A 112,065-nucleotide genomic window follows, 5' to 3' on the forward strand; every position below is an offset into this window, starting at 1 on the left:
TACAAATCCGGCGCGCCGCTGGCACAAGTGGCGCGCCGGGCCCGCTGGGCCGTCCTGCATATTGCGAACGATGCAATTGTCGATCTGCGGGCGTATGACATCAACACACCGGATCGGCGACGGCTGCGGCGCAAACTGCGCGCTGCTGACAAGGCCGGGATCACCGTGCGATCGGACCGTTTGCCGGATGCTGATGCGGCAGCACGGATTGATGCCGACTGGCAGACGCAAAGCGGTGCGGCACGTGGCGGGAGTATGGGGCGTTATTGCCCTGAATACATTGAAAAACAATGGGTTGTGAGCGCTTATTCAGGTGAAACCCTTGTGGCCTTTGCCACGTTTCATCGGGGGCCACAGGACTGGTGTCTGGACATCATGCGCCAGAGCGCGGCTGCCCCGGACGGCACCATGCACGCGCTGGTGAACCACGCGCTGGAAGACGCGCAGGCGATGGGTGTGGCGCGGGTCAGCCTCGCCTCTATCATTGCCTGCCCCGATCCGGGCCGTGCCATTTGGCGGTGGGCGGCGGCTCGGGCCGTCATCCATGCGGGTGGCACCGGTTTGCGCCAGTTCAAGTCCGCCTTTGCCCCGCGCTGGGTACCGCGATATGCCGCCGCGCCGAACTGGGTGGCGCTGGCCCTAGGCCTGGCCGACATCGCGCGCACCATCCGCACCCCGGACCCGTTGCCTGTCGCAAATGCAAATACACCTCATCAAGAAGATGAGAATTATGAACTGGCTTCACCTTCGGCAGCATGACACATGACGGCATCACGCACGCAAGAGGTGTTGCCCCATGACCCATCCTGACCCATTGACCGCCCTTTTGGCTGAAAAGGGCACGCTTCTGGCAGATGGTGCCACGGGCACGAACCTATTTGCGATGGGCTTGATGTCCGGGGATGCGCCGGAGCTGTGGAATGAGGACGAGCCTGCCAAGATCCGCGCGCTGTATCAGGGTGCGGTGGATGCGGGCAGTGATCTGTTCCTCACCAACTCCTTTGGCGCGAATGCGTCGCGGTTAAAGCTGCATGATGCGGGACACCGCGCCTTTGAACTGAGCAAGCTTGCGGCTGAGATTGGTCGGGATGTCGCTGATGTCGCGGGCCGCAAAGTGTTGGTGGCCGGGTCGGTTGGCCCGACGGGCGAGATTATGGAGCCGGTCGGCAGCCTGACCCATGCCGATGCGGTCGAGATGTTTCACGAAACCGCGTCCGGATTGAAGGAAGGCGGAGCAGATATCGGTTGGCTTGAGACCATTTCGGCCCCCGAGGAATACACCGCCGCTGCCGAAGGCTTTGCCCGCGCCGGGCTGCCCTGGGTCGGCACCATGAGTTTTGACACGGCGGGCCGGACCATGATGGGTGTGACCAGCACCGATATGGTCGGGCTGGTCGCTGGTTTGGACTTTGCCCCCGTCGCCTTTGGCGCCAATTGCGGGACGGGGGCGTCAGATCTGCTGCGCACGGTGTTGGGCTTTGCAGCCACGGGCACCGAACTGCCCATCGTGGCCAAGGGCAATGCAGGCATTCCGAAGTATCACGATGGTCATATTCACTATGACGGCACGCCCGAATTGATGGCGGATTATGCCGAGATGGCGCGCAATTGCGGCGCGCGGGTCATCGGCGGATGTTGCGGGACGACCCCTGCCCATCTTGAAACGATGCGTGCAGCGCTGGATGAGCGACCCATTGGCCCTGCCCCCACTCTGGATCAGATCGTGGCCGCCCTGGGCGCATTTTCCTCTACCAGCGATGGCACCGGCGATGGTGATGGGCGGCCTGCCCGCAAGCGCCGTGGACGGCGCGCGGCCTAGAAAAGGCTGAGTTGCGCGCTGTCGGTGTGTGGTGGCCGAAAGAGGTCGGTGCGCATGGGCGGTGCAGTTTCCCGTAACCCGAGGCGTTTGAGCGCGATCTTGAACCGATGTTGCACCAGTTCGGCATAGGCCCCTTTCCCCCGCATGCGATGCCCCCAGCGCGCGTCGTAGTCGCGCCCGCCGTGCATGTCCCGCAGCTTGGACATGATGCGGCTTGCGCGATCCGGGTAATGCACGGAAAGCCATTCCTGCCAGAGCGGAGAGACCTCACGCGGCAGGCGCAGCATGATCCAGCTGGCGGTGCGGGCCCCGGCGTTCTTGCCCGCTTCAAGGATCGCTTCCAGTTCAGGATCGGTCAGCGCCGGCACCATGGGCGAGGCCATGATGCGCACCGGGATACCCGCCTCGGCCAGCCTGCGGATCATCGTCAGCCGCCGTTTGGGCGTGGGGGCCCGCGGCTCCATCTGGCGCGAGAGTTTGGGATCGAGCGTGGTGACGGAAATGCCCACCCGCGCCAACCCGCGCTGTGCCATACGGGCCAGGATGTCGATGTCGCGTTCAATCAGCGTGCCCTTGGTCACGATGGCGATGGGGTGGTTGCACGCCTCCAACACCTCAAGACAGGCGCGCATGATGCCGTAGTCCCGCTCGATAGGTTGATACGGGTCGGTGTTGGTGCCGATGGCCAGCGTCGCGACGCGGTAGCTCTTGCGCGCCAATTCCGCCCGCAAAACATCCGGCGCGGCGGGGCGCGCCACGAGCTTCGTTTCAAAGTCCAGACCCGGCGACAGGCCCAGATAGGCGTGGCTTGGCCGGGCAAAGCAGTAAACACAGCCATGTTCGCACCCGCGATAGGGGTTGATCGACCGATCAAAGGGCAGATCGGGCGAGCGATTGTAACTGATGAGGGACCGTGGACGTTCCACGCTCACCTCTGTCCGCAAGGCTGGCAGATCATCGTCCTGCGCCCAGCCGTCCGCCTCTGCATGGCGGCTCAACCGGTCATAGCGGCTGGCGGCGTTGGTCACCGCGCCGCGCGCCTTAGCCGTTCGGGTCTGCAGGTCGGGCTTCATGACGCGATTATAGAACACAACGGGAACACTCGCCAAGAGTCCACGGCGAGACAGTACCAAAAGTGCATACAATCGCACACGAAAACCAAACTTCGCGTCGCACCGGACGCGGGCCATGTCGCAATCCGGACAGTCCGCCTGCGACATTCTGAACGATATATTGGAAAATAGGCACCGGGTCCGGCACCCACGCATAAGGATCACACCATGTCCGAAGAAGACGACATCATCCTGTCCGAGCTCGACGATGAAGAGCTGGTCCAGCAGATGTTCGATGACCTCTATGACGGTCTCAAGGAAGAGATCGAGGAAGGGGTCAACATCCTGCTGGAACGGGGTTGGCAACCCTATGACATCCTGACCAAGGCGCTTGTGGGCGGCATGACCATCGTGGGCCACGACTTCCGCGACGGTATCCTGTTCGTGCCCGAAGTGCTGCTGGCCGCCAACGCGATGAAGGGCGGTATGTCGATCCTGAAGCCGCTGCTGGCCGAAACCGGCGCGCCACGCGTGGGCAAGATGGTCATCGGCACGGTCAAGGGCGACATCCACGACATCGGCAAGAACCTCGTTTCGATGATGATGGAGGGCGCGGGCTTTGAAGTGGTCGATCTGGGCATCAACAACCCGGTCGAAAACTACCTGGAAGCCATTGAACAGGAAGGGCCGGATATCCTCGGCATGTCGGCCCTGCTGACAACCACGATGCCCTACATGAAAGTTGTGATCGACACGATGGTCGAACAGGGCATCCGCGACGACTATATCGTGCTGGTCGGCGGCGCCCCCCTGAACGAAGAGTTCGGCAAGGCCATTGGTGCCGACGCCTACTGCCGTGATGCGGCTGTCGCAGTTGAGACGGCCAAGGAATTCGTGGCGCGCAAACACAACCAATTGGCGGCGGGATAACCCTGTCGCCTCCATGACGGAGGACGACATGCTGCTCAAAATCTGCGTTTGGCGCTTACGATTTACGTCCGGGGAATATGTATAATGTCCCTCGACAAGATATTCTTGATCCTGATCTGTATCGTCGCAGGGATCGCCGCCACCGGTGGCGCCGTCGCACTGCTGATCGCGGGCAGCCTGACCCACCCACTGCTTCTGATCGGGGCGGTGGTGATCATCGCATTTGCCATTTACGTTCTGTGGCGGTTGCTGTCCGAACGCTTGGGCAACCCTGCAGAAGACCACTATGACGGGATGAAACACTGATGCTTGTTGTTACGAGTGAAACGATTGCAGACCGACGCATCGTCGAAACCCTGGGCCTTGTCCGGGGCGCAACGGTGCGATCCAAGCATATCGGGACGGATTTTGTGGCCGGTTTACGCAACCTCGTTGGCGGGGAGCAGACCGGCTATTCGGCACTCATGGCCGGTGCGCGCGAACAGGCCCTTGATCGGATGATTGAGGCTGCAACGGAACTGCAAGCGGATGCCATCGTAGCCGTGCGCATGGAAACATCGGCCATCATGGCAGGCGCATCCGAGATCGTGGCCTATGGTACGGCCGTCAAACTGGAATGATCACACCCGACGACACCGTTCTGTCACCAAGGACTGCCGGAGGACACAATGCTGCTTGAAACACCCGGTTGCGATTTCGGAGACCCTGCCCCAGACTTCAATCTGCCCGATGCGCACGGACAGATGCACAGTTTAAGCGATGTTTCAGGACCGCACGGCGTTCTCGTCGCGTTCATATGCAACCACTGCCCCTATGTCGTGGCGCTCGCGGACCGGCTTGCGACGGATGCCAAGACCCTGCGGGATGAAGGGATCGGGGTGGTGGCGATCAACGCCAACGACTACACTGCGTACCCTGCGGATGCGCCGGACAAAATGCCCGGATTTGCCGAAAAACACGGGTTCGAGTTTCCCTACCTGATCGACGAAGACCAATCGGTCGCCCGCGCCTATGGCGCCGTGTGCACGCCGGATTTCTTCGGCTTCAGCGCGGATGGCCTGCTGCAGTATCGCGGGCGTTTGGACGATGCGCGCATGGGCGACGCCAGCGATCGCACACCCGAACTGGTCAATGCCATGCGCAAGATCGCCGAAACCGGCGTCGGCCCGCGCGACCAGACGCCCAGCATGGGCTGTTCGATCAAATGGCGCTGAGCGACGTGGCCCTGAACGAAGACGGACTCGCGGCTGACGGCGCGGGGCGTATCCTGCTTATTGCATGCGGTGCGCTGGCGCGGGAAATCCTGGACCTCAAGGCGATGAACGGCTGGGACCACATGGACCTGACCTGCCTGCCAGCCAAATACCACCTCTACCCCGAGAAAATCACCCAAGCGGTACGCGACAGCGTTGCAAAACACCGCGACACCTACGACACGATCTTTGTTGTCTACGCCGATTGCGGCACTGGCGGACTGTTGGAGGCAGCCTGCGACGATATGGGTGTCGAGATGGTGGCAGGCCCGCATTGCTACAGCTTTTTCGAGGGAAATGAACGCTTTGTAGCGCAAAGTGAAAGTGACATCACCACCTTCTACCTGACCGACTTCCTCGTCCGCCAGTTCGAGGCATTCGTGATTAGGCCAATGGGCCTCGACCGCCACCCCGAGTTGCGGGATATGTATTTCGGCAACTACGACAAGCTGGTCTACCAGGCCCAAACAGAAGATCCGGCCCTGACAGACAAAGCGCGCGCCGCTGCCGAAACGCTCGGTCTCGCCTTCGAGCGCCGGTTTACCGGCTACGGCGACCTGCAAACGTCACTGGCCGCGCTGTAGTCCTTCGCATGCACAGTCGAGCTGCTCACTTTTGCTGATGTCGGCGACGAACGAGAACGCCTGCTGGGCCCCATCTATGATGCGTTGCCGCGCGCGTGGACCGTGCCCAACCTGTTCGAGCGTCGAGATCAGCGCTCTCCAGCGATGCGCTGGTGCAGGGCAACGCAGAAAGTGGTGCGATGCATTTGGGAGCGCAGTAATGACGTTGGTCCGCATGCTGTTGCGACCAAACGCTGCGCCGTGCGCGACGTAGAGTGCACCCAAAAGCGCCTGGCGGCCTTGAAGGGCGAAACGGGGTTCTGGCGGTGAAACAAGACAAACATCTTGCTGCAACGCAACACACTCCGCCTTCAGGTGAAACTCGGGGAACAGGTTTACCGCGTTTCGCGCAGTCTCGATTGCACCGTAAAACTGCGCAAAGACACCCAGCGCGCTCTGATACGCTGCCTGCGTGAGATCCGCATGCATCAGGCACGACAGCAGGGGATCTCGATGCAGGGCATCATGTATCTGACGTGTGGCTTGAGCCACCTCACTGCGGACGTCACCAATCGTAAGCTGGATCATAGCTGCAACTCTGACAGCGCCTCGGCCAGCGCGGATTTCCGCAGGGGTTTCTGAAGCACGGGGGTATCGGGAAACCGATCTTTCTGCACCTCGTCAACGCCGTAGCCGGTCACAAAGACGAACCGCGTACCCAATTGCTGTAACTCCTCAGCAATGCAAAGTGACGTGTCACCATCGGACAGGTTCACATCCAGAACAACAAACTCTGGGACATTTTGCTAGATGGCTTGCAGGGCATCGCGGCTCGAATTCACAATCTGTACGTTTTCGAAGCCAACGCTATTCAGCGTGGCCAAGGTGTCCATGGACACAACGAAACTGTCCTCGACCAAAAGACATGAGAGCGTTGCACGATCCCTGAGGGTGCTTGATCGTTCAGCTGTCGTTGACGCGGTCCGTTTCAGGACGTCCGATTGGCTCACGGCGTCTGTGATCAAGGTGCTTGGGAGTTCCAAAACGCATTTGAAACCGTCTCTGGCGTAGTCGCGCAGTATCGTGCCACGAAAATCATTCGGAACCGCGTTGTCGAGCAGGATCGAGCCGAATCCCATCCGGGTTGGCGGGGTCACAAGTGGCCCGTCGCGTTCGGTCCAGAACAGCTTTAGCCGTCCCTCGTGCAGCATGATTTCAATGTCGAGCGACCCTTCGGAAACCGACAAGGAGCCATATTTCGTTGCGTTGGTCATAAGTTCGTGAATGACCAGCGCAAAGATAGGGGTGACCTCAGGTTGCAGTCCCACTTTGGGCCCGTTGATCCGGACACGGTCGGATTGACCGCTATGCGCGCGCCCCTCCTGTTGCAGAATGCTCTGCACACTGACCAGTGCCTCGGGTTCCTCCACGGCAAGTGAGTGTGCATTGGCAACGGCTTCGATCCGCGCTTCGAGCGTATTCACGTAATCATCAATTGAACTCGACGTGGCGCGTGATTGTCGCGACAACGACCTGATGAGTGTCAGCAGATTGCGGATGCGGTGGTTCAGCTCATTGATGAGCATCTTCTGCTGGCGCGTGGTCTTCTCGATAAGGGCCTTATACTCGGAGGAGTTCATCAGGATCGACCAGACGTCGCTGGCGATGCGGTCCTGTTCCTGTGTCCAGGCCGCCGACGTGCCGCGCACCGTCTCTTTGTAAGCGGCAAAGGATCCACGTGGCCGCAATCGCGCATCCGCGCCGGTTCCGACAATCGTCTTTTCCGGGATCCCGGCCCAGGTTGTCATTTGCTCTCTGTCACGCCGGAAAAACGCCACGAGATTGTCGTTGCTGATAGGCGTGAGGTGCATACCCGCGATCTCCGTGCCAAAAGCAGCGACCAAGTTGGGTTAATCCTCGTTCAGCTTCGCGGTGGCAACGGCTTCAGTCTTTGCGTTGGCAAATGTCATCAGTGTGTTAATCGCGGTGCTTGGCGGGACCAAACCGCAAGACTGCACAAACCCCTCCTTTACCAGAAGCGCGCCATCTGCCTCCATCGCGTCTGTCAATTGTTCGAGCAGTTGTATGCCCAAGCGAATGTCTGCTTCACCAGAGGACGCGACATTCGTAAGCTCCGACCTTAGCGCGTTTGCCTGACGCAAGCGATCCAGTCTGTCCCGTTGCAGAAGCGTGGCAAGTTTCAACCCGAAGAAATGGACAAAGTTCCGGCACACTTCGCGCACGCTTTGTGTCGGAACACGCGGTATCGGGTGATGCAGCGCAATCATGCCCCACAGCTCATCATTGACAACGACATTCAGTGTAAATGTCGCCTGCGTGCCCATGTTTCTGAGGTATTCCATGTGCACCGCAGACACGCCACGCAGGTGGGCTTGGGTCATGTCCAACGGTAGCATGTCAGCGCTGGCCGCCAGGATGGGCACATTCGGCGCGCTTACATCGGCAATGTAGCGAAGCGGAACACGGGCCATAATCGCGCGGGCCTGCGCGGGTACATCCCATGCCGGGAAGTTCAGCCCCAAGAAAGAATCCAGCCCTCCGGACAGCGCCTCCGCCCGGATGGTTCCGTTGCCTTCGCCATCAAACTCATAGACCATGATGCGCTGGTAGCCAGTGAGTGCCTGCAACAGCCGCACGGCCAGCTGGAACAGCGCATCTGCCTCATCAACATTCTGAAGGCGCGCCGTTGAAAAGGCGAGTTGCTTGAGTGCATCGCCGGACATCGACGCCTGGTTTTCGGCTGGTTCGAATTCAAAGATCGTCGCTGATCCTGCCGCGGCGGCCGATGCGATCAGGTCCGTTTGGCCAATGCGCACAGGATCAAGCAGTCTGGTATCCTGCTTCAGGAAACTGGGAAGCAGGCCATTGACCATATCATGCCGCACACCGGTGGGAAAAACGTCGTTGATGTTTTGACCCAGCACATCACCGCAGTCCAAGCCCGTCACAGCCGCTAGGTTTGTGCTGGCGTGTGTCAGACGCAAGCTATCATTGTCGAACGCCATCAAGGCACCGTGGCCCTGGATCGAGCCGGGGATGTGCACCGGTTCTGATGCGCAGTGTTTCAGCGCCCGTTCAATGTCTTGCGTGACATCTTGTGATTTCATGTCGGTCTGGGCCTTTTCTCAAAGCGGGAACTTAACGCCTAGGTAAGGATAGTTCATGTTCCATTAACGTCCCGACCGATGGGCGCGGCAATTCGCCCTTTGGTTGCACAGTCGTAGCGGGACAACCAAGACGAAGACAAAGCTATTGCAGGAGTTGTTCCCTCGCGGCTTTTGCCGATTTGGGTAAGCCACATAAGACAGCGGACACATTCAGGGCACTAGAACACCGAACTCTGCCGGATGCTTCGCACTGGACAGCTGACACGGTTCCAATCGTCTTTGGTTCGCGTGGCCGCATCGCACTTCGTCCGGTGGACCTGCCGGCTACCAACTTCTCGGATGGCCAGCAAATAGTCCAACCGCCTGATCTTGTCGGAAAAGAAAATGTGCGATTGTCAACGCAGAAAGCTTGGGAAGCCTTGAAGCGGCAGGCTGTCTTACTCATCAATAAAAATGAAGCGCGCCGCCGCATTGCGTCCTTTGGATCAGGCAGCAGCTACGGATTGGATTCGCTCGATCATCGCGCGCAAACCGTTTGACCGCTGCGCCGACAAATGATCATTCAGACCCAGCCGCGTCATCTCTGCCCGCGCATCGACAGCCCGTACGTCGTCCAATGTCAAACCATTGTACAAACGCCGCAAAACGGCGATCAGCCCCTTGACGATCATGGCATCGCTGTCGCCGTCAAAGTGAAACACGCCATCCTCCACATGCGGGTGCAGCCAGACCTGGCTGGCACAACCGTCAACCTTGGTCGCGGGCACCTTAAGCGCGTCGGGCAGCGGCTCCATCGCCTTGCCCTGTTCAATGACGTAGCGATAGCGGTCTTCCCAGTCCTCAAGGAACTCGAAATCCTCGACAATCTCTTCGAAACTCGGCGTTGCCATCGGTTGCCCCCGGGAATAGTCGTAGCCTAGGTGAAGTATGCGCCTTGGCCGCAAAGGTCCAGAGCGGCAAAGGATGCTTTTCAAGTGCCGCCGCTTCCGTTACCAACTTGCCAAGAGCAAAGACGCGAGCGGACGATGCCCAAGATCCTTCCAGCCCTTTTGGTTGCCACCTTGACCCTGTCGGCATGCGCCACGGTGCGTGACAGCCGGGTAAACCCGTTCAACTGGTTTGGAAGCAGCCGGTCGGAGCCGATCCGGACCGATCCGCGCGCAGCAACCAACCCACTGATCCCCGAAACGACCCGCGCTGGACTGTTTTCGAACCTGCGTGACCAGGCCGAGGTTTACGTTGGCACACCCATCGATCAGGTCACAGATCTGGTGATCGAGCGCGTGCCGGGCGGTGCCATCGTGCGGGCCACTGGTATCGTGGACGAGGATCGCGCATATGACGTGCGCCTGACCACTGAAAGCGACGAAAATGTGCCCGTCGATGGCGTGCTGACCTACCAGATGCGCGCCGTCCATACCGACCGTCCGACCCGCACACTCAGCCAGCGGGTCCGAACTGTCACCGCCGCGCGGCGTTTGACCGATCAGGAACTCGCGGAAATCCGGGTGATCCGGGTCGAGGGCCGCCGCAACGCCCAAAGCACAACCCGCCGCTGACGCGCACACGCGCGCGCATCTGTCAGTCGAGCGGGATGATCTGAACGTCAGCCCCGTTGGCCGTAAGCGCGACTTGCCCATCGCACAGGCGCAACGCATCCGTGCCAAACACCTCGGACCGCCAGCCGTGCAGCGCAGGCACGTCCCGCACACCTGCGGCCAGCGCATCCAGATCCGCCGCCGATGCAATCAGCTTGGCTGCAACGCCCGCACTTTCGGTCTTGGCCTTCAAAAGCACGCGCAGCAGGTCCGCCAGTGCAGGGTTCACCTGCAACTTTTCACGCGACTTGTCGGGGCGTGGCATGGCGTCCGGGTCCATCTCAACCCCGCATTTCACGGCGGCGAGGATCCCGTCAGCGATGTCGCCCTTGCGCGCCTCACGCAACAGCAGCCGTGAACGGCCAAGGTCTTCGTAAGATTTGGGCTTGTTGCTGGCCAGCTCGACCAGCGCGTCATCCTTGAACACGCGATTACGCGGCACATTGCGGGACTGCGCATGCGCCTCGCGAAAGGCTGCAAGCTCTTTGACCACGGCAAGAAAGCGAGCCGAATTCGTTCGGGTTTTCACCCGTTTCCAGGCGTCTTCGGGCTGGATGATATAGGTTTCAGGGCTCAGCAGCGTTTGCAACTCTTCTGACACCCAGCGCGCGCGACCGCTGTTGTTCAGCTTGGTCGACAGGAATTCATAGATCTCCCGCAGATGCGTCACATCCGCGATGGCATAGGTCTTTTGCGCGTCTGTCAGGGGCCGCCGCGACCAATCGGTAAAGCGCGATGTCTTGTCGAGCGACTGTTTGGCGATCTTGCGCACCAGCGTCTCATAGCCCACCTGCTCGCCAAAGCCGCAAACCATCGCGGCGACCTGCGTGTCGAACAGCGGCTCGGGAAAGACCTGCGCATCGACGTAAAAGATTTCCAGATCCTGACGCGCGGCATGGAACACCTTGACCACCGATGTGTCCCGGAACAGGTCGTAAAGTGGTTCCAGCGACAGATCCTTCGCCAGCGGGTCCACCAATACTGCGCTGTCCTCGTCAGTGCCCGGCATAGCAAGCTGAACGAGGCAGAGTTTGGAGTAGTAGGTCCGTTCGCGCAGGAACTCGGTGTCCACGGTCACATACGGGTGCGCGCGCGCCTCGGTGCAGAAGTCGGCAAGCGCATCCGTTGTCGTGATGGTTCTCATATGCGGTTCTTTTTGTTGCTTTTCACCGTCTGGTTGTTTGGTCCTACACCAACTCGCCGTCGCTGGCTAGAGCATCAGGGGCGTGCTGTCCCCGGCGGTGAACCGGCGCAACACTGCCGGATAAAGCTTATGCTCCTGCACGAGCACACGGGCGGCCAGCGTATCGGGCGTATCGCCTTCCTCAACAGGCACGCGCGCCTGCCCGAGGATCGGGCCATCATCCAGTTCCGGCGTAACAAGGTGCACGGTGCAGCCATGCTCAGTCTCGCCCGCCTCAAGCGCACGGGTATGCGTGTGCAGGCCGCGATACTTCGGCAAAAGCGACGGGTGAATGTTCAGCATCCGTCCACGCCACGGCGTCACAAAGCCTGCCGTCAGCACACGCATGAACCCGGCAAGGCAAATCAGGTCCAGATCATAGGGCAAAAGCGCTTCGTTAATCGCGCCCTCGAACGCCGCGCGGTCGCGGCCATAAGGGCGATGATCGACGACGACCGTGGCCAGGCCCGCCTCCTGCGCCCAGGTGATGCCACCTGCGTTCTCGTTGTTCGACACCACAACAACAGGGGCTGCCGGATGCGTGGCGTCCATGTCTTCGACCAGCGCACGCATGTTCGAGCCGCCGCCGGAGACAAAAATCCCAACCCGTTTCTTCAAAGAAGGGAACCCGTGTAAGTGACGCCCTGCCCTGTCCCAACAGTGCCGATGCGCGTGACGGCCTGGCCTTCGGCTTCCAAAGCGGTCGTCACTGCCGCTTGCGAGACCGCATCGACAACCACCACCATGCCGATCCCCGCGTTGAAGGTCTTGAGCATTTCCGGCTGATCCATGCCACCCTGCGCTGCGAGCCACTGGAAGACGGGCGGCAGTGCCCATGTGTCCAGATCCACGGTCACACCCAAACCTTCGGGCAGCACGCGCGGCAGGTTCTCGGTCAACCCGCCGCCGGTGATATGGGCAAAGCCATGCACGCCACCTGCCTTGATCGCCGCTAGCGCGGCTTTCACATAAAGCCGCGTGGGCGTCAGCAGCGCTGCGCCCAGCGTGCCCTCGCCCCAAGGGCAGGCATCGTCCCAACCAAGGCCCGACGCCTCGACAATCTTCCTGACCAGCGAATAGCCGTTGGAATGCACGCCGTCCGAGGCAAGGCCCAAAAGCACATCGCCCTCGGCCACGCTTGCGGGCAGTGCCGTGCCCCGCTCCATCGCGCCGACCGAAAAACCGGCCAAGTCGAAATCGCCCGCCGGGTACATGCCGGGCATCTCTGCCGTCTCGCCCCCGATCAAGGCGCAGCCCGACGCTTCGCAACCCCGCGCAATCCCTTCGATGATGCGCGCGGCCTGATCCAGCTCCAGCTTACCCGTGGCGAAATAGTCTAGGAAGAACAGCGGCTCCGCGCCCTGACACACCAGATCGTTCACGCACATCGCGACCAGATCGACGCCCACGCCGTCCACGTTTCCAGTGTCAATAGCGATGCGCAGCTTGGTGCCCACTCCGTCCGTGGCTGCGACCAGAACCGGATCAACAAAACCCGCCGCTTTCAGATCAAAGAGCCCGCCAAAGCCGCCCAGACCAGAGGCGACACCGGGCCGTTTCGTGGCTGCAGCAGCCGGTTTGATGCGGTCCACAAGTGCGTTGCCTGCGTCAATATCCACGCCCGCATCGGCGTATGTCATTCCGTTCTTGCCCTGCGCCATCGCTGTCCCCGTCCGCTGGTTGCGCACCTGCTAGACCAACGGGCCGTCCGGTGCAACGGACGTCTTGACGCCACCGCGCGTGCCGCATACGCATCACGCATGGCGGGCCTGTAGCTCAATTGGTTAGAGCAGAGCGCTCATAACGCTTTGGTTGCGGGTTCAAGTCCTGCCGGGCCTACCACATTCTCCGCCGATCTCACGCTTTGCGCACGTGCCAACCGACGATCATGGTCACAACAGTGTCGCCCGTGTCGTCGCGGATATCGACGTTGATGTCGAACGCTGTTTTGCCGACCTCTTGCAATTCCTTGACCAACTCTGGCCCTGGCCGTTCGGTCTTGGCATGCGCCTCAAGCCGCCCCTTGGCGATCTTGACGTAGGAAATCTGCGCCCCCGATGCCACGGGGCGCGCCTGAAAGATCATCGGGCCAAAGGCACCGGCCAAAGCCGCACCCGAAGCCGCCTCGCCAAGCGTGAACATAGCACCCGCGTGCTGGGTTTGGATGTGGTTCGAGGTCTCCTGCCGCTGATCCAGCGCCGCGACGCCCAGCCCGTCGCCCACCTCAATCAACTCTACACCGACGTGGTTGGCAAAGGGCACGGCTTTGCCCAACTGCTCGCGGATCATGTCGTATGGTGTCATGTCAGGCTCCTTGGCTGGTTTGCGCCAGTAAAGCCGGTTGGCGCAGCGCAGCAAGCGTGCCGCTGCGGCAAATCAGCGGGCAATGACGATGTCAGCCCGCAACCCACCCAGTTTGCTGCTGTGTCCAAGCCGCAGGGTGCCCCCATGCCCACGCGCGATATCTGTCGCGATGGCAAGGCCCAGACCCACGCCCGACCCCTTGTCCTGATTGCGCGCCGGATCCAGCCGGGTGAACGGCCGCTGTGCGTCCGCGCGCTGCTCCTCGGGAATGCCCGGCCCATCATCTTCGACCCGGAAGCGAAGCGACTTTTCGGTGATCCGCACCGACACTTCCGCGCGCCCGCCATAGCGGACAGCATTGGACACAAGATTGTCGAGTGCCCGACGCATGGCCAGCGGACGCAAACGGACGGTGCCCGCGCCCTCCACCTCCGCCAGCGAAACGGGCTGGCCCGCACGCTGTGCGTCTTCGACCACCGTCGTCGCAAGCGCGACAGGGTCAGTACGCTCAGGCTCGCCCTGCCCGTCGCCTTTGGCGAAGTCGAGGAAAGCGTCGATCATGCCCTGCATGTCATCCACATCCTGCTCCAGCGCTTCGCGGTCATCGTCTTCCAGCATCGACAACGACAGCCGCATGCGGGTGAGCGGCGTGCGCAAATCATGACTGACCCCCGACAGCATCAGCGTGCGGGTTTCAATCTGCCGCTCGATCCGGTTGCGCATGTCTACAAATGCCGTGCCCGCCGCTCTCAGTTCAGACGCCCCAGCTGGCGAAAATGGGATATTGCGGCCACGGCCAAAGGCTTCGGCAGCACGCGCAAGCCGCCGAATGGGCCGCAACTGATTGCGAAGATAGACAAAGGACACCATCGTCGTAAGGATCGAAAAGAACACCATATAAACCAGCAATTGGTGCGGATTACGCGCAGAGATACGCCGCCGGTCGAACGTGATTGCGACCGGCCCCGTGCCGGTATCGACCGCCAACCTGACCGCAGCACTGCTCGACAAATCAAAGGACCGGATCTCGGGCACCTGCTCGCTCAGGCGCCGAATGACCACTAAGCCGGAAAAATCATCCCAGTCACGACTGTTCGGCGCCTCCAACTCGGGCGCAGGAATACGTTCCACCCGCATATCGAGCGGATCGGCGACATCCGCTGTTGCGACTTGCACATCCGCACCTCGCGGCAGATCAGAGAGGTCTTGCAGCACCAACCGGATCTCGCGCACAACGGTGTCCGCCATCTGCACGGTCACCCCCTCAAAATGGCGCTGCGCAAAAAGGACAGACACCACGACTTGCACCACGACCACAGGCAGCAGCAGGATTAGCGCGGCCCGTGCATAGATACCGCGCGGCATATAAAGTTTGAGCCATGCAAAGGACATGCGCTAGAGCCTATCTGGCCACGCCCGGGGACGAAAGAGACCATGACACCACCAGACGATTTTGACCCGATCATCGGAGTGGCAGAGGTGATGGAACAAGGGCTGCGGCGCATTGTGGCACCGAACCCGTCGCCCATGACCTATCGGGGCACCAACACATATCTGGTCGGTGAAACGGCCCTGGCGGTGGTGGATCCCGGCCCGGATAACGCAGACCATCTGCACGCAATCCTGCAGGCGGTTGAGCCGCACCAGCATGTCTCGCACATAGTGGTCACGCACAGTCATCTGGACCACTCCCCCCTCGCCCGCGCCCTATCGGACACCACAGGCGCGCCCATCTTGGCCTTTGGCGACGCAACCGCCGGACGGAGCGACATCATGCGGCAGCTTGCAAAGGCGGGCCTGTCAGGCGGTGGCGAAGGTATCGATAAGGAATTCGCCCCGGATCAATGCCTTGCAGATGGTGATGTGATCTCAGGCGCGGATTGGCAGCTCGAAGTCCTCCACACACCCGGACATTTGGGCAATCATATCAGCCTTGGATTTGGCGACGCCTGTTTGACAGCCGATCACGTGATGGGCTGGGCCAGTTCGCTCGTATCACCTCCGGACGGAGACCTGACAGACTTCATGTCATCCTGTCACAAGCTGATGCGGCGCGATTGGCGCGTGTTCTACCCAGGCCACGGAGCACCGATCACCGAGCCCAAGGCACGTCTGCTATGGCTGATCGAACACCGGCACACCCGTGAACGCGCAATACTCGATGCGCTCAACGACGGACCAGCAACAGCGGCTGACATTGCGGACGCGGTGTATATCGACACGCCGCGTGCATTGCTGCCTGCTGCCACCCGAAATGTACTGGCGCATCTTGTTGATCTGATGGGAAAATCTCGGGTCCACCCGCTTGATCCGCTCAGCGCAAACGCGCGCTTTGTGCGCAAATGAGCGACAAGAATATTTTTCGCGCCGACGACGCAAATCCCTCTGGACGACCTGAATCGCCCTTGCTATACGGCGCAAACCGTTCCGGCGTAGCTCAGCGGTAGAGCAGTTGACTGTTAATCAATTGGTCGTAGGTTCGATCCCTACCGCCGGAGCCACAATTCACATTAACTCATTGATTTTATTGAATTTTCTGGATTTCTTGGTTGAAATCCCTTCAGCGGGGCCATGATTCCCGCAACATATCCCGCAACAACGGACCATATTGCTTCTAAGCGAACCGTTCAAAAAAGTTCTGTAGCAGCGTCTCGATGTGCGCTGCAGACTTGTTTGCGCTAACCTTGAGACTATTCGGATGACCGCAGCCATTGCGAAGCCCGAGCGCCTTCTGCAACTCCTCCTTGGCGTTCTTGCCGATAACAGAGATTGCAGCGATCCGGTTCAGAAAATCGGCCTCACCCATCCTGCCGAAGTCGTCCGACGTCTTGGCGGTTTTCCATCTACCGTCTACCCGCTTCGCTTCGGTATTGAACGCAGACAAATGATGCGAATGAACATACTTGTGCAAGACGTCCATTGCTCCGAGCCAAGCCATTACGATGGCCGAGCGATACAGTTCTGCCTCGTGACATTTGATCGCTTCCTCTACGAAATGGCGAGTTTCGACGTCGGTGATCTTGTCGAGATGTGCCCGAAGGTCCACTGCTACCTGCATGGCGGCTGAAGCCCTCCCGCCATTGCTCTCGCGTTGACGAGAACAGCATACGCTTAGCCTGCGGGGATAGATGGTCGCAGTTTACGTGGACGATAAGGCGCCCTTGTTTTTGAAGGTAGAACAGATCGGCGTCCTTCTGGATTAGACGCCCAGTGATTTCACCCTGGTTCTGGCCGTTGTGGGTTAGGACAATGGGCTTCAGGTTGTCGACGAAAGCACGCGACGGCGCCTCGTTGGACGGTTTGCCATCCTTCTTCAGTTTGCGGGCGAGGACCCAATACTCGACGCCGATCTCCCCGTGGTCCCCCAGAGAGACGTTGAACGTAGGGAGCCGGTAGTGATCTCGGGGCCCTTGGCGGTACCGTCGTCGCCGTCGTCCACGGCACCGTTTAGGGCGTTCCGGGAGCCCTTGATGGTTCGATTCCAGCCGTGGACTCGGTTCTCGAAGCGGATCGGCGCGACCGGGTCGAAAAGGACCCTCTGTAGCGCCCCGTACAGGCTCTTCGGTCCGATGGAGGAGGTACAACCCGAGAGGTCGTAGCCGAAGTGCCTGACCACGGTTCCGCGCTCCGGGTCCCCGTCCTCGACCTTCGCGGTTAGCAGCCCACCGTCGCGGGTCAGATAGACGTAGCGTCCCGTCTTATACTGGTCCGCAGGGAGGTCCTGGTACCAGACCACCGTGAAGGCGATCTCGTCCGAGCCGACAGCACGCGAGGCGATCAAGACGTACTTCGAGAAGACCAGGGTACTGGAGCCGCCTTGACCGTAGGTACCCGCGAGATAGTGCTTCTGTATCTTGTTACTCTCGTTGAGACTGAGGATCGTACCTTCCATCTGCTCCGGCGCGATCCCAGTGCCCCTATCGATGACGGTCAGCAATCGTGATTGCCAGCCTTCGCCCTCCTCAAGGCGAACCACCGTCTCCGCCGCGAGGCGTTGACGGTCACCCGTGCCGAGGGCGGAAAGTTCGCCCTTCATCGGCACCCCTAGCCAATGTGCAGCCGCTTCGCGAGGCGAACCGCTTTTGGGCTTGCCATCGTGCTGATCGTGTTCGTACTCCAAGATCGCGTCGTGTGCGTTCGTCACTCGCTCGATGGCAGAGCGAGCGGGGTCGCTGGCAACCTCGATGGCTCCACGGTTATTGTCCAGGCGACCGAACGGTACGAGGTCAACTGTCGGGTGCTGCCGACACTCGGCCAACACAGCCCTGACGTCCTCCACCTTCTCGGCAGCCATCAAGCGGTCAAGGATTGCTCGGTTTTCCATCTTGGCCTCCCCGCTCACAACTTAAACTTCGCGCCGACCTTGCCCTTTGGTGAGGCGAAGCGGGCCTCAACCTCGGAAACGGCGTCCTTCAGTGCCTTGACCACCTTCCTGACCTCGGCCTCATCCCATTCGTAGAGCGACCGATTAGACAGGTTGCCGATCCGGCCTATCGCATCGAGGGCCTTGTTCGTACGACTCTCAGCTAGATCGCGGAACTTCTCATGTTTCGCACTGGCCCTATTCGACATATTAGCGCTCCCGTCCATCATTTTCTCCACATACTCGGCGGCTCACGATGCACTAGACGTCGAGCCTCGTGCGATCTCTATGTGGGAACGCGACAGTTAATGTCAAAATATTCGTCGAAATATATATCGAATACTGACCGCTGGGCGGGTCGAAAACGGCAAAGTATCTGCTCAAATGAAAAAGGGCGCGTCAAAGCGCGCCCGAGATGGTTTGGTAGTCTTTTGTGTTCTTGGCTCTATGAGTTTTCGCCTAAACCCTTGATTTTCTGCGCATCGGCACGTCACCACCACAGAGCTTGTGCGGTTACCCGCGCAGACCGCAACATCGGCAGCTTCTGCATCAATGTACGTTCCGGCTTGTGGGCGGACTTTGCGACCGGCGGCAGCGGCGGAGATATCATTTCTTTTGTCGCCTACGTCCGGGGAACGCGTCAGATCGAAGCCGCGAAAGAGCTTGCTGGTATCCTGGGGATCGACAATGACTGATGCCCCCTTTTTTCCCCGCGACATGGTCTTCAATGACTCGGACATCACGCCTGAATGCGAGATCATTGAAAGGGTTCCTGCTGATTTTCCCGCGCCTAATTTGGTTCTGGATAGTCGGGACCTTGAAGCGATCTACGGGTATCAGCACGCAGATGGCGTCTGCGCGTGCTACATCGCAAGTTACATGGACGGCAATCGTGGCAAGATCTTCCGGCCGGTAACCCTCTGGCGCAACATGCACGGCGATCCGATGTGGCACTTCAAGGGTCTTGCAAGGGCGGTGGCCCTTGTTCAACTTGGTCGAGCTGTCGCAAAGGCCCGATACGCCAGTACTTCTCTGCGAAGGAGAGAAATGTGTCATTGCGGCCGCGAGAGCATTCCCCGGCTATGTTGCCACGACATGGATGAATGGTGCCCAGGCCATCCGCAAAACAGACTTCGCGCCACTCATCGGTCGCAGGGTGATCGTTCTGCCCGACAATGATACGCCCGGGCGAAAGGCAGCTGAGGCTTTGTAGCAAATTCTGGCAGACGTGGGCGCCCGGGAAATTGTATGCCTCGAGCCAGAAGCCCTCGCCAGTCAGGTGTCTGCGGCATGCTTCCCGGGATGGGACATTGCGGACGCTATTGATGCCGGGTTCACAGTCGGACACTTGGAACAAGCACTCGCCGCCAACGTAGCGACACCCAAAGATGACGAAGAATGCCCGTTGGCGATTTTTCAAGAAATGCTGGACGAGCCCGGTTTGGAGAACCGCGACAACGAAACAGATATCGCGGAGCCCACTGAAGCCAGGGAACACGATTGGCTGGCTGATGCCTTTCTGACCTTCGGCGTGCAGGCGGCTTTGCACGGTGATTTTGAAGCTCGCCCTGACGCTCGGCACTGTGACATGGCCTGAACAGGATCGGACTGTCACAGGGGCCGAGACAATGGTCAGGTTCAGCACAGGCGGCCGCCCCTCGACCCCGATTAAGCCGACCTCAGTCTCCGCACATCCTCTCGATCCAACATACGAGCCCGTCCTTGGGCCCATTCTCAGCGTCAAGATGTATGGACGGCAGGACCGTTTGCTGGCGATGCTTCTGGAAGTGTTGTCGCCCAGGTTGGACCAGCTCGAAGCGCGCGGCATGCTCGCGAAGTGGTTTTTTGTTAGATACGCGGACGGGGACACACATTTTCGCCTGCGCCTTTTTGCCGGCAACGCCGAGGGCTCTCAAGAGGTCCTTCAGCGCGTCGGCACGTTGCTCGACCGCATGATGCGCGACGGTCAGATCGACCGCTGGACAATTGAACCCTACCGCCGGGAATGGGCGCGCTTCGGCGGAAAGGCAGCGATGCCATGCGTCGAAAAACTGTTCAGCTTTGACAGCAAACAGGCCATCACGACGATCAAGGCACTGGCGGCCGAGGGGCGCTATACCGCAGACACCGCACGTCCCGCGGCGGTCGCTCTCACCCTCGGATGGTACCGGGCCGTGGCGATGACCAGGACACAGTCGCAGGATCTGATCAGGCACATGTGTCAACGATTGCGCACCAGCACGGGGGCCGAGCGCGGCGCATATCGGGAAGATGTGTCCGCCGCGATTGCCGCAATTAAGGAAGGCAGTTCATACCCGGCCCCGATGATCCACGCACAGAGTGCACAGCGCCTGACGCAGCTTGGCCAAAGCCCTCATTTTTCGACAACACTCGAAAATGTCACGACGTCCCTCATCAACATGTCGCTCAACCGGCTCATGCCCCACTGGTCGCGCGAGGAAGAGCACCGGATCTATCTTGCCGCGCAAACCTGCCTGCACGCCTATCCGGAGATATGGAACCAGGTTGCGCTTCAGGATGAACAAACGCCACGCGCCCTTGCAGGATGACCCCGCACCCAGCCGCATCACCAACCGGCGCCGCGCCCAGGCGGTGCCGGTAGCTCATCGTGTGGACAGCTGGCAACGCATGCGATGCGCCAATCCGATTGAACCGTGAGGCATAAAAACAGCTTCACCCGCACCGCGCGGCGCCGCATTCTGCGCGCAGGAGACAAGCACATGCAGAAAGATACCACTCCGCAGCCTACCCCACAAAGCCGAACCCTCGTGGCCCCGGGCGCCATTTCCCTGTCCGAAGCGCAGGCTTTCCTCAAACGCTGCTTTGCAGCGGCCTACCCGTCAATGGCGACGGCTGACATCCTAGACAACGTCGAAAGGGTCCAGACCGCCGAGATCCTCGCCGAAGATGTCGATGACCGACGGCTCGTTGCAGCGCGCAGCCAAGAAAACCTTGTCGGCATGGGCGTCGGTGTCCTGCGCCACGGCACGCTCTATGCGTGGGGCTTCTACGTCGACCCCGCCCTGCACCGGACCGGCATAGGGCGCCGTATCATGGCAGCACTTTGCGCGGATCTGGCGGATGACGCGATGGTTGAGGTGCAGGTCTATACCGAAAGCCACGATGCCATCGCTTTTTACACCGCGCTCGGCTTTACGACAGCCGGGCGCATCGAAACAGAACTCTTCCCCGGACACATGTGCACGCTCAGCATCATGGCCGCCAAACGCAGCACCCTGGAGATCTGACATCGCGGCTATAGACGGCGCCCCCCAACCAAACGAACGATATCAGGTCGGGATCTGTTGCTTCAAACGGGTAGAGCGCACAATTGCCACCTTCATGTCAAACTAGTGACCCTAACCCGATGCGTCCGGCGCGTTAAACCGGCTCTCCGCAATCAGCGCCTTGTACGCCGCCCTCAGCCGCAAAAACACCGGCCCGGCCACGCCACCGCCGATCACCCGCCCGTCAATCTCGAACACCGGGGTCTGCGCCCCGAAGGTGCCGGTCAGAAACGCCTCATCCGCGCTGTAGGTATCGACCAGCGAATAGTTCCGCTCGAACACCGGGATGCCCTCCGCCCGGCACAGATCAATCACCTTCTGCCGGGTGATCCCGTTCATGCAATAGTCCCCGGTCGAGGTCCAAACCGCCCCTTTCTTCACGATGAAGAAGTTGCAGGCGTTGGTCGTGTTCACAAAGCCAAAGGGGTCGAGCATCAGAGCCTCATCCGCCCCCGCCCGGACGGCATGGTTCAGGGCGATGATGCAGTTCAGCTTGGAATGCGAGTTCAGCTTCGCATCCTGCGTCAGCGGCAGACCCCGATGATGCGGCACCGTATGCAGCCGGATGCCACGCGCCACCACGCTCTCATCCGGTTTCGAATGCTCGGCGATGATGACGATGGTTGACCCCCACAGGCTCAGATGCGGATGCTGGAACGGCTTGGCCTTGCGGCCCCGCGTCACCATCAGGCGTACATGAACATCCGTGTGCATCTCATTGGCTTGCAACGTTTTCCACACCGCACCTTTCAGCGCATCCCGGTCCAGCCCAATGTCAATCTCGGTATAGGCCGCCGCCTCGAACAACCGATCCAGATGGTCGTCGAAAAACGGGATATGCCCGTCACAGAGGCGCAAACCTTCCCAGATCCCATCGCCCAACATGAACCCACTGTCATAAACGGACACAACCGCCTGATCACGCGGCACAATCTGGCCATCGACATAGATCAGAATGTGATCGTTGCGCTCATCAGCGGCGGCGTCATGGGTCGAGATGGGGGTGTCTGTCATAGGCACCGTCATGCCACCCCGCCACTGCACCGCGCAAGGCGCTTTGCACTCGGATGCGCCCTGCCCTACACCTGTGCCAAACACAGGGGAGCGGACGGACATGATCACACGGGACGGCACACTCGACGACGTGGAGCAGATGAGCGCGTTCCTGCAGGAGCTGACCGCCTTGGGCAAACGCACCAGCCGGGACGATCCGGACCACGTGCGCAACTATTACATCCTCGGCGAAAACAGGATTCGCCTGACCGTGGCGGAAGAGGACGGCACCATCCTCGGCTTCCAGGCCCTGAGCCTCGCAACACCCGGCAACCCGTGGGGGGTGGAGCCCGGCTGGGGCGTCATCGGCACCCATATCGCCCCCTCGGCCGCGCGGCGCGGTGTCGGACGCACACTTTTTCCCATCACACGACAGGCCGCGCGCGAGGCCGGTCTGTCCTCCATCGACGCCTCCATCGGTGCCACCAACGCCGAGGGCCAGGCCTATTACGAAGCCATGGGCTTCCGCACCTACCGCGAACCCGACGGGCTGGTCTGCAAACGCTACGACCTCTAGGCACGGACCCGTTTGCATGGGGCAAACACCTGCGCCATGGTGCGGCGATGACGACGACCTACACGATCCATTCCGACCGCCTAACGGCCACCTTCGACCCCGATGGCGCACGCATGCGCAGCCTGCACCTTGATGGCGGACCAAACCTGATCCTCGACGCGGATGAAGGCATCACCTCGGCACTGCGCGACACATACGGGGGCACCATCGTAGGGCCTTTGGCAAACCGGGTGCGCGGCGGCAAGGTGCCTTTGGGCGCCGTCGTTCACCAAATGCCCTGCAACGAAAACGGAACCACGGCGCTGCACAGCGGGCCAGATGGCCTCGACCGGATGCAATGGACGGCGAGCGCACAGGACAATGCTACACTGACGTTCACCTGCCACCTGCCCGATGGCCATGGCGGCCTGCCCGGCAACCGGGACGTGTCGGTCACGTTCACACTCACATCGAACACCCTGACGCTACGCATCGCAATGACCACGGACGCGCCCACACCCGCCTCCATCGCGCATCACCCTTACTGGCGGGTCACGGGCGGCCACAGCCTGCGCATCCACGCCGACCACTACCTGCCTACAGATGACGCAAACCTGCCCACGGGCCGCATCGCCCCGGTCGCGGGCACGCCTTTCGACCACCGCACCCCAAGGCCCATTGATCCCGGCACGGATCACAATTTTTGCGTGGCAGACATGACGTCACCGACCCCGCGTCCAATGGCGATCTTGCACACAAAGACCCACACGCTGCAGATCGACAGCACGGAATCGGGGCTACAGGCCTATTCCGGCGCGTTCCTGCCCGAGATCCCGCAGGCGAACATCGCCCCCCTCGCAGGCATCGCGCTGGAACCGCAGGGCTGGCCCGACGCCGTCAACCACACACATTTCCCGGATGTCATCGTAACGCCGGATCACCCTTACGTGCAGACCACGACATATAGGCTGACACCGCTGCTTAAGCGCGCCACATAATAGCCACATTTCAGCCATGACCTCGGCACAGACCCGTGCTGGGGTGAAGTGGTCGCATCCTGTTCGCGGCCAGCGACAAAACGTAAGAGGTAACGAAATGTCGAGCAAACCACGCCCCGAGGCGGCACAACAACCGCCGCAACCGCAACCCAAGAAAGAGTCCAAACCGGCCCCGGTGATCACGGACTACGCCAGCATCTAACGCGGCGTGACACCGCGGAGACGGCTGGATATGGTCGCGGCATGAGCGAGCCTGTATCCTCCATCCGCAACCTTGGTCCGGCCATGGACGCCGCCTGTGCCAAGGCAGGTATTCACGATGCCGAAACCCTCCGCACGCTAGGCGCCGACGAAGCCTATGCCCGGCTCCTGCGCAGCGGCATACGCCCTCATTTCATCGGCTACTACGTGCTCGTCATGGGGCTGCAGGGCCGCCCCTGGAACGACTGCAAGGGCGACGAGAAAAAGGCGCTGCGCAAACGCTTCGACGCGATCAAGGCGCAAGCCTTCGACAAGGACCTCAGCGCCTTTGAACGCGCGCTGGACGAGATCGGCGTGATCGCCAAACCCTGACACTTTGGGAACTTCCATCGCCGTCCCTAGGTCAGTTGTGCAAACGCAGCACAGCCGAAAGGACGGCACAACGGACCTGATCCGCATCATCCTCTGTATCGTTCTGCCCCCGCTGGCCGTGTTCCTGTAAGTCGGCATTGGCAAGCATTTCTGGATCAACATCCTGATGGCCCTTTTGGGCTACATCCCCGGCATCGTGCCCGCCGTCTGCATCATCGCCCGCACGCCAGAACATACCTGATCGAGCGGCACAACTTGACCATCTCGACCGCATCGCCCGGACCATGGACCGGGCGGTGCGCTTGCCCATAGTCGAGGTGCACGTGAGCCTCCACAGCATTCTCGGCCTGATCTCCGGCGCGTGCTACGTCCTGACCCTCAGGTCTGCGGGTTACATCGAACTGAGGGCGCACCGCATGCGTACACACGGTGCATTGAAAGCGCGCATGCTGGGACACGTCGGCATAGATGCCGTAATCGGATTCATCTCGCTGGTAGACGATCTCTCTGATATCGGTTGGAGAGCCAACACCCGCAACGCAGCCTTGTTGCAAAGGCATTTTGAACGACATCCAGAGCCAGCATCGCACGGTACGGTCACGTTCTATTAACCATCAATGGCCAAGCTCTGCCGGATACTACATCCGGTGGCTTTCCGGCAAAAGGGCACAACGCCGGTGTACAGGGGGTGCACAAGGGGTGTACGGGTGGTGCATAGGCGTCATCGACCCCAGAAGCGATAAAAATAAATTATTTTCAGATAGTTACCGAATGTACTTGAACTTCAAACACATCTAAAACAACATCCGTTGCGCGCACGCCCCATTAACCACTCATCAATCAACAAAAAACCGGCGCACCCGAAGGGCACGCCGGTGTATCACATCTGCACGGAAGGTGCGGCAGGCTTAGCCCACCAACTCCAGACCCGAGAAGAAGTAGGCGATCTCGACCGCAGCCGTCTCCGGCGCGTCCGACCCGTGAACCGAGTTCTCACCCACGCTCTCCGCAAACTCCGCCCGGATCGTCCCCGGCTCAGCGTCGGCGGGGTTGGTCGCACCCATCACTTCGCGGTTCTTGGCAATGGCGCCCTCACCTTCCAGAACCTGCGCCACGATCGGGGCCGACGCCATGAATTCGCACAGCTCGTCATAGAACGGGCGCTCCGCATGCACGGCATAGAATACACCCGCCTGCGCCTTGGTCAGATGGATGCGCTTTTGCGCCACGATGCGCAGGCCCGCCTCTTCGAACTTGGCGTTGATCGCACCTGTCAGGTTGCGGCGGGTGGCATCGGGTTTGATGATGGAAAAGGTGCGTTCGAGCGCCATTGGGTCTCTCCTGTCAGCGGCATCCGGGACCGTCCCGGTGCAAAATTCTGCGCCCCCGTATCACGGGGTTTTGGGCTTGGAAACCCCTGTCTCGCTTGTCTCCCAGGCCGCGGCGGCCAGTGCTGCAATCAGCGCCAGACCAAGGGTGATAAGCATCAAAAGCAGGAGCCCATCCGCCGTCGCCCGCCCGCTTAACACAGCCGTCGTCACCCAACTCAGCCCCGCGCCGACAGCCAGCACAATCGCACCGCCGAACCCCGACGCACTGCCCGCCAGATCGGGCCGCACCGACAGCGCTCCCGCATTGGCATTGGCCAGCGATAGGCCATTGCCGATCCCCACTGTCACCGTGCTCAAAAACAGCGGCCAGACCAGCGCCCCACCGCTAGCGTAGTAGGCAAAGGCCAAACCCAGCCCCGCAATCGGCACCACTCGGCCCAGCAGGATCAACCGCATCGGCCCCACCCGCTGCACCAGCCGCGCCGACACACCGGCCCCCAGGATGAACCCCGCCGTCGTGGACCCCAACCCGATCCCGATCTGCGCCGGGTTCAGCCCAAACACATCTGCCGCCACAAAGGGCGCGCCGGTCAGAAACATGAAAAACGTCCCAACCCCAAGGGCTTGCACCCCGACATACGCCCAGAAGAGCCGCGCGCGCAGCAGCGCCCCAAACTCCATCCGACGTCCCGGCCCGGGTGCATGCGTCTCGCTCAGGTCCCGCCAGCACCATACCAACAGTCCCAGCGCCAGCGCCCCATAGGTCACAAAAACCGACCGCCAGCCAAAGGCAGTGTCGAGCACTCCACCCACCATAGGCGCCAGCATCGGCGCAATCGCCATGGCCGAGGCAATCAGTGACAGCTTCGCCGCCGCCACGCGCCCGTCATACATATCCCGCACCACGGCAGAGGCGAGCACGCTGCCCCCCACAGCCACGGCCTGCCCTGTCCGCGCGATCAGAAACAGCGTGATGTTGTCCGCCATCGAACACAGCACCGACGCCACCGCGTAGACGACAAGCAGCCCGAGGATCACAGGCCGCCGCCCGACCCGATCCGACAGCGGCCCGATCAGCACCTGCAATACGGCAGCCGTCAGCATGTAGAGGGAAATGGACCGCCCCATGACCGCCTCCGACACCCCGAACGCTTCGCGCATCGCAGGCAGCGCAGGTAGAAACATATTCAGCGTCAGCACACTCAGCGCCGTCAGCAAAACGAGGGTCACAAGGTGGGGCGGCGTCCGGGTCATCCGCCGGGGCTAGCACGCCCCGCAACCCTCTGCTAGAGCGCGCCTATGCTGCGCATATCCGACATCACCTACGCCATCGCGGGCCGCCCCCTGTTCGAGGGGGCCAGCGCCGTGATCCCCGAGGGCCACAAGGTCGGCCTCGTGGGCCGCAATGGCACCGGCAAGACCACGCTTTTCCGTCTGATCCGCGGGGAATTGGCGCTGGAATCAGGCGACATCTCCCTGCCCTCTGGCGCGCGGATCGGCGGCGTGGCGCAAGAGGTCCCAGCCTCCGACACCTCCCTGCTCGACACGGTGCTGGCCGCGGACACGGAGCGCGCAGCGCTGCTGGCAGAAGAGACCGAAGACGCCACCCGCATCGCCGAAATCCAGACCCGCCTTGCCGACATCGACGCCTGGTCGGCAGAGGCGCGCGCCGCCACCATACTCAAGGGACTCGGCTTCGACGACGAAGACCAGCTCAAACCCTGCGCTGACTTCTCCGGTGGCTGGCGCATGCGCGTGGCCCTCGCCGCCGTCCTCTTTGCCCAGCCTGACCTCCTGCTGCTCGATGAGCCCACCAACTATCTCGACCTCGAAGGGGCGCTGTGGCTGGAAAGCTACCTTGCCAAATATCCCCACACAGTCGTCATCATCAGCCACGACCGCGGCCTTCTGAACCGCGCCGTGGGCAGCATCCTGCACCTCGAAGACCGCAAGCTGACCTACTACCAGGGCCCCTACGACCAATTCGCCCGCCAACGGGCCGAAAAGCTGGCGCTCGCCGCCGCCCAAGCCAAGAAACAGGAAGCGCGCCGCGCCCATCTGCAATCCTATGTGGACCGCTTCCGCTACAAGGCCGACAAGGCGCGGCAGGCTCAATCCCGGCTCAAGGCGCTGGCCAAGATGCAGCCGATCACCACCCCGCAAGAGGCTGGGCTGAAACGCTTTGACTTCCCCAACCCTGAAGAGCTCTCGCCCCCCATCATCCACCTCGACGGGTCCAGCACCGGCTACGGCGACACAACGGTGTTAAACAAACTGAACCTGCGCATCGACCAAGACGACCGTATCGCCCTGCTGGGTAAGAACGGTCAGGGCAAGTCGACCCTGTCCAAACTGCTCAGCGACCGGCTGCCCTCGATGTCGGGCAAGATGACCAAATCGTCCAAGCTGCGGATCGGCTACTTCGCCCAGCACCAGGTGGACGAGCTGCATATCGACGAAACCCCACTTGATCACTTGCGCCGCGAACGACCCGGAGAAAGCCCAGCCAAATGGCGCGCGCGGCTTTCGGGTTTCGGGCTCATGGCGGAACAAGCGGACACGGTCGTAGGCCAGCTATCCGGCGGCCAAAAGGCACGCCTGTCGCTCCTGCTCGCTACGCTTGACGCCCCGCACATGCTCATCCTCGACGAGCCGACCAACCACCTCGACATCGAAAGTCGCGAGGCGCTGGTCGAAGCGCTCACCAACTACACCGGCGCGGTGATCCTCGTCAGCCACGACATGCACCTTCTGGAACTTGTGGCCGATCGCCTATGGCTGGTGTCGAACGGCACCGTCAAACCGTTTGACGACGATCTAGAAACCTACCGCAAGCTCCTGCTCAGCGACGGCAAACCGGCCAAGACCCAAAAAGCCGACGCCCCAAAACCCAAGAAACCCAGCCGCGACGCGATCCTCGCCCTCCGCTCCGAAGTCCGCAAATCCGAAGCACGCGTCGAAAAGCTGAACCAGATGCGAGACAAGCTGGCAGACAAACTGGCCGATCCAAACCTGTACGAAGACGAAAACATCTCGGAAATGGAAGTCTGGCAAAAGAAGTATGCCGAGGTCATGGACGCCCTGGACCGCGCTGAAAGCATCTGGATGCAGGACCTTGAAAAACTCGAAACCGCCGAACGCGCCTGATCTTTCTTCTGGCCCAAAATACCTCGGGGGTTTGGGGGCAGAGCCCCCATTCAAGAATAAATCGAACGCGCCAAAGGCGCACATTTTGACACCACCATGATCGACACCGCCTTTCTCATCACCGCCTTCGTGACCATGTTCGTGGTGATCGACCCCATCGGGCTGGCCCCCTTATTCGTCGCCCTCACCCAAGGCGTCCCCGAACGCCAACGGCGCGCCATCGCCCTGCGCGCCTGCGCCATCGGCATGATCATCCTGATCGTCTTTGCCCTCTTCGGAGAGGCCGTGCTGGGCTTTATCGGCATCTCCATGCCCGCCTTCCGGGTCGCGGGCGGTGTCCTTCTGTTTCTGACCGCCCTCGACATGCTGTTCGAACGGCGCACCAAGCGGCGCGAAGATCAATCCGAAGATACCGACCACGACGATCCGTCGGTCTTCCCCCTTGCCATCCCCCTGATTGCCGGACCAGGTGCCATCGCGTCCGTTATCCTGCTCACCGGCCAGAAACCAGGGGTGGAGGGGCTGGCCCTTGTCCTCGCCATCACCGCCCTTGTTCTGGGCGTCTGCCTTGTCCTGTTCCTCGCCTCCGGCCTGATTGAACGCGCCCTTGGCAAGACCGGCATCACAGTCGTCACCCGCCTTCTGGGTATGCTGCTAGCCGCCCTGTCGGTCCAGTTCGTGCTGGACGGTCTGCGCAATTTCGGGTTGATGTCGGGCTGAAACCCATACGCACCTGACCTATATGAGCGGTATGAGCGGCGACAGCATTGCACAACTGATCTATCTTGGCACCTTCGCGCTAGTGCTAGGGGGCGGCTTCCTGCTGTCCACCAAGCTGAAACTCAGCCAGACCCTGCAGATGGCGGCGATCTGGGCGCTGATCTTCATCGGAGCCATCGGCGTGGTGGGCCTGTGGGACGACATCCAGGACGACCTGCTGGCCAACCAGACCCGGTTTGACGACAGCGGCACCATCATCATCCCGCGCAACTTTGACGGGCACTACTACCTAACGCTCGACATCAATGGTCAGGCCACGGATTTCATCGTGGATACGGGTGCGACAGACATCGTGCTGAACCGCGCCGATGCCGAGGCTGTCGGACTGGATCCGGCCAACCTGAACTTTCTGGGCCGCGCGGCAACAGCAAATGGTGAAGTGCGCACAGCCCCGGTTCGACTGGAAAGCGTGGCAATTGGTCCGCATGAAGACACCAACGTGCCTGCGGTCGTGAACGACGGCGAGCTGGGTCAATCCCTGTTGGGCATGGGCTATCTGCAGCGCTGGGGCCGGATCGAAATCGCGGGCGGAGAAATGACGCTGAGCCGCTAGGTCTCGGCCTTTTTCTCCCAGCGCCCGCTTTCCTCGGACCAATACTGCGCCGATGCGCCCGCGTCCTTCAGCGCCTTCCATTGCGCACGGGCGACGTTCAGCGCTTCAGGGTCGTTACCGTCAAACAGCACACACACCCGGTCGAGTGCTGCAACTTCCTCTGCCGTGACCTCTGCCCCGTCGATGGTCATGACGCAGGTCGCATTGTTGGCAGCCGGGCCGGTTGTCAGCAACACAGGCTGATCCGCATCATGCGGACCGCCCGCAAGCCCATGGGGCAAGAACCCCTCATCCGCGCCCAGCCACAGCTTTTCATCGAGCCAACCCAGGCGCCCCGCATCCGGCCCGCGCACCGCCACGCGCCAACCGGCTTGCAGGGCCTTGCCCAGCAGCATGGTCAGCGTGTCCTCAAGCGGGCGGCGCGTCAGGTGATAGAAATAGGCAGCGCCCATATCACTCCGTCTCGTACCCATCGGCCACAAGGCGGTTCAGCGCCATCACGCCCCAACCCGTGGCGCCCGCGGGTGCCAGCGCCGTGGCCGACTTGACCGAGGCCACACCCGCGATGTCGAGGTGAATCCAGGGCGTGTCCTCTTTCACGAAGCGCTGCAGAAACTGCGCCGCCGTGATCGAGCCGGCTGGCCGTCCGCCAACATTCTTCATGTCTGCAATCCGGGACTTGAGCTGCTCGTCATAGGCCTTGCCCAGCGGCATCCGCCACGCGCCCTCATTTTCCGTGTCCGCCGCCTTCAGGAAGGCATTGCAGAAGTCGTCATTGTTGGAAAACACGCCCGCCTTTTCGTGACCCAGCCCGATGATGATGGCACCCGTCAGCGTCGCCAGATCTACCATACCTGCGGGTTCAAACCGGTCCTGCGCGTACCACATCACGTCACACAGAACGAGCCGCCCCTCAGCATCGGTGTTGATGATCTCGACCGTATCGCCCTTCATCGACGTCACCACGTCACCGGGCCGGGTCGCATTGCCCGAGGGCATATTCTCAACAAGGCCAACCAGACCCACGATATTCGCCTTGGCCTTGCGCTTTGCCAGCGCCCGCATGGTGCCCGCAACAACACCCGCACCGCCCATGTCCATGGTCATGTCTTCCATGCCCGCGGCTGGTTTTAGGCTGATGCCGCCGGTGTCAAACACGACACCCTTGCCCACCAAAGCCAGAGGTGCCGCACCCGTCTCGCCCCCGTTCCACTGCATGACCACAACCTTTGAAGGACTGTCAGATCCCTGCCCCACGGACAGCAGCGTGCGCATGCCCAGCTTTTCCAGCTCTGCCTCTTCAAGCACTTCGACATCGAGGCCAAGGTTCTTCATCTCGACGAGGCGGTTGGCAAACTCGGTTGTCGTCAGCACGTTTGCGGGTTCATTGGTCAGGTCGCGGGTCATGAACGCACCGTCGGCAATCGCCATCAGCGGGGCCGCAGCCGCTTCGGCCTCATCGGGTTTCGAGCACATGACAGTCACGCCTGTGTCGCTGTCCTTGGCATCGGTCTTGTGAGCGGAAAAGTCGTAGTCCCGCATGACGAGGCCAAAGGCTACCTCAGCCACACGGCGGGCGCCATCTGCTGCAAGAAGCACCGCCTTGCCGCCCCGCAGTTTGCCGAGGGCCGACCCCGCCTTGCGCGCATCCTCCACCGCGTGATTGCGCGCCAAGCACACAACATCAAGCGCCTCAGCCGCCATGCCCACGGGCCACGCGAAGCTCGTCACCTGTCCCGGCTTTACCTTTGCAAAGCCCTCGCTGTCGACAAAGCGCTGGACAGCCCCCTTGGTCAGCCGGTTGGCGCGCCGCGCACTCTGCTCCAGCTTGCCGTCCGGCGTGACGATGACGGCGACGCGGCCCTCGTGTCCCGCAATGGCATCAAGGTCGGTTGCAGTGAAGGTGACAGGGGTCAGGTCGGTCATTGGGTGCTCCGGCTATGTCTTTGGACAAGACGTAACGCGCCACCGTGCCACTGACCAGCACCCCGGGTGCGATTTGGCATCAGTTTTGGAGTTTTCCCCGCGCGTCGGTTGGGGTAGGTTCTCCACGAATGCTGCCGCGTTCAAAAAGACGAACACACCACAACCGGGGGGCACTTGGTCCGATTTGACCGCTATATGTTGTCACAGCTCATGTGGCTCTTTGGCTTTTTCGCCCTCGTGCTGGTGTCCGTTTTCTGGATCAACCGCGCCGTGCAATTGTTCGACCGATTGATCGGCGACGGGCAAACTGCACTTGTCTTTCTTGAATTCTCCGCTCTGGGCCTGCCGCGCCTGATCACAACGGTGCTGCCCATCGCGACCTTCGCCGCCGCAGTCTATGTGACCAACCGGCTGAACAATGAAAGCGAGCTGACGGTGATGATGTCGACGGGCACATCGCCGTGGCGTCTGGCGCGGCCCGTTGCCGCGTTCGGCCTGATCTCGGCGCTGATGATGTCGGTTCTCAGCCACATCCTCGTCCCTGCGGCCAGCGAACAACTGACCCAGCGCGAGGCAGAGATTTCGCGCAACATCACCTCGCGCCTGCTGACCGAGGGCACATTTCTCAGCCCGACACCGGGCGTGACTTTCTATACCCGCGCCATCGACGAAGATGGCGTTTTACAGGATGTGTTCCTTGCCGACAGGCGCACGCCGAACGAGCGGGTGATCTACACCGCGGCCGAAGCCTACTTGGTGCGGGGCGCTGAGGGTACCGCATTGATCATGGTGGATGGTCTGGCCCAACGGCTTGCGACAGATGACAACCGGCTGTCGACGGCCAAGTTCCAGGATTTCTCGTTCGACATCTCGCCACTGATGAGCGGCGAAGATCATATCGCGCCGTCCCTGCCGTTCTTGTGGACACACGAGCTGTTGCAAGGCTGGACTGAAACGGCGCAGGCGCTTGGCACCACGCCCGGAGCCATAGCCGAAGAGGTTCACAGCCGGTTTGCACGCGCGGCCTTCTGCCTTGTCACCGCGCTGATCGGTTTCGCGATATTGCTGGTCGGCGGCTATTCGCGGTTCGGTGCATGGCGTGAGGTGGTGATCGCATTTCTGCTGTTGATCGCCCTTGACGGGATGCGCAGCCCGCTGTCCACGCCCGTCCTGGAGGACGCGCGCATGTGGCCGATCCTCTACACACCTTCGATGCTTGGCCTGGGGCTGACCGCCACGCTGTTGTGGGTCGCTTCGGGCGGCGGCGCGCGACTGCGCCGCTTGCGGGTGCGCGCGACATGATCCTACATCTCTACTTCGCGCGCCGGTTCGCACTTGCCCTGCTCGGAATTGCCGCGGTTCTGACGGCTTTGGTGGCGCTTGTCGATCTAATTGATCAAACCAGACGGTTCGCGCAGTTCGACGTCGGCTTCGGCAAGCGGATCGGGCTGACACTGCTGAATGTGCCGGAAACGCTGAACCAGATCCTCCCGCTCATCATGATCCTTGGCACGGTTGCACTGTTCATATCTCTGGCCCGGTCGTCGGAACTTGTGGTGACGCGGGCCGCGGGCCGGTCAGCGTTGCGGGCCTTGATCGGTCCCGTTGCCGTGTCGCTTATCATCGGCATCCTCGCCACAACCACGCTGGGGCCCATGGTTGCCGCCACGTCGAAGCGCTATGCCGCGCTGGCGGAAACCTACCGTTCAGGCGGCGTGTCAGCCCTGTCGATCTCCGAAGAAGGCCTGTGGCTGCGGCAAGGCGGCGAAAACGGCCAGACCGTGATCCGCGCTGCGCGATCAAACGCCGATGCATCCGTGCTGTATGGCGTGACCTTTGTCGCCTACGCACCCAATGGCGGGCCCATCCAACGCATCGAAGCCGCAAGTGCCGCCCTGCGCGATGGCGCATGGTCGCTGCGCAAGGCCAAGGCATGGCCCCTGATCGTGGGCATCAACCCCGAGGCCAACGCGGTCGAACACGAATTGCTCGAAGTGCCCTCGACCCTCACGCTCGACAGCATACGAGAGCGTCTGGGCACACCGGCCGGCGTTTCGATCTGGGACATGCCCGAGTTTATCGAACAGCTTGAGCAGGCCGGCTTCTCCGCGCGCAAACATGTCGTCTGGATGCAGTCCGAACTCGCCCGTCCGATCTTTTTGATGGGCATGGTTCTGGTTGCCGCAGCCTTCACGATGCGCCATACCCGGTTCGGGGGAACCGGCACGGCAGTGCTGGCTGCGGTGTTGCTGGGGTTTGGCTTGTACTTCATCCGAAGCTTTGCACAGATACTGGGCGAAAATGGCCAGATACCCGTGCTGCTTGCAGCGTGGGCGCCGCCGATTGCGTCTATCCTTCTGGCGCTCGGGCTGCTTCTCAGGGCTGAGGATGGCTAGGGTGCGGCACGTCTTTCTGCATATGATTGCCATCGGCCTGCTCTTGGCCGCTCTGACCGGCCACGCGCATGCCCAGGCAGAACCCGATGTCTCCTCGACCGAGGCGCCGGCTGCCGTCCTCGTCGCGGATGACATAGAGGTCACGCGCGACCGTCGCCTGATTGCCCGCGGTAATGTCGAGGCGTTTCAGGGCACCACCCGACTGAGTGCACAGGCCATCGAATACAATCCCGATACAGGTGCACTGACGATCACAGGCCCGATCGTGATCGAAGATGGCGAGGGCGTGCTGATCCTGGCCAGCCAGGCGGAATTGAGCGAAGACCTCGAAAACGGCCTCCTGACCGGCGCGCGGCTCGTGCTCAATGACCAGCTGCAACTCGCATCCGTCCAGATGAACCGGGTCGGCGGCCGGTACACGCAGCTTTACAAGACCGCCGTCACGTCCTGCCGCATTTGCGAAGGAGATCCGCGCCCACCGCTGTGGCAAATCCGGGCCAAGCGGGTCATCCACGATCAGGAAGAGCGTCAGCTCTATTTCGACGGGGCACAGTTGAGGGTGCTGAACACACCGATCTTCTATCTGCCACGGCTGCGCCTGCCCGACCCGACGCTTGCCCGCGCGACAGGCGTGCTGTTTCCGCAAATTCGCTTCAACTCGCGCCTCGGCACCGGTCTGGCCGTGCCCTACTTCTTCAGATTGGGCGATCACCGCGATCTCACCCTCACCCCCTACTTTTCAAGCGGCACGCGCACGCTTGAATTCCGCTACCGGCAAGCCTTCCGGCGCGGCAGAATCATCGTCGAGGGTGCTTATTCAGACGACGACCTGCAGCCCGATGACACGCGCGGCTACATCTTTGCGGCGGGTGAGTTCGCGCTGCGTCGCGACTTCGTTCTCGAATTCGACATCGAATCCGTATCGGACGATGCTTATCTCAATGACTACGGCCTATTTGGCAAAGACCGGCTCGACAGTTCGATCCAGTTGACCCGCACACGCAGGGACGAGTTCATCCGGCTGTCCTACGTGAACTTCAAATCCCTGCGAGACAGCGAGGATGACGATCTACTGCCGTCGGACGTTGTCGACGCGCTATATGAGCGGCGCTTTCATCCCGGCCGCATCGGGGGCGAGATACGTTTGGCAGCCGAGGCCCATGCCCATGAGCGTCCATCGAAGGTGGATTTCGATGCCGATGGCGACGGGTTCGTAGACGGCACCGATGTGCTGCGTTTCAGTTTCGATGCGGAATGGCTGCGCAGTATGCAGTTCGGCGGCCTTCAGGTGCAATCCACCCTTGGTCTGGCCGCAGATGTCATCCGCGTAAGTGACGACGCGACCTTTGGCAGTGGCGACAGCGGGCTTGCGCCCAAGGCCGGGATCACCCTGCGCTACCCGCTGGTGCGGCGCGGCAACAACGGTGTGCGGCAATTCTTCGAACCCATCGCACAGCTTTCATGGACCGGCGGTGACGGGCTGTTTGTGCCGAATGACGAAAGCACGCGGGTGGAATTTGACGAAGGCAACCTGCTGTCGCTCAGCCGCTTTCCATCCGAGGACCGGCGCGAACGTGGGTGGGCACTCGCCTATGGCGGCACATGGGCGCGGCTGGATCCCGACGGTTGGTCGGCAAGCCTGACACTGGCCCAGATCCTGCGCGAAGAGGAACAGGTTAATTTTAACGACACCTCAGGCCTGTCCGGCACCACGTCGGACTTCCTGTTGGCCGGCCAGGTCGAGCTTGAAAGCGGGCTGGCACTGTCCGGACGGACGTTGTTCAACGAAAACTTTGACGTCTCCAAAGCCGAGGTGCGCGGCGCGTGGAGCGGAAACAGGCTGCGCGTCGGCGGCAGCTATGTCTGGATATCCGAAGACCCGGCCATTGATCTCGAATCCAATATTGGCGAGGTCACCTTTGACGGTGGTTTCACGATCGACCGGTTCTGGACCGCAAACGCGACCTGGCGCTACGATCTAGAGGAAGGGCGCGCAGCCACCGCAGGCGCTGGGATCGCCTATACTAACGAATGCGTCAGCGTAGGCCTGTCAGTCAATCGCACCTTCGCAGACTCGACAACCCTTGAGCCCTCCACCAGTCTGGGGTTAACAGTGTCCTTGCGTGGATTTTCGGTGAATACCGGAGAGCGCGTCGAAGCACGATCATGCGGAAAGCAGGCAAGATGAGCGGTAAGACATTTCGGCAAACGTTGGTTGCAACATGCGCCCTGATCCTGTCCACGGCGCAGGCACCGGCGCAGGGACTATTCGACCCCGTGGCACAAGTTGATCAGCGCACGATCACAGAGTTCGAGGTGCAGCAGCGCCAGCGATTCCTGCGCGTTCTCGGGGCGAGCGGCGGCAGCCGCAGCGAAGTGATCGAAGAATTGATCCGCGACCGACTGCGCGAGGCGGAAACCCGCGCTGTTGGCATCATTTTGGGACCGGACGAACTGGCCGCAGGTCTGGCCGAATTTGCAGGCCGCGCGGACCTGAGCACCGAAGAATTCATTCAAGGCATCGCCAGCGAAGGCATTGCCGAAGAAACCTTCCGCGATTTCGTCAATATCCAGCTTGTCTGGCGCGACTATATCCGCGCGCGCTTTGGCAGCCGCGTCAGCATTGACGAGCGCGAGATTGATCGCGCCGTCCAATCCACCCGCGGCAACTCCGGCATCGAGGTGCTGGTGTCCGAGATCATCATCCCTGCCCCGCCGCAAGAGGCCGAGCAAGTGCTTGAGCAAGCCGAAATCATTGCCCAGACCACCTCCGAGGCAGAGTTTTCGAGCTTTGCTCGCCAGTTTTCCGCAACCGCATCCCGCGATGCAGGTGGTCGTCTGCCCTGGACCCCAATCTCCGAACTACCGCCTGTCCTCCGCCCGCTGCTGCTGGCGCTTGGACCGGGCGATGTGACCGCGCCTTTGCAGATCCCGAATGCCGTGGCGCTGTTCCAGTTGCGCGACATTCGCGAGACCGAAGCGCCGCAACAAACCTTCTCTGCCATCGAGTACGCCGCCTACTACATCAATGGCGGCCGAACGCCCGAGGCGCTGTCGCGCGCCCAGTCGATTGCAGCGCGCGTGGACCGTTGCGACGACCTATATGGTATCGCTCAAGGTCAGGACCCGTCGGTTCTGGATCGCGGCAGCCTGCCGCCGGATGAGATCCCGAATGACATCGCGATTGAGTTGTCCAAGCTGGACCCCGGCGAGGTGTCGACGACGCTGACACGCGCCAACGGGAATACGCTTGTCTTCCTGATGCTGTGCGGCCGGACCCCAGCGCTTGAAGAAGATCAGGAAGTTGATCGCGGTGCCGTTGCAACCCAACTGCGCAACCAGCGTCTGAATGCGTTTTCCGAGACTTTGCTGGCCGAACTGCGCGCAGAAGCCGACGTGCGCATTCTCGAATGACCGCAAAGCCCGTCGCCATCTGCTGTGGCGAACCGGCGGGCATCGGCCCGGAAATCGCGGCCAAGGCATGGGCGGCACTGCGCCGTGAGGTTCCGATGGTTTGGCTGGGCGACCCCCGCCATCTGCCGGAAGACACGCCATGGACAGAAATCGCCGACTGCACCGAAGCCACGGCAGGCGATGCCCTGCCCGTTCTGCGCCACGAGTTTCCGTCGCCTGCAACTCCGGGCACCCCGACACTTGAGAACGCCCAAGGCGTGATCGACGTGATCGCGCGCGCGGTCGAACTGGTCACGCGCGGAGATGCGGCAGCGCTCTGCACCGCGCCGATCCACAAGAAAGTTCTCATGGACGGTGCTGGTTTCGCCTATCCCGGTCACACCGAATATTTGGAGGCGCTGACGGGCGCGCCGCGCGCCGTCATGATGCTTGCCTCGGACGCGCTGCGCGTGGTCCCCACAACAATCCACATCGCGCTTGAAGAGGTGCCCATAGCCCTAACACCCAAGCTGTTGCGTAACACAATTGAAATCACCGCAGCCGCACTGCGCGAGCAATTCCACTTGCCCGCCCCCCGTATCGCGGTGGCGGGGCTGAACCCCCATGCGGGCGAAGGGGGCGCAATGGGCCGGCAGGAATTGGACTGGATCGGGGACCTGATTGCTGAGATGGCGGCAGACGGCCTTGAGGTTAGCGGCCCCTGGCCGGCTGACACTATGTTTCATGCTGCCGCGCGCGCCCGCTATGACGCGGCGATCTGCATGTACCACGATCAGGCTCTGATCCCGATCAAAACGCTGGATTTCGACCGCGGCGTAAACGTGACACTCGGCTTGCCAATCATCCGCACCTCGCCCGATCACGGCACCGCCTTTGACATTGCAGGGCGCGACATCGCCAACCCCACAAGCATGATCGAAGCGATCCGTCTGGCCCACAAGATGGCGCAAGGTGCATGAGTGCGATTGACGATCTGCCCCCGCTGCGCGAGGTGATCGCGACCCACGGGCTAAGCGCACGCAAAGCGCTGGGGCAGAACTTTCTTCTGGACCTCAACCTGACGGCCAAGATCGCGCGGCAAGCCGGTGAGCTGAGCGGATCGGATGTGCTCGAGATCGGCCCGGGCCCCGGTGGTCTGACCCGGGGGCTTCTGTCCGAAGGCGCGCGCAAGGTACTCGCCATCGAAAAGGACGCGCGCTGCCTGCCCGCACTGGCCGAGATTGGCGACCGCTATCCAGGCCGCTTGCAAGTGATTGAGGGCGACGCGCTCGACATTGATCCGCTGGCGCATCTGACCCCGCCCATCCGGGTGGCGGCGAACCTGCCCTACAATGTGGGGACCGAATTGTTGGTACGCTGGCTCACGCCGCCGACATGGCCGCCGTTCTGGCAGTCGCTGACGCTGATGTTCCAGCGCGAAGTGGCGGAGCGTATTGTGGCGCAGCCTGGATCGAAAGCCTATGGCCGCTTGGCCGTATTGGCGCAATGGCGCGCCGATGCGCGGATCGTGATGTCTCTGCCCCCTGGCGCGTTCACGCCGCCGCCCAAGGTCTCAAGCGCGGTGGTCCACATCACCGCCCTGCCCAAGCCGAGGTTCGAGGCGGACGCCTCCGTGCTCAGCCGCGTCGTGGCTGCCGCGTTCAATCAACGGCGTAAGATGCTGCGGGCTGCTTTGAAAGGCACGGCAACGGACATCGAAGATCGGTTGAGGGCTGCCGGGATCAAACCGACAGACCGGGCCGAGCAGGTCCCGCTGGAAGGGTTCTGCGCCCTCGCCCGCGAAGTCGCCAAGGGCTAAACGAAAAAGGGCGTGCCGATGGCACGCCCGTGTTCTGCGATGCAAAGCTGTTACTCTGCGGCCTCCGGGGCGGTTCCGTCTGCTTCGGGCTGAGGGACGGTTTCGGGTTGTGGGGCCTCGGCTTCAGCTTTGGGCTTACGCGACCGGCTGCGGGTCGTTTTTGGCTTGGGCTTCGGCTGGCTTTCCGGCGTTTCAACCAGACCGCTGTCGCCTTCGTTTTCTACCACATCGGGCTGCGGAGCCTGGGCGGGATCGGCGGCATTGGCTTCCTGCTCTTGGCGGGCGGCGCGCTCACGATCACGTTCGGCCTGGCGTTCACGGTTCTGGCGGTCCTGCTCTTCGCGACGGGCTTCGATCTCTCGCTGCGCTTCGGCAAGCATGCGCAGATAGTGTTCCGCGTGTTGCTGGAAGTTCTCGGTCGCGACCCGGTCACCGGACAGCTGCGCATCACGGGCCAGCTGGTTGTATTTGTCGATGATCTGCTGCGGTGTGCCGCGCACCTTGCCCTCGGGGCCGGAACTGTCGAACACGCGGTTGACGACGTTGCCGCCACCGCCGGAATTGCGGTTGCGGTTGCTCTTGGACCGGGACCGTGATCTCGAAGACTTCATGGATGTGTTCAGCTCTCTGGCAAAATACTTTGAGATCGCCTGCGCCGCATCAGCCTGGTTGCGTGTCACAGTCTCTTGGCGATCTTGTGGATGGGACGCTGCTGCATGACCAAGGCCGCGCGGTCTGCGTCTGCAACTGAATATGCACGCTCAGCACCGGACGACAAGAGTTAATGGGGCATTTTCGACACTTTTTGGACCACTCACGCCGGATTCCGCGCAAGAACGACACGGTCACGCCCATCAAGGTCCGGCAGCACGTCAACTGTACCCCACCCACCGCTTTCGAAAATGGCGCGCACATCCGGGCCCTGTTGCCAACCGATCTCGCACAGCACGCGGCCTTGCGCAGTCAAATAGCTGCCCGCCTCGTCGGCAATAGTGCGATATGCGGTCAAGCCATCGCCTTCGTCTGTCAACGCCATGCGCGGTTCATGGTCCCGCAACTCCGGCGCAATCTCTTCCATCTCGAAGGCAGACAGATAGGGCGGGTTCGCAACGATCAGATCAAAGCGCCCCTCAACCGGGTCGAACCAGTCACCCTGCCGGATCGTCGCGCGCGCGGCCACGTCATGCAGCACCGCATTGGCCGAGGCTTGCAGGCACGCAGCCTCTGACAGATCGACGCCAACGCCCTGCGCCTCAGTCCGTTCAGCCAAGAGCGTGATCAGCAGGCAACCCGATCCAATGCCCAGATCAAGAACGCGCCCGAAATCTTCGGTCAGTGCCGCTTCGATGAGCGTTTCGCTCTCGGGCCGCGGGTCCAGCACATCCGAGCTGACCTTGAAAGCGCGCCCATAAAACTCGCGCTGTCCGATCAGATGACTCACCGGCACACGGACCGCACGTAGCGCAATCAAGTGATCGTAACGGTCGGCAATGTCGGGGGCGATGTCTTCGGGCGCGATCAGCGTCACGCGGGCGGCGTCTACTTGTGCCGCATGGGCCAGCAAAACCCGCGCGTCGCGCGCTGGGTCCGGCACACCTGCCGCGCGCAGTCGCGCAGTGGCCGCCACCATAGCCTGCGCTGCGGTCGTCACGTGCCCATCTCTGCCATCAGTCGCGCCTGTGCATCCGCAGTCAGCGCATCAATCACCTGGTCCAGATCGCCCTGCATCACCTGATCCAGCTTGTAGAGCGTCAGGTTGATCCGATGATCCGTCATGCGCCCCTGCGGAAAGTTGTAGGTACGGATGCGCTCAGACCGGTCGCCTGATCCCACCTGTGCCGCCCGGTCGGCGGAACGTTCGCTGTCCACCCGGTTGCGTTCCAGATCATAAAGCCGCGCGCGCAGCACTTGCATGGCGATCTCGCGGTTGCGGTGCTGCGACTTCTCACTGCTGGTCACCACGATACCTGTGGGCAGGTGCGTGATCCGTACGGCACTGTCGGTGGTGTTCACATGCTGCCCGCCCGCACCGGAGGCACGCATGGTGTCGATGCGGATGTCCTGTTGCGAGATGTCGATGTCGACATCCTCGGCCTCCGGCAGCACCGCCACCGTGGCGGCGGACGTATGGATGCGCCCCCCGCTTTCGGTCGTCGGCACCCGCTGCACGCGGTGCACACCACTTTCATACTTCATCCGGGCAAAGACATTGTCGCCGGTGATATGGGCCACGACCTCCTTGATCCCACCCAATTCCGTGGCCTGCTCCTCGACGACATCCAGCTTCCAACCACGCCCCTCGGCATAGCGTTGGTACATACGCAGCAGGTCGCCCGCAAAGAGCGCCGCTTCATCGCCTCCAGTACCCGGCCGGATTTCAAGCATGGCGGGCTTGGCATCGGCCGCATCCTTAGGCAACAGCGCGATTTGCAGCGCCGCCTCGGCCTCGGGCAAGGCCGCCTTGAGCTGCGGCAATTCCTCTTGGGCCAGTTCCGCCATGTCCGGATCGGACAGCATGGCCTCGGCCTCTTCCATGTCGGCCACGATCTGCTGATAGGCGTTGATCTGGTCCACGACAGGCTTGAGGTCGGAATACTCCTTGGCCAGCGCGGCAATGTCGCCGGACCCGTCGGCCATGGCAGCCTCAAGGTACTGAAAGCGCTGGGTGATCTGCAAAAGGCGGTCTTGGGGGATCATAACGCCGGTTTGATCCAAGCCTGACTATTGGTCAAGGGGCGGTCTGTGCTATACTCGCCATCATGCTACGCAACACATTGATTTTTCTGGCGATGGCAAGTCCTGCACTGGCGGATGTGACATCGCCCTCGGGCAAAACGGTCGAATGCTACTGCACCGACAAGGCTGGTAGCAGGATCGAGTTGGGTCAAACCATCTGCTTGCAGGTGGACGGCAGGATGTTCATGGCGCAATGCCAGATGTCGCTGAACTCGCCCATGTGGCGCGAGGTGCAGGAAGGGTGTATGAGCTCATCCCTCCTGGACGGCCCCCAGCAACCGCTCCAGTCTCTCGCGGTTGACGCCCAGATCTGACCGGCCAAAGCGCAGCCGGGCATGCATCTTGAGCGTCCCATCATTGTGCTCGACGGTGGTGTAGTCGGGAAAGCCGATCCATTTCGACCGGGTCACATAAGTGATGCGCCCCTCCGCGACTGACCCGGCGATAACGCGGGTCCTTGGTAGGTCGCGGGCAGCAGCATCCACACGGGCCAAAGCCTCGGGTGCCGCCTCGATCACGCGGATTGCGCCGCCCGCCATGTTCTGGCTGTTGGTCTCTGCAATGGGCTGATGCCAACGCGCCGCATCCGTCGGCGCACGGCGCACGAAAGCCAGCAATCCAAGAACCAAAACACAAGTGACCACAAAGAGATACATCACAAACCTCATCCCGCGCCCCTCACTTAGCCAGATAAACCGCCGCCGGAGGCTCTCGCAATCTTAACGATAGGTCACGCCCGGAAGGACGCATAACAGTTCGTATAAGATGTTCGCCCCGGTCAGCGCCGTGTTTCCCGATGTATCGTAGGGCGGCGAGACTTCAACCAGGTCGCACCCCACAATGTTGAGACCACGCAGCGCCCGGATGAATTGCAACGCCTGCGGGGTTGTCAGTCCGCCGATCTCCGGCGTCCCGGTGCCGGGGGCAAAGGCAGGATCAAGACTGTCGATATCATAGCTGACATATGTCGGTGCATCGCCAATATCACGCCGGATCTCCGCTCCCAACTGGCTCAGGCTGCGGCCCCACAATTCAGAGGCGGGGAAATGTTGAAAGCCCCAGCCCTGCGCTTCCGTAAAGTCCTCTGCCGAATACCCGGTGCCGCGCAGCCCGACCTGATACACTTTCGCAGGCTGAAGAAGCCCCTCTTCATATGCGCGCCGGAACACCGTGCCGTGGGTCTCTTTCTCGCCGAACATCTCATCATTGACGTCGGCATGCGCGTCCACATGAACCATCGCCACCGGCCCATGCCGTTTGGCCATGGCCCGCAGGATAGGTAAGGTGATGGAATGATCACCGCCGATGGCCAGCGGAACGGCATCAAAGTCGAGGATCGCCTCGTAACTCTCTGCAATGATGCGGAGACTTTCGGCCAGTGAGAACGTATTGATCGCCAGATCACCGATATCGGCCACCTGCAGACTGTCAAAGGGTGCGGCCCCCGTCGCAAGGTTATAGGGCCGGATCATCGCGGACTCGCTGCGCACCTGCTTGGGCCCGAACCGCGTGCCCGAACGCCATGACGTGCCAATGTCCATGGGCACGCCCAGCACGGCGGCATCCAGCTTTTGCAACTCGTTCGAAAACGGCAGACGCATGAATGTGTTGGGCCCGGAGAACCGGGCCAGATCATTGCCGCTAATCGGCTGATTCCTAGGCGCCACCGCGCATCCTCCATCCCAGAAGCTGACAAATCTCGGTTGCCACATGGGCACCTGCGATGGCCGTTGCCCCGGTCGTATCGAAGGGGGGCGATACCTCGACCACGTCACCGCCCTGAATGTTGATGCCAGCCAAACCGCGCAGCAAAGCCGCGGCCTGCGCGGAACTCAGGCCGCCCCAGACCGGCGTACCCGTGCCGGGGGCAAAGGCCGGATCAAGCCCGTCAATGTCGAAACTCAGGTAAACGGGCCGGTCGCCGACAATCTCGCGCACACGCGCCGCCGCCGCTTCCGGTCCAATCTTATGAAATTCCGGCGCGTCAATGATATTAACGCCCAGCGTATCCTCATTCGTGGTCCGTATCCCAATCTGGACCGATGTAGCAGGGTCCACGATGCCGGACTTCACTGCCTTGTAAAACATCGTGCCGTGATCCACGCGGGACATGTCATCGTCTGCCCATGTGTCCGTGTGCGCGTCGATCTGGATCAGCGACATGGACCCGTACTTTTCGGCATAGGCTCTGAGGATAGGGAACGAGATGTAGTGATCCCCTCCCAACACGACGCTTGCCGTGCCTGCCTCCAGTATCCCCCGGATATGCGCTGTCAGCGTATCGGGAAACGCGGGAATGTCGGCATAATCAAACGCCACATCGCCATAGTCGACGATGACCCGCTCGCTCACCACGTCAAAGGGCCAGCCATAAGGCGCATCAGGTGCCAGCAGGGACGACGCCTCGCGGATCGCGCGCGGGCCCAGCCGGGTGCCGGGTCGGTTGGTCACTGCCTGATCAAAGGGCACACCCGTTACGGCAATGTCGACGCCCGTCAGATCCTTGGTATAGCGCCGCCGCAGAAACGATGTCGCCCCGCCAAAGGTCAACTCATAGGACGGCCCCCGTGGATCGTCGCGGGTAAAGGCATGATCCATCTGATGTTTCGCGTCTTCCAACGCCATCCCACGTCCCTCTTCTCTGGTTCCAAAATCCCGGGATGATGCGACGCGCGGCAGGTCAGCGCCCCTTACCGCAACGGCTGCGCCGTCTCGACCAAACGGGCAAAGAACGACGCCCCAATCGGCGCAATCTCATCATTGAAATTGAACTCGGGGTGATGAACGCCGACGCCCTCGCCCTGCCCCAGCATCAGGTAAGCGCCCGGTCGCGCCTCAAGCATATAGGAAAAATCCTCTGCTCCCATGACGGGTTCCACATCGGCATCAACGCCAGCCTCCCCAGAGACCTCTGCTGCCACGCGGGCCGCAAAAGCCGCCTTGTCATCGTCATTCACAGTCGGAGGATAACCAAACTCGAACTCCAGCCGCCCCACGCAGCCATAGGTAGCAGCGGTGCCCGCAACAATCTCCTCCATCCGGCGCACCACCATGGCCTGCACATCCTTGGAAAAGGTGCGCACGGTCCCGTTGATGTAAGCGCTTTCAGGGATGACATTGTCAGTCGTGCCGGTATGGATCTGGGTCGTTGAGATGACCAGTTGTTCCATCGGATGGTGATTGCGGCTGACGATGGTCTGCAGCGCGGTCACGACAGCGCACGCGGCAACCACTGGATCCACACAATCATAGGGGCGTGCACCATGCCCCCCCTTGCCAGTGACATGAATGTGGAATGTGTCCGCCGCCGCCATGATGGGACCCGGGCGGGTGTGAAACTTGCCGATATCTTTGCCCGGCGAATTGTGGATCGCATAGACCTCGCCAATGTCGAAACGGTCCATGATGCCCTCCTGCACCATGACCTCACCGCCGCCGCCATCTTCCTCGGCGGGTTGAAAGATCAGCGCGACCCGCCCAGCAAAGTTCCGCGTCTCGGCCAAGTACTTTGCAGCACCAAGCAGCATCGCTGTATGTCCGTCATGCCCGCAGGCGTGCATCTTGCCGGGATGGGTCGACGCGTACGGCACGCCGGTCTGCTCCTCGATTGGCAGTGCATCGAAATCCGCGCGCAGGCCAATGGTCGGCCCCTCGCCCTGTCCGTTGATGATCGCCACGACGCCGGTCTGCGCGATCTCTCCATGCACCTCGTCCACACCAATCTCCGCCAGCCGTTCCAGGATAAAGGCAGACGTCTTGGGGCAATCAAACGACAGTTCCGGGATCGAATGCAGATGCTGGCGCCATGCGGCCATGTCGGGGGCAAGATCGCCGATGCGGTTGATGATGGGCATGGGTGGACTCCGGGCGCTGGGATACGTCACATGTCAGCAAACCTGAAACCGGCGGGGGCTGCAATGGGCGACAACCTGATCCATGACCAAAACGCAGGGATAGAGCGCCTGCTTGAAATCATGCGCCGCCTGCGCGATCCCGACACCGGCTGCCCCTGGGATGTCGAACAGACCTTCCAGACCATCGCGCCATACACGATTGAGGAAGCGTATGAGGTTGCAGATGCCATTGAACGGCAGGACTGGACCGAGCTGGAAGGCGAATTGGGCGACCTACTGCTGCAATCGGTCTACCACACCGCCATTGGTGAAGAGGCTGGACATTTCAGCTTTCAATCCGTCGTCACCAACATCTCGAACAAGATGGTGGACCGGCACCCGCATGTGTTTGGCGACGAATCCCGCGACAAAAGCGCCGAACAGCAAACCCGCGACTGGGAAGCGATCAAGGCCGCAGAGCGCGCGGGCAAAGCGCAGAAAGGCGCGCTTGATGGTGTTGCGATGAATCTGCCTGCACTCTTGCGCGCGGTGAAGCTGCAAAAGCGCGCCGCCCGCGTGGGCTTTGACTGGCCCGAAACCGCGCAAGTGATCGACAAGATCAAAGAGGAGGCCGCCGAACTGGTCGAGGCGCGCGATACCATGGGCCATGACGAGATGGTGGACGAAATGGGCGATCTGCTTTTTGTCGTCGCCAACCTCGCCCGACACCTTGGCGTAGAACCCGAGGAAGCGCTGCGGCGCACAAATGCAAAGTTCACCCGCCGTTTCAGCGCCGTGGAAACCGCGCTGGCCAAGGATGGCAAACGGCCGCAGGACAGCACATTAGAGGAAATGGACGCCCTCTGGGATGCCGTCAAGGCGCAGGAAAAGGCGAAACGAAGCTGATCTGCTGCATCCACTCGATCTGCTTGAGATCCGAGGCGTAACGTGCTGCTAATGCGGCCTTTTCCTTGCCAGAAAACACCGCAATGCCACGCGACTCCTTGTCATCCGCGTGGGCAGCGATGATGCCCGTCCAGGCGTCCCGTGACAGTTTTTTACCCGACCGGTAATGGCCCTGCAAAATCTCAAGCGCCGCATCTGTCGCGCTCTTGTTGACAACCCGCTCCGGCTCCACCAACCCATCACGTGGCAAGTTCGGCACCAAACGCTGCAGCAAGTCCACATTTGTGCCCCGCGCGCTATACGGCACGACGGTCATCCTGTCGGGCTGCAACGCCTCGTAGATTCCTTGCACCAATTCAGGCCATCCGCGATCAATATTGATGTAACCGTCGCGCACCTCATCGAAGTCGGGCATAGCATTGTCTTCCGCGCGTTTACGGTAAGCGGAAACAAAAAGCTGATCGTAAGGCCGAACCACCAACAGCACATGCGCAATCGGCCCATCCCACGCCGCGCGTAACGCCACGCAGCGCTGTTCCGCAAAGGGATAGAACTGGCCCTGCATGAAATTGTACATGCGGCCGGTGATGTTCTCTTCGGACAGGATGACAGGGCGGCCATCGCGATATGCGCTCAACGTGCCAGCGGCCTTCGCCGCCGCCGCCTTTTGATCGATCCGCCTGCCCGATGGCAGCCGCAGCGCCAACTCCCCAGACGGAATACCATCGCGCCCCGGATAGGCTGTGGTCCATCCCTGCTGATCCAAAAGCTGTCTATTTTCGTGCAAGCACAGCTGGAACGACGACGTTCCGGTGCGATGCGCACCAGCATGGATATAGATCGGGGCGTCGGCCATGTTGCTCGCCATTAGCGCAGCGCATCGGCCCCATGCAAGGTTTTGCGTATCTGCTTCCAGCGGTTCTGGACAAGGGGTGCCAAAGCGGCCACGGTGCGCCAAAACCTGAGGGGGCAGAATGACCGCGCGCAAGATCATCATCGACACCGATCCGGGACAGGATGACGCCGTCGCAATCCTGCTTGCCCTGGCCAGCCCTGAAGATGTCGAGGTGCTGGGTATCACCGCCGTCGCAGGCAACGTGCCGCTGGAACTCACAGCCAAGAATACACGTATTGTCTGTGAGTTGGCAGGCAAAGTTGATGTTCCAGTCTACGCCGGTTGCGACCGTCCGCTGGGCCGCGATCTGGTGACGGCAGAGCACGTGCACGGCAAAACCGGCCTCGATGGTCCGAACCTGCCCGACCCGACCATGCCGCTACAGGACCAGCACGGTGTCGACTTCATCATCGACATGTTGCGGAGCAATGAGCCCGGAACCGTCACCCTCTGCCCACTTGGCCCGCTCACCAACATCGCTACCGCGTTTCAGAAAGCACCCGATATTGTCGAACGCGTGCAGGAAGTCGTGCTTATGGGCGGTGCTTACTTCGAGGTTGGCAACATCACGCCCGCGGCCGAATTCAACATCTATGTCGATCCGGAAGCCGCTGATATTGTGTTTAAAAGCGGTGTTTCGATCGTGGTCATGCCTCTCGATGTTACGCACAAGGCCCTTGTGACCAAACCCCGCAATGACGCCTTCCGCGCACTTGGCACACCCGCTGGCATCGCCGTGGCGGAGATGACGGATTTCTTCGAACGCTACGACAAAGAAAAGTATGGCTCCGCCGGTGCGCCGCTGCACGACCCTTGCGTGACCGCCTACCTGATCCGCCCGGATCTGTTTTCCGGGCGGCATATCAATGTCGAGATCGAGACGTCGTCGGAACTGACAATGGGCATGACCGTGGCCGACTGGTGGGGGGTCACCGACCGCCCGACCAATGCGCTCTTTATCGGCGATCTGAATGCTGACGGCTTTTTCGACCTGCTCACTGAACGATTGGCCCGGTTGTGAGCGCGGCACTTACCCTGGCAACGCCCGAACACTTCGACAGGCTGAGCGCGCTTGTGGTTGCGTTTCACGCCGAAGAGGGCATCGAGATGTCCGATGAGGCGCGCGCCGCTGGCCTTAAACCCTTGCTCGACGGCATCCCGCACGGCGTCGCCTACCTGATCGGCCCGCCCCGCGCGCCCATCGGCTACATCGTCGTCACCTTCGGATGGTCCATTGAGTTCGGCGGCATGGATGGCTTTGTGGACGAGATTTTCATCCGCCCCGGCGTGCGCGGACGCGGCATCGCCACCGAAGTTCTGCTCGCCTTGCCCCGCGCGCTGGGAGAGGCGGGGGTCAAGGCCCTGCACCTTGAGGTTGGCGACGACAATAGCGTCGCACAGCGGCTCTATACCCGCGCCGGGTTCAAGCGGCGCGACGGCTACGCGCTGATGACCCGCACGTTGTAATGCAGTGGGCTAAATCGACCGCACCACGATGATCATCAGAAGGGTGTAGAGCGCCACACCCCCTCCAATCAGCCACACAGCGTAATTGCGCGCCAGTGAGGCCCGAGCCAGTTGCGAAGCCTGATAAACAAGGTCGGGCCACGTGTAGCTGACGAAATCTCCTTGGGTGAACACGGCCTTAATCCGCCCCTCCTGATCTACCACGGGCAATCGGCGAAACCGGTCGTTGGACATGATGCGCAGCCAGTCAACCACATCATCCGTTTCGAGCGCCACGCGCGGCTCATGGGTCATGATGTCTGTCAGTTGCGTTGTCTTGGGGTCCAACCCCGCATGCACCAGCTTACGCATCACATCCCGCTCAGTCATGACACCGACAACCCTGTCATCGGGATCCACGACAATGACCGAGCCAAAGTTCTTCTGGCACATCGCATCCACGGCCTCAGCCACCGATGCCTCGGGCGAAAAAGTGAGCGGTCTTGGTTTGTTTTCGTATTCCGGCCGGTCACGCAGCTGCATCCCGACACGATTTGAGGTGGCCATCGTCTCTCTCCAGTCTGAGTATTGTCTACATAACCATAGCCCGGATGCGTCGATCTCAACCTGTGCTTGGCATCCGGGCCGCCGCGCCCCTATATCCGGTGCATGAGCTTGCACATCCCCTTCGACAACAGTTACGCCACCCTACCTGCGGGGTTCTACACCCGGCTTGATCCCACGCCGGTCAAGCGTGCGGATGTGCTGGCATGGAACGCGCCGCTGGCGGCGGAATTGGGGATCGAAGGCACCGACCCTTCTGTCTTTGCGGGCACAACCGTGCCCGATGGCGCCGCCCCTCTGGCGCAGCTCTACGCGGGCCACCAATTCGGAAATTACAACCCGCAACTGGGTGACGGGCGCGCCATCCTGCTGGGCGAGGTGATCGACCAAACCGGTCAACGCCGCGACATCCAGCTCAAGGGCTCCGGGCCCACACCCTATTCCCGCATGGGCGACGGACGCGCCTGGCTGGGGCCGGTGCTGCGCGAATATGTGGTGAGCGAGGCGATGCACGCACTTGGAATCCCCACCACCCGCGCCCTTGCCGCAGTCGCCACCGGCGAGCCTGTCTACCGCGAGCAAGGTGCCTTGCCCGGTGCGGTTCTGACCCGGATCGCGGCCAGCCACCTGCGCGTGGGCACCTTCCAGATCTTCGCCCATCGCGGCCAGATCGACGAGTTACGCACCCTTACCGACTACGCCATCGCACGCCACCACCCGGATGCGGACGGCCCGATGGGACTGCTCAAAGCCGTGTGTGCCGCCCAATCGGAACTGGTTGCATCCTGGATGTCCGTCGGCTTCATCCACGGCGTCATGAACACCGACAATTGCACCATCTCGGGCGAAACCATCGACTACGGCCCCTGCGCCTTTATGGATGCCTATCACGAGGGGCGCGTATTCTCCTCCATCGACCAGATGGGGCGCTACGCCTTTGGCAACCAGCCGCGGATCGCAGTGTGGAATATGGCGCAACTGGCGACCGCACTGATCCAGCTTTTCGACGACAAAGAGCGCGCAGTCGAAGACGCGACCGCCATCGTCCACGCCATGCCCGGCCAACTCTCCATGGCATGGTTGCGCCGCTTCGGGGCCAAGATCGGTTTGAGCGCGCCCACAGCAGACGACCAGCCATTGATCGAGGATCTACTGACCCTCATGCAAACCGATGGCGCCGATTTCACCAACACATTCGCGCACCTGCACACCGATCAGGCACGCGACCAGTTCACGGACCGCGACGCCTTCGACGCGTGGGCCGCACGCTGGCGCGCCCGCTCCCCCGACATGGCGCTGATGAAACGCAAGAACCCACAGATCATCCCGCGCAACCACCGGATCGAAGCGATGATCGAAGCGGCGGTGGCCGGTGACATGGCCCCCTTTGAACGGCTGATGACAGCGCTCAGCACGCCTTTCGATTTGCCAGCGGATTTGGACGACCTGCGCCGCCCGCCCACGGACGCCGAAATTGTACCCGCCACCTTCTGCGGCACCTGATGCTGGGCGGAGGACACCTCCGCCTTACTTACGGTTGATCAGAACAAGCCCCACGGCCACCAGCCCAAGCGCCAGCCAGATCGTGCCCGAAATGTCTTCGCCCAGGATCACCCATCCCAGCACAACGGCAAAGACCGGCGACAGAAAGCTGAACGACGCCACTCCGGAGGCGGGATAAATCTTCATCAGAAAGAACCAGAACAGAAAGCCAAAGCTAGCGATAAACACGATCTGGTAGGCCAGCCCAAGCACGTGAATAGCCTCCAACTCGCGCAAGAGCGGGCCAAAGGCCGGCGCCAGCAGCAAGAGCACCGGGGCGGAAATCAGCAATTGCCAGAAGAGCTGCTGCTCTGCCGGGATGCGCGACAGGGATGTCACCCGCACGCACAGCGCGATACCGGCCCAGCACAGCGCCGCACCAAGGGCAAAGATGTCACCCAGCAGATTGCCCTGCCCCGCATCACGGTCGAGCAGCGCCAGAACGACGCCGCACATGGCAAAGCCCAGCCCGATCAGGCGCACGCCCGTCAGCCGCTCGCCCGGCAACAGGACATGCGCCGCCAGCGCCAGCCAGACGGGCATCGAGTAAAACAGGATCGATGTCCGCGCGACGCTGGTCAGGTCGAGGGCCAGAAACAGACAAATGAACTCGATGGCAAAGAGCAGCCCCGCGACAATGCCACCGACACGCCCCTCGACGGGCAGACGCAACGAAATACCCCGCGCCCACATCCACAGACCCAAGAGCACCAGCGCTCCCAGCGACCGCAGCCCCGCCATGAACACCGGCTGAAAGCCTCCGTTCGCCACCTTGATCACCACCTGATTGAACCCGAGGTTCAGCGAGAACAGCGTCAGCGCAACAGCGCCGATCAGGTCGATATGGGACTTCCGGGTCATCGGCGCAGAACGGCCCGTTTGTCGGTCAATGTCAATTGGCGCCCAACATTCCCCGCCGTTTGGGACGAGATTTATGCCAAGCTGCCGGTCAACGATTCCCCGGGAGGATGGAGGAGAGATCATGAGCTTGATGAAAACACTGGCCAAGGTGGCCATCGGCGTGGCCGTCGCCAAAGGTGCGAGCGCCATGATGCAGAAGCGGGCCGGTTCGACCGATACCGGAGCTGGCTTGGGCGGTCTGCTAGGCGGTTTGGCGGGCGGACAGTCCCAAGGCGGCGCTGGCCTACAAGATATGCTTGGCGGCCTCATGGGGGGATCGCAGGGCGCCTCCGGCGGCCTTGGCGGTCTGCTTGAGGGTCTTGGCGGCTCCGGTGGACAGGGTCAGAGCCTGCAAGGTCTGCTGGGCGGTCTTGCCGGTGGCGCGGGGGCTGCTGACCTGCTGGGTGCGCTTGGCGGTGCCGTCGTCCAGCGCCCTGCAGACAACGGCACAAGCTTCGGTCAGGTTCTGAATTCGAACTTCGACCAAACGCCAGAAGAGCCCATCGAACCCACCGCGGATCAGGAAGCTGCCGCCGCACTGATGCTGCGCGCGATGATCCAAGCCGCCAAATCCGACGGCCAGCTTGATAACGCGGAACAGGAAAAACTGATGGGCCAGCTTGGCGGCGACATCGACGCCCAAGAAGCCGCCTTTCTCAAGACCGAGATGCAGCGCTCCGTGGATGCACAGGCGCTTGCCAACGAGGTTCCAAATGGCATGGGACCGCAAGTCTATGCGATGTCCGTCCTCGCCATCGACCTCGATAGCCAAGCAGAGGCGCAGTATCTGCACAGGCTCGCGCAAGCGCTGAACATGGACGCGGCAACGGTCAACGACATCCACGCTCAATTGGGTATGCCATCGCTCTACACCTGATCGGCGCGGGCCGCGTTACGCGCGCGGCCCCTTGGGTTTCGGCTTCCGCCGCCGCCGGTTCGACGGTTTCGACGTCCCCGGCGCGCCAGGCCGCCCGCCGCCCGGTTTACCGGCGGGGCGTCCACGCCCCCTACCCCGACCGCCCGCAGGCTTGGCGTTGGGGTCCGGAACAGGCTCCCACGCGCGCCCCGATAGCACCGGAATGCTCAGCTTCATCACTTTTTGGATGTCCTTGAGCTGATCCATTTCCTCCGGCGCGCAGAACGCGACGGCAGAGCCATCCTTGCCCGCCCGCGCCGTCCGACCGATCCGGTGAACATAGGCTTCGGGCACGTTGGGCAGCTCATAGTTGTAGACGAACTTCACATCCGAAATATCAAGCCCACGCGCGGCTACATCCGTAGCCACCAGCACCCGAATGTCGCGCGCCTTGAACGCGGCCAAGGCCCGCTCACGCTGCCCCTGCCGCTTGTCCCCGTGGATCGCAGCGACGGCAAAGCCCTTCCGCTCCAACGCTCGCGCCAGCCTGTCAGCCCCATGCTTGGTGCGGGTGAACACCAGCGCGCGGTTTTCCCGGTGCGTATCCAGCAGCTCGATCAGCAAGGCCGACTTCTCCGCCTTCGCGATAAAATGCACCCCTTGGGTCACCTTGTCAGCGGCTTTGCCGGGCGGGTTCACCTCGACCCGGATCGGGTTCTGCAGATAGCTTTGTGCAATCTCGTTCATCTGCTTGGGCATGGTGGCGGAAAACAGCATGGTCTGCCGATCCTCGCCCATCAACTCCGCAATCTTGCGCAAGGCGTGGACAAAGCCCAGGTCGAGCATCTGGTCCGCCTCGTCCAGCACCAGAAAACCCGTATGCGCCAACTTGATCGCCTTGCGATCGACCAGATCCAAGAGGCGCCCCGGCGTCGCCACCAGAATGTCGGCGCCCTTTGCCAAACGCTGGATCTGCGGATTGATGCTGACCCCGCCCACGACGATCTGCACGCGCATGCTCGTCATCTCGCGCAGCACGGCTGCAATCTGCCCCGCCAACTCGCGCGTGGGGGCCAGGATCAGACCGCGGGCGGTCTTCGGGGCCGCCTTGCCCCCTTCCTCCATCAGCCGCGCGATCAGCGGGATGCCAAAGGCGGCCGTCTTACCGGTACCCGTCTGGGCCAGCCCCATCACATCGCGCCCGTTCAGCGCATGGGGGATCGCCTGCGCCTGAATCGGCGTCGGCTCGGCCAAACCCATCTCTGCCACGCGCTTGGCCAACGCATCGGGCAGGTTCATCATATCAAAATCGCTCATGGCCCCCAGTGAACCCATCCCACCCCAGCGTCAACCGCAATTGCCCCTGCCGGAAGCTTTCGATAAATGCAGGATCATGACTGCCAAACGCGCCACCATCACCGACCGCAGCGAAGCCAAGGGGCTGCGCATGACGCATCCACGCCGGGTGATTGCACAGGTGTTGGAGGCGTCCGACGACCACCCGGATGTCGAGGAACTTTACAACCGCGCCAGCGCTGTCGATTCGGGCATTTCCATCGCAACGGTCTACCGTACGGTGAAACTGTTCGAAGAGGCGGGGATCCTCGACAAGCTGGAATTCGGCGACGGCCGCGCCCGCTACGAAGACGCAGAACGCGAGCACCACGACCACCTGATCGACCTGAATTCGGGTGAGGTGATCGAGTTTGTGGATGAAGAGATCGAAGCCCTGCAGGAAAAGATCGCCGAAAAGCTGGGCTATGAACTGCGCGGGCATCGGCTGGAACTCTATGGTGTGCCGCGCAAGCGGTAACCGCATGAAAGGGGCCACATGGCCGACCGCGACCGCCCGCTGCTTGCCGTCCTGATCGACGCCGACAACGTGCCTGCCAAATTCGCTGACGCGGTGCTGCGCGAAGTGACGTCCATTGGCGAACCTGCCCTGCGCCGCGTCTATGGCGACTGGTCATCTGGTCGGCTGAAGGCCTGGTCCGAGCGTATTCTCGAACTCGGGCTCGTCGCCCATCAGGACACATCGAACACCACCGGAAAGAACGCCAGCGACATCGGGCTTGTTATCGACGCCATGGACATCCTGCACGGGCGGCGGTTCGGCGGGTTCGTCATCGTGTCTTCCGACAGCGACTTCACCGCCCTCGCCAACCGGCTGCGTGAAGACGGCCTAATGGTCATCGGCATCGGCGAGGCGAAAGCCCCCGAAGCCCTGCGCAACGTCTGCAACCGCTTCATCCTGATCGAAAACCTCGTGGGCGAAACCGAGCAGCCCAAGGGCCGCGCTGCGCCCAAAGACGCTCTGCCCTTGATCGAAAGCGCAATGAACAAGATCGACCAGGATGACGACTGGTACGCCTTGGGCCAGATTGGCCAGGCCATCCAGAACGCCCACCCCGACTTTGACACGCGCACATACGGGCACCGCAAATTATCGGCTCTGGTGCAGGCGCTCAAAGGGGTCGAGACACGCAAACAGGGCAATCAGCTGATGATGCGCCTCAAGCGGACGGGCTGATCACATGGACAATCTGCGCGGTGCAGCCATCATGGTGCTGGCGATGCTCGGCTTCGCCATCGAGGACGCTGTGATCAAATTCCTCGCAGGCGCCTTGCCGGTCGGTCAGGTGATCGGGTTTCTCGGGATCGGCGGCACGCTGGTCTTTGCCATCATCGCCCGAATGCAGGGACAACGCTTGTGGGACCGCGCGTTCCTCACGCCCGCGATCATGATCCGCAACCTGGCAGAGGTGGTCGGGCTGATCGGGTTCGTCACCGCCCTTGCGCTGATCCCGCTGTCCACCGCCTCCGCCATCCTGCAAGCCGCCCCCCTGCTGGTGACGCTCGGCGCTGCCGTGTTTTTGGGCGAGGATGTGGGCTGGCGCCGCTGGGCCGCGATCTTCGTCGGCTTCTTCGGCGTGATGCTGATCATCAAACCGGGCACTGCAGCCTTCGACTGGAAGCTGCTTTTCGCCGTAGTGGGCGTATTGGGCCTGGCCGCCCGCGATCTGGCCACTCGCCGAGTCCAGGCGAATGTCAGTTCGGTCCAACTGAGCTTCCTCGCCTTTCTGGTCGCCATCCCCGGCGCAGCGATTCTTCTGTATCTCGGCGGCGACCAGATCGTCGTACCAACCCAAGCGCAGCTTGGCCTGTTGCTTGCATCCGTGGCTATCGGATGCATCGCCTATTTCGGGATCACCGTAGCCATGCGCGTGGGTGAGATCAGCTTTGTCACCCCGTTCCGCTACTCGCGCATGGTTTTTGCGTTGATCCTTGGCATGCTCGTCTTCAACGAACGCCCCGACGCGCTCACACTGCTTGGCGCAGCCATCATCATTCTGTCCGGCCTTTATACATTGTGGCGCGAGCAGATCAGGAAATCACCCAATGCGGCGTAAAAGAACTTGTTGTTAGCGCAAACACCGCGTTAGACGCAGCGTAACTTTCCAAGACAGGAGCCCTCCTCCCATGAGCACCATCATCGACATCCACGCCCGCGAAATCCTCGACAGCCGCGGCAACCCGACAGTTGAGGTCGATGTGACCCTCGAAGACGGCACTATGGGCCGCGCGGCCGTGCCCTCGGGCGCCTCGACCGGTGCCTACGAAGCTGTGGAAAAGCGCGACGGGGACAAGGCGCGCTATATGGGCAAGGGTGTTCTGGAAGCGGTCACCGCCGTGAATGGCGAGATCGCAGAAGCGCTGGTCGGCATCGACGCCACCGAACAGGTCGAACTTGACCGCGCGATGATCGAACTGGACGGCACCGACAACAAGGGCCGTCTGGGCGCAAACGCGATCCTGGGCGTGTCCATGGCCGCCGCAAAGGCTGCCGCCGATTGGACCTCGCAACCGCTCTACCGCTACGTGGGCGGCACCTCGGCCCGTATCCTGCCTGTCCCGATGATGAACATCATCAACGGTGGCGAACATGCCGACAACCCCATCGACATTCAGGAATTCATGATCATGCCGGTGGCTGCGGACAACATCCGCGAAGCCGTGCGTATGGGCTCAGAAGTGTTCCATACACTGAAGAAAGAATTGTCGGCTGCGGGTCTCTCCACCGGCATAGGCGACGAGGGCGGCTTTGCACCCAACATCAACTCCACCCGTGACGCACTTGATTTCATTTTGAAATCCATCGAAAAGGCTGGTTACAAGCCAGGTGATGACATCCACCTCGCCCTCGACTGCGCAGCCACAGAATACTTCAAAGACGGCAAATATGTCCTTGCGGGTGAAAACAAAACACTGACGTCGGACGAAAACGTCGCCTATCTCGAAGCGCTGGTGAACGACTACCCAATCATCTCGATCGAGGATGGCATGGGCGAAGACGACTGGGACGGCTGGAAGGCTCTGACCGACGCGATCGGCGACAAGGTCCAGCTTGTGGGCGACGACCTGTTCGTGACCAACCCCGCGCGTCTGGCCGACGGCATTTCACGCGGTTGCGCAAACTCCATGCTGGTAAAAGTCAACCAAATCGGCAGCTTGACGGAAACTCTTCAAGCCGTCGACATGGCCCACCGTGCCCGCTACACCAACGTCATGTCCCACCGCTCGGGCGAGACGGAGGACGCGACCATCGCCGACCTCGCCGTCGCCACCAATTGCGGCCAGATCAAAACCGGCTCGCTGGCCCGCTCAGACCGGCTGGCGAAATACAACCAGTTGATCCGGATCGAAGAGATGCTGGGCGAGACCGCAGAGTACGCAGGCCGCTCGATCCTGAAGTGATCGGCGACTTCGTCAAAGCCGTGGGCGGCACGATCGCCCACGTCACCGCCTCGACCAACGTGCGATCAATTCGCGCAAAAGGCCTTCGACCCGCCAGTCAGCTGGCAGCGGACGCGGGAATTGACCCAACGGACATCGCCCTGCGCAACCACCGAATGCAGGTCGGCCCCGCCACTCTGAACCACCAGAAACCGATCCTGCACGGCCTCAACGCCGCCCACCGCGTCCTTGACGACCACACACCGGAAAGCTGGGCGCATCAACTGGACCAACGGGTCTTCCTCTGGCCGGAACGCAAGGGCCAAGCCTTCGCCGCCTCCATCAAACGCGATCTTGCCATCACCATCCTCTGGCTCAACACGACCAAACTGGCCGAAGCATTCCGCGAGCATATAGACCTCAGCCCCATCAATTCCGGCAACTTTACCCAAGGCGGCGCACACGCCCGCCGGGGTGACTGGCTCTACGTCCCGCTGGCCGCCGGCCTCGACGCTTTCCGCCACAACCGCTCAAAACGCGGGCTCAAACGCACCCCCGACACGGTCACCGAAATCTCCCTCCGCTGCCCCATTGCACCCGACCTGCTGACCGACCTACTGATAGGGCATGACTGACCTCACCATACGCCCGGCCGCGCCGTCCGACATGGACGACATCGCCCGGCTCTGCTGGGCCTACCGCGCCCTTCTGATCGAGCGAGAGGCCGGGCTGCCGCCCATGACGGCCAAGTTCTATCCCGAAGACACCTATCGCGCCCTGATCGACGACCTTCCGCGCATCCACGCCCGCCCGCGCGGCGACATCCTGTTGGCAGAGATGGAGGGCACCGTCGTTGGATGCGCCATGTACTACCCGCTTGCCCTCGACGGCGTGACCGAGATCAAGCGCGTCTATGTCGACCCCAGCGCGCGAGGCACCGGCGCAGGTCGCAAATTGATCGAAACCACCATGGCCCACGCTCGTGCCGACGGCTACACCCGTATGGTCCTCGACACGATGGAACGACTAACTGAAGCCATCGCACTCTACGAGCGGCTGGGCTTCAAGCCCTGCGATCCCTACTACGACGTGCCGCCCGCCTTCCTGCCACACCTGCGCTACTATGAGCATCCGCTATGACCGCCGACGACATCATCGCCCACCTGCACCTGCAACCGCATCCCGAAGGCGGCCACTACCGCCAAACCTGGGTGGCCGAGAACGCGGGCCGCCCAACAGGCACCTGCATCTACTTCCTTCTGAAAGCGGGCGAAGCCAGCCACTGGCACAAGGTCGATGCCACCGAAATCTGGCTCTACCACGCAGGCGCCCCGCTCATTCTGTCGATGAGCGCCAGCGAAGAGACCCCCGCGAAGGACCACCTCCTGACCCCGGACCTGACCCAAGGCGCACCGCAACTCATTGTCCCCGAACACCACTGGCAAGCCGCGCGGACTACAGGTGACTACACGCTCGTCAGCTGCACCGTGTCCCCCGGCTTCCAGTTCGAGGGGTTCACGCTCGCACCTGAAGGCTTCGATATCCCTAGGGGTAGCTGACGGTGCCACCGCCCACCGCGGCCCGCACCCCAGTCGTCCCCGGACAAGACGTCGGCAACCCGCGCGCCACCCGCACGGCGAGATAGGCAAAGGCCTGCGCCTCCAGCATATCACCGTCCAGCCCGACATCTTCGACGGGTCGGACCGGACAGTCCAAAGACACCTCCAGCATCCGCATCAACACGGGATTGTGCCGCCCGCCTCCCGTCACCAGCACTTGCGACGGCGGAGACGGACAATGCTGCATGGCCTCCGCCACACCTGCCGCGCACATCGCCGTTAGCGTCGCTGCGGCATCCGCATCGCTCAACTCTTGGACCAGCCCCACCATCTCGGCAAAGTCGTTCCGATCCAGAGACTTCGGCGGCATCCGTGCAAAATACGGCTCGGCCAAGAACAACTCCAGCGCCCCTGTCTCCACCGTGCCCGACGCCGCAATGCGCCCACCCTCGTCAAAGGGCACGTCGCGCCGCACCTGCACCAGATCATTCACCGGCGCGTTGGCAGGCCCGGTGTCAAAGGCCAACAGCGCCCCTTCTTCCTCGGGCCGCTCCGCACTCGGATCGACCCAAGTCAAATTCCCCACACCGCCAAGGTTCAGAAACGCCACCGGACCCGTCGCCTTCATCCACTTTGCACAGGCGAAGTGAAAAAACGGGGCCAAGGGTGCGCCCTCGCCCCCCAACTCCACATCCGCACTGCGGAAATCCCAAACGACAGGGCGGTCAAGCGCACGCGCCAAGACCGCCCCATCGCCCAATTGCAAGGTGCCTTGCATCCGAGGTGCATGGGCCACGGTCTGTCCGTGAAACCCAACCAGATCAATGCCCTCAAAGCCGGACAGCAACGCCTCATGGACGGCCATCACAACCTCAGTCGCAGGCTCCAACGTTGGCCCGGACCAATGCCCGAGAGCCGCGCGCAACGCCGCGCGCTCCTCTTCCGAATACTCCCGATACCCGTGCGGCCCAAACCCGTGGATCGAAACACCATCGGTCTGCAACACCGCCGCATCGACCCCGTCCAAAGACGTGCCCGACATCGCCCCAAGGGCGGTTATGACCGCCCCTTTCTCTTTGACCTTATCCATGGCCTTTTCCTTTGCCCGTCCCCCGCTTATAGACTGCGCCGGAGCCGTTCCAAGGACAAGCCTAATGACCTACACCCCCCGATCCGATTTTGTGCACGTGATGCAAAGCCGCGGGTTCCTGGCCGATTGTACCGACATGCAGTCGCTGGACGAAGCGCTGCTGGTTCCGGGGCAAACGGCCTATATCGGCTTTGACGCAACGGCCAAGTCGCTGCACGTGGGCTCGCTCATCCAGATCATGATGCTGCGCTGGTTCCAAAAGACTGGGCACAAACCCATCACACTTATGGGCGGCGGCACGACCAAGGTGGGCGACCCCTCCTTCCGCGCCGACGAACGCCCACTGCTTGGCCCCGAACAGATCGACGCCAATATCGCGGGCATCAAACAGGTCTTCTCCGCTTACATCGACTACGATTCAGGCGCGCAGATGCTGAACAATGCCGAGTGGCTCGACGATCTGAACTACCTTGATTTCCTGCGCGACATCGGGCGGCACTTCTCGATCAACCGGATGCTGTCCTTCGAGAGTGTAAAATCCCGCCTCGATCGCGAACAGTCGCTGTCCTTCCTCGAATTCAACTACATGATCCTGCAAGCCTACGACTTCATGGAGTTGAACCGCCGCTACGGCTGCATCCTGCAAATGGGCGGCAGTGACCAATGGGGAAACATCGTCAACGGAATCGACCTCACCCGCCGCGTGATCCAGAAAGAGGTGTTCGGCCTGACCTCGCCGCTTTTGGAGACCTCCGACGGCAAGAAGATGGGCAAGTCCCAGTCTGGTGCCGTGTGGCTGAACGCGGAAATGCTGTCGCCGTACGAGTTCTGGCAGTTCTGGCGCAACACCACGGACGCCGATGTGGGTCGCTTCCTAAAGCTCTACACAGAATTGCCACTGGATGAATGCGACCGTCTTGGCGCGCTGCAAGGCTCCGAGATCAACGAAGCCAAGGCACACCTCGCGACAGAGGTCACGACCCTTCTGCACGGTTCTGAGGCGGCCGCAGCGGCGGCAGAGACCGCGCGCGAAGTCTTTGAAAAGGGCGGCGTCGGAGACGACCTGCCCACACTGACGCTCTCGGCAGATGATGTGGGCGACGGCATCTCCATCGTTCAGTTAATCGTCAAATCCGGCCTCGCCGCATCGGGTAAGGAAGCCAAGCGGCTCATTGCCGAAGGCGGCGCCAAGATGAACGACGTGCCCCTGACCGAAGCCGGAACAATGATCGACGCATTAACACTTTCGGAGCCAATCAAGCTCTCCGCAGGCAAAAAGCGCCACGCATTGGTCCAAATCGGTTAATCTTGGACCGTACGGTCAAATCTGTCCCCGCGGGGACAGATTACCCCAACCGCATCAAAATCGCCCGCGCCGCGCGCACGCCCGGGTCGGCGCCACCGCGCCCGAGCAGGTCCATGGTCAGTTCCATCGCGTCCCGCTGTGCCGATGGATCGGCCAGCAGGCCCTCCATCGCGCGCACCACGTTGTCGACGCTGAAATCCTTGCCCACCACCTCGGGCACCACGCGGGTCTCCGAAACATGGTTTATCAGGCTCCCGGTGTCGGTCGTAACCATCCGGCTGATGATAGCACGGCTGAGCCAATGCAGATCATAGGCGCTGACCATCGGCGTGCCCGCCGCCGCAAGCTCCAATGAGACGGTTCCGGAGGTCGCAAGCGCCACATCCGCCGCCGCGAAGGCGATCCGCTTTTCAGTGGCGGCAGCATCAGGATCCTGTCCCGTCGGATCCAGCACCAAGGGCTGGACAGGCCATTGAGAGACCGCATCGCGGACCAGTGGCGCAACCGCACCCGCAGCAGGCAGCACCAGCTTAATCTTTGGCCTGTCCTGCGCCAGTTGCCACAGCGCCGCCCCAAATGTCGGGGCCATCCGCTTGATCTCTCCGCGCCGCGACCCCGGCAGGACAAGCAGCAGCGGATCGGCATCGCGCAGTTCGTGCCGCGCCTTGAACGCTGCAACCTCTGCCACACTGGCGCGGGGCACTGTGGCCGCCGGATGGCCTACGAAGTCGCACGCCATGCCCTCGGCCTCCATAAAGGGTGGCTCAAACGGAAACAGCGCCAGCACATGGTCTATCATGGCTGCCATCTTCTTGGCCCGACCCGGCCGCCATGCCCACACGGTGGGTGCCACGTAGTGCACGGTGCGAATGTCGGACGCGGCCTTGACCAGCTTTGCGACACGCAGCGAAAAGTCGGGGCTGTCGATGGTAATCAGAACGTCCGGTTTCTGGTCAATGACAGCCTGCGCCGTCTCGGCAATCCGACGCTTCAAATGGCGGTATTTCGGCAGCACCTCTGCAATGCCCATGACGCTGAGTTCCGACATGTCAAACCGGCTCACCAGCCCCTGCGCCTGCATCAGCGGACCACCAATGCCGTCAAAGCTGACCTCTCGCGCCTCTTTCTTGAGCCCGGCCAGCAATGCCCCGCCAAGAGCGTCGCCCGACGGCTCGCCCGCCACAACAAAAACCCTTAGCGCACCCACAAAAACAGCCCCGCCTCATCCAGACGTCGCACAACCTCGTCCCGGTCCAGCACCATGACACCCTCCGCCTCCAGCACAAGCCCATCCAACCGCGCCGCAATCGCGGCACTTGCCGTGCTCGGACCGATGGTCGGCAGGTCGATCCTTCGGTCTTGTCCAGGTTTGGGGGCTTTGAAAAAGACACCACCGCTGGCTTGCGCCCGCGCTTCGGCCACGGGGCCAGACAGCCAGTCGGCGGCGTCGTCCAGCATGTCACCGACAAAGTCCATCGCGGCGGCAAACGGATCGTCACCCGCGGGTGGCATCGGTTTGACCGGCTTATCAAGCAACCCACGCAGCATGGCGTCTGTGCCCCGCGCATCCTCGCGCGCGATCACCTGACCGGCGCGGATCACGCAGGACTGCCCCTCATCGGCGCGGCCCTGCTCGACCGAGACTTGCTGGGCTGCCTTCACCTGCATGTCGATGTCATCCGGCACGGGCGTCCTAGTCAACACACCCGGGAGCGGCAGCAACTCGGGCACCAACTCATGCGCGCCGCGCACCGCCATATCCCGCGCTTCAAAGAGCGCAATGACAGCGCGCAGTGCGGCATCTTCGCCCGCTTTCACGGCCTTTGCGATCGCGGGCACAAGCGGCATCGTACGGGCATCAAGGCGCAAGGGATTGAAACCGGGGCGCTGGATGGCCCCGCAAAAGCAGACGTCTGTCACGCCGCGCTGCCGGAGCGTGTGGAGCAGCGTTCCGATGGTTTCGATCCGAAACCTGAGGTCGACGTCAAGACCGTCCGGCGCGTGGCCTTCGAGCGCACAAACAAGAGGTGGTGACGATTGCGCGCCTGCAACAGTAGCGGGGAGCGCGCCTGTTCCCGTGATCAGCGCCAGCATCACCGGGGCGTCAGGAACGACCGGTCGCTGTCGCCCATCACGAACGCCACGATCTCGCGCACATATGCGCTGTCGGTTTCCTTGCCCAACCGCTCGGCGCGGTCGTGAAACGTGCCCTCGCCTTGTGCCAGCATCTGGAACGCCGCGCGCAGCGCGGTGATGTCGCTGCGTGCCACGCCCTTGCGTTTCAAACCAACAAGGTTGAGACCATCAAGGTCCCCACGGGGTGCCTGTACGAGACCGTATGGTATGACGTCATTCGTCACCATGGTCACCGCACCGATGATCGCACCTTTACCGATGCGCACAAACTGGTGGATGCCCGACAAGCCGCCCACAATCACGTCATCTTCAATGATGCAGTGCCCCGCCACCGCGGCAGAGTTCACGACGATTACGCGGTCGCCGACATGGGCGTCGTGCGCGATATGGCATCCGGCCATAAACAAGCCGTCATCCCCGATCCGCGTGACGCCCCCGCCGCCTTCGGTGCCGCCGTTCATAGTCACATGCTCGCGGATACGGTTGCGTTTACCGATTACAAGGCGACTGGTCTCGCCCTTGAACTTGAGGTCCTGCGGCACTTCACCGATCACGGCAAAGGAGAAGATGGTTGTTCCCTCGCCCACATCGGTCTGACCGGTGACGACCACATGGCTTTTCAGCACCACGTCAGGTCCGATCACGACATCCGGGCCGACGACGCAAAACGGCCCTATCGTGGCTGTCGGATCAATCTGCGCGCCCGGCTCAATGACGGCGGACGGATGCACGCCTGCGCTGCTCATGCTTTGGGGATGTCCATCATGGCTGTAAATTCAACCTCGCACGCCATTTCGCCTTCAACCTCTGCCACGCCGGCGAACTTCCAGACCTTGGCGCCGGGTTTGCCGCGAGTTGTTGTCAACTTCAACTCTAGCACATCGCCGGGCACGACCATACGGCGGAATTTGCACTTGTCGATGGACATGAAGTAGACCAGCAGCTCTTTGTCGGCCAGATCAAGCGCAACACCCACCATCACGGCTGCGGTCTGTGCCATCGCCTCGACAATAGTGACGCCGGGCATAATCGGATGGCCAGGGAAATGGCCCTGAAAATGCGGCTCGTTCATGGTGACATTCTTGATGCCGGTGGCACTGGCGTGGCCGTCGATGTCGATCACCTTGTCCACCAGCAGGAACGGGTAGCGATGCGGGATAATCCGCTGGATCAGGCCGATATCAGCGGTTTTCAGTTCGGAAGTCATGCGGTGCTCGGCCCTTTTATCATTGGTCTGTTTTTGCCTAGCAAGAGCGGCGCAGGCCCGCAAGCGCGCCTATTGCTGCGCGTCGTCATCGCCCAGGCTCGCGTCCATGCGTTCAATTGCCAGATCGGTGATATCGATGGCGTTGGCACTGACGTAGACACTACGCTGTTCAAGGATCACGGCAGCCCCTGTGTCGCGCATGATCTCTTCTAGGACAGGCGCGGCTGAGGCCAGGAACCGATCCCGGTTCTGTTCCAGCAAGTCGGCAATTTCCCGGCTTTGCTCATCGCGATCACGGCGGATGGCTTCCACCCGGGCGTCAAATGCGTCTGCAAGAGCGCGAAACGCCTCTGGTGCCATATCGGAGCGCTGATCTGTCAGCGCCTGCTCTTCGGCTTCAAGCTCGGCCTCGATGCGGCGGTTGTCTTCGGACAGCGCGGACGTTCGCGCCTCGATCTCGTTCAATACCCGGCGCCCAAAGACGCTTTCGCGGTAAAACCGTTCGCTGTCTATTGTCAGGATTGGACTGCGCACGTCCTGCGCCGGAGATGCCGTGGCCCATGACAGGGCCACAAGCAAGACGGCAAGGGCGCGCGCAAGCCTGCCCATCTGGTCAGAATGTGGTCGAGATGGTCAGGTCGAAGCTTTGCTCGCGGTCAAATTCTTCCTTCTCGAGCGCGTTCGAGAAGTTCAGACGAAGCGGACCGATGGCCGTGTCCCACAGGATCGAGAACCCAATCACGTGGCGGAAAGACCCACCCTCACCCACGACGTTGCCGCCGGACAGGTCGACAGAGTCGAGATCCCACAGGTTGCCCACATCGTAGAAGAGGCCACCGCGGATCCCCAACTCTTCGGGCAAGCCGAGGGGGAATTCCGCCTCGAACCGTGCCGCGACAAAGATGTTGCCGCCAAGTGGATCAGGATCTTCGCCAGGGGTGTTCAAATCGCGGGGACCGATGCCGCCCGGTTCGAACCCGCGGATGATGTTAGGACCCAAGATAAAGCGGTCAACGGTGCGGTTGGTGCCACCGTTCCAGGCCAGGTATCCCGCTTCGAGAGACGCCCGCAGCGTCACCTCTTCGTTGAAGGCCAGCCGCTGGCCGACAATGCGCCCACGGGTGCGGATGAATTCTGCATCGCCACCGACGCCTGCAAAGTCCTGGGAAAACTCGAACAGCACGCCCGCATTGGGGTTCAGGCCTCCCTCGCGCGTGTCGTAGGTGTAGGTGTAGCCAATAGAAGACGCCACCTGCTCCCCAGCGTCGATCTCACGCTGAACGATAGTGCCATTGGTAATAGGGTCGCGCGCAATCTGTTCGTTGGCGGAGTAGTTGTAGTTGAGCTGAAGCCGCGCCCGTTCGCTGACAGGAAAGGTCAGGCTGGGACGGAATACGAGGGATTCCGTGTCGTAGTTTGCAAAGCTCGAGTCCGTCTCGCTGTATTGCAGGTTCAAGCCAAAGGCGACATTGCGACCCAGGAACGCTGGTTCAACGAAGGTGATGCCATATTGTTCGGATTCTTCGGCTGTTGAAAAGTTAAAGCCCAGCGTCTGTCCGCGACCCAAGAAATTGCGTTCCGTGAAGCTGACGATCAGTCCGAAGCCGTCATCCTGCGAGAACGCGCCACCAAAGTTCAGGGAGCCGGTTGGCTGTTCTTCAACGTCGACGTCAATTACCACCTGCTCGGGCGTCGATCCCTCGCGTGCGTTGACGTCGGCGACGGAAAAATAGCCAAGTGCACGGATACGCTCTGCCGCGTCGCGGATTTCGCGGGGGTTGAAGGGGTCCCCTTCAGCCACGCGGAACTGGCGGCGGATCACACGATCAAGGGTAGTGGTGTTTCCTTCGACGTCGATACGCTCAACAAAAACGCGCGGGCCGCGGCTGATCACGAATTCGACGTCCAGAGTGAGTTCGCGATCATTGCGTACGATGCGCGGTTCGACCCGCAGAAAGTCAACGCCGTCGCGCTGGCCCTGACGCTCCAACCTGGTGATTTCGTTTTCTACAAGCGTGGGCGAATAGATCACGCCCGGACGCACCCTGATCAATTCTTGGTAGGCGTCACCATCCACCGATGGAATTTCGCTGGTCACGGAAATGTCACCAAAGGAGAATTGCTGTCCTTCCTGCACGTTGAAGGTGAGGAAGAAGCCGTCACGCTCTTCTGTCAGCTGTGCGTTGGTGCTGACGATCCGGAAATCCACGTAGCCCCGTGAGTTATAGAAGTCGGTCAGGACCTGGCGGTCGAACTGGATACGATCCTCAACCAGCGTGTCCGTCTGGATCAAAGTTCGTAAAAAGCCCGCCTGTTTCGTGTCGAGCACACGACGCAGACGGCGGTCGGAATAGACGCGGTTGCCGACGAAGCTGATCCGCTCCACCTCGACTACATCGCCCTCGAATACTTCAAAGACGAGGTCCACGCGGTTGTCCGAACGCCGAATGATGCGCGGCGTGACACGCGCCGCAACGCGACCCTGGGTGCTGTAGGCTTCGGCGATTGCACTTGCGTCGCGCTCGGCCTGGGCGGGCGAGAACACGCGGCGTTCCTGGCTTTGCACGGTGGCTGCCAGCGCCTCGTCATCGACGCGGCGGTTGCCTTCGTAGGAGATGCGATTGATCGTCGGGAATTCCGCTACGGTGATCAGCAGCGTGCTGCCTTGCGCCGCGACGGACACGGTTTCGAACAAACCGCTGTTTTCCAGGTTCTGGCGCGCGGCGTTGACCTGGCCCGCGGTCAGCGTCTGGCCCGGTGCGATTCCTGCGCGTGCGATCACCGCGGCGTCGCCAACCCGCTGATTGCCGTCCACGACAATGCGCGAAAACTGAAAGCTCTGCGCCTGCGCCGGGGCCATTGAGGCCACCCAAGACACTGACACCAGTGCGAAAATTGCTGCTCTAAAAAACGCCTTGCGCCCGCACTGTTGTGCCTGCGCGATTACGCCCCTCAACCCCAGTCCCATGGTTTTGCCCCACGTGTTCAGACATCCAATACTGACGTGAGTAACGGCATTGCGAGGTGTTGTCAAAAGCGCAAAACCCCGTGGATCATCACGAGGCAGGTAGCACATCTTGTGGATTAGTGGCGGTGGCTAGAGACTGCCCAACCAAGCTCCTGCGGCCAGCGCACCGGCCAAGGTCGCGACATAAAGGGCGCGATCCCAGTTCAGCATCATCAACAGGCTCAGGCCCCGGTATCCGCTTTGAAGTGTTTGCATCGTTTCATCCTCTGACGGATGTGAACTACAAACAGATTGCGGCAGCAGATGGGGCCAATTGTGGCAGGATTGGGGCATGTGCCCCGAGCCGCTTCCGACCTACGGGCAGAAAAGATCATTGCCCACAGCAAAGAGCATGAGACTAAGAACCAGCGTCAATCCCACAGTCATCAGCACACGCAGCGCACCGTCGCTGGGCGGTTTACCGGTCACGGCCTCGTAAGCGTAGAACACGAGATGCCCACCATCGAGTGCCGGGATCGGAAAGAGGTTCAGCAGACCAACGGCCGTGGACAACACCGCAATGAACCAGACAAAGCTTTGCGCGCCCTGGCTTGCCATCGTGCCAGACACCTGGGCGATTCCAATCGGGCCAGACAGGTTGCAGGTGCTGATGGCCCCCGTGATCATATGGCCAAGGCCGGAAATCGACCCGGTGATAATCCGCCATGTCTGCTCAACACCACCGGTGACAGCATCGACAACGCCGGGCGCCTCGCTTGCCGGATCAAACGCATTTCCGCTGGCAACCCCGATCCGCCATTGTGTGGCAAACCCGCCACCGTCCTGCGGTTCGTCAACCCGTTTGGGCGCGAGGCTTTTCTCCAGCGTCTCGCCATCCCGCCATACGCCAAGCTCCAGAGTTGCGCCGTTCGACCCCTCGACCGCGTTGACCAACTGGCGGAAGGCAAATACCGGCTCGCCGTTGATCGAGGTGATCACATCGCCCTGCTCAAGCCCAGCGGCGAGCGCTGCGCTGCGTGGCGTAACAGACCGTACAAGGGGCGGACGCAGATACGGGCCCTGCACCACCATCCGTTCGCCGTCACGTTCGACCGTGTAGTCCAGCTGTGGCGCAATGCGCAGGTTGTCGATCAAATCGGCATAAGCCGGGTCCGACAGACTGGGAACAGGCGTTCCGTCAATTTCCAGAATCACATCGCCCGCCTGCAGGTCCTGTGTTTCGGTCGGCAGCGTATAAAGCTCACCCACTGTCAGTGGATCGCGCGGAACACCATTTGAATAGCCAACGATGGCAAAGACCATGATCGACAGCGCGAAGTTGAACACCGGACCCGCCGCGACCGTCGCCGCCCGCGCCCACAATGGCGCGCCGTGCATCGTGCGGCGCAGGGCCTTGGGGTCTGCGGCAGCGGCTTCCATGGCCACCTCGTCCTTGCCCGAGGCGGCGTTGGCATCCCCTGCGAATTTTACGTAGCCGCCAAAGGGAAGTGCCGCGATCTGCCACTTGGTTCCGCGCTTGTCCAAGCGGCTCCAGATCACTGGACCGAAGCCGATGGAAAACACGTCAGCGTGGATGCCTGACCAGCGGCCCACGATGTAGTGCCCATATTCATGGATCGCGACGATCACACTGAGCGCCACAACGAAAAAGAAGATGGTCCAGGCAAAACCGCCAAAGGCGGGTATCAAGGCCGAAATGTCCAAGGGTATTTATCCTGCTTTATGCTCGATCACGTCGCGGGCGGCTTGTCGTGCCATTTGGTCCGCAGCGTATACGTTATCAAGGGTCATTGGGGCATCAATATGGCCGGGATCAGTGTCATTGAGCACCTGTTCGACGACCTGCGCCATGGTCTGAAAGCCAATATGGCCCACGATAAACCCATCCAGTGCCGTTTCCTTGGCCGCGTTGAACACAGCCCCAGACAGCCCGCCCCGTTCCATCACCTCGCGTGCGAGCCGAAGGGCGGGCCAGCGTTTTTCGTCCGGCGGACGGAAGGTGAGCGCGCCGATTTGCGCGAGGTCCAGCCGTTCGACGGGCAGCGCGCGGCGGTCGGGCCAATGAAGCGCGTAGCCGATGGCGTGACGCATATCGGCTGGTCCAACATGGGCCATCAATGCGCCGTCGTTGAAACCGACCATGGCATGGATCATCGACTCAGGGTGGACCAGCACCTCAATCTGATCGGGGCGAACATCGAAATATTCACGTGTTTCAATGAGCTCCAGCGCCTTGTTGAACATCGACGCGCTGTCGATTGTGATGCGCTGCCCCATGTCCCAATTGGGATGCGATGACGCCTCGGCCAGCGTGGCGTCGGCCAGCTTGTCCAGCGGCCAGTCGCGAAAGGCGCCGCCGCTTGCGGTGATGATGATCCGCTCGACTGCGTCCATGTCCTCGCCCACGAGCGCCTGAAACACGGCGGAGTGTTCGCTGTCCACCGGCAAGAGGCGGGCATTGTTTGCCTTGGCCGTCGACAGGATCAATTGGCCCGCGCAGACCAGCGACTCTTTGTTCGCAAGGGCAAGGGTTGCGCCCTGCTGCAATGCGCAAATGCCGGGGGCCAGCCCTGCCGCACCGACGATGGCGGACATGACCCAATCGGTGGGTCGGCACCCCGCTTCGGTCAGCGCCGCTTGCCCTGCTGCGGCTTCGACCCCGGTGCCCTGCAACGCCGCGCGCAGATCTTCGAGCCGCGTTTCATCTGCGGTCACAGCGATGTCAGCACGCAGGCGGATCGCGTCACGCGCCAGTTGGTCGATATTCGCGGCCCCGGTCAGCGCCACAACATCGTAGGCGTCGGGATCGCGTGCGATGAGGTCGATGGTGTTTTGCCCGATAGAGCCGGTTGCCCCGAAGATCGACACACGGCGGGTCACAAGACACCCCCGGGAAAGCCCGAGACCTGGCCGAGCATCAGAAGGAACACCGACGCGCCCAGCATCCCGTCGAACCGGTCAAGCACGCCGCCATGGCCGGGTATGAGGGCCGAGCTGTCCTTGACCCCCATGCGGCGCTTCATAGCGCTTTCGCCGATATCGCCCATCTGGCTGGCCATCGACAACGCAATCGAGACACCGACTAACTGGGCAGTTGCTTCGGTATTGATGGCAAAAACCGCACCCACGACCCCTGCCCCGATCCAGCCTGCCACGGTGCCGGACCACGTCTTCTTGGGGCTGACACGCGGCCAGAATTTAGGCCCGCCAAAGGTGCGGCCCGCGAAATAGCCCACGACGTCCGTGACCACGACCACCATCACGAGCCAGGTCATCCAGCCAAAGCCCAGATCGTCGCGCACCTGCATCATGCCAAATCCAGCCATTAGAACGAGCACGGTAAAGATCATGTAGGTGGAGCGGTTCTTTGCCAGTTGCCCCAGCCCGACCATACAGGGCGCCAGCAGGATCGGCAGGGCAAAGCCCACAGGCAGGTAGATCGCCAAAAGGACCGCAGCCCCCGACACCGCACCAAGCTGGATGGCCAGGCTTGATTGTGTCGGCGACACCATACGCACCAGTTCCCACACCATCAGGCCGCAGACGATGGCCACCAGTACGTGGAACACATCACCGCCCATCCAGATGCCCCAGATACCGATCAGCACCATCAGCAGCCCCGAGCCCATGCGGGCGGCGAGATCGGACCACTTCTCGTTCACGTCTTGACCCCGCCGAACCGCCGGTCGCGTACGCCGTAGGAGGCACAAAGACGGGTGAACTCCTCGCGGCTGAAATCGGGCCAGAGCGTGTCGATGAACTCGTATTCGGAATAGGCGGATTGCCAGAGCAGGAAGTTAGAAATCCGCGCCTCACCGCTGGTGCGGATCACAAGGTCCGGGTCGGGCAAGACGTAAGTATCCAAGTACTTGGGCAGCGTTTCTTCGTCCACATCATCAGGATGCAGCGCGCCATCAGCCACGTCACGGGCCAGACGCTGGGTGGCGCGGGCCACTTCGTCCCGCCCGCCATAGTTCAGCGCAATGGTCAGGTTCACGGTGGTGTTGCCGGAGGTGAGCTCTTCCAACTCGTCCATGAGTGAAATCAGCTTGGCATCCAGACGCACGCGGTCCCCGATAAAGCGGACGCGCGCGCCAAATTCGTTCAGCGACCGGGTTTCCTTGGAAATGTAGCGCCGAAAGAGGCTCATCAGCCCGGCCACTTCAACCTGGGTCCGCTTCCAGTTTTCAGTCGAGAAGGCAAAGATCGTCAGGTATTCGACCCCGATATCCGGGCAGGTTTCCACGACCTCGCGCACGCGCCTTGCGCCGGCATGGTGACCGAACAGACGCGGACGCCCCCGTCGGGTGGCCCAGCGTCCATTGCCGTCCATAATGATGGCGACGTGGCGTGGGCCGGTATGTGAGGCATCTGCGATAGTGCTGTCCTTGGCTGTCTTCGGCGATGGTCGCCCGGCTGGCTTCGCCCTTTAGTCCGGTGCTCCGCCCTTTAACGACCCAAACGCTCCCCCGGAGCGTTTGCCGGGCCGGAGGCCCGGTCCGGTCGTTAAACCTGCATGATCTCGCTTTGTTTGGTTTCGAGTGCCGTATCAACGGACTTGATGAATTTGTCCGTCATCTCCTGCACTTCGTCTTGCCACAGCTTCTCGTCGTCCTCGGACATACCGTCAGCCTTGGCTTTCTTGATCTGGTCCATGCCATCGCGGCGCACGTTGCGGATGCTGACCCGCGCGTTTTCGGCATAGCTGCCCGCGACCTTGCCCAACTCGCGACGTCGTTCTTCGTTCAACTCGGGGATGGGCAGCATGATGATGGTGCCGTTGAGCTGCGGGTTGATGCCCAACCCGCTTTCCCGAATGGCCTTTTCCACCTTGCCCACTAACCCCTTGTCCCAGACGTTGACCGTGACCATGCGCGGTTCAGGCACGTTCACGGTGCCCACCTGGTTGATAGGCGTCATCGAGCCATAGGCATCGACCATCACCGGCTCAAGCATAGAGGCAGACGCGCGCCCTGTGCGCAGCGATGCAAATTCAGTCTTGAGGTTGGCCATGGCCCCGTCCATCCGGCGCTCAAGGTCGTCTGTGTCCAGCATGAAATCGTCAGACATGGTATTCCCCGTGTTTCTTCTTGTCGCCCAATTGGCGTTTGACATGCATATAAATCAAGCCGCGCGCATATGACCAGCGCGAGTTGCGCCGCTTAGCCCTGTACGCGCGTGAAGGTGCCGTTGCCTTCCAGAATTTCCTTGAAACCGCCGGGCGTATCCAGAGGGAAGACAATCAGCGGCAGGTTGTTGTCGCGCGCAAGCGCGATGGCAGAGGCATCCATAACCGCCAGCCGCTTGGCGAGCACCTCGTCATAGGTCACGACATCGAAGCGTTTGGCATCCGCGTGTTTCTTGGGATCCTTGTCATAGACGCCATCGACACCGTTCTTGCCCATGAATATCGCTTCGCAGGACATCTCATTCGCGCGCAGGGTCGCGGCAGTGTCCGTGGTGAAATACGGGTTGCCTGTACCGGCGGCAAAGATGCAGACCCGCTTCTTTTCCAGGTGACGCACGGCGCGGCGGCGGATGTAGGGTTCGGCCACCTCATTCATGGTGATCGCTGAAATCACGCGGGTGAAGACGCCCAGCCCCTCCAGCGCAGACTGCATGGCCAGCGCGTTCATCACCGTAGCGAGCATCCCCATGTAGTCGGCGGTCGTCCGCTCCATCCCCTGAGCCGAGCCCTGCAATCCGCGGAACACGTTGCCGCCGCCGATCACCATGCAGATCTCGACACCCATGTCGTGGACCGACTTCACTTCCAGTGCAATCCGCTCGACCGTCGGCGGGTGCAGACCAAAGCCCTGATCGCCCATCAGCGCCTCGCCCGAGATCTTCAACATGACCCGCTTGAACTTCGCCTGTGTTTCGGTCTCGGTCATGGTGCGTCCCCGCTCTTTGAATTTGCGCGCAACCTGTCCTAAATGCGGCAGGTTTTCAATGGACGACACGACATGATCCGCGACCTTATCGCCAAATTGTCCAAGGACTTGCCGGTTCTGATTGCCGGACCGACTGCCTCGGGCAAATCCGCGCTGGCCTTGGCCATTGCAGAAGCACAGGGCGGGGTCATCGTGAACGCCGATGCGAGTCAGATCTATGACTGTTGGCGGGTGCTGACCGCCCGACCTTCGACAGAGGAAGAGGCGCGCGCGCCGCATCTTTTGTATGGCCATGTTGCCTATGACGCGCCCTACTCAACCGGGCATTGGTTGCAGGAAGTGACGCCGTTGCTGGGTGGCCCGCGCCCCATCATCGTGGGCGGTACGGGGCTGTACTTCAGCGCGCTGACCGAAGGTTTGGCGGATATTCCGGCCACGCCCCCCGACATTCGGGCTCTGGCGGATACTCTGGATGTTGCCGCAATGCTCGCGGATCTTGATCCCGAGACGATCAGCCGGATCGACAGTGCAAACCGCGCCCGCGTGCAGCGCGCGTGGGAGGTGCAGCAAGCCACAGGTCAGCCATTGGCCCATTGGCAGGATCAGACCCGGCCCCCGGTTCTGAAAGCCGGTAGCTTTACCGGCATCGTCATGGAGAGCCCCAAGGAATGGCTGACCCCGCGCATCGAGGCCCGCTTTGACCAAATGCTGAAAGGTGGCGCGCTGGACGAAGCCCGGGCGATGCAGGATCGCTTCGATCCCGCCCTGCCCGCCTGCCGCGCCATCGGGGCGGCAGAGGCGATGGCGGTGCTGCGGGGCGAGATCGATCACGACACCGCCGTCGAACGTGCCACAATCGCAACCCGCCAATATGCCAAGCGGCAGCGCACGTGGTTTCGCGCACGGATGGCGGATTGGCACCGGATTTCGTCCCCTGACCTGGTCGCCACTTGACATATTCCATAGCGTTGACGCCATTCTTGTGGGGAAGCGCGTCGTTGACTTGTCGAAAACGGACCATCACCCATGTCCTTGCCGCCGGTCGAAATCAAACCGTTGAGCCAGCTGACACTTGGTCAGGACTGGCGGATCGCGCTGGCCCATGACCGGCCACAGCATGCCGTCATCTGGGTGACCCGTGGACAGGGGCGGTTGTTGCTGAACGGGACACGGCGCGGCGTCGGCACGCACAACGCGCTCACGATCCCGCCGCATACGCTGTTTTCGCTGGATCTGGGTCGGCAAGGTGTCGGAATGGCCGCGCTGATCCCGGACGGCACGGAGGTACGCCTGCCCCTTGGCCCGCGCCAGTTGCGGATACGAGACGTGGATGCCATCGGCGAGTTGACCGGCATCTTTGAAGCCGCACATCGGGAAACGACCCAAGGCAAGGCGCTGGCGCAGGATGCTATTGATGCGCAGATGTCGCTTTTGTCGGTCTGGCTCAGACGTCAGATCGCCCTACCCGAAAACTTGCCCACAGCAATGAATGCCGCAGCGCGTTTGAGCGCGCGGTTCTGCGAACGGGTGGCCCGCGGTCATGCAAGCGGGTTGTCGATGGCGGAACATGCCGCTGAACTTGGCGTCACCGCTACCCACCTGACCCGCGCCTGCAAGGCAGCGACCGGGCGGACGGCAGCCGATCTGCTGACCGAACGCATCCTGTATGCCGCACGCACAGCACTTGTTGAGACGACCGTTCCCGTGCAGGATATCGCCCGGCACCTGGGCTTTGGTTCGGCGGCCTATTTCACCCGTTTCATGCAGCAGCACACCGGTCAAACCCCCACTGCACTGCGCAAAGCCGCGCGGTAGGGCGGCGCAGCGAATCCATTGCCCAACACTGGCGATGTCGCAAACAGGATAGGCAAATGTCGCAAACGTGTTCTGATTTCTGAAACCGCCCCGTTGACCTGTGTGCCTATCTGTTGCCTCATAAGGTCAGGGAACAACAAAGATCGCAGATGTGCACGAAGACGTCCGGAACGAACCGGACACACGCACAGGGGACCACCACTTGGGTCTGCTTCGGTTACTGGGGGCGTCAGTGTAGGCACAATCACCACCACTTCCATCTTGTGGTTCATCCGAGCCATGCCAGAGGCGTCGACCAAAGAACGCCCGGTAGTCAAAAGCGGCGGCAAAGACCCGCCTGCAAGCCACCCAACAGGGGCGACATATGGGACTTTTCATTCTCCGACGATTGGGCGTGATGCTGCTGACGGCCTTGTGCCTGACGTTCATCGTGTTCTTTCTGACCAACCTCTACCCGAACCTCGAAAAGCTGGCCAAGACCCAGGGCAATTTCCGTATGACGGACGAGGCCGTGGCAAGCTGGCTAGATGACCGCGGGTACATTGACAACACGTTTGTGAAGTATGGCCGCTGGCTGGGTGTAGTGCCCGGTTGGGTTACGGAGAAAGACGACGGTATCGTCACCGGACAGTGTTTCGCAGAAAATGCGCCGGTCGAGGAGCGCGCGACGTTCTGTGGCGTGCTGCAAGGCGACTGGGGCTTTTCACTGGTCTTTAAGGATGAGGTCAGCAACATCGTGGCGACCCGGCTCGCGGCAACAGGCAAGCTGATGGGGTTTGTGCTGCTCGTAATGGTGCCGATGTCGCTGATCGTGGGCGTACTTGCGGGGATGCGTGAGGGGTCGGGGCTGGACCGGTCGCTGTCCACCTTCTCCATCGCGACGACGGCAACGCCCGAATATGTGTCGGGCGTGATATTCATTGCGATCTTCGCCTCATCCGCCTTTGGTCTGAAGTGGTTCAAGGGGTCGGCGACGCAAGCCATCGAGAACGCAACATTCGAGAACTTCACCCTGCCCGTCCTGACCATTGCGCTTTATGGCATGGGCTACATCGCGCGGATGACGCGGGCGAGTATGACCGAGGTGATGACCGCGCAATACATCCGAACGGCGCGGCTCAAGGGCGTGAGTTTCGGCAACATCGTCCTCAAACATGCTCTTCGCAATGCGCTCATCGCCCCCTTTACGGTCATCATGCTGCAAATCCCGTGGCTGCTGAACGGTGTGGTCATTGTCGAGACACTCTTCAACTACAAGGGCTTCGGCTGGCTGCTGGTGCAAGCTGCAGGCAACAACGACATTGAGTTGCTGCTCGCCGTGTCGGTCGTATCCGTCGTCGTGGTGCTGATCACGCAGCTGATCTCGGACATCGGCTACGTGTTCCTCAACCCCCGCATTCGCATTTCCTAAGGAGGCAAACCCATGGACGCTTTGACATGGACAGGCCCACTTGGGCAATTTCTGGACCCGGCGTTGTACGTACTCAGCGCAGTCTTTCTGGTCGCAGTGCTGGTGCAAATCGTGATGAGCGTGGCAACCGGCGGATCGCGCATCGTCACGAACCCGGATGGCACACTCAGTTCTGCGGGCGGGGCGTATGACCTGTCGGCCACCGCCACGCGCTGGACCGGCTTCGCGCTTTTATTGGTGATACTAGCGTATATCGCACTTGGCGTATTTGGCGGCCCCGCCACCACCGGCATCATAGGCGGGATGAGCCAACAACTGATCCCGGTCTGGATCGCGCTGATCGTTACGTTCGCGCTGTCGATCACCTTCAAACGCAAGCTTGGTCTTTACGGCAAACTGTTCGATTCCACGGTGGGCATGATCGGTTTCGCGCTGGTGATGTTCTGGGTCTATGCGGGCGCGATGGCTGGCCTCTTCGACTGGATCACCACCCATGACAGCCTCAGCCAGGTGTCCGGCATGAAGAACAAGGTGCCCGGCACGCCGATGCGCGGGGCCGAGGACGGCGAGTATGCCTGGTATCTGCTGGGCGGCGACAATCTTGCCCGCGACGTGTTCAGCCGCCTATTCAAAGGCGCGTGGATCGTGGTCCAGATCGCACCGCTGGCCACGCTCTTTGCGTTCATGGTGGGCATCACGCTGGGCCTGCCCGCGGGCTACTATGGCGGTCGGTTGGATGCGTTCCTGTCATTCCTCGCCAACCTGATTCTCGCCTTCCCTGTGATCCTGCTGTTCTACCTGCTGGTCACGCCGGAGATCGTGGCGACGGGCATTCCCAACTACATGGCGACCGTCCTGTTCGTCTTCCCGCTGATCTTTGTCGGCGTCCTGCTGAACTCGCGCTACTATACGCAGCCGAGTTTCCGCACGCCGCTTTTGATCATCGTGTTGGGGATCATGGGCTGGATCTACCTTTCACTGATCTCGGACGGTGGGACCAAGGTCGCGGTGCTGCCGGAGTTCCTGGACCTTTTCGACATTGACCCCGGTATCCTCGTGGTGTTCGTGTCGGTCGTATTCGTCAACGCGCCTACGGTGTTTCGGATCGTGCGGGGCCTCGCCCTCGACATCAAGACGCGGGACTACGTGGCTGCCGCTCAGACCCGCGGCGAAGGGCCCTGGTACATCATGCTGTGGGAGATCCTGCCCAACGCACGCGGACCGCTGATTGTCGATTTCTGCCTGCGCATCGGCTACACTACGATCCTTTTGGGCACCTTGGGGTTCTTTGGCCTCGGCCTGCAAAGCGAGAGCCCGGATTGGGGAACAACCATCAATGCGGGCCGGCGTTTGTTGTCGGTCTATCCGCACGCGGCCATCGCACCAGCTTTGTCGCTGCTCACATTGGTTCTGGGGCTGAACCTGTTGGCGGACGGGCTGCGTGAAGAAAGCCTGAAGGACTGAGTTGACACCGTAGGACTGGGGCGCTGCCCCAGACCCAGAGGTATTTTTAGCCAGAAGAAAGCCAAAGATGCGCGAACTGGCGGGGAGAAATGAAGATGGCGAAACAGGACTATGACGGCCCGATCCTCGAGATCGACAAGCTGAGCATTTCCTTCTTCACGCGGCTGCGGGAAATTCCTGCGGTCATGGACTTTTCGGTGACGGTACAGCCCGGTGAAGCCGTCGGGCTGGTCGGAGAATCCGGGTGCGGTAAGTCGACCGTGGCCCTAGGCGTCATGCAGGATCTGGGCAAGAACGGGCGGGTTGTAGGCGGATCGATCAAGTTCAAGGGCCGCAATCTGGGCAAGATGAGCATGGAAGAGCTGCGAGACATTCGCGGCTCGGAAATCGCGATGATCTATCAGGAGCCAATGGCGTCACTGAACCCGGCCATGAAAATCGGCAAACAGCTGATGGAAGTGCCCATGATCCATCAGGGCATGAGCGAAAAGGACGCCTACGACCGTGCTTTGCAGGTGGTCACGGACGTAAAGCTGCCGGACCCCAAGCGCATCCTCAACAGCTTTCCGCATCAGCTGTCGGGCGGGCAACAACAGCGCATCGTCATCGCGATGGCTTTGATGTCCGAGCCGTCGCTCCTTATCCTCGACGAGCCGACCACCGCACTGGATGTGACGGTCGAAGCCGCGGTGGTCGAACTGGTCAAGGACCTGGGCAAGAAATACGGCACCTCGATGCTGTTCATCTCGCACAACCTCGGCCTCGTGCTGGAAACCTGCGACCGCATTTGTGTGATGTATTCGGGCGAAGCCGTCGAACGCGGCAGCATCAAACAGGTGTTCGACGAGATGCAGCACCCCTACACTCAGGCGCTGTTCCGCTCGATCCCCCTGCCCGGCGCGGACAAGAACGCGCGCCCCTTGGTGGCGATCCCCGGCAACTTCCCCTTGCCCCATGAACGCCCGCCCGGCTGCAATTTCGGGCCGCGCTGCGACTATTTCGAAGAAGGCCTGTGCAACCAGGACAAAGCGATCCCGATGTTTCCAGCCAATGACGATGGCAGCCACGAAACCCGCTGCCTGAAGTTCAAGGAGATTGATTGGAACGCCCCACTGACGTTGGGCGAACAGAAAGAAAAGGGCGAGGTCGGCGATGTTGTCCTGAAGATGGACAACCTCAAGAAGTATTATGAGGTCGCGGCCTCTGCCCTCTTTGGCGGTGGCAACAAGAAGGTGGTCAAGGCCAATGAAACGCTGAGTTTCGAGGCGCGGGAATCCGAGACACTGGCGATTGTGGGTGAATCCGGTTGCGGCAAGTCCACCTTTGCCAAGGTGCTGATGGGGCTTGAGACGGCGACTGAGGGCACGATTGCCTTGGGCAACAAGCCGATTCAGGACGTGCCGATTGAAGAGCGCGACACGCAAACCGTCGCCGACGTGCAGATGGTGTTCCAGAACCCCTTTGACACGCTGAACCCGTCCATGACCGTGGGTCGTCAGATCATCCGCGCGCTTGAGATTTTCAAGGTTGGCAAGAACGAAGCGGAGCGCAAACAGCGTATGCTGGAATTGCTTGATCTGGTGAAACTGCCCCGCGCCTTTGCGGACCGGATGCCACGGCAGTTGTCAGGCGGGCAGAAGCAGCGCGTCGGCATCGCCCGCGCCTTTGCCGGTGATGCGCGGATCGTGGTGGCGGATGAACCCGTCTCCGCCCTCGACGTGTCGGTGCAGGCGGCCGTGACCGACCTGCTGATGGAGATCCAGCGCGAGCAGAAGACGACGCTCCTGTTCATCAGCCACGATCTGTCCATCGTGCGCTATCTCAGCGACCGGGTGATGGTCATGTATCTGGGGCACGTGGTCGAACTGGGGACGACCGAACAGGTCTTTGCCCCGCCTTACCACCCGTACACAGAGGCCCTGTTGTCTGCCGTGCCCATCGCGGACACATCGGTTGAAAAACAGCACATCGTGCTCGAAGGCGACATTCCGTCCGCCATGAACCCACCGCCCGGATGCCCGTTCCAAACGCGCTGTCGCTGGAAATCAGACGTTCCGGGCGGTCTGTGTGAAAAAGAGGTGCCGCCCGTGCGCCATCTGGCGGAGGGGCATCAGGTCAAATGCCACCTGGCCGATGACATCCTTGCGCGGATGGAGCCGGTGATCAAAATTGCAGCAGAGTGATCAAACCGCGTTCGTGGCCGCTGTGTAGTTCTCCATGAACTGCCAGAAGGCCGGTATGGCCGTCGTTTCGGCCCAATAGCGCAAGTCAGTCGCATTCAGTGCCAGCACACCTGCGCAATAGGCCGTCCAGAACTGCAACGCGCGCTTTGCAGTCCGGGACAGGATCAATGTCCAGAGAAAGCCAAGTGGGCCCATAACAACAGCGGCGATACAGGCAGCCATCATCATGTCTGCGGCCAACAGACCGTACAGGGTGGTGTAGTCCAGCGTGATCAGGAACAGAAAACCAATGTTGGACGCGAAAAGCATCCCGGCAATCGCCCCGGCGATCCCTCCGGCCGCGAGCATATCAAGGTGGACGCGCCGCGCCGACCGGCTTTGGTGGATCAACTTGGGCTTCGTCACAACCACATCACGCGCATTCAGCGTGTGCCCCTTGTTGATGCGCGTCACCCGTTCGTCAAATGTGGATTGTCCCGGTTTCATGCCTACTCTCAGCCCTTGTCCTACCGGGTGGGCTACACTTTGGTCGTGGCATGTTTGTGGCAGATACGACGTGACGTAGCGGCAACCCTTAGCTGCCCCAGATCACCTTCACGTAATTGCGTGTCTCGCGGAAGGGCGGCACGCCGTTGTATTTCTTCACGGCCCCCGGCCCCGCATTGTAGGCGGCCAGCGCCAGACGCCAGCTTCCAAAGGTGCGGTACTGTTCCTTGAGATAGCGCGCACCGCCATCAAGGTTTTGCGCCGGATCCTCACGATCAACGCCCAGGCTGCGCGCCGTCGCAGGCATCAACTGTGCCAGACCATATGCGCCCTTGTGCGACTTCGCCTTGGAGTTCCAACCGCTCTCTTGCTGGACGAGACGTAGGAACAGATCCTCGGGCACGCCGTGACGGCGAGCGGCGTCCCTCGCCATGTTCAGATAGGGACCGCGATACTTTCCAGTAAATCGCTTGGTTTCCGCGTCCCACTTGGTCGGTGTGACGACCTTGCGCGGCTGCAGCCGGACCGAATTCGAGTATTGCTTGGAGGCGCGATTGTCCAAAACCTTGGTCTGGGATTTGAACAGGCTGTTCCGGTTTTTCGATGACAGGTTCTGCGCCATGGCCGCATCTGCAACGAAGGCGGCGACAATCGCCCCAACCCAGAATGCTCGCATCTTCACCGTCCCCCAGCTCGTACACTGCCATCGTTTCTTGACGCGCAATATACGGCTTTTTCTCCAGTTTGCTACCTCTGAGATTTAAGTCTGCGTTAACCAAGTGTAGTCTAGCCAGAACGCAAGGCCGAGGCGTGGAATCAGCCCGGCACGGGACAAAGGGAAAAGACATGGCAGGCTCAGTCAACAAGGTCATTCTGATCGGAAATCTGGGGCGCGACCCCGAAGTGCGCACGTTCCAGAACGGCGGCAAGGTGTGCAACTTGCGCATCGCCACGTCCGAGACGTGGAAGGACCGCAACACCGGCGAGCGTAAGGAACGCACCGAATGGCACTCGGTCGCAATCTTCTCGGAACCGCTGGCGCGTGTGGCCGAGCAGTATCTGCGCAAGGGATCCAAGGTGTACCTCGAAGGGCAGCTTGAAACCCGCAAATGGCAGGATCAGTCGGGCCAGGATCGCTATTCAACCGAAGTGGTGCTGCGCCCCTACACCTCGACCCTGACGATGCTGGATGGCCGCGGCGAAGGCGGCGGCGGTGGCGGCAGCTACGGTGGTGGTGGCGGTGGCCAGATGGGCTATGACGACCAGGGCGGCGGATATGGCGGCGGCAGCAGCCAACCCAGCCCAGCCCCCAGCCGCGATCTGGACGATGAAATTCCGTTCTGACCGAAGCAATCTGATTGCAAAAGGCCCGCCATTCCGGCGGGCCTTTTTCGTTGGGTCAGTAAAGCGTGTCGCGATAGAGCTTGTCGACCGCATCCTGCTCTGTCCGTTCCTGCGGTATCGCCGTGTGATCGCGCAACATCTCAAGCAGGGTCGCGACCGGGCGTTGTGACGGCCATGTCTCCGGCTTCCATAGCCCCCCCCGCAAAGGCGCCTTGCCGCAATGGGTATAAATCTCGTCAGCCGTGATACGCACCACCGTCTTGGGGCTGCGCCCGTTCACCTGGAACTGGTCGCACAGTGCCGTGTCTTCACTGATCTCCGCCGTGCCATTCACGCGCAGCGTTTCGTCCACGGTGGGTATCAAGAACAAAAGCGCCACCTGCGGATGCGCCAGAATATTCATCAGGCTGTCGATCCGGTTGTTGCCGGGCCGGTCCGGCAGCAGCAGCGTGGTGTCGGATTCGACGGTCACAAACCCCGCCGGATCGCCCTTGGGTGACACGTCAAGCGTTTGCCCATCCGACGTCGCCAACACCAGAAAGGTGGAATGCGCGATGATCTGGCGGCAGTGGTCATCAAAGGATGTGATCACCTTGGCCGCGGCCCGTTCATGCACATCGCCATAAAGTTCGCGCAGTCTCTCGGGGGTCATCAGCCTGTCTCCTTTTCAAAAGCGCCCTAGCGGGCTGTCAGGGCATCCTCCAGCACGGCCATCACCGCATCGCGCGGCACGTCCGAGGTCACAAACGCCTCGCCAATCCCGCGCGCGAGGATGAAGTTCAACGTGCCTGCCACGACCTTCTTGTCCTGCCCCATCAGATCCAGCACCCCTGCGGCGTCGGGCAAGTCGCCGGGAATATCGGCCAGATCGGCCTTCATCCCCATCGCCTTGATATGCGCGCGGACGCGGCTGGGATCCTCCTGACTGCACAGCCCCAACCGCGCCGACAGCTCAAAGGCCAGACCGCATCCTATGGCCACACCTTCCCCATGCAGCAGCCGGTCGGAATATCCCGTGGCGGCCTCAAGCGCATGGCAGAACGTGTGGCCAAGGTTCAGCAAGGCACGGTCGCCCTGCTCCGTCTCGTCTCGGGTCACGATGTCGGCCTTCATCTCGACCGACCGCTTGACGGCTGCGACACGCAAGGCGACATCGCCCGCCGCCATCGCCTGCGCGTTCTCCTCCAGCCAGGCAAAGAATGTCGCATCCCCCAGCAGGCCGTATTTCATCACCTCACCATAACCCGCCAGAAAGTCGCGCGGGCCGAGGGATGCCAGCACATCAGTATCAGCCAAAACAAGGCTGGGCTGGTGAAACGCCCCGGCGAGGTTCTTGCCCTGCGCCGTGTTGATCCCCGTCTTGCCCCCGACGGAACTGTCGACCTGCGCCAAAAGCGATGTGGGCACCTGCACAAAGCGCACGCCCCGGCGCAGGATGGCGCAGGCAAAGCCCACCAGATCACCAATGACACCGCCGCCCAGTGCCACAACCACATCCCGCCGCTCGATCTTCTGATCCAGCAGCCATTCGGTGACCTGCGCCAGATGCGTCCAGCTTTTTGTGCTTTCGCCGGGGGGCAATTCCAGCGCGACACAGTCTATGCCCGCCGCGCCCAGACCGTTTTCAAGCGCCGCAAGATGCAGGGCCGCCACCCGTTTTTCCGTGACCACAGCCACGCGCGGGCGGGGCAGCAGCGGTGCGATCAACGTCCCGGCCTCTTCCATCAGGCCGGGCCCAATCACCACGTCATAGGCCCGCGCGCCCAGGGGCACATGCACGGTTTCACGCATCGGTTTTCTCCAAAACATCGGGGCGTTCGGTCAAAAGGGTCGCGACGACACGGTCCACCATCTCTTCGATCGTGAAATCGGGCTTGGACACGACGGCCACGTCAGCCAACGCATAAACAGGGACGCGCTGCGCATAAAGATCAGCCAGCGTCGCGCGCGGATCAGGGGTGCGCAACAGTGGTCTGGTGTCCTTGTGACGCACGCGCTGCCAGAGCAGGTCCAGATCTGCATTCAGCCAGACCGACACCCCACGCGCAGTGATATTTGCGCGGTTCTCCTCGGCCAGAAAGGCGCCGCCACCGGTGGAAAGTATCCCACATTCCTCGTCCAGAAGGCGCGAAATGACCTGCGTTTCCTTGCGGCGAAAGAAAGGTTCCCCATCACGTTCGAAAATCTCGGGAACGCTCATGTTGGCGGCTGTCTCGATCTCGGCGTCGCTGTCCAAAAACGGAACGTTCAGGCGCAAGGCCAAGGCACGGCCCACAGCCGTCTTGCCCGCGCCCATCATACCAACCATCACGACCGTCTTTTTCAGTCGCAAGCCCGTTTCAACCGCATTGTCCTGCTGAATTTCGCTCATATCGCTGTCAATGACGTGATTTTGCAAAAAAGGCTATATATGCTTTGGGCAAAACAAAGAACCACAATCAAGACTTCTGGGGCAGGCAAGCATATGATCCGTCTATTCAAGCTGTTGATCTTTCTCGCGATCATCGGGTTTGTGGGGCTCGTGGGCTATGCCTATGTCGGCGAATACTTCGGCGCCAACTTTTCCCCGCCCCAGGACGAGATGCGCCTGCCTGTGACATTGGATGCGGAATAGGTCCACTCCCCTGCTTGCCGCGCTTGTCTGCGCTGGCACAAGCCTCGGCGCGCAGAATGAGGCGACCGCCCCGCTGAGCGTGATCGACTGGCTCGACACGCAAGGTGCCATTGATGCTGCCGTGCCCAAGCCTGATGAGCCTGACGTGGCCGCCAGCGGAACAGTGCCGCAGGTGACGGTACAGCCCTTGCGCACGGATGCCGCACAACGTGTGGGGCTTGCCCCGTCAAACGTCACCGGACTGCCAGATACGCTCTGGCAATCGACCGATGCCGCATCGCTGTCGCGCGCTGTAAACGCCTTGCCAGACGCGCCACTGCCTGCGCTCCAAGACCTGATCCTCACCCTGCTTCTGGCCGAAGCCAACCCGCCACAAGGTGAAGCCCAACGCTTCGATCTGGCGCGTGTCGATGCGCTGACGACGTTCGGCGCACTGGATCCGGCCATTGCACTGCTTGAACAGACACCACTGGACAAGCGGGCCGCAAAACTCGCGCGCTACATGGACCTGTCGTTGATGTCGGGCGACGTCAGCACGGCCTGCACCCTGATACTGGCCAACCCCAAGCTTTCTCCGGGTGAGGCATATGACGTCTTCTGCAATGCCCGCGCCGGGAATTGGGAGGATGCGGTGCTTGTCCTGGGAACCGCACGGGTTCTCGGCCTCATTTCCGAAGACCGGGCCGCAGCGCTGGAACGGTTCCTTGACCCCGAACTCTTCGAGGGCGACCCGCCCCTGACCGTACCCAGCACGCCCGATCCGCTGACCTTCCGGTTGTTCGAGGCAATTGGAACACCGATCCCCACCCGGGTTTGGCCGCTCGTTTACGCCAATGCGGACCTGTCACCGAATGCGGGCTGGAAAGCGCAGCTTGAAGCCGCCGAACGGCTGGCACAGCGCGGCGCGCTGGGGGACAACCGGCTGCTGGGGCTCTATACGCAACGCCAGCCTGCCGCATCGGGCGGCGTCTGGGACCGCGCCGCTGCCGTGCAACGGTTTGAAACCGCGTTGAGCACAGGCAGCGAGGCGGCTGTATTAAAAACCCTGCCCGCCGCATGGCGCGCCATGGGCCAGATCGGCCTGCAAACCGTCTTTGCCAAACTCTTTGCCGAGGACGTGGGCAAGCTGGTGCTGAGCGGCCCGGCCGCGGATTTGGCATTTGAGGTCCTTCTGCTGTCGCCAGCGTACGAAATGGCCGCACGGCAATTCCCGTCCCGCGCCCTTCAGCGCCCGGTGGCCGTGGCTGTGGCAACCGGTGACGTCCCTGCGGACCTGACCGCCGACGGGGTTCGGGGCGCAATCCTCGCTGCATTTCGCGACGCGCCGCCCGATGCTGGTATCGTTGAAGCGGCACAGGCGGGCGATCTGGGCCTTGCCCTGTTGAACGCCATTGCCCTGACGCATGGCGGCACAGGCGGGGACGTGGCACGGCTTACCACCGGGCTGGCCACCCTGCGCGCGCTTGGGCTGGAGGACGTCGCCCGACGCACGGCTCTGCAAGTGCTTCTCTTGGGGAACGCGGGATGAACCATCGCTGGATTTCCACCTTCCTTGATGCGCAAGCCGCCGAGCTGGGGGCTGCGCGCAACACGCTGCTGGCCTATGGCCGGGATCTCAAGGACGCGGATGCGTGGCTCGCGAACCAGGGCACGGATTTCGAAACCGCCGACACCGCAAAGATCGAAGCCTACCTGATCCACTGCGACGCCCAGGGCCTCGCCAAATCCACCCGCGCCCGCCGCCTGTCGGCGATCAAACAGCTCTACCGCTTCGCCTTCGAAGAAGGCTGGCGCAGCGACAACCCGGCGATCCAGATCGCCAGCCCCGGCCAGGACAAGCGCCTGCCCAAGACGCTGGACGAAGACGAGGTCGAGCGCCTGTTGGTCGCCGCCCGCAATTTCGGGCGCGGCGACCATGACCGGCTGCGCGACACCTGCCTGATGGAACTGCTCTATGCCACCGGAATGCGGGTCAGCGAGCTGGTCAGCTTGCCTGTCTCCTCGGCCCGCGGCGATCCGCAGATGCTGCTGATCCTCGGCAAAGGGGGCAAGGAACGCATGGTGCCGCTGTCCCCGTCGGCGCGCACGGCGCTTGGCGACTGGATTTCATGCCGCGATGCCAAATGTGAAGCGGCAGAGGCCCAAGGCGCTGCCCCGTCCCGCTTTCTTTTCCCATCGCGTGGCGCGTCCGGATACCTGACACGCCACTGGTTCTATGCCCGGATCAAGTCGCTCGCCGTGCATGCGGGTGTTGATCCCTCCAAGGTCACACCACACACCCTGCGCCACGCCTTTGCCACGCACCTTCTGGCCGGTGGTGCCGACTTGCGGGCGATCCAAACCATGCTTGGCCACGCCGATGTCGCCACGACCGAGATCTACACCCACGTCGTCGATGAACGGCTGACCCAGCTTGTGCTGGATCATCACCCGCTGGCCAAGGACAAGCGCAAATCAGGCGGCAACACGTCCTCGGAAGGCCAGTAACCGGAGCGCAGCGCGCGGTCATACCCGTAGGTCAGCCCGGCGGCCTCCATATCGGCCACGGCACCATCGACATCGTATCGCAACCGATGGAACGTCGGCACGCCTTGCCTAAGGATGACATAGGCTGTCTCTGTCGATCCGTCATGCGGCGGCATTCCCACGACACCGGCATTGATCCACCGCCCCACACCAATCTCACGCTGGAATGGGATACCCGAATGACCGGCAATCACATGATCGACCGGACCAACCCGTGCCTCCAACGCCGCCCATTCCGCGCGGAACGCTGCGTCAGGCGATGTGGACCACAAAAACCGCGACACATCGGACACGCCGCCATGGATAGTGGCGTAGCGCGCGCCCGCATGGGTAAAGACGATCACATCGGGCAAGGACGCCATCCACCCACGCGCGCCATCATCAATCCGCGCCTGCGCAAACCCGTACCATCCGACAGACAACAGATCACAGGCGCTGCCCTCTTCGAACCCGCAGCCACAATCGGCGGCACCCGCCGCCAATTGGATCTCGCAATTGCCAGCCACCACCGGACAACCAGCCTGACGGATGGCGTCCACCGTTTCGGCAGGGCGCGCGCAATAAGCAACGACATCGCCGGTGCAAATCGGATCGGCCCCTAGGTGCTCCGCCTGCCCCAGCACGGCTCGGGTCGCCTGCAAATTGGAATACGGACCGCCAAACAAAAGCACAGGGCCGTCCATCACCCCCAGATCCTGCACCCGCATCCTGCCGCATCCCTTGATTGCATCGCGTCACACCCCCATAAACCATGCACGATCAAAGGATAAATCACGAATGCACGACCCAACATCGGTGCTGGACGCGGCCTTCTGGATCACCAGTGCCGTGATCCTTGGCTTGCTGGTCATGTCCGGCTTCTTCTCCGGCTCGGAAACGGCGCTGACAGCGGCTTCGCGCGGCAAACTCAGGGCGCAGGCGGACAAGGGGTCGCGCGGCGCCGAAAAGGCGCTTGAGATCACCGAAGACAACGAACGGCTGATCGGCTCTGTCCTTCTGGGCAACAACCTCGTGAACATCCTTGCGACGTCGCTTGCCACAGCGCTGTTCACACGGGCGTTCGGCGAATCCGGCGTGGCGCTGGCCACACTGGTGATGACGGTGCTTGTCCTCGTGTTCGCTGAAGTGCTGCCCAAGACCTACGCCATCACCAACTCGGAAAAGGCCGCGTCGCTCGTGTCGCGCCCCATCTCGCTGGTGGTTCTGGTCTTCTCGCCCATCGTGGCTGCCGTCCGTCTGCTGGTGCGCGGTGTCCTGCGCATCTTCGGGGTCAAGATCGACCCCGACAGCCACATCATGGCCGTGCGCGAAGAGATTGCGGGTGCCCTGCAACTCGGCCACTCCGAAGGCGTGGTCGAAAAAGAAGACCGCGACCGCATCCTCGGCGCGCTGGATCTGGGCGACCGCACAGTAGAAGAGATCATGCTCCACCGGTCGGGCATCGAGATGATCAATGCCGATGACGACCCGCAAGACATCCTGGAACAGTGCCTGAAATCCAACCACACCCGCCTGCCCGTCTACCGGGACGAACAGGAAAACATCATCGGCGTCATCCATGCCAAGGATCTCTTGCGCGCGATGTACCAGGTGATCGGCGGACCGGACGGCGAAGCGGCTGCGCTGAAGAATTTCGATATCGGTCACGTCGCGATGTCGCCCTATTTCGTGCCGGAAACCACAACGCTCGACGACCAGATGCGCCAGTTCCTGCGGATGCGCACGCACTTCGCCCTCGTGGTTGACGAATACGGCTCACTTCAGGGACTCATCACGCTCGAAGACATCCTGGAAGAGATCGTGGGCGAGATCACGGACGAGTTCGACCCCGATGACGAGGACGTGGTCCAGCGCGGCGAAGACGGGCATTACTACATCGACGGCGCCATGACGATCCGTGACCTCAACCGTGCCACGGACTGGAACCTGCCGGATGATGAGGCCAACACGGTGGCCGGTCTCGTCATTCACGAGGCGCAGATGATCCCGGATATCGGCCAGGTCTTCAGCTTCCACGGCTTCCGCTTCGAAGTGACGGCACGCGAGGGCAACAGGATCACCGCCCTGCGCATCCAGGGTCTGGACTAGCGCGCACTAAGCCACGCGCTGGTCGTCATCACCGTCAGTCTGCTCGGCAAGCCACGCGCGCACATCCTCCAGCCGCCCACGCGCGACGGGCACCTTTTCCCCATCGTCCAAGAGCAGCTTGGGACCGGAGAGCGATTGCGCTTTGTGGCGTGACACCCAATGCGACCTGTGCGTCTGAATGCCGTCTTCGGGGCCGACCTGCTCAAGAAATGTGCCCAACCGCTCGCGCATGATCTCGATCCCCTCCGGCGTGTGGATCTCAAGGTAGTGTTCCGCCGCCTTGACGCGACCGATCTGCTCCAGCGATACAGTGCGGCCAGACAGGGTCACCTTCCGCGCCTCCTTTTCCGCCGCTTTGCGGGCGCGCTGTGCTGGCAAAAGCCACATCAACGCCGTCGTTTCAAAAACATGGGCCACCAGAATGTTTCGGACATTCATCTGCCAGGACATGCTGAGAAAGGGTGGCTTGTCCGGTTCGAACAGGAATGTCAGGCCGACCGACGTGATGTAGGTCGCCGCCAGAACCAGCGGTGTCGACAGGATGATCAACGGGATGGGTCCACCAAACACCGCCTTCCAGGCCCGGCAGGCCAAGACCGAGTAGACGGTCGAGATCAGCAGGTAAACAATCAGGGCAATGAACCAGAAGGCGAGCCGCAAACCAAAGCTGTCAAACTGCGGCAGCGTTGCCGGATGACCAGTGGCCATGATCATGAAGCCGACCAGGACCAAAACCCACAGCTGCCAAGACCCATAGAGCGCGTGCACTTCACGCATCGTGAAATGCGTCAACGTCCCGTTCGAGACATATACATGCATTTCGTGGTCAAAGGTCTTCTGAAACATAAAACACGTCTAACATGTGACGCTAAATAGAGTAAACGCATTCGCAGGCCTATCCGGGGCACGGGCGGGCATCACATCTAGTGCAAGTTGCAGGCCTCCATCGATGAGTAATGGCGCCTGCCCGTGCCTCCGTATCTCGCAAAAGCGACCTTAGGCGCGCAGGCGCACGCCCTCCGGATCAAACGGCGCAGCTCCAAGAATTATTGCTCTATGCGGCTGTCCAAGCACCCTGACGTCAACCTGTTCGCCCGGGACGGGGTCGCGTACGAACCCCAGAGCAAGGCTCATCCCGACGCTGAACCCGTAGCCACCGGACGTCACCCGTCCGACACCGACACCGCCCCGAAAAATAGGCTCACCGCCGGTTGCATCAGCATGTGAGGCGTCGGTGTCAGCACCATTCAGACGCAGAATCACCATTGATTCGCGCGCATCACGCCCCATAGCGTCGATGGCAGCTTCTTTGTTCAGAAACGCCTTATCGCGCTTGATCAGCCGATCCAGCCCCACCTCCTGCGGCCAGTATTCCGGACTGTATTCCCGGCTCCAAGACCCATAACCCTTCTCGATCCGCAGGCTCATGAGGGCGCGACTGCCCACCGGGCCGATCCCCATCTCGCGTCCCGCATCCATCAGCGCCGTATAAAGCGTGACCTGATCCTCGGTCCGGCAGTGCAACTCCCACCCCAGATCACCGGTAAAGGAGACGCGCAACGCAATAACCTCAACCCCTGCAAGAACAATCCGCTGTGACCGCATGAACGGAAAATCCGCCGTCTCAAGAGAGGCATTCGTGAGCCGCTGCAACAGCGCTCGACTATCGGGACCCGCCACGTTGAAGCCGCACACAGCCTCCGTCCGGCTTTCAAACACGGTCCCCTCCGGCAATGGCACCTGTTTGAAGAAGCGCTGATGATACCGCTCGGCCATGCCCGACCCGATGACCCAGAACTCCTCGTCCCCGAGACGTGTGACAGTAAAATCCCCCGCAATCCCGCCACGTTTGCCAATCAGCGGTGTCAGGCAGGACCGGCCCACGACGCGCGGCATCCGGTTGGCAAAGACCGCGTTCAACCAATCCTCCGCCCCCGGCCCCTTGCACACATATTTGGCGAAATTCGAAATATCGATGATCCCACCCCGCTCGCGCAGCATCCGGGCCTCTTGCCCAACAACATCAAACCACGGCTGCCGCGTGAACCCAGCGTTATCCTCAACATCGCCGAAATAGAGCGGATGCTCCCACCCATAGTTGAGGCCCATCTTGGCTCCCATCTCAACCTGCATATCGTGCACCGGACGGGTGCGCACAGGGCGCCCCGCCGCCCGTTCCTCGCCGGGGAAGTGGATCTTGAACCGATGCGCATACTGATCACCCACACGCGCCTTGGTGAACGCCTTGCCCGCCCACGACCCAAACCGGGCCATGTCCCACGCAAACATGTCGTACTGCGTCTCCCCCTCGACAATCCACTGCGCGGCCAGCAGACCCATGCCACCCGACTGGGAAAAGCCCGGAATGATCCCGTTGCAACAGAAGTATCCCTGCAACTCCGGCACCGGCCCGAACAGGACATTGGAATCCGGCGACCAGATCATCGGTCCATTGATCACGCGCTTGATCCCCGCCGTTCCCACCACCGGCACCCGGTCGATGGCGCGCATCATGTTCTCTTCAATGCGCTCCAGATCGTCGGCAAAAAGCTCATGGCCAAAGCCCTGCGGCGTGCCGTCCTCCGCCCAAAACCGCACATCCTTTTCATAGGCCCCGACGAGCAGCCCCTGCCCCTCCTGCCGCAGGTAATACTCACCATCCCGGTCCGCGACCGACGGCAGGCGGCGATCCATCGCAGCCACTTCGGCAATGGTCTCGGTCACAAAATACTGGTGCTCTGTCGGTTGCAGCGGCAGCTCAATCCCGGCAAGTGCCGCCACCTCACGGCCCCACAGCCCCGCGGCATTGACCACCCACGGGGTCGCAATATCCCCCTTCTCGGTCCGTACGATCCACGTGCCATCCGGCCGCTGTTCCGTCCCGATCACAGGGCAGAACCGCACAATCTCCGCCCCGTTCTGCCGCGCGCCCGCGGCATAGGCATGGGTGACACCCGACGGGTCCACATTCCCACCCTCGGGCTCCCACATGATGCAGCGGACACCGTCGAAATCGACCAACGGGTGCAGCCGCTCGGCCTCCGCCCGGTCCACCTCATGAAAGTTCATGCCGTACAGCGCCGCCTTCGCGGCCTGAAGGCGTAACTGATGCTCCCGCGCCTCGGTCTGCGCAAGGTACAGTGAGCCCGGTTGAAACACCCCACAACCCTGCCCCGTCTCTTGCTCCAACTCCTTATACAGCCCCATGGTGTAGTGCTGGATGCGGCTGATATTGGTGCTGTCGTGCAGCCCGTGGATATTGGCCGCCGCATGCCAGGTCGAGCCCGAGGTCAACTCGTCCCGCTCCAGCAGAACCACATCGGTCCACCCAAGTTTCGTCAGATGATACAGGATGGAACAGCCGATAACGCCGCCGCCGATCACGACGGCCTGTGCGTGGGTGCGCATGGGGATGCCTTTGCAGTGTTTCGCTGCATGTCACCCTGCGCTCCGGCCGCCCCGCCCGATTGCCCGCACGCGACATCTCGCGTCGCTTGGGGCAAAGGCCATGGATTTAGTCACGCAGCCGCTTGGCCGCCTTGGCCACCAACCGGTCCCGGTCTGGGCCCCAAGTGATGGCCTCCCGCGCGCGCTCCAGAAACTCTTTGCCAAGATCGCAGGCCACCGCACTCACCCCCTCATCCGGGTGCTGCATCAACCCGGCCATCACCCGCTGCAAGCGCTGCTGCACCTCGACCTCACGCGCGCCATCACGGGCAATCCCGCCAAAGGCGTCTATGATCAGGTCAGCAGGATCAATCGGTCGAATATGCAGACGGTCATGCACGGGTTCTGCGTCACTTGCGGTCTCATCCTTGTAAAGGGACAGAATGCGGGCCGACCGGTTCAACACATCAATCGCGGTGCCCGGATCATTGATGCCAGACGACAGCGCTTTTGACACGATCCCAGACCTCAACAACAAGCCAAAGCGCGGATCCTGATCATAGGTGCGCACGTTACCTGTCTCGGCCAAACGTTGAATTCCTCTACCAGCGCATCGCGGTCCCCGGGCTCGCCCACCACCCACACCAGCGGCTCGTTGACAAAGACAAAGCTGCCGATGGCACAGTCCAGATACAGGGTCACATCGTGATCGCACGCCACCTGTTGCAACGCGTCAACGTAGAGATACTGCAGATACCCGCTGTCAGACGCGGGCACAGGCCATGCGTCCTCCGGCACATCCCCCGTCCACGGACATGCGCCAAGGCAGGCACCGTCAGGGAAAAGGTGGTGACTGCCAACATCGCATTGGCAATGACGTTCAGAAGCCGATCCGCGGCCGATCCGGGCAAGGTGGTGGCCAGATCCTCTGGCACCATCGGTTCGATCAGCTGGCTCAACCCAAGTGCGACAAAGGCAAACAGCCCCATCAACGTCACGCGCACCCACAGCTTGCGGGTATATTTGCGGACCGAGGCGAGGATGGTCATGGGCAGCAGCTTCAGAAACTCCATACGGTGCAAACGCCGTCACAGTCACCACCGTTCCCATTCCCGACAAAACATGTCGCAGATGACCCGCCGCACCCTTCATCTTGCCAAATAAACTCTTCCCGAAGGGCCGGCTTGCCACCCAAACGCCAAGGATCAAGATCATGCAAACCACCACCCGCGTCGCCGTTATCGGCGGCGGCGTCGTCGGCGCCTCTGTCCTCTACCATCTGACAAAACTCGGCTGGTCCGATGTCATGCTGCTGGAACGGTCTGAACTGACCTCGGGATCGACATGGCACGCCGCCGGTGGCTTTCACACTCTCAACGGCGATACCAATATGGCCGCCCTGCAGGGCTACACGATCAAACTCTACAAGGAGCTGGAAGAGATCACCGGAATGTCCTGCGGCCTGCACCACGTGGGCGGCGTAACGCTGGCCGACAACCAGGACCGCTTCGACATGCTGCTCGCCGAACGGGCCAAGCACCGCTTCATGGGACTTGAGACGGAAATCGTCACCCCCGACGAAATCGCGAAAATCGCCCCCATCACCAACACAGACGGCATCCTCGGCGCGCTCTACGACCCGCTCGACGGCCATCTCGATCCGTCAGGCACCACCCACGCCTATGCCAAGGCCGCACGCATGAGCGGCGCCACGATCCACACCCACACCATGGTGCAGGAAACCAACCAGCGCCCCAACGGCACATGGGACGTGGTCACCGACAAGGGCACGATCCACACCGAACATGTGGTCAACGCGGGCGGCCTCTGGGCGCGCGAGGTGGGCGCGATGGCGGGCATCTACCTCCCCCTCCACCCGATGGAGCACCAGTATATCGTCACGGACGACATCCCCGACATCTACAACCGCGATGCCGAACACCCACACGTCATGGACCCCGCAGGCGAAAGCTATCTGCGGCAAGAGGGGCGCGGCCTTTGCATCGGCTTTTACGAACAACCCTGCCGCCCGTGGGCCGTCGACGGCACGCCGTGGAGCTTCGGCCACGAACTCCTGCCCGACGATTTCGACAAGATCGAGGACAGCATCGCCTTCGCCTACAACCGCTTTCCTGTCCTTGAAACCGCCGGGATCAAGTCGGTCATCCACGGCCCCTTCACCTTCGCCCCCGATGGCAACCCGCTCGTCGGACCTGTGCCGGGCCTGCGCAACTACTGGTCGGCTTGCGGCGTCATGGCAGGCTTCTCGCAAGGCGGCGGCGTTGGCCTCATGCTTGCCCAATGGATGACCGAAGGAGAATGCGAACGCGACGTGACCGCCATGGACGTCGCCCGCTTCGGCAGTTGGATCAGCCCCGGCTACACCCGCCCCAAGGTCATCGAAAACTACCAAAAACGGTTCAGCGTCGCCTACCCGAACGAGGAACTGCCCGCCGCCCGTCCAAACCGCACCACCCCCATGTACGATATCTTCACCGACATGGGCGCAGTCTGGGGCCAGCAATACGGGCTCGAGGTCGCCAACTACTTCGCAAAAGACGATGAACCGACCTATGAAACCCCATCCTTCCGCCGCTCCGACGCCTTCGCCGCCACCGCGCGCGAAGTCAAAGCCGTCCGCACCGGCGTCGGCATCAACGAGGTCCACAATTTCGGCAAATACCGCGTCGCCGGCCCGAACGCCCGCGCCTGGCTCGACCGCATCATGGCAGGCCGCGTACCGCAACCGGGGCGCGTGTCACTGACGCCGATGCTCAGCGCCAAAGGGCGTCTGATCGGTGACTTCACCATGTCCTGCCTGAGCGAGACAGAATTCCAACTCACCGCCAGCTACGGCGCGCAAGCCGTCCACATGCGCCACTTCCAGCAACATGAAGAACCCGGCGTAACCACCGAAAACATCGCCGACAAACGCAACGGCTTCCAACTTGCAGGCCCACGCGCCCGCGACGTGCTGCAATCCTGCACCCGCACAGACATCACAGACATAAACTTCCTCGACGTCCGCCCGCTGACAGTCGGCATGACCGGCTGCATCGTCCAACGGGTCAGCTACACCGGCGATCTGGGGTTCGAGATCTACTGCGACCCCATGGCGCAACGCCAGCTTTGGTGGACGCTGTGGCAGGCAGGCCAAGCGCACAACATCACACCCTTCGGCATGCGGGCCATGATGTCGCTCCGGCTCGACAAGTTCTTCGGCTCCTGGCTCAGCGAGTTCTCCCCCGACTACACCGCCGCCGAAACTGGCCTCGACCGCTTCATCGCATGGAGCAAACCTACCGACTTCATCGGCCGCGCCGCCTCCGAGGCCGAACGCATTAACGGCACGGCCCGCAAACTCTGCGCCTTCACAGTCGATGCAGAGGATGCCGATGTGCAAGGCTACGAACCGATCTGGCTCGATGACAAGGTAGTCGGTTTCTGCACCTCAGGCGGCTATTCACATCACGCGGACACCTCCGTGGCACTCGGCTTCTTGCCTACGGACAGGATCAAAGACGGCCTGACAGTCCAGATCGAAATCCTCGGCCGGATGCGAGACGCGCGCCTCACCACCACACCGCTCTTCGACGCGGACGGAAGCAGGATGCGCGGCTAAGGCAATACGTCGCTTAGATGCTCCGGGGCTCCGCCCATTCGAACCTCAAACGCCGCCCCACGGCGTTTGCCGCTGCGCGGACCGGTCTGGGGCTCCGCCCATTCGGACCTCAAACACTCTCCCAGAGTGTTTTCCGCTGCGCGGACCGGTCCGAATTCCCTGTTTCAAAAAATCCTGGGGGAGCCGCCATGGGCGGCGGGGGCAAAGCCCCCTAAACAATGTCGTCGCGCCCCAGCGCGTCCGTGTTGCAGCGCCCGGTCCAGATGCCTAACGTCAAACCATGATGCCCGTCCTGATCCTCGCCGCCGGTGCGTCGTCGCGCATGCGCGGCGCCGACAAGCTGCTTGAGGATATAGACGGCCAACCGCTGCTGACCCGCCAGATCGGCATCGCAGAAGGCATCAGCGCGGACATCCGCGTGGCCCTGCCCCCGGAACCGCACCCAAGATACGCCTGCCTCCACGGCACACCTGCACAATCCGTACCGGTCCCGGACGCCGCCGAAGGCATGGGGGCCAGCCTGCGCACGCTGTTCGCAACGCTCGGACCGGACATCTCCCACGCCATGCTCCTGCTGGGCGACCTTCCGGACATCACCGCGGACGACCTGCGCACGGTTGGAAGAGCCGTGGACACCCACCCCGACGCCCTCGTCTGGCGCGGCGCAACGTCAGACGGGCACGGCGGCCACCCCATCATCTTCGCAAAACCGCTCTTCCCGGCCTTGAAATCCCTCAGCGGGGATGACGGCGGGCGCGGCGTCGTGGCCTCAGCCGGACACAAGGTACATCTCGTCCCACTGCCCGGCACGCGAGCGCGAAGCGATCTCGATACGCCCGAAGACTGGGCCGCCTGGCGGGCGGCCCGCCAGGCGAACTGAGAGTGGTTACTTCAGCCGATCCACCAGGATTTCAGCCTCATGGCGCTTCAGCGCCACACGCGCCGCCCCGTAGTTGTCGAGGCCGGCCAGAGTATCAAGTTCCGGGAACAGGGTCAGAACCTCTTCGCGCTGTTCCGCACCGATACCGCGCAGTGAATGATCCCCCGGCTGGAAGCTTTCCGACCACGCACCGTCCGCCAGCACAACCTCGTGCTGGTCAAACATCAGGTGCAGATAACTGATCGCACCCGTGCGCACCTGATCCACCCCGTCCAGACCGGTCAGGTGCTTGGCCGCGATCAGAACCTCGCGTTCTTCAAACATCACCTCGGCCAGATCCGAATTCACCAGCATCCGGTGCTGGGGCGACACCAGCATATCGCGCTCTGGCAGGCCCTTGCCCAACGCGCCCATGCGGATCAGCACCGGCTGGAAGCTGTCATTGCCACGCATCTCGTCAGGGCTCAGATCACGGCGACCCACCCAGCGCAGGGTTTGCGCACCGTTGTCGCGGGTGAACACACGATCGCCCGCTTGCAGCCGCTCTACGGGCACTTCGCCTTGCGGTGTCGCAATGCGCGTGCCCGGCGTGAAGCAGATGATGATCTGCTCGATCTCGGAATAGGTCACGCGGCGTGCGACATTGCCGTTGTCGTCCAACAGCTCAATAGTCCCGGATTCCGAATTCGGCCCATCGGGCAGAACATTCGCATTCACACCGGTCAGGTCGATGACGTCGATGTCCGAGCCATCGGCATCTTCGCCGCCGATGATATTATGATTGCCCAGGCCATCAAAAATGAACCGGTCCGACCCGGTGCCGCCCTCGGCCCGGTCATTGTCAGGACCCAGCGTGATCAAATCTTCGCCAGCACCCCCAAGCAGCGTATCGTCGCCGGTGCCACCCACCAGTGTGTCGTTGCCTGCGCCACCGATCAACTCGTCCTGGCCCTGACCGCCATCAAGGAAGTCATCGCCTTCCCCACCGTCGATGACGTCATCGCCCTGACCGCCAGACAGGCTGTCGTTGCCCCCTTGGCCAAAGATCACATCCTGACCGCTGCCCCCGTCAATCGTATCATCACCCGCCTCAATCGGCGTCACGACAGCATCGTCAATCAGGTCGCCCGAGAATGAGAAGCCCGAGTTGCTGTTGCGCGATTCAAGCGTGAATTCGATAAAAGTGCGGTTTTCGAACGATGCCGAGAACCACGCCTCCTGATCGTCTGGGTCGTTGTCGCCACGCCCCTCTGCCGTGACCTGACCATTGCTTTCGACCACGTTCAGAACGGAATCGTCCGACACGGCAAAGGCGCTAAAGCTGCTTGCATTGATAATGACAGCTTCCTGGTCTCCTGGGCTGTTGCGATCCAGGTCATTGATCGTCGCCGTCGAATTCAACGCCACCGGCGTTCCAGTCGTTGCGTTGGGCGTGTCGGGAATGAAGAACTCCATACGGAAGTCGGCTGTGTCCCCACTGCCGCGTCCGTTCATCAGGATCTCAAACCCGTCGCCGCCGTTCAAATCCACGGTCAACCGGTCATCGGACTTGGACACAAGGATCAGCCGCGCCGAAACCTGCGTGCCGTCCTCAAGCTGGGCCACGTTCTTGTACACGGCCGATGCGCCCGCGTTCACGTTGCCGGTGTTGGGGCTCACCAGGTTGTTGATGTCAATCACCAACGGGGTTGCGTCATTGCCAGGCGCCGTGCCTTCGCCCACATCGCCAAAGATTGTGTCGTCGCCGCCACCACCCAGAATGCTGTCGTCGCCACCCTCACCCGACACCAGATCCTGACCGTTGAAGGCCTGAATCGTATCGTCGTCATTGGTCCCCTGCAGGGTGTCGTTGTTAGACGTTCCGTTGATATTCGCCATGGCAGCAGCCTCATACGCTCAAACAAATTACCGGGGCGCTGATCTGCCCCCACAGATCCAACACCCGAGACACTGGTTTAATTCAAAACGTGGCAAATCTTCAGGGGGAAAAAGTATAGTTGACGCACCGTCGCCATTTTCCTGCACAAAGATGCCGCATTGCAGCACCATACGGAACCGTTGCGGAAACAATAGACCTATACGGACACCATTAAACACAGGAAACGGGTGCAGCCCCCTGCCCCGTTTCCTGAATCCCCGCGAACCGAATCGCGAGGACGCTGCATGAATTGGCTGATAAGGCGCGCCGCCCTTACTGCGTCAGCAGCTTGGCCTCGTGCTTTTTCAGGCTCCGACGTGCGGAGGCGTAGTTGGCAATGCCGTCCACCGTCTCCAGCTCCGGGAACAGCTCCAGGATTTCAGCGCGTTGCGCATCCCCCATCGCGTTCAGTGTCATATCGCCCGGCTGGAAGCTCTCGGTCCATGCACCATCCGACAGGATGACCTCGTGCTGGTCGAACATGACATGGATATATGTCGTCTCCGACACGTCCACCACGTCGATCCCATCCATGCCCGTCAGGTGCTTGGCCGCGACCAGAACTTCGCTCTCGTCGAAATACAGCGCCGTCTTCTTGTCGGCGACAAGCACACGGTGTTGCGGCGACACAAGCATGTCACGCTCTGGCAGACCCTTGCCCAAGGCCCCCTGACGGATCAGGACCGGACGCAGGTGCGTCGCCTTGGCCAGTTCTTCACCCGTCATCGCGCGTTGGCCAACCCAACGGATCTCCTGAATGCCGTTGTCGCGGGTGATCACCCGGTCGCCCGGCTTCAGGTCCTCCACCCGGCGCTCACCACCCGGCGTCGCGATCAGCGTGCCCGGCGTAAAGCAGGGGATCACATCTTCGATGTTGGTAAAGGTCAGCTGACCAACCTGGTCCCCATTGGTGTCGAAGTAATTGACCACACCGTCAAAGCCGTTGCCGTCGGAATCCGGGTTGGTAAAGACCACCTTGAGGGAACCGTTCCCCTGCACGGAACCGCGCAGGTCCAGCGTGTCAAAGTCATCGCCTTCGCTGCCGCCATCGACAACCTCGCCCGCATCGACATTCACGAACAGGTCGCGGTCGGCCCCACCGGACATGATGTCCGCGCCGCCATTGCCACCATCAATCGTGTCGTTGCCAGCGCCCCCGTCGATCACGTCATCGCCGGTCGAGCCAAGGATCGAGTCGTTGCCGCCATCACCGTTCAGCGTGTCGTCACCGGTGCCGCCGTCGATCAGATCGTCGCCTTCACCACCGTTGATCACATCGGCGCCATTGTCGCCCAGGATGGTGTCGTTGCCCGCACCACCGTTCAGCGTGTCAGCGTTTCGACCCCCGTCGATGAAGTCGTTGCCTTCTCCGCCTTCGATCGTGTCGTTGCCCTGACCGCCCAGCAGGCTGTCGTCGCCAATGCCACCGTCGATGAAGTCGTCGTCGATCTCACCGTCGATGGTGTCGTTGCCGTCCTCGCCGTACAGTTCGTCATCGTCGTCGGCACCAAAGATCAGATCGTTGCCGTCCCCGCCAAAGACCGTGTCCATCCCGTTGTCGGGACGTGGATCCGACGGGAAGATCGGGTTCGATCCGTCATCCTCGATATTCAACTGGTCCAGACCCAGATCAGGATCATTACCGGCATAGATGGTATCGTCGCCGATGCCACCTTCGATCAGGTCGTTGCCCTCACCGCCGACAATGCGGTCAAAGCCGTCTTCACCAAAGATCTCGTCATCGTCGATGCCACCGTCGATCACATCATCGCCGGTGCCGCCCGTGATCGTATCGGCATCATCACCCGTGCTGATCGTGTCATCACCCGCACCACCGTCAACGGAGTCGCGGTCGTTCTCTGGATCCTCGTCAGCCGCAAAGCCGAAGGGGAAGCCCGGTGCAGGCGTGCCGTCATCATTGGGGAACCCAAGATCAGGCATCACGTCGCCGTTGCCGGTCTCGATCAGGTCATCGCCATCACCGCCGTCAACCACGTCTTCGCCCTGACCGGCAATGATGGTGTCATTGCCGCCGCCCGCTTCGATGATGTCATCGTCAGCATCCGCCGGATCGTCCGAGAAGATGTTGTCGCCGTTGTCGACCATGTCCCCTTCGGGATCGCCGGTATAATCCTCGTCGATCAACTCACCATCGTCGGTGCCTTCGACAATGCCGTCCAGCGGGTTCGGCTCGACCGTCACGGTCACTTGCGCGCTGTCAAAGCCGCCCTCATCGTCGGTGATGGTGTAGTCGATGGTCGCATCACCCTCGAACCCGTCATTGGGCGTAAAGGTCAGCGTGCCATCGCTGTTGATGACAACGTCCCCATCGGGCGAGGTCGCCTCGGTCACGCGCAGCGCATCGTCATCCACATCCGTGTCATTGGCAAGCACCGGGATGTCCACGGCGGTGTTGAAGGGCGTGGTCTCGGCATCGTCATTGGCCTCGGGCGCGTCGTTGACCGGGGTCACAGTCACCGACACCTCGCCAACATCCGTGCCACCATTCCCGTCCGAGATGGTGTAGGTGATGGTCACATCGCCGTTGAAGTTCTCAGCCGGGGTGAACACCACCTTGTTGTCAACGATCTCTGCGGTGCCCTGATCCGCGGGCACAACAGCCGAAATCACGGTCAGATCATCGCCATCGGCGTCGGTGTCGTTGGCCAACACGTCAATGGTGACGGGCGTGTCTTCCTCGGTCGTCTCGCTGTCATCCACAGCCACCGGGCCGTCGTTCACGGCCCCCACGGACACCACGGCTTCGCCCGTGTCCTCGCCGCCATTACCGTCGATCACGGTGTAGGTGATCGTGGCCGGGCCGTTGAAGTTCGGCGCAGGCGTGAAGGTGACAGTACCGTCACCATTGTCCACGACCGACCCTTCCGCCGGATCAACGCTCAGCGATCCGATTTCCAGCGTGTCGCCATCGACATCCGTGTCGTTGCCCAGCAGATCGACAACAACCGCCACGTCCTCGTCCGTGGTCTCGATGTCGTCCACGGCCACCGGATCGTCGTTCACCGGGGTCACGGTCACGGCGACTTCGGCAGCGCTCGTGCCGCCATTCCCGTCCGTGATCGCGTAGCTGATGGTCACATCACCGTTGAAGTTTTCGGCAGGCGTGTAGACCAGCTTGTTGTCCACGACCTCAACCGTGCCCTGATCCGCAGGAACAGAGGCCCCCGTGATGGTCAGGGCATCGCCGTCTGGATCGGTGTCATTGGCAACCACGTCGATGGTGACAGGCGTGTCCTCGTCGGTCGTGGCGGTGTCGTCCACAGCCGTCGGGCCATCGTTCACAGCGCCCACGCTGATAATGGCCTGGCCATCATCGGTGCCGCCATTCCCGTCCGACACGGTATAGTCGATGGTCGCCGTGCCGTTGAAGTTCGGCGCAGGTGTGAAGGTGACGGTACCGTCGCCATTGTCCACCACGCTGCCCTGATCGGCAGGCACCGATACGGCATCAAGGATCAGCGTGTCGCCATCCACATCCGTATCATTGCCCAAAAGGTCGATCACAACGGCTTCGTCTTCCATCGTGTCAGCCAGATCATCGACCGCCACAGGATCGTCGTTGACCGGGTTCACGGTAACAGTGACTTCGGCGGTGTCCGTGCCCCCGTTGCCATCCGAAATGGCATAGCTGATGGTCGCATCGCCATTAAAATTCAGCGCAGGGGTATAGACCAGCTTGTTGTCCACAACCTCGACCGTGCCTTGGTCCGCGGGGACAGAGGCACCGGTGATGGTCAGGTCGTCGCCATCCACATCCGTGTCATTGGCCAGCGCGTCGATGGTGACAGCCGTGTCCTCATCCGTGGTTGCGGTGTCGTTGATGGCATCCGGCGCATCGTTAACCGGGGTCACAGTGACATTGACCGTCGCCGTGTCCTCGCCACCATTCCCGTCTGAGATGGTGTAGCTGATCGTCGTGTCGCCGTTGAAGTTTTCGCTCGGCTCAAAGGTCAGCGTGCCGTCGGCATTGATGGTCACATCCCCATCGGGCGACGTCGCCTCGGTCACACTCAGCACATCGCCGATGTCGGGATCGCTGTCATTGGCCAGCACGTTGATGACAACGCTGCCGTCCTCAGCCACGATCGCGGTGTCATCCACCGCATCCGGGCCGCGGTTGATCTCGTCCCCAATGACCTCTTCGATCTCGGTAAAGGCAAGGGTCAGCCCGTTCGGATTGCCGTCACCATCGACAAACACAACCGTGCCGTTGATGCCGTTGCCGTTGCTGTCCGGGGTCACGTTGTCCAGGAAGAACGGCCCCTGACCCGTCAGGTCCAGCACATCGTTGTCGGTGTTCAGTGCCGGATCAGCGTTAAAGCCGCCCGCGCCACCATCGACCGTGTCGCCCGAACCGCCAAAGATGGTGTCGGCATCCGCGCCACCTTTCAGCAGGTCGTCACCGCCGCCACCGATGAGAACGTCATCGCCATCCTCGCCAAAGACCATGTCGTCATCGGCACCGCCATCCAGCGTGTCATCGCCGGTCTGGCCGTGAATCCAGTCCTTGCCGTCGCCACCCTCGGCCACGTCATCGCCCGACCCCATCCAGATCTCGTCATCGCCGCCACCGCCAAAACCGGTGTCGGCGCCCGAGCCACCCAGCAGGATGTCGCGGTCATCGCCGCCATCCAGCAGGTCATTGCCCTTGCCGCCTTCCAGACGGTCATTGCCGTCACCGCCGACCAGGGTGTCGTCGTCATTCTCGCCCTTCAGCGTGTCGTCGCCGTCCTCGCCAAAGATGGTGTCGTCACCGGCACCGCCTTGCAGGACGTCATTGCCCGCCTCGCCATCATCCACGATGGGCGCATCGAAATAGACATCCGTGATGTTGATGCCCGAGTTGTTGTTGCCGTCCTGATCATGCTCGATCACGATCCGTGCAACGGGCCCCGGAATGCTGACCAGCACCGAATACTCATCCGACGTGTCGTCCAGATAGCCACCGTTGCTGTCTGCCGTGTCATTGCCGGACACACCGTCGGTGTCCTTCAGTGTCAGATTGCTGCCGCCCTCCAGGTTGACCTCGATCTGCTGACCGGCGGCGTTATACGCCTTCACCCGGACCACGCCGTCGCCGTCAATGTCATTGATGCGGAACGACACATCCTCGACCGGGTCAGAGAAGGACAGCTCGTAATCAGCCGAATTGCCCTTGCCATTCAACACGTTGTCAAGCGAGCTGTTGTCGTCGATGTTATTGCCGTCACCGTCGATATTCGACACATTCTGGTCGTCATCGGACTGGATCGTCTCGGACGCACCGGACTGGCTCAGGATCTTGAACGACACGGTCACATTGCCCGTGTCCTGCGTGAAGTTGCCCAGATCGTTGCCGTCACCGAACGGGGACTTCTCCCACTCGAATACCTCGCGCTCGGACACACCTGCGCCCGGCCCGGCATAGTTGCTGTCGCCATAGATGACGTCATCACCGTCGCCACCCAGCACACTGTCATCGCCGGACCCGGCATAGACCTCATCATCGGCATCGCCCGACTTGATGGTGTCGTCACCCCCCAGCGCGTCCACGATGTCGTCATCCGGGCCTTCACCTGGCAGCAGCGCATCGCCCGCGTCGATCATGTCGCCCTCGGGATCGCCGGTGAAACCGGCGTCAATCAGGTTGGCGTCATTGTCACCCTCGACCACACCGTCGCCGGTGGTGTCGAACACCAGGTTGTCGATAGCGCCCGAGCCGTGCAGCTCAACTTCCATACGGCTCACGCCATCGACATCGAAATCGACAATGGCCTGTCCGTTGTCGTCAGTGTCGTGGATGCTGACCGACTTGATCAGGTGCCCATCCGCGTCAAAGAACTTGACCCGCGCGCCCTCTTCAATGTCGAGGAAGGTCAGACGGTTGACCGACGACGGGTCGTCAAAGGTGAAGTTGATCTTCCCGCCGCCCGCATTGTCATCGGGATCATGGCTGTCGCCATCTTCCGAAATGATCAGCGCCTTGCCCAGGTTGGTCGTGCGCAGGTCGCTGTCGCCACCGGTCGGATGCGCGGTGTTGAAGATCATCGCCTTGTTCGACCCACCCACGGCCGAGATGGTCACGCCTTCGGCCGAAAACTCGTTATCAACCACTGTGCCGGTGGCCAGGGAATTGAAATCAATAAATTTAGTCATGGATCAGGCCTCCTAGGCAGGGTTGCGCGCAGCACGCAACGCGACCGAAAAAGATACACTATGAAGAATGGAAACGGACGCGCCGGCCTCTTGGGCAAACGACCACGCGGTCAACGCCTGCGGCATCATGATGTGCGTTGATCTGCACATGGAAACGTCTCCATCTTTCCCTCACTCTTCACCCGGACGAGGCGACGCAGTCGGTAACTGGGCGATCCACACGCACGCCTGCCAAAAATGAGGGAAAATGACGGTCCACAGCGCTACAAACACGGGCGAAACGCCCGACGCACACACGCATCAGTTGTTGCTTACGCAACCCAGCGAACACACATTTCCCGCACCTTCCCAGTGCGTCTTGTGCGGTCGCCCCCTTGACCTACAGACATCGCCCCCCAGTTGGGCAAGAATGTTCTTACGGCGGCGTTTGAGGCAAACAAAGGGAAAAATGTCCGAAAAACGTCAGCATTGCCGCAATCTCGACGCGCATTATGTGCCCTTACGGAACAGTCCTACCACTACCGGTTGAAGATGACCTTCCGGCATACTGACACGAATGCGCGTTTTTTCGCCTAAGCGTCTGTATTCACATCATTACGGCGGTTTCTCGCCGATGCCCGGATTCAACGTCGGGTTTCTCGCGGTGAAACAATTAACCCTACGTCAACCCGTCAAGATTTTGCCGCGTTCCCAAAAACATACGTTCACGAACTGACACCAATGTTGAAAGATTTCGCCCACTGGTGCGCAGCATGGAACAAGGACACAAAAATGAACGAATCGACAGCGCGCTGACATCGCACATAAAAACGCCCGCGCCAGACGCTGGCCGCGCCAGAAACAGATGTGCTCGAAAACGCGATGAGGCTGGTACCCAAGGCCGGACTCGAACCGGCACGCCCGCAAAGGCGGGGGATTTTGAATCCCCTGCGTCTACCATTCCGCCACTTGGGCCTCGCGCTTCTCCTACACCGGGACATTGGCATGGGCAAGCGGGGGTCACGCGACCCGGACGACATTTTTTGACCACATCCGCAGGGCAACAGCGCTGGCACTGGCACATCGGTGGATGATTTGATACCGCATGCCGACCATGCAGGAGATTTCGCATCATGGCATCAACAGCGCAGGATTTGACGATCTCGGATCGGCTGACGCAATTGGTGTCTGACGCATACGGGCAGTCCGTGACGCTGGACTGGATCATGGCGCAACTGCACGAACGCGCCTTTGGCCTGTTCCTTCTCATTCTTGCGCTGCCCTGCTGCGTGCCCTTCCTCTACGGCCTGCCACAGATCGTGGCCCTGCCACTCATGTTTGTATCGGCACAAATCCTTCTGGGCCGCCGCGTGCCTTGGTTGCCCAGCAAACTCAGCACCCGGACGTTCTCGGCTGAGGGTCTCGGCACGCTCTCCCGTCGCTCTGCCCCGTGGTTAAAGCGGATCGAGGCCGTCAGCCGACCGCGGCTGACCGTTTTGACGCACGCACCGCTCGACCGGATCGTCGGTTTCGCGCTGGTGCTGTTCAGCGCATCCATCCTCGTGCCCCTGCCTGGCACCAATACGGTGCCCGGATTTGCCGTCGTGATTGTGGCCATGGGACTTTTGCAACGGGACGGCATCCTCGTTCTGCTCGGTGCGGCCCTCGGAACCGCGTGGATCGGAACGCTCCTTTTTGCGGGCGCAACGCTGGTCAGCCTGATCAAGACGTGGATCGGCCTATGATCAGCACACGCAAAGGTCTCATTGTCTCGGCCGCCGCGGGCTCCGCCCTGCTTCTGGCGGGCGCGTTCATCTTTCAGGCATTGGGATACGCGCCTTGCGAAATGTGCGTCTGGCAACGTTACCCCCATGCAGTCGCCGCTGTGCTCGGCGCGCTTGCGGTGGTTGTTCCAGGTCCCGCCCTCCTTGCCTTGGGCGCTCTGGCAACCCTCACAACGGCTGGCATTGGCGGCTACCATGTCGGCGTGGAACAAGGCTGGTGGCAAGGCCCCTCAAGCTGTTCGGCAGGTGCCGTTGACGGGCTCGACCCCGACGCGCTTTTCGACCAGATCATGGCCGCCCCCCTGATCCGCTGTGATGAGATTGCGTGGCAATTCGCGGGCCTCTCCATGGCAGGCTGGAACATGGTCCTGTCGCTGATGATCGCCGGCGTCTGGGTCGCCGCCCTCCGCGTCAGGCCGACTTCCGCGTAGACAACAGAAGCGACGTCTCGCTCGCCACGACCCCATCCAGCCGCCGGATGTCGAACAGCACAGCGTCAAACCGCTCCAGAGTCTCCGTCCCGATCTCGACAATCACGTCCCAGCGTCCATTGGTCGAATGCACCGCGCGCACCTCGACCATGCCCTGAAGCTGGCGGATGATGCGTTCCGTCCCCCGCCCCTCGATCCCAATCATCATCAGCCCCCGCACCGGATCGCGCGCCGTGTCGGCCTTCAGCACCACAGTAAAGCCGACAATATCGCCGCGCGTCTGCAACTTCTCGATCCGCGACCGCACCGTCGTGCGGGACAAGCCCAACCGAATGGACAGATCCGACAGTGACGCCCGCGCATCATGGCGCAGCGCCGCGATCAAACGGTTGTCAATATCGTCCATGCGAACCTCCGATCCGATCAATCAGGTTCCGATACGTCCACTTTGACCGCTTGTCTACGACGCAAATTGATCAGACATCTCACACAACAACACGTGAGGCGACAGATGACACCCAAAACAATCGACCTGATCGGCGTGCCCATGGACAGCGGCAAACGCCGCCAAGGCTGCCTCATGGGCCCAGACGCCCTGCGCACCGCGGGCCTTCACACGGCGCTGTCGGACCTCGGCCACAGCGTCACCGACACCGGCAACGTGAGCCCCGCCACCTTCACAGAAATCACCGGCACCCACCTGCACGCCCTGCAAGAAACCATCGCCTGGACCGCAGCCCTCTCCGACCGCGCCGAAGCGGTTACACCAAACACAATCCCCATCTTCATGGGCGGTGACCACGCCCTCGCCCTCGGCACCGTGCGCGGCCTCGCGAACGCCGCCGCGAAAGCAAACCGCCCCCTTTTCGTCCTCTGGCTCGACGCCCACACCGACTACCACACGCCCGCCACCACAGCCTCCGGCAACCTGCACGGCACACCCATGGGCTACGTCACGGGGCGCGACCGGTTCGACGGCTTCCCGCCCGTCCCCCACCCGGTCCCCCACAAACGCATCGCCATGCTCGGCCTCCGCTCTGTCGACGTCGAAGAACGCGCCGCCATCGAACAGACCGACGTCACGTATGTGGACATGCGCCATATCGACGAACACGGCATCGCCAAGCCACTCACCGCCTTCCTCGACCGGGTCGCAAAAGCAAACGGCCTCCTCCACGTCTCGCTCGATGTCGACTTCCTGGACCCCTCCGTCGCCCCCGCCGTCGGCACCACCGTCCCCGGCGGCGCCACCATCCGCGAAGCGCACCTGGTGATGGAGATGATCTGCGACAGCGGCCTTCTCTCCTCCCTCGACATCGTCGAACTCAACCCCTTCCTCGACGAACGCGGACGCACCGCACAGCTGATGGTGGACCTCACCGCCTCCGCCTTCGGGCGCCGCGTCTTCGACCGCCCCACCCGCGCCTATTAAGAGAGACAGACAATGCAAGAACCCTCCGACAAGGCCCTCGTCCCCTTCGTCTCCGTCGATCACATGATGCAGCTGATCCACCACATCGGCGTGGCCGACATGCTGCGCGGGCTGGCCGATTACATCGAGGCCGACTTCAAACGGTGGGAGCTGTTCGACAAGACGCCCCGCGTCGCCTCCCACTCCGCCGAAGGGGTGATCGAACTCATGCCCACGTCAGACGGCGAGACCTACGGCTTCAAATACGTCAACGGGCACCCCAAGAACACCGCCGACGGGCTGCAAACGGTCACGGCCTTCGGGCTGCTGGCAGATGTGGACACCGGCTACCCGGTCCTGCTGACGGAAATGACCATGCTCACGGCCCTGCGCACGGCGGCCACCTCCGCCATGGTCGCACGCACCCTCGCGCCCAAAGGGGCCAAGACCATGGCCATGATCGGCAACGGCGCCCAGTCGGAATTCCAGTCCCTCGCCATGCAAGCCATCGCAGGCATCGAAGAAGTCCGCCTGTATGACACCGACCCGGCAGCGACGGCCAAATGCGCCGCCAACCTCGCGGGCACCGGGCTCAGGGTCACGCAGTGCAAAACGGCCGAGGACGCCATCCAAGGCGCACAAATCCTCACCACATGCACGGCGGACAAGGCATACGCCACGATCCTGACCGACAACATGGTCGGCGCAGGCGTCCACATCAACGCCATCGGCGGCGACTGCCCGGGCAAAACCGAAATCGCCCCCGCCATCCTCAAACGCGGCGACATCTTCGTCGAATACCCGCCCCAAACCCGGATCGAGGGCGACATCCAGCAACTGGACGACGACCACCCCGTCACCGAAATCTGGCAGGTCCTCACCGGCCAGGCCAAGGGCCGCACCTCCGACAAACAAATCACCATCTTCGACAGCGTCGGCTTCGCGATCGAAGACTTCTCCGCCCTCCGCTACGTCCGCGACCGGATCAACGGCACGCCCTACTACCACCCGCTCGACCTGCTGGCCGACCCGGACGATCCGCGCGATCTCTTCGGAATGCTGACACGGGCGAAGGGATAACAGGCACGTCAGCCCGCCCAAGTTTCCGATACACGTCGCCCTTTATCGCATCAACGACGCCCCATTTGCGTCCATACACCCCGCATGCGCAGCACAGCCCAGCATGTTTCAGCCGCTTTAAGGCGGCGCATGCGGCACCGCTCAGCCCAAAAATTCAATCCGGGGTTGCGTCATCATTTCAATGCCGACGCGCACGGCGGCGGCAAGCATCAATTTGCCTACTCGTAAAACGGGAATCCAATTTGGTGCGAATCAGCGTCAACGGCCCCCACCTTGCCCTTGCGCACGTCACTCTTCGCGCAATGAACCCTGAAGATGAACGACCACAAGGAAGACGAAATGCCCTTCGATGCACCTCACTCCGGCACCGATGAATTTCAATTCATCACCCCGTCGGACCTGTCCTCACCGCTCACCGCGACCACAGGTCAATTCGCGCTGTCCCAAGCGCTCCTGAGCCGCGATATCGACAGCTCCGAACTGACCGAGGCACAGTCAGACATCCTGTCCGACTATGCCGACCTGCTCGACACGGCATCCGCCGCCGAGCTCGAGACAAAGTCCGACGTGATCGCGCAGTTCGGAGAACAGCTCGACATCACCTTCGTCGAAGACTTCCGCACCACCGACGGCCAAAAACTAAACGGCGCCGCAACCGAAGACGGCCAGATCATCCTTGATGCTGATCTGACGACCGCCGCACTCAAAGCCACGCTTGTCGAAGAAATCGCCGAAGCCGCGTTCAAAGACGCGTTTGACACCACATCGCAGGGTGACTTCGGCGCCGAAGTGGCCGCCCGCCTCGCTGGGGAAGCCGACCCGGCGGCACTCGCCGCATTCAACTCCGACGCGCAAAATGACACGGTAGAAACCGAATTCGGGACGGCAGAAGCGGCTGTGTCGCGTCCGGTTGACGCAGGGATCGCCCGTGCTCTCACCCGAGACATC

General features: G+C 61.6%; 115 protein-coding genes, 3 tRNA genes and 1 pseudogene (2 of these 119 running past the window's edge). 60 read left to right on the top strand and 59 right to left on the bottom strand.

The window, feature by feature from the left end; translation table 11 throughout:
- Positions 1-759, top strand: partial view of a phosphatidylglycerol lysyltransferase domain-containing protein gene (locus RA29_RS14620; protein ID WP_039687112.1) — the 3' portion only. Its footprint begins 1,116 nt before the window's first position; 759 of the gene's 1,875 nt are visible here — the last part of the coding sequence; its start codon lies beyond the left edge, outside the window; its stop codon occupies positions 757-759.
- Between the two features lie 37 nt (positions 760-796).
- On the top strand, positions 797-1,819 hold the full coding sequence (gene bmt / locus RA29_RS14625; protein ID WP_039687113.1) for a betaine--homocysteine S-methyltransferase: 1,023 nt from the start codon (positions 797-799) through the stop codon (positions 1,817-1,819).
- On the opposite strand, the gene RA29_RS14630 is transcribed toward bmt, so the two are convergent.
- Entirely contained in the window at positions 1,816-2,892 is a 1,077-nt protein-coding gene (locus RA29_RS14630) for a PA0069 family radical SAM protein (protein WP_052249704.1), read from the bottom strand. The two genes, bmt and RA29_RS14630, sit on opposite strands and share 4 nt — an antisense overlap.
- A 207-nt stretch (positions 2,893-3,099) precedes the next feature.
- Here RA29_RS14630 and RA29_RS14635 point away from each other — a divergent pair, with 207 nt between their 5' ends.
- The 5 genes from RA29_RS14635 to RA29_RS14655 all read left to right on the top strand — a co-directional run bounded on the left by RA29_RS14635 (position 3,100) and on the right by RA29_RS14655 (position 5,638).
- A complete protein-coding gene (locus RA29_RS14635; RefSeq protein ID WP_039687114.1) occupies positions 3,100-3,801 on the top strand; it encodes a B12-binding domain-containing protein in 702 nt (233 codons plus the stop codon).
- Positions 3,802-3,885: 84 nt separating this feature from the next.
- Positions 3,886-4,107 carry a hypothetical protein gene (locus tag RA29_RS14640; RefSeq protein ID WP_039687116.1) on the top strand — a complete coding sequence of 74 codons (222 nt, stop codon included), beginning with the start codon at positions 3,886-3,888 and terminating at the stop codon, positions 4,105-4,107.
- On the top strand, positions 4,107-4,421 hold the full coding sequence (locus tag RA29_RS14645) for a YbjQ family protein (protein ID WP_039687118.1): 315 nt from the start codon (positions 4,107-4,109) through the stop codon (positions 4,419-4,421). The genes RA29_RS14640 and RA29_RS14645 overlap by 1 nt, the downstream gene beginning before the upstream one ends.
- Before the next feature lie 48 nt (positions 4,422-4,469).
- Entirely contained in the window at positions 4,470-5,015 is a 546-nt protein-coding gene (locus RA29_RS14650; protein WP_039687120.1) for a thioredoxin family protein, read from the top strand.
- Positions 5,006-5,638 (top strand): DUF1638 domain-containing protein, encoded by a 633-nt coding sequence (locus RA29_RS14655; RefSeq protein WP_039687122.1) that lies wholly within the window; start codon positions 5,006-5,008, stop codon positions 5,636-5,638. The genes RA29_RS14650 and RA29_RS14655 overlap by 10 nt, the downstream gene beginning before the upstream one ends.
- On the opposite strand, the gene RA29_RS14660 is transcribed toward RA29_RS14655, so the two are convergent.
- From RA29_RS14660 to RA29_RS14680, 5 genes are all read right to left on the bottom strand, one after another.
- Positions 5,621-6,205 carry a biliverdin-producing heme oxygenase gene (locus RA29_RS14660; protein ID WP_039687125.1) on the bottom strand — a complete coding sequence of 195 codons (585 nt, stop codon included), beginning with the start codon at positions 6,203-6,205 and terminating at the stop codon, positions 5,621-5,623. The two genes, RA29_RS14655 and RA29_RS14660, sit on opposite strands and share 18 nt — an antisense overlap.
- Positions 6,202-6,339 carry a hypothetical protein gene (locus tag RA29_RS14665; RefSeq protein ID WP_193743535.1) on the bottom strand — a complete coding sequence of 46 codons (138 nt, stop codon included), beginning with the start codon at positions 6,337-6,339 and terminating at the stop codon, positions 6,202-6,204. Before RA29_RS14665 ends, RA29_RS14660 begins: the two co-directional genes overlap by 4 nt.
- A gap of 84 nt (positions 6,340-6,423) precedes the next feature.
- Entirely contained in the window at positions 6,424-7,521 is a 1,098-nt protein-coding gene (locus tag RA29_RS14670) for an HWE histidine kinase domain-containing protein (RefSeq protein WP_342666419.1), read from the bottom strand.
- 6 nt (positions 7,522-7,527) lie between these two features.
- A complete protein-coding gene (locus RA29_RS14675) occupies positions 7,528-8,745 on the bottom strand; it encodes a GAF domain-containing protein (RefSeq protein ID WP_039687132.1) in 1,218 nt (405 codons plus the stop codon).
- A gap of 485 nt (positions 8,746-9,230) precedes the next feature.
- Positions 9,231-9,635 (bottom strand): SufE family protein, encoded by a 405-nt coding sequence (locus RA29_RS14680; protein WP_039687134.1) that lies wholly within the window; start codon positions 9,633-9,635, stop codon positions 9,231-9,233.
- Between the two features lie 135 nt (positions 9,636-9,770).
- Here RA29_RS14680 and RA29_RS14685 point away from each other — a divergent pair, with 135 nt between their 5' ends.
- Positions 9,771-10,304 carry a hypothetical protein gene (locus RA29_RS14685; protein ID WP_039687136.1) on the top strand — a complete coding sequence of 178 codons (534 nt, stop codon included), beginning with the start codon at positions 9,771-9,773 and terminating at the stop codon, positions 10,302-10,304.
- 22 nt (positions 10,305-10,326) lie between these two features.
- On the opposite strand, the gene rnd is transcribed toward RA29_RS14685, so the two are convergent.
- The 3 genes from rnd to purM all read right to left on the bottom strand — a co-directional run bounded on the left by rnd (position 10,327) and on the right by purM (position 13,187).
- Positions 10,327-11,487 carry a ribonuclease D gene (gene rnd, locus RA29_RS14690; protein ID WP_039687138.1) on the bottom strand — a complete coding sequence of 387 codons (1,161 nt, stop codon included), beginning with the start codon at positions 11,485-11,487 and terminating at the stop codon, positions 10,327-10,329.
- A gap of 66 nt (positions 11,488-11,553) precedes the next feature.
- Positions 11,554-12,144 (bottom strand): phosphoribosylglycinamide formyltransferase, encoded by a 591-nt coding sequence (gene purN / locus RA29_RS14695; RefSeq protein ID WP_039687140.1) that lies wholly within the window; start codon positions 12,142-12,144, stop codon positions 11,554-11,556.
- Positions 12,141-13,187, bottom strand: coding sequence for a phosphoribosylformylglycinamidine cyclo-ligase (gene purM, locus RA29_RS14700; RefSeq protein ID WP_039687141.1), 1,047 nt, complete (start codon positions 13,185-13,187; stop codon positions 12,141-12,143). The genes purN and purM overlap by 4 nt, the downstream gene beginning before the upstream one ends.
- A 104-nt stretch (positions 13,188-13,291) precedes the next feature.
- Here purM and RA29_RS14705 point away from each other — a divergent pair.
- A tRNA-Ile gene (locus tag RA29_RS14705) sits at positions 13,292-13,368 on the top strand.
- Between the two features lie 15 nt (positions 13,369-13,383).
- Here the strand turns inward: RA29_RS14705 and RA29_RS14710 are convergent.
- Both RA29_RS14710 and RA29_RS14715 read right to left on the bottom strand, forming a co-directional pair.
- Positions 13,384-13,830, bottom strand: coding sequence for a DUF4442 domain-containing protein (locus tag RA29_RS14710; RefSeq protein ID WP_039687845.1), 447 nt, complete (start codon positions 13,828-13,830; stop codon positions 13,384-13,386).
- A 72-nt stretch (positions 13,831-13,902) separates the two neighbouring features.
- Positions 13,903-15,222 (bottom strand): ATP-binding protein, encoded by a 1,320-nt coding sequence (locus tag RA29_RS14715; RefSeq protein WP_039687143.1) that lies wholly within the window; start codon positions 15,220-15,222, stop codon positions 13,903-13,905.
- A gap of 42 nt (positions 15,223-15,264) precedes the next feature.
- Here RA29_RS14715 and RA29_RS14720 point away from each other — a divergent pair, with 42 nt between their 5' ends.
- Both RA29_RS14720 and RA29_RS14725 read left to right on the top strand, forming a co-directional pair.
- Positions 15,265-16,176, top strand: a complete 912-nt coding sequence (locus RA29_RS14720; protein WP_039687145.1) for an MBL fold metallo-hydrolase — start codon at positions 15,265-15,267, stop codon at positions 16,174-16,176.
- An 80-nt stretch (positions 16,177-16,256) separates the two neighbouring features.
- A tRNA-Asn gene (locus RA29_RS14725) sits at positions 16,257-16,331 on the top strand.
- 113 nt (positions 16,332-16,444) lie between these two features.
- On the opposite strand, the gene RA29_RS14730 is transcribed toward RA29_RS14725, so the two are convergent.
- The 3 genes from RA29_RS14730 to RA29_RS14740 form a co-directional block, all read right to left on the bottom strand.
- Positions 16,445-16,888, bottom strand: a complete 444-nt coding sequence (locus tag RA29_RS14730; RefSeq protein ID WP_039687147.1) for a hypothetical protein — start codon at positions 16,886-16,888, stop codon at positions 16,445-16,447.
- Between the two features lie 255 nt (positions 16,889-17,143).
- Positions 17,144-18,154 (bottom strand): hypothetical protein, encoded by a 1,011-nt coding sequence (locus RA29_RS14735; RefSeq protein ID WP_193743536.1) that lies wholly within the window; start codon positions 18,152-18,154, stop codon positions 17,144-17,146.
- 14 nt (positions 18,155-18,168) lie between these two features.
- The gene (locus tag RA29_RS14740; RefSeq protein ID WP_039687847.1) at positions 18,169-18,402 is read right to left on the bottom strand and encodes a hypothetical protein; all 234 of its coding nucleotides are present in this window, start codon (positions 18,400-18,402) and stop codon (positions 18,169-18,171) included.
- A 99-nt stretch (positions 18,403-18,501) separates the two neighbouring features.
- On the opposite strand from RA29_RS14740, the gene RA29_RS22885 reads away from it, so the two are divergent.
- The 5 genes from RA29_RS22885 to RA29_RS14760 all read left to right on the top strand — a co-directional run bounded on the left by RA29_RS22885 (position 18,502) and on the right by RA29_RS14760 (position 21,462).
- Positions 18,502-18,888 carry a hypothetical protein gene (locus RA29_RS22885; RefSeq protein ID WP_152613019.1) on the top strand — a complete coding sequence of 129 codons (387 nt, stop codon included), beginning with the start codon at positions 18,502-18,504 and terminating at the stop codon, positions 18,886-18,888.
- Positions 18,881-19,372, top strand: a complete 492-nt coding sequence (locus RA29_RS22890; RefSeq protein ID WP_152613020.1) for a hypothetical protein — start codon at positions 18,881-18,883, stop codon at positions 19,370-19,372. Before RA29_RS22885 ends, RA29_RS22890 begins: the two co-directional genes overlap by 8 nt.
- 169 nt (positions 19,373-19,541) lie before the next feature.
- Positions 19,542-19,790 (top strand): hypothetical protein, encoded by a 249-nt coding sequence (locus RA29_RS14750; protein ID WP_152613021.1) that lies wholly within the window; start codon positions 19,542-19,544, stop codon positions 19,788-19,790.
- Between the two features lie 148 nt (positions 19,791-19,938).
- Positions 19,939-20,763 (top strand): thiopeptide-type bacteriocin biosynthesis protein, encoded by an 825-nt coding sequence (locus tag RA29_RS14755; RefSeq protein ID WP_039687155.1) that lies wholly within the window; start codon positions 19,939-19,941, stop codon positions 20,761-20,763.
- Positions 20,764-20,934: 171 nt separating this feature from the next.
- Positions 20,935-21,462 (top strand): GNAT family N-acetyltransferase, encoded by a 528-nt coding sequence (locus RA29_RS14760; protein ID WP_082029545.1) that lies wholly within the window; start codon positions 20,935-20,937, stop codon positions 21,460-21,462.
- Positions 21,463-21,573: 111 nt separating this feature from the next.
- On the opposite strand, the gene RA29_RS14765 is transcribed toward RA29_RS14760, so the two are convergent.
- On the bottom strand, positions 21,574-22,515 hold the full coding sequence (locus RA29_RS14765) for an aminotransferase class IV (protein WP_039687159.1): 942 nt from the start codon (positions 22,513-22,515) through the stop codon (positions 21,574-21,576).
- A gap of 100 nt (positions 22,516-22,615) precedes the next feature.
- Here RA29_RS14765 and RA29_RS14770 point away from each other — a divergent pair, with 100 nt between their 5' ends.
- The 4 genes and pseudogenes from RA29_RS14770 (at position 22,616) to RA29_RS22465 (ending at position 24,862) form a co-directional block, all read left to right on the top strand.
- Positions 22,616-23,071: a GNAT family N-acetyltransferase gene (locus RA29_RS14770; protein WP_039687161.1), complete on the top strand. Its 456-nt coding sequence runs from the start codon at positions 22,616-22,618 to the stop codon at positions 23,069-23,071.
- A 47-nt stretch (positions 23,072-23,118) separates the two neighbouring features.
- Complete coding sequence (locus RA29_RS14775; protein WP_039687163.1) at positions 23,119-24,048, top strand: aldose epimerase family protein; 930 nt, start codon at positions 23,119-23,121, stop codon at positions 24,046-24,048.
- A gap of 243 nt (positions 24,049-24,291) precedes the next feature.
- On the top strand, positions 24,292-24,621 hold the full coding sequence (locus RA29_RS14780; protein ID WP_039687165.1) for a TfoX/Sxy family protein: 330 nt from the start codon (positions 24,292-24,294) through the stop codon (positions 24,619-24,621).
- Positions 24,622-24,658: 37 nt separating this feature from the next.
- Positions 24,659-24,862: pseudogene (locus tag RA29_RS22465) on the top strand (YqaE/Pmp3 family membrane protein).
- Positions 24,863-25,529: 667 nt separating this feature from the next.
- On the opposite strand, the gene ndk reads toward RA29_RS22465, so the two are convergent.
- A complete protein-coding gene (ndk, locus tag RA29_RS14795; protein WP_039687171.1) occupies positions 25,530-25,952 on the bottom strand; it encodes a nucleoside-diphosphate kinase in 423 nt (140 codons plus the stop codon).
- 60 nt (positions 25,953-26,012) lie between these two features.
- Positions 26,013-27,206: a multidrug effflux MFS transporter gene (locus tag RA29_RS14800; protein ID WP_039687173.1), complete on the bottom strand. Its 1,194-nt coding sequence runs from the start codon at positions 27,204-27,206 to the stop codon at positions 26,013-26,015.
- Between the two features lie 45 nt (positions 27,207-27,251).
- Here RA29_RS14800 and RA29_RS14805 point away from each other — a divergent pair, with 45 nt between their 5' ends.
- From RA29_RS14805 to RA29_RS14815, 3 genes are all read left to right on the top strand, one after another.
- Positions 27,252-29,099 (top strand): ABC-F family ATP-binding cassette domain-containing protein, encoded by a 1,848-nt coding sequence (locus RA29_RS14805; protein ID WP_039687175.1) that lies wholly within the window; start codon positions 27,252-27,254, stop codon positions 29,097-29,099.
- 96 nt (positions 29,100-29,195) lie between these two features.
- The gene (locus RA29_RS14810; RefSeq protein ID WP_039687177.1) at positions 29,196-29,819 is read left to right on the top strand and encodes a MarC family protein; all 624 of its coding nucleotides are present in this window, start codon (positions 29,196-29,198) and stop codon (positions 29,817-29,819) included.
- A gap of 22 nt (positions 29,820-29,841) precedes the next feature.
- A complete protein-coding gene (locus RA29_RS14815) occupies positions 29,842-30,432 on the top strand; it encodes a TIGR02281 family clan AA aspartic protease (RefSeq protein WP_342666420.1) in 591 nt (196 codons plus the stop codon).
- Here the strand turns inward: RA29_RS14815 and RA29_RS14820 are convergent.
- Both RA29_RS14820 and RA29_RS14825 read right to left on the bottom strand, forming a co-directional pair.
- Positions 30,429-30,884 (bottom strand): DNA polymerase III subunit chi, encoded by a 456-nt coding sequence (locus RA29_RS14820; protein WP_039687179.1) that lies wholly within the window; start codon positions 30,882-30,884, stop codon positions 30,429-30,431. The two genes, RA29_RS14815 and RA29_RS14820, sit on opposite strands and share 4 nt — an antisense overlap.
- Position 30,885: 1 nt before the next feature.
- Positions 30,886-32,358 carry a leucyl aminopeptidase gene (locus tag RA29_RS14825; protein WP_039687181.1) on the bottom strand — a complete coding sequence of 491 codons (1,473 nt, stop codon included), beginning with the start codon at positions 32,356-32,358 and terminating at the stop codon, positions 30,886-30,888.
- 195 nt (positions 32,359-32,553) lie between these two features.
- Here RA29_RS14825 and lptF point away from each other — a divergent pair, with 195 nt between their 5' ends.
- The 6 genes from lptF to rsmA are packed head-to-tail and all read left to right on the top strand — an operon-like array spanning position 32,554 to position 39,966.
- Positions 32,554-33,660, top strand: coding sequence for an LPS export ABC transporter permease LptF (lptF, locus tag RA29_RS14830; protein ID WP_342666421.1), 1,107 nt, complete (start codon positions 32,554-32,556; stop codon positions 33,658-33,660).
- Entirely contained in the window at positions 33,657-34,754 is a 1,098-nt protein-coding gene (gene lptG / locus RA29_RS14835) for an LPS export ABC transporter permease LptG (protein ID WP_039687850.1), read from the top strand. The genes lptF and lptG overlap by 4 nt, the downstream gene beginning before the upstream one ends.
- Before the next feature lies 1 nt (position 34,755).
- Positions 34,756-36,942 (top strand): LPS assembly protein LptD, encoded by a 2,187-nt coding sequence (gene lptD, locus RA29_RS14840; protein ID WP_152613022.1) that lies wholly within the window; start codon positions 34,756-34,758, stop codon positions 36,940-36,942.
- Positions 36,939-38,168 carry a peptidylprolyl isomerase gene (locus tag RA29_RS14845; RefSeq protein ID WP_039687852.1) on the top strand — a complete coding sequence of 410 codons (1,230 nt, stop codon included), beginning with the start codon at positions 36,939-36,941 and terminating at the stop codon, positions 38,166-38,168. The genes lptD and RA29_RS14845 overlap by 4 nt, the downstream gene beginning before the upstream one ends.
- On the top strand, positions 38,165-39,127 hold the full coding sequence (gene pdxA, locus RA29_RS14850) for a 4-hydroxythreonine-4-phosphate dehydrogenase PdxA (RefSeq protein WP_039687186.1): 963 nt from the start codon (positions 38,165-38,167) through the stop codon (positions 39,125-39,127). Before RA29_RS14845 ends, pdxA begins: the two co-directional genes overlap by 4 nt.
- The gene (gene rsmA / locus RA29_RS14855; RefSeq protein ID WP_039687188.1) at positions 39,124-39,966 is read left to right on the top strand and encodes a 16S rRNA (adenine(1518)-N(6)/adenine(1519)-N(6))-dimethyltransferase RsmA; all 843 of its coding nucleotides are present in this window, start codon (positions 39,124-39,126) and stop codon (positions 39,964-39,966) included. Before pdxA ends, rsmA begins: the two co-directional genes overlap by 4 nt.
- Positions 39,967-40,016: 50 nt before the next feature.
- On the opposite strand, the gene RA29_RS14860 is transcribed toward rsmA, so the two are convergent.
- The 3 genes from RA29_RS14860 to prfA form a co-directional block, all read right to left on the bottom strand.
- Positions 40,017-40,577 carry a DUF4167 domain-containing protein gene (locus tag RA29_RS14860; RefSeq protein WP_039687190.1) on the bottom strand — a complete coding sequence of 187 codons (561 nt, stop codon included), beginning with the start codon at positions 40,575-40,577 and terminating at the stop codon, positions 40,017-40,019.
- Between the two features lie 203 nt (positions 40,578-40,780).
- Positions 40,781-41,596 carry a peptide chain release factor N(5)-glutamine methyltransferase gene (gene prmC / locus RA29_RS14865; RefSeq protein WP_039687192.1) on the bottom strand — a complete coding sequence of 272 codons (816 nt, stop codon included), beginning with the start codon at positions 41,594-41,596 and terminating at the stop codon, positions 40,781-40,783.
- Positions 41,597-41,613: 17 nt separating this feature from the next.
- Positions 41,614-42,663, bottom strand: a complete 1,050-nt coding sequence (prfA, locus tag RA29_RS14870; protein ID WP_039687194.1) for a peptide chain release factor 1 — start codon at positions 42,661-42,663, stop codon at positions 41,614-41,616.
- 62 nt (positions 42,664-42,725) lie between these two features.
- On the opposite strand from prfA, the gene RA29_RS23610 reads away from it, so the two are divergent.
- Positions 42,726-43,016, top strand: coding sequence for a hypothetical protein (locus tag RA29_RS23610; protein ID WP_082029547.1), 291 nt, complete (start codon positions 42,726-42,728; stop codon positions 43,014-43,016).
- Here RA29_RS23610 and RA29_RS14875 read toward each other — a convergent pair.
- The 4 genes from RA29_RS14875 to RA29_RS14890 form a co-directional block, all read right to left on the bottom strand.
- Entirely contained in the window at positions 42,954-43,370 is a 417-nt protein-coding gene (locus RA29_RS14875) for a DUF1499 domain-containing protein (protein WP_039687197.1), read from the bottom strand. The two genes, RA29_RS23610 and RA29_RS14875, sit on opposite strands and share 63 nt — an antisense overlap.
- Before the next feature lie 51 nt (positions 43,371-43,421).
- Entirely contained in the window at positions 43,422-44,369 is a 948-nt protein-coding gene (gene speB / locus RA29_RS14880) for an agmatinase (protein WP_039687199.1), read from the bottom strand.
- Positions 44,359-45,327, bottom strand: a complete 969-nt coding sequence (gene speB, locus RA29_RS14885; protein ID WP_039687202.1) for an agmatinase — start codon at positions 45,325-45,327, stop codon at positions 44,359-44,361. The genes speB (RA29_RS14880) and speB (RA29_RS14885) overlap by 11 nt, the downstream gene beginning before the upstream one ends.
- A gap of 65 nt (positions 45,328-45,392) precedes the next feature.
- Positions 45,393-46,556: a M20 aminoacylase family protein gene (locus RA29_RS14890; protein WP_039687204.1), complete on the bottom strand. Its 1,164-nt coding sequence runs from the start codon at positions 46,554-46,556 to the stop codon at positions 45,393-45,395.
- A 30-nt stretch (positions 46,557-46,586) separates the two neighbouring features.
- On the opposite strand from RA29_RS14890, the gene mazG reads away from it, so the two are divergent.
- A complete protein-coding gene (gene mazG / locus RA29_RS14895) occupies positions 46,587-47,441 on the top strand; it encodes a nucleoside triphosphate pyrophosphohydrolase (RefSeq protein WP_241462619.1) in 855 nt (284 codons plus the stop codon).
- Here the strand turns inward: mazG and RA29_RS14900 are convergent.
- Positions 47,410-48,297, bottom strand: a complete 888-nt coding sequence (locus tag RA29_RS14900; RefSeq protein ID WP_152613024.1) for a hypothetical protein — start codon at positions 48,295-48,297, stop codon at positions 47,410-47,412. The genes mazG and RA29_RS14900 overlap by 32 nt on opposite strands.
- A 118-nt stretch (positions 48,298-48,415) precedes the next feature.
- On the opposite strand from RA29_RS14900, the gene RA29_RS14905 reads away from it, so the two are divergent.
- On the top strand, positions 48,416-49,357 hold the full coding sequence (locus RA29_RS14905; protein WP_039687210.1) for a nucleoside hydrolase: 942 nt from the start codon (positions 48,416-48,418) through the stop codon (positions 49,355-49,357).
- Entirely contained in the window at positions 49,354-49,803 is a 450-nt protein-coding gene (locus RA29_RS14910; RefSeq protein WP_039687212.1) for a GNAT family N-acetyltransferase, read from the top strand. Before RA29_RS14905 ends, RA29_RS14910 begins: the two co-directional genes overlap by 4 nt.
- A gap of 9 nt (positions 49,804-49,812) precedes the next feature.
- Here the strand turns inward: RA29_RS14910 and RA29_RS14915 are convergent, their stop codons facing one another.
- Entirely contained in the window at positions 49,813-50,349 is a 537-nt protein-coding gene (locus RA29_RS14915; protein WP_039687214.1) for a CBS domain-containing protein, read from the bottom strand.
- A gap of 102 nt (positions 50,350-50,451) precedes the next feature.
- On the opposite strand from RA29_RS14915, the gene RA29_RS14920 reads away from it, so the two are divergent.
- Entirely contained in the window at positions 50,452-51,849 is a 1,398-nt protein-coding gene (locus RA29_RS14920) for a YdiU family protein (protein WP_039687216.1), read from the top strand.
- 24 nt (positions 51,850-51,873) lie between these two features.
- Here RA29_RS14920 and RA29_RS14925 read toward each other — a convergent pair whose 3' ends face one another.
- On the bottom strand, positions 51,874-52,749 hold the full coding sequence (locus tag RA29_RS14925; protein WP_039687218.1) for a DMT family transporter: 876 nt from the start codon (positions 52,747-52,749) through the stop codon (positions 51,874-51,876).
- A gap of 121 nt (positions 52,750-52,870) precedes the next feature.
- Between RA29_RS14925 and RA29_RS14930 the strand changes: the two genes are divergently transcribed.
- Positions 52,871-53,665, top strand: coding sequence for a DUF533 domain-containing protein (locus tag RA29_RS14930; protein WP_039687219.1), 795 nt, complete (start codon positions 52,871-52,873; stop codon positions 53,663-53,665).
- Positions 53,666-53,680: 15 nt separating this feature from the next.
- Here the strand turns inward: RA29_RS14930 and RA29_RS14935 are convergent, their stop codons facing one another.
- On the bottom strand, positions 53,681-54,961 hold the full coding sequence (locus tag RA29_RS14935; protein ID WP_039687854.1) for a DEAD/DEAH box helicase: 1,281 nt from the start codon (positions 54,959-54,961) through the stop codon (positions 53,681-53,683).
- A gap of 76 nt (positions 54,962-55,037) precedes the next feature.
- Here RA29_RS14935 and RA29_RS14940 point away from each other — a divergent pair, with 76 nt between their 5' ends.
- The 7 genes from RA29_RS14940 (at position 55,038) to RA29_RS14970 (ending at position 59,937) form a co-directional block, all read left to right on the top strand.
- Positions 55,038-55,457: a Fur family transcriptional regulator gene (locus RA29_RS14940; RefSeq protein ID WP_039687221.1), complete on the top strand. Its 420-nt coding sequence runs from the start codon at positions 55,038-55,040 to the stop codon at positions 55,455-55,457.
- Between the two features lie 18 nt (positions 55,458-55,475).
- Positions 55,476-56,174 carry an NYN domain-containing protein gene (locus RA29_RS14945; RefSeq protein ID WP_039687223.1) on the top strand — a complete coding sequence of 233 codons (699 nt, stop codon included), beginning with the start codon at positions 55,476-55,478 and terminating at the stop codon, positions 56,172-56,174.
- Positions 56,175-56,178: 4 nt separating this feature from the next.
- The gene (locus RA29_RS14950) at positions 56,179-57,054 is read left to right on the top strand and encodes a DMT family transporter (protein ID WP_039687225.1); all 876 of its coding nucleotides are present in this window, start codon (positions 56,179-56,181) and stop codon (positions 57,052-57,054) included.
- A 70-nt stretch (positions 57,055-57,124) separates the two neighbouring features.
- Positions 57,125-58,399, top strand: a complete 1,275-nt coding sequence (gene eno / locus RA29_RS14955) for a phosphopyruvate hydratase (protein ID WP_039687226.1) — start codon at positions 57,125-57,127, stop codon at positions 58,397-58,399.
- Complete coding sequence (locus tag RA29_RS14960) at positions 58,396-59,013, top strand: hypothetical protein (protein WP_039687228.1); 618 nt, start codon at positions 58,396-58,398, stop codon at positions 59,011-59,013. The genes eno and RA29_RS14960 overlap by 4 nt, the downstream gene beginning before the upstream one ends.
- Complete coding sequence (locus RA29_RS14965; RefSeq protein WP_039687230.1) at positions 59,006-59,518, top strand: GNAT family N-acetyltransferase; 513 nt, start codon at positions 59,006-59,008, stop codon at positions 59,516-59,518. The genes RA29_RS14960 and RA29_RS14965 overlap by 8 nt, the downstream gene beginning before the upstream one ends.
- Positions 59,515-59,937 carry a cupin domain-containing protein gene (locus tag RA29_RS14970; RefSeq protein WP_039687232.1) on the top strand — a complete coding sequence of 141 codons (423 nt, stop codon included), beginning with the start codon at positions 59,515-59,517 and terminating at the stop codon, positions 59,935-59,937. Before RA29_RS14965 ends, RA29_RS14970 begins: the two co-directional genes overlap by 4 nt.
- Here the strand turns inward: RA29_RS14970 and RA29_RS14975 are convergent.
- Positions 59,924-61,027 (bottom strand): anhydro-N-acetylmuramic acid kinase, encoded by a 1,104-nt coding sequence (locus RA29_RS14975; protein WP_039687234.1) that lies wholly within the window; start codon positions 61,025-61,027, stop codon positions 59,924-59,926. The genes RA29_RS14970 and RA29_RS14975 overlap by 14 nt on opposite strands.
- Before the next feature lie 64 nt (positions 61,028-61,091).
- On the opposite strand from RA29_RS14975, the gene tyrS reads away from it, so the two are divergent.
- Complete coding sequence (tyrS, locus tag RA29_RS14980) at positions 61,092-62,333, top strand: tyrosine--tRNA ligase (protein WP_039687236.1); 1,242 nt, start codon at positions 61,092-61,094, stop codon at positions 62,331-62,333.
- Between the two features lie 40 nt (positions 62,334-62,373).
- Here tyrS and lpxB read toward each other — a convergent pair whose 3' ends face one another.
- The 13 genes from lpxB to pyrH all read right to left on the bottom strand — a co-directional run bounded on the left by lpxB (position 62,374) and on the right by pyrH (position 74,538).
- Positions 62,374-63,540 carry a lipid-A-disaccharide synthase gene (lpxB, locus tag RA29_RS14985; RefSeq protein ID WP_039687238.1) on the bottom strand — a complete coding sequence of 389 codons (1,167 nt, stop codon included), beginning with the start codon at positions 63,538-63,540 and terminating at the stop codon, positions 62,374-62,376.
- Positions 63,528-64,427: a UDP-2,3-diacylglucosamine diphosphatase LpxI gene (lpxI, locus tag RA29_RS14990; protein WP_039687240.1), complete on the bottom strand. Its 900-nt coding sequence runs from the start codon at positions 64,425-64,427 to the stop codon at positions 63,528-63,530. Before lpxI ends, lpxB begins: the two co-directional genes overlap by 13 nt.
- Positions 64,427-65,215 (bottom strand): acyl-ACP--UDP-N-acetylglucosamine O-acyltransferase, encoded by a 789-nt coding sequence (lpxA, locus tag RA29_RS14995; protein WP_039687242.1) that lies wholly within the window; start codon positions 65,213-65,215, stop codon positions 64,427-64,429. The genes lpxI and lpxA overlap by 1 nt, the downstream gene beginning before the upstream one ends.
- A complete protein-coding gene (fabZ, locus tag RA29_RS15000; protein WP_039687243.1) occupies positions 65,212-65,676 on the bottom strand; it encodes a 3-hydroxyacyl-ACP dehydratase FabZ in 465 nt (154 codons plus the stop codon). The genes lpxA and fabZ overlap by 4 nt, the downstream gene beginning before the upstream one ends.
- 69 nt (positions 65,677-65,745) lie before the next feature.
- Entirely contained in the window at positions 65,746-66,285 is a 540-nt protein-coding gene (locus RA29_RS15005; RefSeq protein WP_039687246.1) for an OmpH family outer membrane protein, read from the bottom strand.
- A 4-nt stretch (positions 66,286-66,289) separates the two neighbouring features.
- The gene (bamA, locus tag RA29_RS15010) at positions 66,290-68,536 is read right to left on the bottom strand and encodes an outer membrane protein assembly factor BamA (protein ID WP_052249671.1); all 2,247 of its coding nucleotides are present in this window, start codon (positions 68,534-68,536) and stop codon (positions 66,290-66,292) included.
- 237 nt (positions 68,537-68,773) lie between these two features.
- Entirely contained in the window at positions 68,774-68,899 is a 126-nt protein-coding gene (locus RA29_RS23775; RefSeq protein WP_275041508.1) for a hypothetical protein, read from the bottom strand.
- Between the two features lie 99 nt (positions 68,900-68,998).
- Positions 68,999-70,348: an RIP metalloprotease RseP gene (rseP, locus tag RA29_RS15015; RefSeq protein WP_039687248.1), complete on the bottom strand. Its 1,350-nt coding sequence runs from the start codon at positions 70,346-70,348 to the stop codon at positions 68,999-69,001.
- Positions 70,349-70,354: 6 nt separating this feature from the next.
- Complete coding sequence (gene dxr / locus RA29_RS15020; protein WP_039687250.1) at positions 70,355-71,524, bottom strand: 1-deoxy-D-xylulose-5-phosphate reductoisomerase; 1,170 nt, start codon at positions 71,522-71,524, stop codon at positions 70,355-70,357.
- Entirely contained in the window at positions 71,521-72,273 is a 753-nt protein-coding gene (locus tag RA29_RS15025) for a phosphatidate cytidylyltransferase (RefSeq protein ID WP_052249705.1), read from the bottom strand. The genes dxr and RA29_RS15025 overlap by 4 nt, the downstream gene beginning before the upstream one ends.
- Positions 72,274-72,302: 29 nt before the next feature.
- On the bottom strand, positions 72,303-73,022 hold the full coding sequence (gene uppS / locus RA29_RS15030) for a polyprenyl diphosphate synthase (protein ID WP_039687254.1): 720 nt from the start codon (positions 73,020-73,022) through the stop codon (positions 72,303-72,305).
- 128 nt (positions 73,023-73,150) lie between these two features.
- Complete coding sequence (gene frr, locus RA29_RS15035; RefSeq protein WP_039687256.1) at positions 73,151-73,714, bottom strand: ribosome recycling factor; 564 nt, start codon at positions 73,712-73,714, stop codon at positions 73,151-73,153.
- Positions 73,715-73,806: 92 nt separating this feature from the next.
- Positions 73,807-74,538 (bottom strand): UMP kinase, encoded by a 732-nt coding sequence (gene pyrH, locus RA29_RS15040; RefSeq protein WP_039687858.1) that lies wholly within the window; start codon positions 74,536-74,538, stop codon positions 73,807-73,809.
- A 72-nt stretch (positions 74,539-74,610) separates the two neighbouring features.
- On the opposite strand from pyrH, the gene miaA reads away from it, so the two are divergent.
- From miaA to RA29_RS15065, 5 genes are all read left to right on the top strand, one after another.
- On the top strand, positions 74,611-75,492 hold the full coding sequence (miaA, locus tag RA29_RS15045; protein WP_039687258.1) for a tRNA (adenosine(37)-N6)-dimethylallyltransferase MiaA: 882 nt from the start codon (positions 74,611-74,613) through the stop codon (positions 75,490-75,492).
- Positions 75,493-75,564: 72 nt separating this feature from the next.
- Entirely contained in the window at positions 75,565-76,353 is a 789-nt protein-coding gene (locus tag RA29_RS15050) for an AraC family transcriptional regulator (RefSeq protein ID WP_039687259.1), read from the top strand.
- A gap of 364 nt (positions 76,354-76,717) precedes the next feature.
- Complete coding sequence (locus tag RA29_RS15055) at positions 76,718-77,764, top strand: ABC transporter permease (RefSeq protein WP_039687262.1); 1,047 nt, start codon at positions 76,718-76,720, stop codon at positions 77,762-77,764.
- Between the two features lie 12 nt (positions 77,765-77,776).
- Positions 77,777-79,228, top strand: a complete 1,452-nt coding sequence (locus RA29_RS15060) for an ABC transporter permease (RefSeq protein ID WP_039687263.1) — start codon at positions 77,777-77,779, stop codon at positions 79,226-79,228.
- A 95-nt stretch (positions 79,229-79,323) separates the two neighbouring features.
- Positions 79,324-81,411, top strand: a complete 2,088-nt coding sequence (locus tag RA29_RS15065) for an ABC transporter ATP-binding protein (protein WP_039687860.1) — start codon at positions 79,324-79,326, stop codon at positions 81,409-81,411.
- Here RA29_RS15065 and RA29_RS15070 read toward each other — a convergent pair whose 3' ends face one another.
- Both RA29_RS15070 and RA29_RS15075 read right to left on the bottom strand, forming a co-directional pair.
- Positions 81,412-81,897 (bottom strand): hypothetical protein, encoded by a 486-nt coding sequence (locus RA29_RS15070; protein ID WP_039687265.1) that lies wholly within the window; start codon positions 81,895-81,897, stop codon positions 81,412-81,414.
- Positions 81,898-81,985: 88 nt separating this feature from the next.
- Positions 81,986-82,519 carry a lytic transglycosylase domain-containing protein gene (locus RA29_RS15075; RefSeq protein ID WP_241462630.1) on the bottom strand — a complete coding sequence of 178 codons (534 nt, stop codon included), beginning with the start codon at positions 82,517-82,519 and terminating at the stop codon, positions 81,986-81,988.
- A gap of 224 nt (positions 82,520-82,743) precedes the next feature.
- Between RA29_RS15075 and ssb the strand changes: the two genes are divergently transcribed.
- Positions 82,744-83,241, top strand: a complete 498-nt coding sequence (gene ssb / locus RA29_RS15080; protein ID WP_039687269.1) for a single-stranded DNA-binding protein — start codon at positions 82,744-82,746, stop codon at positions 83,239-83,241.
- A gap of 55 nt (positions 83,242-83,296) precedes the next feature.
- On the opposite strand, the gene RA29_RS15085 is transcribed toward ssb, so the two are convergent.
- Genes RA29_RS15085 through RA29_RS15095 form a run of 3 tightly spaced genes read right to left on the bottom strand, consistent with a single transcriptional unit; the run spans position 83,297 to position 85,612 of the window.
- Positions 83,297-83,893 carry a pyridoxamine 5'-phosphate oxidase family protein gene (locus tag RA29_RS15085; protein ID WP_039687271.1) on the bottom strand — a complete coding sequence of 199 codons (597 nt, stop codon included), beginning with the start codon at positions 83,891-83,893 and terminating at the stop codon, positions 83,297-83,299.
- A 26-nt stretch (positions 83,894-83,919) separates the two neighbouring features.
- A complete protein-coding gene (gene aroB, locus RA29_RS15090; protein WP_039687272.1) occupies positions 83,920-85,032 on the bottom strand; it encodes a 3-dehydroquinate synthase in 1,113 nt (370 codons plus the stop codon).
- A complete protein-coding gene (locus RA29_RS15095) occupies positions 85,025-85,612 on the bottom strand; it encodes a shikimate kinase (protein WP_039687274.1) in 588 nt (195 codons plus the stop codon). The genes aroB and RA29_RS15095 overlap by 8 nt, the downstream gene beginning before the upstream one ends.
- Positions 85,613-85,705: 93 nt before the next feature.
- On the opposite strand from RA29_RS15095, the gene RA29_RS23250 reads away from it, so the two are divergent.
- Genes RA29_RS23250 through RA29_RS15110 form a run of 3 tightly spaced genes read left to right on the top strand, consistent with a single transcriptional unit; the run spans position 85,706 to position 88,342 of the window.
- Positions 85,706-85,855 (top strand): hypothetical protein, encoded by a 150-nt coding sequence (locus tag RA29_RS23250; protein WP_193743538.1) that lies wholly within the window; start codon positions 85,706-85,708, stop codon positions 85,853-85,855.
- Positions 85,845-87,383 (top strand): hypothetical protein, encoded by a 1,539-nt coding sequence (locus RA29_RS15105; protein WP_039687278.1) that lies wholly within the window; start codon positions 85,845-85,847, stop codon positions 87,381-87,383. Before RA29_RS23250 ends, RA29_RS15105 begins: the two co-directional genes overlap by 11 nt.
- Positions 87,380-88,342, top strand: coding sequence for a site-specific tyrosine recombinase XerD (locus RA29_RS15110; RefSeq protein WP_039687279.1), 963 nt, complete (start codon positions 87,380-87,382; stop codon positions 88,340-88,342). Before RA29_RS15105 ends, RA29_RS15110 begins: the two co-directional genes overlap by 4 nt.
- On the opposite strand, the gene RA29_RS15115 is transcribed toward RA29_RS15110, so the two are convergent.
- On the bottom strand, positions 88,282-89,088 hold the full coding sequence (locus tag RA29_RS15115; protein ID WP_039687282.1) for a metallophosphoesterase family protein: 807 nt from the start codon (positions 89,086-89,088) through the stop codon (positions 88,282-88,284). The two genes, RA29_RS15110 and RA29_RS15115, sit on opposite strands and share 61 nt — an antisense overlap.
- Before the next feature lie 70 nt (positions 89,089-89,158).
- On the opposite strand from RA29_RS15115, the gene RA29_RS15120 reads away from it, so the two are divergent.
- Positions 89,159-90,469, top strand: a complete 1,311-nt coding sequence (locus tag RA29_RS15120) for an HlyC/CorC family transporter (RefSeq protein WP_039687284.1) — start codon at positions 89,159-89,161, stop codon at positions 90,467-90,469.
- A gap of 6 nt (positions 90,470-90,475) precedes the next feature.
- Here the strand turns inward: RA29_RS15120 and RA29_RS15125 are convergent, their stop codons facing one another.
- The 5 genes from RA29_RS15125 to RA29_RS23625 form a co-directional block, all read right to left on the bottom strand.
- Positions 90,476-91,315 carry a LytTR family DNA-binding domain-containing protein gene (locus tag RA29_RS15125; protein WP_039687286.1) on the bottom strand — a complete coding sequence of 280 codons (840 nt, stop codon included), beginning with the start codon at positions 91,313-91,315 and terminating at the stop codon, positions 90,476-90,478.
- Positions 91,316-91,465: 150 nt separating this feature from the next.
- Complete coding sequence (locus tag RA29_RS15130; RefSeq protein ID WP_039687288.1) at positions 91,466-93,877, bottom strand: FAD-dependent oxidoreductase; 2,412 nt, start codon at positions 93,875-93,877, stop codon at positions 91,466-91,468.
- Between the two features lie 106 nt (positions 93,878-93,983).
- Entirely contained in the window at positions 93,984-94,445 is a 462-nt protein-coding gene (locus RA29_RS23615) for a DUF2254 family protein (RefSeq protein ID WP_052249672.1), read from the bottom strand.
- Positions 94,385-94,654, bottom strand: coding sequence for a DUF2254 family protein (locus RA29_RS23620; protein WP_241462620.1), 270 nt, complete (start codon positions 94,652-94,654; stop codon positions 94,385-94,387). Before RA29_RS23620 ends, RA29_RS23615 begins: the two co-directional genes overlap by 61 nt.
- The gene (locus tag RA29_RS23625) at positions 94,555-94,929 is read right to left on the bottom strand and encodes a DUF2254 family protein (RefSeq protein ID WP_039687289.1); all 375 of its coding nucleotides are present in this window, start codon (positions 94,927-94,929) and stop codon (positions 94,555-94,557) included. The genes RA29_RS23620 and RA29_RS23625 overlap by 100 nt, the downstream gene beginning before the upstream one ends.
- 140 nt (positions 94,930-95,069) lie before the next feature.
- Here RA29_RS23625 and RA29_RS15145 point away from each other — a divergent pair, with 140 nt between their 5' ends.
- Together RA29_RS15145 and RA29_RS15150 are read left to right on the top strand one after the other, a co-directional pair.
- Entirely contained in the window at positions 95,070-97,478 is a 2,409-nt protein-coding gene (locus tag RA29_RS15145) for an FAD-dependent oxidoreductase (RefSeq protein ID WP_039687862.1), read from the top strand.
- A gap of 280 nt (positions 97,479-97,758) precedes the next feature.
- Positions 97,759-98,358, top strand: a complete 600-nt coding sequence (locus RA29_RS15150; RefSeq protein ID WP_039687291.1) for a nucleotidyltransferase family protein — start codon at positions 97,759-97,761, stop codon at positions 98,356-98,358.
- A 6-nt stretch (positions 98,359-98,364) separates the two neighbouring features.
- Here the strand turns inward: RA29_RS15150 and RA29_RS15155 are convergent, their stop codons facing one another.
- The 3 genes from RA29_RS15155 to RA29_RS15165 form a co-directional block, all read right to left on the bottom strand.
- Positions 98,365-100,236 carry a Hint domain-containing protein gene (locus RA29_RS15155; protein ID WP_039687293.1) on the bottom strand — a complete coding sequence of 624 codons (1,872 nt, stop codon included), beginning with the start codon at positions 100,234-100,236 and terminating at the stop codon, positions 98,365-98,367.
- A 313-nt stretch (positions 100,237-100,549) separates the two neighbouring features.
- Positions 100,550-106,432: a cadherin-like domain-containing protein gene (locus RA29_RS23255; protein WP_052249673.1), complete on the bottom strand. Its 5,883-nt coding sequence runs from the start codon at positions 106,430-106,432 to the stop codon at positions 100,550-100,552.
- A gap of 868 nt (positions 106,433-107,300) precedes the next feature.
- Positions 107,301-107,386: transfer RNA gene (locus tag RA29_RS15165), tRNA-Leu, on the bottom strand.
- Positions 107,387-107,544: 158 nt separating this feature from the next.
- Here RA29_RS15165 and RA29_RS15170 point away from each other — a divergent pair.
- The gene (locus tag RA29_RS15170; RefSeq protein WP_039687295.1) at positions 107,545-108,156 is read left to right on the top strand and encodes an exopolysaccharide biosynthesis protein; all 612 of its coding nucleotides are present in this window, start codon (positions 107,545-107,547) and stop codon (positions 108,154-108,156) included.
- Entirely contained in the window at positions 108,153-108,626 is a 474-nt protein-coding gene (locus RA29_RS15175) for a disulfide bond formation protein B (RefSeq protein ID WP_193743539.1), read from the top strand. The genes RA29_RS15170 and RA29_RS15175 overlap by 4 nt, the downstream gene beginning before the upstream one ends.
- Here RA29_RS15175 and RA29_RS15180 read toward each other — a convergent pair.
- Entirely contained in the window at positions 108,607-109,032 is a 426-nt protein-coding gene (locus RA29_RS15180; RefSeq protein ID WP_039687297.1) for an Lrp/AsnC family transcriptional regulator, read from the bottom strand. The two genes, RA29_RS15175 and RA29_RS15180, sit on opposite strands and share 20 nt — an antisense overlap.
- Positions 109,033-109,137: 105 nt before the next feature.
- On the opposite strand from RA29_RS15180, the gene rocF reads away from it, so the two are divergent.
- The 3 genes from rocF to RA29_RS15195 form a co-directional block, all read left to right on the top strand.
- The gene (rocF, locus tag RA29_RS15185; protein ID WP_039687298.1) at positions 109,138-110,058 is read left to right on the top strand and encodes an arginase; all 921 of its coding nucleotides are present in this window, start codon (positions 109,138-109,140) and stop codon (positions 110,056-110,058) included.
- 12 nt (positions 110,059-110,070) lie between these two features.
- On the top strand, positions 110,071-111,117 hold the full coding sequence (locus RA29_RS15190) for an ornithine cyclodeaminase (protein WP_039687300.1): 1,047 nt from the start codon (positions 110,071-110,073) through the stop codon (positions 111,115-111,117).
- Positions 111,118-111,432: 315 nt separating this feature from the next.
- Positions 111,433-112,065: the beginning of a hypothetical protein gene (locus tag RA29_RS15195; protein ID WP_039687301.1), read on the top strand. It continues 762 nt past the right edge of the window; the window shows 633 of its 1,395 coding nt (coding positions 1-633); the start codon lies at positions 111,433-111,435; its stop codon lies off the right edge, out of view.

This window comes from Tateyamaria sp. ANG-S1, from assembly GCF_000814025.1.
Classification (GTDB): domain Bacteria; phylum Pseudomonadota; class Alphaproteobacteria; order Rhodobacterales; family Rhodobacteraceae; genus Tateyamaria.

What these genes read in the sequence shown, in the direction of transcription:
- RA29_RS14675 (WP_039687132.1), bottom strand. Translation starts at nt 8,745, where the DNA reads ATGAAATCACAAGATGTCACGCAAGACATTGAACGGGCGCTGAAACAC.
- RA29_RS15060 (WP_039687263.1), top strand. Translation starts at nt 77,777, where the DNA reads ATGGACGCTTTGACATGGACAGGCCCACTTGGGCAATTTCTGGACCCG.
- RA29_RS14900 (WP_152613024.1), bottom strand. Translation starts at nt 48,297, where the DNA reads ATGGCCGACGCCCCGATCTATATCCATGCTGGTGCGCATCGCACCGGA.
- RA29_RS14770 (WP_039687161.1), top strand. Translation starts at nt 22,616, where the DNA reads ATGATCACACGGGACGGCACACTCGACGACGTGGAGCAGATGAGCGCG.
- RA29_RS14940 (WP_039687221.1), top strand. Translation starts at nt 55,038, where the DNA reads ATGACTGCCAAACGCGCCACCATCACCGACCGCAGCGAAGCCAAGGGG.
- RA29_RS14645 (WP_039687118.1), top strand. Translation starts at nt 4,107, where the DNA reads ATGCTTGTTGTTACGAGTGAAACGATTGCAGACCGACGCATCGTCGAA.
- RA29_RS14860 (WP_039687190.1), bottom strand. Translation starts at nt 40,577, where the DNA reads ATGAAGTCTTCGAGATCACGGTCCCGGTCCAAGAGCAACCGCAACCGC.
- RA29_RS15125 (WP_039687286.1), bottom strand. Translation starts at nt 91,315, where the DNA reads ATGTTTCAGAAGACCTTTGACCACGAAATGCATGTATATGTCTCGAAC.
- RA29_RS15085 (WP_039687271.1), bottom strand. Translation starts at nt 83,893, where the DNA reads ATGACCCCCGAGAGACTGCGCGAACTTTATGGCGATGTGCATGAACGG.
- RA29_RS14800 (WP_039687173.1), bottom strand. Translation starts at nt 27,206, where the DNA reads ATGACCCGGACGCCGCCCCACCTTGTGACCCTCGTTTTGCTGACGGCG.
- RA29_RS23775 (WP_275041508.1), bottom strand. Translation starts at nt 68,899, where the DNA reads ATGCAAACACTTCAAAGCGGATACCGGGGCCTGAGCCTGTTGATGATG.
- RA29_RS15065 (WP_039687860.1), top strand. Translation starts at nt 79,324, where the DNA reads ATGGCGAAACAGGACTATGACGGCCCGATCCTCGAGATCGACAAGCTG.
- RA29_RS14920 (WP_039687216.1), top strand. Translation starts at nt 50,452, where the DNA reads ATGAGCTTGCACATCCCCTTCGACAACAGTTACGCCACCCTACCTGCG.
- RA29_RS14950 (WP_039687225.1), top strand. Translation starts at nt 56,179, where the DNA reads ATGGACAATCTGCGCGGTGCAGCCATCATGGTGCTGGCGATGCTCGGC.
- RA29_RS14825 (WP_039687181.1), bottom strand. Translation starts at nt 32,358, where the DNA reads ATGACCGACCTGACCCCTGTCACCTTCACTGCAACCGACCTTGATGCC.
- RA29_RS15190 (WP_039687300.1), top strand. Translation starts at nt 110,071, where the DNA reads ATGCAAGAACCCTCCGACAAGGCCCTCGTCCCCTTCGTCTCCGTCGAT.
- lptG (WP_039687850.1), top strand. Translation starts at nt 33,657, where the DNA reads ATGATCCTACATCTCTACTTCGCGCGCCGGTTCGCACTTGCCCTGCTC.
- RA29_RS14685 (WP_039687136.1), top strand. Translation starts at nt 9,771, where the DNA reads ATGCCCAAGATCCTTCCAGCCCTTTTGGTTGCCACCTTGACCCTGTCG.
- RA29_RS15025 (WP_052249705.1), bottom strand. Translation starts at nt 72,273, where the DNA reads ATGGGCTCGGGGCTGCTGATGGTGCTGATCGGTATCTGGGGCATCTGG.
- mazG (WP_241462619.1), top strand. Translation starts at nt 46,587, where the DNA reads ATGTCAGCAAACCTGAAACCGGCGGGGGCTGCAATGGGCGACAACCTG.
- RA29_RS15170 (WP_039687295.1), top strand. Translation starts at nt 107,545, where the DNA reads ATGGCATCAACAGCGCAGGATTTGACGATCTCGGATCGGCTGACGCAA.
- RA29_RS14945 (WP_039687223.1), top strand. Translation starts at nt 55,476, where the DNA reads ATGGCCGACCGCGACCGCCCGCTGCTTGCCGTCCTGATCGACGCCGAC.
- RA29_RS15005 (WP_039687246.1), bottom strand. Translation starts at nt 66,285, where the DNA reads ATGGGCAGGCTTGCGCGCGCCCTTGCCGTCTTGCTTGTGGCCCTGTCA.
- bamA (WP_052249671.1), bottom strand. Translation starts at nt 68,536, where the DNA reads ATGGCCCCGGCGCAGGCGCAGAGCTTTCAGTTTTCGCGCATTGTCGTG.
- RA29_RS15050 (WP_039687259.1), top strand. Translation starts at nt 75,565, where the DNA reads ATGTCCTTGCCGCCGGTCGAAATCAAACCGTTGAGCCAGCTGACACTT.
- RA29_RS14890 (WP_039687204.1), bottom strand. Translation starts at nt 46,556, where the DNA reads ATGCCCATCATCAACCGCATCGGCGATCTTGCCCCCGACATGGCCGCA.
- rnd (WP_039687138.1), bottom strand. Translation starts at nt 11,487, where the DNA reads ATGAGAACCATCACGACAACGGATGCGCTTGCCGACTTCTGCACCGAG.
- RA29_RS14970 (WP_039687232.1), top strand. Translation starts at nt 59,515, where the DNA reads ATGACCGCCGACGACATCATCGCCCACCTGCACCTGCAACCGCATCCC.
- RA29_RS14905 (WP_039687210.1), top strand. Translation starts at nt 48,416, where the DNA reads ATGACCGCGCGCAAGATCATCATCGACACCGATCCGGGACAGGATGAC.
- RA29_RS14815 (WP_342666420.1), top strand. Translation starts at nt 29,842, where the DNA reads ATGAGCGGTATGAGCGGCGACAGCATTGCACAACTGATCTATCTTGGC.
- RA29_RS14875 (WP_039687197.1), bottom strand. Translation starts at nt 43,370, where the DNA reads ATGAGGTTTGTGATGTATCTCTTTGTGGTCACTTGTGTTTTGGTTCTT.
- RA29_RS14655 (WP_039687122.1), top strand. Translation starts at nt 5,006, where the DNA reads ATGGCGCTGAGCGACGTGGCCCTGAACGAAGACGGACTCGCGGCTGAC.
- aroB (WP_039687272.1), bottom strand. Translation starts at nt 85,032, where the DNA reads ATGCGTGAAACCGTGCATGTGCCCCTGGGCGCGCGGGCCTATGACGTG.
- rsmA (WP_039687188.1), top strand. Translation starts at nt 39,124, where the DNA reads ATGAGTGCGATTGACGATCTGCCCCCGCTGCGCGAGGTGATCGCGACC.
- RA29_RS14845 (WP_039687852.1), top strand. Translation starts at nt 36,939, where the DNA reads ATGAGCGGTAAGACATTTCGGCAAACGTTGGTTGCAACATGCGCCCTG.
- RA29_RS14765 (WP_039687159.1), bottom strand. Translation starts at nt 22,515, where the DNA reads ATGACAGACACCCCCATCTCGACCCATGACGCCGCCGCTGATGAGCGC.
- rocF (WP_039687298.1), top strand. Translation starts at nt 109,138, where the DNA reads ATGACACCCAAAACAATCGACCTGATCGGCGTGCCCATGGACAGCGGC.
- prfA (WP_039687194.1), bottom strand. Translation starts at nt 42,663, where the DNA reads ATGATCCCCCAAGACCGCCTTTTGCAGATCACCCAGCGCTTTCAGTAC.
- RA29_RS15175 (WP_193743539.1), top strand. Translation starts at nt 108,153, where the DNA reads ATGATCAGCACACGCAAAGGTCTCATTGTCTCGGCCGCCGCGGGCTCC.
- RA29_RS14775 (WP_039687163.1), top strand. Translation starts at nt 23,119, where the DNA reads ATGACGACGACCTACACGATCCATTCCGACCGCCTAACGGCCACCTTC.
- RA29_RS14975 (WP_039687234.1), bottom strand. Translation starts at nt 61,027, where the DNA reads ATGGATAAGGTCAAAGAGAAAGGGGCGGTCATAACCGCCCTTGGGGCG.
- RA29_RS23625 (WP_039687289.1), bottom strand. Translation starts at nt 94,929, where the DNA reads ATGGAGTTTCTGAAGCTGCTGCCCATGACCATCCTCGCCTCGGTCCGC.
- RA29_RS15115 (WP_039687282.1), bottom strand. Translation starts at nt 89,088, where the DNA reads ATGCGGGTGCAGGATCTGGGGGTGATGGACGGCCCTGTGCTTTTGTTT.
- RA29_RS14805 (WP_039687175.1), top strand. Translation starts at nt 27,252, where the DNA reads ATGCTGCGCATATCCGACATCACCTACGCCATCGCGGGCCGCCCCCTG.
- RA29_RS23250 (WP_193743538.1), top strand. Translation starts at nt 85,706, where the DNA reads ATGATCCGTCTATTCAAGCTGTTGATCTTTCTCGCGATCATCGGGTTT.
- lpxA (WP_039687242.1), bottom strand. Translation starts at nt 65,215, where the DNA reads ATGAGCAGCGCAGGCGTGCATCCGTCCGCCGTCATTGAGCCGGGCGCG.
- RA29_RS15105 (WP_039687278.1), top strand. Translation starts at nt 85,845, where the DNA reads ATGCGGAATAGGTCCACTCCCCTGCTTGCCGCGCTTGTCTGCGCTGGC.
- RA29_RS15180 (WP_039687297.1), bottom strand. Translation starts at nt 109,032, where the DNA reads ATGGACGATATTGACAACCGTTTGATCGCGGCGCTGCGCCATGATGCG.
- RA29_RS14660 (WP_039687125.1), bottom strand. Translation starts at nt 6,205, where the DNA reads ATGATCCAGCTTACGATTGGTGACGTCCGCAGTGAGGTGGCTCAAGCC.
- RA29_RS14780 (WP_039687165.1), top strand. Translation starts at nt 24,292, where the DNA reads ATGAGCGAGCCTGTATCCTCCATCCGCAACCTTGGTCCGGCCATGGAC.
- RA29_RS14755 (WP_039687155.1), top strand. Translation starts at nt 19,939, where the DNA reads ATGTATGGACGGCAGGACCGTTTGCTGGCGATGCTTCTGGAAGTGTTG.
- prmC (WP_039687192.1), bottom strand. Translation starts at nt 41,596, where the DNA reads ATGGTGGCGGCCACTGCGCGACTGCGCGCGGCAGGTGTGCCGGACCCA.
- RA29_RS15055 (WP_039687262.1), top strand. Translation starts at nt 76,718, where the DNA reads ATGGGACTTTTCATTCTCCGACGATTGGGCGTGATGCTGCTGACGGCC.
- RA29_RS15120 (WP_039687284.1), top strand. Translation starts at nt 89,159, where the DNA reads ATGCACGACCCAACATCGGTGCTGGACGCGGCCTTCTGGATCACCAGT.
- RA29_RS23610 (WP_082029547.1), top strand. Translation starts at nt 42,726, where the DNA reads ATGCTACGCAACACATTGATTTTTCTGGCGATGGCAAGTCCTGCACTG.
- RA29_RS15095 (WP_039687274.1), bottom strand. Translation starts at nt 85,612, where the DNA reads ATGAGCGAAATTCAGCAGGACAATGCGGTTGAAACGGGCTTGCGACTG.
- RA29_RS14965 (WP_039687230.1), top strand. Translation starts at nt 59,006, where the DNA reads ATGACTGACCTCACCATACGCCCGGCCGCGCCGTCCGACATGGACGAC.
- RA29_RS14710 (WP_039687845.1), bottom strand. Translation starts at nt 13,830, where the DNA reads ATGACACCATACGACATGATCCGCGAGCAGTTGGGCAAAGCCGTGCCC.
- RA29_RS15155 (WP_039687293.1), bottom strand. Translation starts at nt 100,236, where the DNA reads ATGGCGAATATCAACGGAACGTCTAACAACGACACCCTGCAGGGGACC.
- RA29_RS15070 (WP_039687265.1), bottom strand. Translation starts at nt 81,897, where the DNA reads ATGAAACCGGGACAATCCACATTTGACGAACGGGTGACGCGCATCAAC.
- RA29_RS14650 (WP_039687120.1), top strand. Translation starts at nt 4,470, where the DNA reads ATGCTGCTTGAAACACCCGGTTGCGATTTCGGAGACCCTGCCCCAGAC.
- ssb (WP_039687269.1), top strand. Translation starts at nt 82,744, where the DNA reads ATGGCAGGCTCAGTCAACAAGGTCATTCTGATCGGAAATCTGGGGCGC.
- speB (WP_039687202.1), bottom strand. Translation starts at nt 45,327, where the DNA reads ATGGCGTTGGAAGACGCGAAACATCAGATGGATCATGCCTTTACCCGC.
- lptF (WP_342666421.1), top strand. Translation starts at nt 32,554, where the DNA reads ATGTTGTCACAGCTCATGTGGCTCTTTGGCTTTTTCGCCCTCGTGCTG.
- miaA (WP_039687258.1), top strand. Translation starts at nt 74,611, where the DNA reads ATGATCCGCGACCTTATCGCCAAATTGTCCAAGGACTTGCCGGTTCTG.
- RA29_RS14720 (WP_039687145.1), top strand. Translation starts at nt 15,265, where the DNA reads ATGACACCACCAGACGATTTTGACCCGATCATCGGAGTGGCAGAGGTG.
- RA29_RS14760 (WP_082029545.1), top strand. Translation starts at nt 20,935, where the DNA reads ATGCAGAAAGATACCACTCCGCAGCCTACCCCACAAAGCCGAACCCTC.
- RA29_RS22890 (WP_152613020.1), top strand. Translation starts at nt 18,881, where the DNA reads ATGACTGATGCCCCCTTTTTTCCCCGCGACATGGTCTTCAATGACTCG.
- pdxA (WP_039687186.1), top strand. Translation starts at nt 38,165, where the DNA reads ATGACCGCAAAGCCCGTCGCCATCTGCTGTGGCGAACCGGCGGGCATC.
- fabZ (WP_039687243.1), bottom strand. Translation starts at nt 65,676, where the DNA reads ATGACTTCCGAACTGAAAACCGCTGATATCGGCCTGATCCAGCGGATT.
- RA29_RS22885 (WP_152613019.1), top strand. Translation starts at nt 18,502, where the DNA reads ATGTCAAAATATTCGTCGAAATATATATCGAATACTGACCGCTGGGCG.
- RA29_RS14820 (WP_039687179.1), bottom strand. Translation starts at nt 30,884, where the DNA reads ATGGGCGCTGCCTATTTCTATCACCTGACGCGCCGCCCGCTTGAGGAC.
- frr (WP_039687256.1), bottom strand. Translation starts at nt 73,714, where the DNA reads ATGTCTGACGATTTCATGCTGGACACAGACGACCTTGAGCGCCGGATG.
- bmt (WP_039687113.1), top strand. Translation starts at nt 797, where the DNA reads ATGACCCATCCTGACCCATTGACCGCCCTTTTGGCTGAAAAGGGCACG.
- lpxI (WP_039687240.1), bottom strand. Translation starts at nt 64,427, where the DNA reads ATGCTGGCGCTGATCACGGGAACAGGCGCGCTCCCCGCTACTGTTGCA.
- RA29_RS14730 (WP_039687147.1), bottom strand. Translation starts at nt 16,888, where the DNA reads ATGCAGGTAGCAGTGGACCTTCGGGCACATCTCGACAAGATCACCGAC.
- RA29_RS14635 (WP_039687114.1), top strand. Translation starts at nt 3,100, where the DNA reads ATGTCCGAAGAAGACGACATCATCCTGTCCGAGCTCGACGATGAAGAG.
- RA29_RS15075 (WP_241462630.1), bottom strand. Translation starts at nt 82,519, where the DNA reads ATGGCGCAGAACCTGTCATCGAAAAACCGGAACAGCCTGTTCAAATCC.
- purM (WP_039687141.1), bottom strand. Translation starts at nt 13,187, where the DNA reads ATGGCGCAGGGCAAGAACGGAATGACATACGCCGATGCGGGCGTGGAT.
- tyrS (WP_039687236.1), top strand. Translation starts at nt 61,092, where the DNA reads ATGACCTACACCCCCCGATCCGATTTTGTGCACGTGATGCAAAGCCGC.
- RA29_RS14715 (WP_039687143.1), bottom strand. Translation starts at nt 15,222, where the DNA reads ATGTCCTTTGCATGGCTCAAACTTTATATGCCGCGCGGTATCTATGCA.
- RA29_RS14935 (WP_039687854.1), bottom strand. Translation starts at nt 54,961, where the DNA reads ATGAGCGATTTTGATATGATGAACCTGCCCGATGCGTTGGCCAAGCGC.
- RA29_RS14680 (WP_039687134.1), bottom strand. Translation starts at nt 9,635, where the DNA reads ATGGCAACGCCGAGTTTCGAAGAGATTGTCGAGGATTTCGAGTTCCTT.
- RA29_RS15130 (WP_039687288.1), bottom strand. Translation starts at nt 93,877, where the DNA reads ATGCGCACCCACGCACAGGCCGTCGTGATCGGCGGCGGCGTTATCGGC.
- RA29_RS14925 (WP_039687218.1), bottom strand. Translation starts at nt 52,749, where the DNA reads ATGACCCGGAAGTCCCATATCGACCTGATCGGCGCTGTTGCGCTGACG.
- ndk (WP_039687171.1), bottom strand. Translation starts at nt 25,952, where the DNA reads ATGGCGCTCGAACGCACCTTTTCCATCATCAAACCCGATGCCACCCGC.
- RA29_RS14630 (WP_052249704.1), bottom strand. Translation starts at nt 2,892, where the DNA reads ATGAAGCCCGACCTGCAGACCCGAACGGCTAAGGCGCGCGGCGCGGTG.
- RA29_RS23255 (WP_052249673.1), bottom strand. Translation starts at nt 106,432, where the DNA reads ATGACTAAATTTATTGATTTCAATTCCCTGGCCACCGGCACAGTGGTT.
- pyrH (WP_039687858.1), bottom strand. Translation starts at nt 74,538, where the DNA reads ATGACCGAGACCGAAACACAGGCGAAGTTCAAGCGGGTCATGTTGAAG.
- eno (WP_039687226.1), top strand. Translation starts at nt 57,125, where the DNA reads ATGAGCACCATCATCGACATCCACGCCCGCGAAATCCTCGACAGCCGC.
- RA29_RS15110 (WP_039687279.1), top strand. Translation starts at nt 87,380, where the DNA reads ATGAACCATCGCTGGATTTCCACCTTCCTTGATGCGCAAGCCGCCGAG.
- RA29_RS14930 (WP_039687219.1), top strand. Translation starts at nt 52,871, where the DNA reads ATGAGCTTGATGAAAACACTGGCCAAGGTGGCCATCGGCGTGGCCGTC.
- RA29_RS14740 (WP_039687847.1), bottom strand. Translation starts at nt 18,402, where the DNA reads ATGTCGAATAGGGCCAGTGCGAAACATGAGAAGTTCCGCGATCTAGCT.
- RA29_RS15145 (WP_039687862.1), top strand. Translation starts at nt 95,070, where the DNA reads ATGCAAACCACCACCCGCGTCGCCGTTATCGGCGGCGGCGTCGTCGGC.
- RA29_RS14810 (WP_039687177.1), top strand. Translation starts at nt 29,196, where the DNA reads ATGATCGACACCGCCTTTCTCATCACCGCCTTCGTGACCATGTTCGTG.
- RA29_RS14735 (WP_193743536.1), bottom strand. Translation starts at nt 18,154, where the DNA reads ATGGAAAACCGAGCAATCCTTGACCGCTTGATGGCTGCCGAGAAGGTG.
- RA29_RS14640 (WP_039687116.1), top strand. Translation starts at nt 3,886, where the DNA reads ATGTCCCTCGACAAGATATTCTTGATCCTGATCTGTATCGTCGCAGGG.
- RA29_RS14915 (WP_039687214.1), bottom strand. Translation starts at nt 50,349, where the DNA reads ATGGCCACCTCAAATCGTGTCGGGATGCAGCTGCGTGACCGGCCGGAA.
- RA29_RS15150 (WP_039687291.1), top strand. Translation starts at nt 97,759, where the DNA reads ATGATGCCCGTCCTGATCCTCGCCGCCGGTGCGTCGTCGCGCATGCGC.